The sequence below is a fragment of the Mycobacterium sp. RTGN5 genome (genome assembly GCF_033804465.1).
Lineage (GTDB): Bacteria > Actinomycetota > Actinomycetes > Mycobacteriales > Mycobacteriaceae > Mycobacterium.
The window spans coordinates 1925830-2037043 of the sequence record NZ_JAPZLA010000001.1; the positions used below are offsets into that span (position 1 = coordinate 1925830).

The 111214-nt window shown below is 65.8% G+C and carries 109 protein-coding genes and 5 pseudogenes (2 of these 114 running past the window's edge); 64 read left to right on the top strand and 50 right to left on the bottom strand.

The genetic code is table 11. The features are described from left to right. The 3 genes from SLQ31_RS09400 to SLQ31_RS09410 all read left to right on the top strand — a co-directional run. Positions 1-278, top strand: the 3' portion of a protein-coding gene (locus SLQ31_RS09400) for a WhiB family transcriptional regulator (RefSeq protein ID WP_319431708.1). It extends 43 nt beyond the left edge of the window; only the last 278 of its 321 coding nucleotides appear in the window; its start codon lies beyond the left edge, outside the window; the stop codon is at positions 276-278. A 77-nt stretch (positions 279-355) separates the two neighbouring features. Beyond that, positions 356-961: a cysteine hydrolase gene (locus SLQ31_RS09405; RefSeq protein ID WP_319431710.1), complete on the top strand. Its 606-nt coding sequence runs from the start codon at positions 356-358 to the stop codon at positions 959-961. Positions 962-1011: 50 nt separating this feature from the next. After that, positions 1012-1896, top strand: coding sequence for a D-2-hydroxyacid dehydrogenase family protein (locus SLQ31_RS09410; RefSeq protein WP_413641936.1), 885 nt, complete (start codon positions 1012-1014; stop codon positions 1894-1896). Here the strand turns inward: SLQ31_RS09410 and SLQ31_RS09415 are convergent, their stop codons facing one another. The 4 genes from SLQ31_RS09415 to SLQ31_RS09430 are packed head-to-tail and all read right to left on the bottom strand — an operon-like array spanning position 1897 to position 6345. Next, positions 1897-3165, bottom strand: a complete 1269-nt coding sequence (locus SLQ31_RS09415; protein WP_319431714.1) for an amidohydrolase family protein — start codon at positions 3163-3165, stop codon at positions 1897-1899. A 10-nt stretch (positions 3166-3175) separates the two neighbouring features. Continuing rightward, positions 3176-3949 carry a class II aldolase/adducin family protein gene (locus tag SLQ31_RS09420; protein WP_319431716.1) on the bottom strand — a complete coding sequence of 258 codons (774 nt, stop codon included), beginning with the start codon at positions 3947-3949 and terminating at the stop codon, positions 3176-3178. Next, a complete protein-coding gene (locus SLQ31_RS09425) occupies positions 3946-5550 on the bottom strand; it encodes a class I adenylate-forming enzyme family protein (protein WP_319431718.1) in 1605 nt (534 codons plus the stop codon). Before SLQ31_RS09425 ends, SLQ31_RS09420 begins: the two co-directional genes overlap by 4 nt. 30 nt (positions 5551-5580) lie before the next feature. Beyond that, positions 5581-6345, bottom strand: coding sequence for a FadR/GntR family transcriptional regulator (locus tag SLQ31_RS09430; protein WP_319431720.1), 765 nt, complete (start codon positions 6343-6345; stop codon positions 5581-5583). A gap of 228 nt (positions 6346-6573) precedes the next feature. Here SLQ31_RS09430 and SLQ31_RS09435 point away from each other — a divergent pair, with 228 nt between their 5' ends. Then, complete coding sequence (locus SLQ31_RS09435) at positions 6574-7128, top strand: sigma-70 family RNA polymerase sigma factor (RefSeq protein WP_319431722.1); 555 nt, start codon at positions 6574-6576, stop codon at positions 7126-7128. 12 nt (positions 7129-7140) lie between these two features. On the opposite strand, the gene SLQ31_RS09440 is transcribed toward SLQ31_RS09435, so the two are convergent. Further along, complete coding sequence (locus SLQ31_RS09440) at positions 7141-7542, bottom strand: tautomerase family protein (protein WP_319431724.1); 402 nt, start codon at positions 7540-7542, stop codon at positions 7141-7143. Positions 7543-7626: 84 nt separating this feature from the next. Further along, positions 7627-9243, bottom strand: a complete 1617-nt coding sequence (gene mdlC, locus SLQ31_RS09445) for a benzoylformate decarboxylase (protein WP_319431726.1) — start codon at positions 9241-9243, stop codon at positions 7627-7629. Positions 9244-9464: 221 nt separating this feature from the next. Between mdlC and SLQ31_RS09450 the strand changes: the two genes are divergently transcribed. Then, positions 9465-10457 carry a zinc-binding alcohol dehydrogenase family protein gene (locus tag SLQ31_RS09450; RefSeq protein WP_319431728.1) on the top strand — a complete coding sequence of 331 codons (993 nt, stop codon included), beginning with the start codon at positions 9465-9467 and terminating at the stop codon, positions 10455-10457. 292 nt (positions 10458-10749) lie between these two features. Here SLQ31_RS09450 and SLQ31_RS09455 read toward each other — a convergent pair whose 3' ends face one another. Further along, positions 10750-12252 carry a flavin-containing monooxygenase gene (locus SLQ31_RS09455; protein ID WP_319431729.1) on the bottom strand — a complete coding sequence of 501 codons (1503 nt, stop codon included), beginning with the start codon at positions 12250-12252 and terminating at the stop codon, positions 10750-10752. 50 nt (positions 12253-12302) lie between these two features. On the opposite strand from SLQ31_RS09455, the gene SLQ31_RS09460 reads away from it, so the two are divergent. Beyond that, positions 12303-12950 (top strand): S1 family peptidase, encoded by a 648-nt coding sequence (locus SLQ31_RS09460; RefSeq protein WP_413641628.1) that lies wholly within the window; start codon positions 12303-12305, stop codon positions 12948-12950. Between the two features lie 7 nt (positions 12951-12957). On the opposite strand, the gene SLQ31_RS09465 is transcribed toward SLQ31_RS09460, so the two are convergent. Together SLQ31_RS09465 and SLQ31_RS09470 are read right to left on the bottom strand one after the other, a co-directional pair. Further along, positions 12958-13443, bottom strand: a complete 486-nt coding sequence (locus tag SLQ31_RS09465; RefSeq protein ID WP_319431731.1) for a CAP domain-containing protein — start codon at positions 13441-13443, stop codon at positions 12958-12960. 12 nt (positions 13444-13455) lie between these two features. Continuing rightward, positions 13456-13818, bottom strand: coding sequence for a DUF732 domain-containing protein (locus SLQ31_RS09470; protein ID WP_319431733.1), 363 nt, complete (start codon positions 13816-13818; stop codon positions 13456-13458). 99 nt (positions 13819-13917) lie between these two features. Here SLQ31_RS09470 and SLQ31_RS09475 point away from each other — a divergent pair, with 99 nt between their 5' ends. The 4 genes from SLQ31_RS09475 (at position 13918) to SLQ31_RS09490 (ending at position 15857) form a co-directional block, all read left to right on the top strand. Next, positions 13918-14304 (top strand): hypothetical protein, encoded by a 387-nt coding sequence (locus SLQ31_RS09475; RefSeq protein ID WP_319431735.1) that lies wholly within the window; start codon positions 13918-13920, stop codon positions 14302-14304. Positions 14305-14311: 7 nt separating this feature from the next. After that, on the top strand, positions 14312-14704 hold the full coding sequence (locus SLQ31_RS09480; protein ID WP_319431737.1) for a DUF4267 domain-containing protein: 393 nt from the start codon (positions 14312-14314) through the stop codon (positions 14702-14704). Between the two features lie 134 nt (positions 14705-14838). Further along, positions 14839-15375 (top strand): M15 family metallopeptidase, encoded by a 537-nt coding sequence (locus SLQ31_RS09485; RefSeq protein WP_413641631.1) that lies wholly within the window; start codon positions 14839-14841, stop codon positions 15373-15375. Positions 15376-15386: 11 nt separating this feature from the next. Further along, positions 15387-15857 carry a nuclear transport factor 2 family protein gene (locus SLQ31_RS09490; protein WP_319431741.1) on the top strand — a complete coding sequence of 157 codons (471 nt, stop codon included), beginning with the start codon at positions 15387-15389 and terminating at the stop codon, positions 15855-15857. A gap of 46 nt (positions 15858-15903) precedes the next feature. Here the strand turns inward: SLQ31_RS09490 and SLQ31_RS09495 are convergent, their stop codons facing one another. Then, positions 15904-16527 carry a TetR/AcrR family transcriptional regulator gene (locus tag SLQ31_RS09495; RefSeq protein ID WP_319431743.1) on the bottom strand — a complete coding sequence of 208 codons (624 nt, stop codon included), beginning with the start codon at positions 16525-16527 and terminating at the stop codon, positions 15904-15906. 90 nt (positions 16528-16617) lie between these two features. On the opposite strand from SLQ31_RS09495, the gene SLQ31_RS09500 reads away from it, so the two are divergent. After that, a complete protein-coding gene (locus SLQ31_RS09500) occupies positions 16618-18144 on the top strand; it encodes an NAD(P)/FAD-dependent oxidoreductase (protein ID WP_319431745.1) in 1527 nt (508 codons plus the stop codon). After that, positions 18141-19004, top strand: a complete 864-nt coding sequence (locus SLQ31_RS09505; RefSeq protein ID WP_319431747.1) for an alpha/beta fold hydrolase — start codon at positions 18141-18143, stop codon at positions 19002-19004. The genes SLQ31_RS09500 and SLQ31_RS09505 overlap by 4 nt, the downstream gene beginning before the upstream one ends. Here SLQ31_RS09505 and SLQ31_RS09510 read toward each other — a convergent pair. Continuing rightward, positions 19001-19957, bottom strand: a complete 957-nt coding sequence (locus tag SLQ31_RS09510; RefSeq protein WP_319431749.1) for a phosphotransferase family protein — start codon at positions 19955-19957, stop codon at positions 19001-19003. The genes SLQ31_RS09505 and SLQ31_RS09510 overlap by 4 nt on opposite strands. Before the next feature lie 155 nt (positions 19958-20112). On the opposite strand from SLQ31_RS09510, the gene SLQ31_RS09515 reads away from it, so the two are divergent. After that, entirely contained in the window at positions 20113-21501 is a 1389-nt protein-coding gene (locus tag SLQ31_RS09515) for an MFS transporter (protein ID WP_319431751.1), read from the top strand. On the opposite strand, the gene SLQ31_RS09520 is transcribed toward SLQ31_RS09515, so the two are convergent. Next, positions 21491-22213, bottom strand: coding sequence for a M15 family metallopeptidase (locus SLQ31_RS09520; RefSeq protein ID WP_413641635.1), 723 nt, complete (start codon positions 22211-22213; stop codon positions 21491-21493). The two genes, SLQ31_RS09515 and SLQ31_RS09520, sit on opposite strands and share 11 nt — an antisense overlap. Then, the gene (locus SLQ31_RS09525; protein ID WP_319431753.1) at positions 22194-22865 is read right to left on the bottom strand and encodes a PAS and ANTAR domain-containing protein; all 672 of its coding nucleotides are present in this window, start codon (positions 22863-22865) and stop codon (positions 22194-22196) included. The genes SLQ31_RS09520 and SLQ31_RS09525 overlap by 20 nt, the downstream gene beginning before the upstream one ends. A 341-nt stretch (positions 22866-23206) precedes the next feature. Between SLQ31_RS09525 and SLQ31_RS09530 the strand changes: the two genes are divergently transcribed. Further along, positions 23207-23662: a dopamine receptor D4 gene (locus tag SLQ31_RS09530; protein WP_319432984.1), complete on the top strand. Its 456-nt coding sequence runs from the start codon at positions 23207-23209 to the stop codon at positions 23660-23662. Here SLQ31_RS09530 and SLQ31_RS09535 read toward each other — a convergent pair. Genes SLQ31_RS09535 through SLQ31_RS09545 form a run of 3 tightly spaced genes read right to left on the bottom strand, consistent with a single transcriptional unit; the run spans position 23659 to position 26902 of the window. Then, positions 23659-25335, bottom strand: a complete 1677-nt coding sequence (locus SLQ31_RS09535) for a SulP family inorganic anion transporter (protein WP_319431755.1) — start codon at positions 25333-25335, stop codon at positions 23659-23661. The two genes, SLQ31_RS09530 and SLQ31_RS09535, sit on opposite strands and share 4 nt — an antisense overlap. A 37-nt stretch (positions 25336-25372) precedes the next feature. Beyond that, on the bottom strand, positions 25373-26257 hold the full coding sequence (locus SLQ31_RS09540) for a cyclopropane mycolic acid synthase family methyltransferase (RefSeq protein ID WP_319431757.1): 885 nt from the start codon (positions 26255-26257) through the stop codon (positions 25373-25375). A 12-nt stretch (positions 26258-26269) separates the two neighbouring features. Then, positions 26270-26902 (bottom strand): heme-binding protein, encoded by a 633-nt coding sequence (locus SLQ31_RS09545; protein ID WP_319431759.1) that lies wholly within the window; start codon positions 26900-26902, stop codon positions 26270-26272. A gap of 137 nt (positions 26903-27039) precedes the next feature. Between SLQ31_RS09545 and SLQ31_RS09550 the strand changes: the two genes are divergently transcribed. Further along, positions 27040-27879 (top strand): SDR family oxidoreductase, encoded by an 840-nt coding sequence (locus SLQ31_RS09550; RefSeq protein ID WP_319431761.1) that lies wholly within the window; start codon positions 27040-27042, stop codon positions 27877-27879. On the opposite strand, the gene SLQ31_RS09555 is transcribed toward SLQ31_RS09550, so the two are convergent. The 3 genes from SLQ31_RS09555 to SLQ31_RS09565 all read right to left on the bottom strand — a co-directional run bounded on the left by SLQ31_RS09555 (position 27876) and on the right by SLQ31_RS09565 (position 31437). Further along, positions 27876-29012 carry an acyl-CoA dehydrogenase family protein gene (locus tag SLQ31_RS09555; protein ID WP_319431763.1) on the bottom strand — a complete coding sequence of 379 codons (1137 nt, stop codon included), beginning with the start codon at positions 29010-29012 and terminating at the stop codon, positions 27876-27878. The genes SLQ31_RS09550 and SLQ31_RS09555 overlap by 4 nt on opposite strands. Then, on the bottom strand, positions 29012-30244 hold the full coding sequence (locus tag SLQ31_RS09560) for an acyl-CoA dehydrogenase family protein (protein WP_319431765.1): 1233 nt from the start codon (positions 30242-30244) through the stop codon (positions 29012-29014). Before SLQ31_RS09560 ends, SLQ31_RS09555 begins: the two co-directional genes overlap by 1 nt. Positions 30245-30465: 221 nt before the next feature. Beyond that, a complete protein-coding gene (locus tag SLQ31_RS09565) occupies positions 30466-31437 on the bottom strand; it encodes an alpha/beta hydrolase family protein (RefSeq protein ID WP_319431767.1) in 972 nt (323 codons plus the stop codon). Between the two features lie 96 nt (positions 31438-31533). Between SLQ31_RS09565 and SLQ31_RS09570 the strand changes: the two genes are divergently transcribed. Then, positions 31534-32136: a nucleoside/nucleotide kinase family protein gene (locus SLQ31_RS09570; RefSeq protein WP_319431769.1), complete on the top strand. Its 603-nt coding sequence runs from the start codon at positions 31534-31536 to the stop codon at positions 32134-32136. A 19-nt stretch (positions 32137-32155) separates the two neighbouring features. On the opposite strand, the gene SLQ31_RS09575 is transcribed toward SLQ31_RS09570, so the two are convergent. Further along, entirely contained in the window at positions 32156-32293 is a 138-nt protein-coding gene (locus SLQ31_RS09575) for a YbdD/YjiX family protein (protein WP_413641641.1), read from the bottom strand. Next, a complete protein-coding gene (locus SLQ31_RS09580) occupies positions 32293-34587 on the bottom strand; it encodes a carbon starvation CstA family protein (RefSeq protein ID WP_319431773.1) in 2295 nt (764 codons plus the stop codon). Before SLQ31_RS09580 ends, SLQ31_RS09575 begins: the two co-directional genes overlap by 1 nt. Positions 34588-34782: 195 nt before the next feature. Here SLQ31_RS09580 and SLQ31_RS09585 point away from each other — a divergent pair, with 195 nt between their 5' ends. Continuing rightward, entirely contained in the window at positions 34783-36411 is a 1629-nt protein-coding gene (locus SLQ31_RS09585; RefSeq protein ID WP_319431775.1) for an FAD-dependent oxidoreductase, read from the top strand. Then, the gene (locus SLQ31_RS09590) at positions 36399-37073 is read left to right on the top strand and encodes a maleylpyruvate isomerase family mycothiol-dependent enzyme (protein ID WP_319431778.1); all 675 of its coding nucleotides are present in this window, start codon (positions 36399-36401) and stop codon (positions 37071-37073) included. The genes SLQ31_RS09585 and SLQ31_RS09590 overlap by 13 nt, the downstream gene beginning before the upstream one ends. Here the strand turns inward: SLQ31_RS09590 and SLQ31_RS09595 are convergent. Continuing rightward, positions 37070-38605, bottom strand: a complete 1536-nt coding sequence (locus SLQ31_RS09595; RefSeq protein ID WP_319431780.1) for an ATP-dependent DNA ligase — start codon at positions 38603-38605, stop codon at positions 37070-37072. The two genes, SLQ31_RS09590 and SLQ31_RS09595, sit on opposite strands and share 4 nt — an antisense overlap. Before the next feature lie 39 nt (positions 38606-38644). Continuing rightward, positions 38645-40195: a molybdopterin-dependent oxidoreductase gene (locus SLQ31_RS09600; protein WP_319431781.1), complete on the bottom strand. Its 1551-nt coding sequence runs from the start codon at positions 40193-40195 to the stop codon at positions 38645-38647. 160 nt (positions 40196-40355) lie between these two features. Between SLQ31_RS09600 and SLQ31_RS09605 the strand changes: the two genes are divergently transcribed. The 3 genes from SLQ31_RS09605 (at position 40356) to SLQ31_RS09615 (ending at position 44762) form a co-directional block, all read left to right on the top strand. Then, the gene (locus tag SLQ31_RS09605) at positions 40356-41114 is read left to right on the top strand and encodes an SDR family NAD(P)-dependent oxidoreductase (RefSeq protein ID WP_319431783.1); all 759 of its coding nucleotides are present in this window, start codon (positions 40356-40358) and stop codon (positions 41112-41114) included. A 56-nt stretch (positions 41115-41170) separates the two neighbouring features. After that, positions 41171-43336 (top strand): acyl-CoA dehydrogenase, encoded by a 2166-nt coding sequence (locus tag SLQ31_RS09610; protein WP_319431784.1) that lies wholly within the window; start codon positions 41171-41173, stop codon positions 43334-43336. Between the two features lie 82 nt (positions 43337-43418). After that, the gene (locus SLQ31_RS09615; protein ID WP_319431785.1) at positions 43419-44762 is read left to right on the top strand and encodes a neutral zinc metallopeptidase; all 1344 of its coding nucleotides are present in this window, start codon (positions 43419-43421) and stop codon (positions 44760-44762) included. A gap of 18 nt (positions 44763-44780) precedes the next feature. Here SLQ31_RS09615 and SLQ31_RS09620 read toward each other — a convergent pair whose 3' ends face one another. Next, on the bottom strand, positions 44781-45158 hold the full coding sequence (locus tag SLQ31_RS09620; protein WP_319431787.1) for a hypothetical protein: 378 nt from the start codon (positions 45156-45158) through the stop codon (positions 44781-44783). Positions 45159-45282: 124 nt separating this feature from the next. Here SLQ31_RS09620 and SLQ31_RS09625 point away from each other — a divergent pair, with 124 nt between their 5' ends. The 3 genes from SLQ31_RS09625 to SLQ31_RS09635 all read left to right on the top strand — a co-directional run bounded on the left by SLQ31_RS09625 (position 45283) and on the right by SLQ31_RS09635 (position 49613). Further along, positions 45283-46302, top strand: a complete 1020-nt coding sequence (locus SLQ31_RS09625; RefSeq protein WP_319431789.1) for an NAD-dependent epimerase/dehydratase family protein — start codon at positions 45283-45285, stop codon at positions 46300-46302. A gap of 84 nt (positions 46303-46386) precedes the next feature. Beyond that, a complete protein-coding gene (locus tag SLQ31_RS09630; protein WP_319431791.1) occupies positions 46387-48543 on the top strand; it encodes a SpoIIE family protein phosphatase in 2157 nt (718 codons plus the stop codon). Between the two features lie 17 nt (positions 48544-48560). After that, a complete protein-coding gene (locus tag SLQ31_RS09635; protein ID WP_319431793.1) occupies positions 48561-49613 on the top strand; it encodes a phosphotransferase family protein in 1053 nt (350 codons plus the stop codon). Between the two features lie 5 nt (positions 49614-49618). Here the strand turns inward: SLQ31_RS09635 and SLQ31_RS09640 are convergent, their stop codons facing one another. Continuing rightward, on the bottom strand, positions 49619-49756 hold the full coding sequence (locus tag SLQ31_RS09640) for a hypothetical protein (RefSeq protein WP_319431794.1): 138 nt from the start codon (positions 49754-49756) through the stop codon (positions 49619-49621). Between the two features lie 223 nt (positions 49757-49979). On the opposite strand from SLQ31_RS09640, the gene SLQ31_RS09645 reads away from it, so the two are divergent. Next, the gene (locus SLQ31_RS09645; protein ID WP_319431796.1) at positions 49980-50447 is read left to right on the top strand and encodes a homocitrate synthase; all 468 of its coding nucleotides are present in this window, start codon (positions 49980-49982) and stop codon (positions 50445-50447) included. Between the two features lie 88 nt (positions 50448-50535). Here the strand turns inward: SLQ31_RS09645 and SLQ31_RS09650 are convergent, their stop codons facing one another. Beyond that, a complete protein-coding gene (locus SLQ31_RS09650) occupies positions 50536-52020 on the bottom strand; it encodes a cytochrome P450 (RefSeq protein WP_319431799.1) in 1485 nt (494 codons plus the stop codon). A 131-nt stretch (positions 52021-52151) separates the two neighbouring features. On the opposite strand from SLQ31_RS09650, the gene SLQ31_RS09655 reads away from it, so the two are divergent. After that, positions 52152-52790: a TetR/AcrR family transcriptional regulator gene (locus SLQ31_RS09655; RefSeq protein WP_319431801.1), complete on the top strand. Its 639-nt coding sequence runs from the start codon at positions 52152-52154 to the stop codon at positions 52788-52790. 3 nt (positions 52791-52793) lie between these two features. Further along, positions 52794-53663 carry an SDR family oxidoreductase gene (locus SLQ31_RS09660; protein WP_319431803.1) on the top strand — a complete coding sequence of 290 codons (870 nt, stop codon included), beginning with the start codon at positions 52794-52796 and terminating at the stop codon, positions 53661-53663. Positions 53664-53724: 61 nt separating this feature from the next. On the opposite strand, the gene SLQ31_RS09665 is transcribed toward SLQ31_RS09660, so the two are convergent. Continuing rightward, entirely contained in the window at positions 53725-54768 is a 1044-nt protein-coding gene (locus tag SLQ31_RS09665) for a DNA polymerase IV (protein WP_319431805.1), read from the bottom strand. Beyond that, a complete protein-coding gene (locus SLQ31_RS09670) occupies positions 54765-55364 on the bottom strand; it encodes a helix-turn-helix domain-containing protein (protein WP_319431807.1) in 600 nt (199 codons plus the stop codon). Before SLQ31_RS09670 ends, SLQ31_RS09665 begins: the two co-directional genes overlap by 4 nt. Positions 55365-55452: 88 nt before the next feature. On the opposite strand from SLQ31_RS09670, the gene SLQ31_RS09675 reads away from it, so the two are divergent. The 4 genes from SLQ31_RS09675 to nrdE all read left to right on the top strand — a co-directional run bounded on the left by SLQ31_RS09675 (position 55453) and on the right by nrdE (position 59345). Further along, positions 55453-55995: an NADPH-dependent FMN reductase gene (locus tag SLQ31_RS09675; protein ID WP_319431809.1), complete on the top strand. Its 543-nt coding sequence runs from the start codon at positions 55453-55455 to the stop codon at positions 55993-55995. Between the two features lie 464 nt (positions 55996-56459). Continuing rightward, positions 56460-56699 (top strand): redoxin NrdH, encoded by a 240-nt coding sequence (locus SLQ31_RS09680; RefSeq protein WP_319431811.1) that lies wholly within the window; start codon positions 56460-56462, stop codon positions 56697-56699. A gap of 28 nt (positions 56700-56727) precedes the next feature. Then, entirely contained in the window at positions 56728-57210 is a 483-nt protein-coding gene (gene nrdI, locus SLQ31_RS09685) for a class Ib ribonucleoside-diphosphate reductase assembly flavoprotein NrdI (RefSeq protein ID WP_413641650.1), read from the top strand. 17 nt (positions 57211-57227) lie between these two features. After that, positions 57228-59345, top strand: coding sequence for a class 1b ribonucleoside-diphosphate reductase subunit alpha (gene nrdE, locus SLQ31_RS09690; protein ID WP_319431814.1), 2118 nt, complete (start codon positions 57228-57230; stop codon positions 59343-59345). A gap of 73 nt (positions 59346-59418) precedes the next feature. On the opposite strand, the gene SLQ31_RS09695 is transcribed toward nrdE, so the two are convergent. Further along, the gene (locus tag SLQ31_RS09695) at positions 59419-59799 is read right to left on the bottom strand and encodes a DUF5997 family protein (protein WP_319431816.1); all 381 of its coding nucleotides are present in this window, start codon (positions 59797-59799) and stop codon (positions 59419-59421) included. A 28-nt stretch (positions 59800-59827) separates the two neighbouring features. On the opposite strand from SLQ31_RS09695, the gene SLQ31_RS09700 reads away from it, so the two are divergent. Beyond that, positions 59828-60541 carry a LysR family transcriptional regulator substrate-binding protein gene (locus SLQ31_RS09700; RefSeq protein ID WP_319431818.1) on the top strand — a complete coding sequence of 238 codons (714 nt, stop codon included), beginning with the start codon at positions 59828-59830 and terminating at the stop codon, positions 60539-60541. Further along, positions 60538-61329, top strand: a complete 792-nt coding sequence (gene ygiD / locus SLQ31_RS09705) for a 4,5-DOPA dioxygenase extradiol (protein ID WP_319431820.1) — start codon at positions 60538-60540, stop codon at positions 61327-61329. The genes SLQ31_RS09700 and ygiD overlap by 4 nt, the downstream gene beginning before the upstream one ends. On the opposite strand, the gene SLQ31_RS09710 is transcribed toward ygiD, so the two are convergent. Both SLQ31_RS09710 and SLQ31_RS09715 read right to left on the bottom strand, forming a co-directional pair. Next, a complete protein-coding gene (locus SLQ31_RS09710) occupies positions 61326-61847 on the bottom strand; it encodes a hypothetical protein (protein ID WP_319431822.1) in 522 nt (173 codons plus the stop codon). The two genes, ygiD and SLQ31_RS09710, sit on opposite strands and share 4 nt — an antisense overlap. A 9-nt stretch (positions 61848-61856) precedes the next feature. Then, entirely contained in the window at positions 61857-62276 is a 420-nt protein-coding gene (locus SLQ31_RS09715; protein ID WP_319431824.1) for a hypothetical protein, read from the bottom strand. Between the two features lie 286 nt (positions 62277-62562). Between SLQ31_RS09715 and SLQ31_RS09720 the strand changes: the two genes are divergently transcribed. Together SLQ31_RS09720 and SLQ31_RS09725 are read left to right on the top strand one after the other, a co-directional pair. Continuing rightward, entirely contained in the window at positions 62563-66765 is a 4203-nt protein-coding gene (locus SLQ31_RS09720; protein ID WP_319431826.1) for a TIR domain-containing protein, read from the top strand. A gap of 15 nt (positions 66766-66780) precedes the next feature. Beyond that, entirely contained in the window at positions 66781-67941 is a 1161-nt protein-coding gene (locus SLQ31_RS09725; protein ID WP_319431828.1) for a patatin-like phospholipase family protein, read from the top strand. Here SLQ31_RS09725 and SLQ31_RS09730 read toward each other — a convergent pair. Both SLQ31_RS09730 and SLQ31_RS09735 read right to left on the bottom strand, forming a co-directional pair. Further along, the gene (locus SLQ31_RS09730) at positions 67938-69761 is read right to left on the bottom strand and encodes a RyR domain-containing protein (RefSeq protein ID WP_319431830.1); all 1824 of its coding nucleotides are present in this window, start codon (positions 69759-69761) and stop codon (positions 67938-67940) included. The genes SLQ31_RS09725 and SLQ31_RS09730 overlap by 4 nt on opposite strands. A gap of 167 nt (positions 69762-69928) precedes the next feature. Further along, entirely contained in the window at positions 69929-71107 is a 1179-nt protein-coding gene (locus SLQ31_RS09735) for a geranylgeranyl reductase family protein (protein ID WP_319431831.1), read from the bottom strand. A 129-nt stretch (positions 71108-71236) separates the two neighbouring features. Between SLQ31_RS09735 and SLQ31_RS09740 the strand changes: the two genes are divergently transcribed. The 4 genes from SLQ31_RS09740 (at position 71237) to SLQ31_RS09755 (ending at position 76089) form a co-directional block, all read left to right on the top strand. Next, on the top strand, positions 71237-71977 hold the full coding sequence (locus tag SLQ31_RS09740) for a TetR/AcrR family transcriptional regulator (RefSeq protein WP_319431833.1): 741 nt from the start codon (positions 71237-71239) through the stop codon (positions 71975-71977). A gap of 47 nt (positions 71978-72024) precedes the next feature. Beyond that, positions 72025-73572 (top strand): NAD(P)/FAD-dependent oxidoreductase, encoded by a 1548-nt coding sequence (locus SLQ31_RS09745; protein ID WP_319431835.1) that lies wholly within the window; start codon positions 72025-72027, stop codon positions 73570-73572. A gap of 161 nt (positions 73573-73733) precedes the next feature. Then, positions 73734-74708, top strand: coding sequence for a class 1b ribonucleoside-diphosphate reductase subunit beta (gene nrdF / locus SLQ31_RS09750; RefSeq protein WP_319431837.1), 975 nt, complete (start codon positions 73734-73736; stop codon positions 74706-74708). Between the two features lie 547 nt (positions 74709-75255). Continuing rightward, positions 75256-76089, top strand: a complete 834-nt coding sequence (locus tag SLQ31_RS09755; protein WP_319431839.1) for a hypothetical protein — start codon at positions 75256-75258, stop codon at positions 76087-76089. A 34-nt stretch (positions 76090-76123) separates the two neighbouring features. On the opposite strand, the gene SLQ31_RS09760 is transcribed toward SLQ31_RS09755, so the two are convergent. Continuing rightward, a complete protein-coding gene (locus tag SLQ31_RS09760) occupies positions 76124-76813 on the bottom strand; it encodes a hypothetical protein (protein WP_319431840.1) in 690 nt (229 codons plus the stop codon). A 59-nt stretch (positions 76814-76872) separates the two neighbouring features. Between SLQ31_RS09760 and SLQ31_RS09765 the strand changes: the two are divergent. Both SLQ31_RS09765 and SLQ31_RS09770 read left to right on the top strand, forming a co-directional pair. Next, positions 76873-77559 (top strand): annotated as a pseudogene (locus tag SLQ31_RS09765) (serine/threonine-protein kinase); the annotation flags it as partial. A gap of 408 nt (positions 77560-77967) precedes the next feature. After that, positions 77968-78852 carry an ABC transporter substrate-binding protein gene (locus SLQ31_RS09770; protein WP_319432988.1) on the top strand — a complete coding sequence of 295 codons (885 nt, stop codon included), beginning with the start codon at positions 77968-77970 and terminating at the stop codon, positions 78850-78852. 68 nt (positions 78853-78920) lie between these two features. Here SLQ31_RS09770 and SLQ31_RS09775 read toward each other — a convergent pair whose 3' ends face one another. The 3 genes from SLQ31_RS09775 to SLQ31_RS09785 form a co-directional block, all read right to left on the bottom strand. After that, positions 78921-79706: a hypothetical protein gene (locus tag SLQ31_RS09775; RefSeq protein ID WP_319431842.1), complete on the bottom strand. Its 786-nt coding sequence runs from the start codon at positions 79704-79706 to the stop codon at positions 78921-78923. Between the two features lie 206 nt (positions 79707-79912). Continuing rightward, positions 79913-80683, bottom strand: coding sequence for a hypothetical protein (locus SLQ31_RS09780; RefSeq protein ID WP_319431844.1), 771 nt, complete (start codon positions 80681-80683; stop codon positions 79913-79915). Positions 80684-80773: 90 nt separating this feature from the next. After that, a complete protein-coding gene (locus SLQ31_RS09785) occupies positions 80774-81007 on the bottom strand; it encodes a PASTA domain-containing protein (RefSeq protein WP_319431846.1) in 234 nt (77 codons plus the stop codon). Here SLQ31_RS09785 and SLQ31_RS09790 point away from each other — a divergent pair. The 3 genes and pseudogenes from SLQ31_RS09790 to SLQ31_RS09795 all read left to right on the top strand — a co-directional run bounded on the left by SLQ31_RS09790 (position 81000) and on the right by SLQ31_RS09795 (position 82953). Next, entirely contained in the window at positions 81000-81386 is a 387-nt protein-coding gene (locus tag SLQ31_RS09790; RefSeq protein WP_319431848.1) for a hypothetical protein, read from the top strand. The two genes, SLQ31_RS09785 and SLQ31_RS09790, sit on opposite strands and share 8 nt — an antisense overlap. A 145-nt stretch (positions 81387-81531) precedes the next feature. Next, positions 81532-81627, top strand: a pseudogene (locus SLQ31_RS29480) (DUF2510 domain-containing protein); the annotation flags it as partial. Positions 81628-81651: 24 nt separating this feature from the next. Continuing rightward, a complete protein-coding gene (locus SLQ31_RS09795) occupies positions 81652-82953 on the top strand; it encodes an exonuclease domain-containing protein (protein WP_319431850.1) in 1302 nt (433 codons plus the stop codon). Positions 82954-83008: 55 nt separating this feature from the next. Here SLQ31_RS09795 and SLQ31_RS09800 read toward each other — a convergent pair whose 3' ends face one another. Further along, positions 83009-83536 (bottom strand): hypothetical protein, encoded by a 528-nt coding sequence (locus SLQ31_RS09800; RefSeq protein WP_319431852.1) that lies wholly within the window; start codon positions 83534-83536, stop codon positions 83009-83011. Positions 83537-83862: 326 nt separating this feature from the next. Between SLQ31_RS09800 and SLQ31_RS09805 the strand changes: the two are divergent. Then, positions 83863-83961 (top strand): annotated as a pseudogene (locus SLQ31_RS09805) (hypothetical protein); the annotation flags it as partial. Between the two features lie 27 nt (positions 83962-83988). Here the strand turns inward: SLQ31_RS09805 and SLQ31_RS09810 are convergent. Then, a complete protein-coding gene (locus SLQ31_RS09810; protein ID WP_319432990.1) occupies positions 83989-84216 on the bottom strand; it encodes a hypothetical protein in 228 nt (75 codons plus the stop codon). A gap of 92 nt (positions 84217-84308) precedes the next feature. Here SLQ31_RS09810 and SLQ31_RS09815 point away from each other — a divergent pair, with 92 nt between their 5' ends. Beyond that, positions 84309-85157, top strand: a complete 849-nt coding sequence (locus tag SLQ31_RS09815) for a sigma-70 family RNA polymerase sigma factor (RefSeq protein WP_319431854.1) — start codon at positions 84309-84311, stop codon at positions 85155-85157. Between the two features lie 6 nt (positions 85158-85163). On the opposite strand, the gene SLQ31_RS09820 is transcribed toward SLQ31_RS09815, so the two are convergent. Next, positions 85164-85940 carry an oxidoreductase gene (locus SLQ31_RS09820; RefSeq protein WP_319431856.1) on the bottom strand — a complete coding sequence of 259 codons (777 nt, stop codon included), beginning with the start codon at positions 85938-85940 and terminating at the stop codon, positions 85164-85166. A 57-nt stretch (positions 85941-85997) separates the two neighbouring features. On the opposite strand from SLQ31_RS09820, the gene SLQ31_RS09825 reads away from it, so the two are divergent. The 3 genes and pseudogenes from SLQ31_RS09825 to SLQ31_RS09830 all read left to right on the top strand — a co-directional run bounded on the left by SLQ31_RS09825 (position 85998) and on the right by SLQ31_RS09830 (position 87349). After that, positions 85998-86588, top strand: a complete 591-nt coding sequence (locus SLQ31_RS09825; protein WP_319431858.1) for a TetR/AcrR family transcriptional regulator — start codon at positions 85998-86000, stop codon at positions 86586-86588. 126 nt (positions 86589-86714) lie between these two features. Continuing rightward, a pseudogene (locus SLQ31_RS29485) lies at positions 86715-86792 on the top strand (hypothetical protein); the annotation flags it as partial. Positions 86793-86902: 110 nt separating this feature from the next. Next, positions 86903-87349 carry an SRPBCC family protein gene (locus tag SLQ31_RS09830; RefSeq protein WP_319432993.1) on the top strand — a complete coding sequence of 149 codons (447 nt, stop codon included), beginning with the start codon at positions 86903-86905 and terminating at the stop codon, positions 87347-87349. Between the two features lie 26 nt (positions 87350-87375). Here SLQ31_RS09830 and SLQ31_RS09835 read toward each other — a convergent pair whose 3' ends face one another. Beyond that, positions 87376-87657, bottom strand: coding sequence for a hypothetical protein (locus SLQ31_RS09835; RefSeq protein WP_319431860.1), 282 nt, complete (start codon positions 87655-87657; stop codon positions 87376-87378). Between the two features lie 92 nt (positions 87658-87749). On the opposite strand from SLQ31_RS09835, the pseudogene SLQ31_RS09840 reads away from it, so the two are divergent. Beyond that, positions 87750-87833, top strand: a pseudogene (locus tag SLQ31_RS09840) (helix-turn-helix domain-containing protein); the annotation flags it as partial. Between the two features lie 21 nt (positions 87834-87854). Here SLQ31_RS09840 and SLQ31_RS09845 read toward each other — a convergent pair. After that, entirely contained in the window at positions 87855-88319 is a 465-nt protein-coding gene (locus SLQ31_RS09845; RefSeq protein WP_319431861.1) for a hypothetical protein, read from the bottom strand. Positions 88320-88527: 208 nt separating this feature from the next. Here SLQ31_RS09845 and SLQ31_RS09850 point away from each other — a divergent pair, with 208 nt between their 5' ends. Further along, positions 88528-89319, top strand: a complete 792-nt coding sequence (locus SLQ31_RS09850; RefSeq protein ID WP_319431863.1) for a DUF4239 domain-containing protein — start codon at positions 88528-88530, stop codon at positions 89317-89319. 84 nt (positions 89320-89403) lie between these two features. Here SLQ31_RS09850 and SLQ31_RS09855 read toward each other — a convergent pair whose 3' ends face one another. Further along, entirely contained in the window at positions 89404-89823 is a 420-nt protein-coding gene (locus SLQ31_RS09855; protein WP_319431865.1) for a TIGR03667 family PPOX class F420-dependent oxidoreductase, read from the bottom strand. A 163-nt stretch (positions 89824-89986) separates the two neighbouring features. On the opposite strand from SLQ31_RS09855, the gene SLQ31_RS09860 reads away from it, so the two are divergent. Continuing rightward, positions 89987-90457, top strand: coding sequence for a glucose-6-phosphate dehydrogenase (locus tag SLQ31_RS09860; protein ID WP_319431867.1), 471 nt, complete (start codon positions 89987-89989; stop codon positions 90455-90457). Positions 90458-90480: 23 nt separating this feature from the next. Here SLQ31_RS09860 and SLQ31_RS09865 read toward each other — a convergent pair whose 3' ends face one another. Next, positions 90481-91095 carry a hypothetical protein gene (locus SLQ31_RS09865; protein WP_319431869.1) on the bottom strand — a complete coding sequence of 205 codons (615 nt, stop codon included), beginning with the start codon at positions 91093-91095 and terminating at the stop codon, positions 90481-90483. Between the two features lie 255 nt (positions 91096-91350). Here SLQ31_RS09865 and SLQ31_RS09870 point away from each other — a divergent pair, with 255 nt between their 5' ends. After that, positions 91351-94392 carry an ATP-binding protein gene (locus tag SLQ31_RS09870; RefSeq protein WP_413641660.1) on the top strand — a complete coding sequence of 1014 codons (3042 nt, stop codon included), beginning with the start codon at positions 91351-91353 and terminating at the stop codon, positions 94390-94392. Here SLQ31_RS09870 and SLQ31_RS09875 read toward each other — a convergent pair. Both SLQ31_RS09875 and SLQ31_RS09880 read right to left on the bottom strand, forming a co-directional pair. Then, positions 94286-95566, bottom strand: a complete 1281-nt coding sequence (locus tag SLQ31_RS09875) for a PE-PPE domain-containing protein (protein ID WP_319431871.1) — start codon at positions 95564-95566, stop codon at positions 94286-94288. The two genes, SLQ31_RS09870 and SLQ31_RS09875, sit on opposite strands and share 107 nt — an antisense overlap. An 84-nt stretch (positions 95567-95650) precedes the next feature. Beyond that, on the bottom strand, positions 95651-98281 hold the full coding sequence (locus SLQ31_RS09880) for an FAD/NAD(P)-binding protein (RefSeq protein ID WP_319432996.1): 2631 nt from the start codon (positions 98279-98281) through the stop codon (positions 95651-95653). A 109-nt stretch (positions 98282-98390) separates the two neighbouring features. On the opposite strand from SLQ31_RS09880, the gene SLQ31_RS09885 reads away from it, so the two are divergent. Both SLQ31_RS09885 and SLQ31_RS09890 read left to right on the top strand, forming a co-directional pair. Next, positions 98391-99260: an alpha/beta hydrolase gene (locus tag SLQ31_RS09885; RefSeq protein WP_319432998.1), complete on the top strand. Its 870-nt coding sequence runs from the start codon at positions 98391-98393 to the stop codon at positions 99258-99260. Between the two features lie 73 nt (positions 99261-99333). Next, on the top strand, positions 99334-99663 hold the full coding sequence (locus tag SLQ31_RS09890; RefSeq protein ID WP_319431873.1) for a DUF3349 domain-containing protein: 330 nt from the start codon (positions 99334-99336) through the stop codon (positions 99661-99663). Position 99664: 1 nt separating this feature from the next. Here SLQ31_RS09890 and SLQ31_RS09895 read toward each other — a convergent pair whose 3' ends face one another. The 3 genes from SLQ31_RS09895 to SLQ31_RS09905 form a co-directional block, all read right to left on the bottom strand. Then, positions 99665-100717 (bottom strand): NAD(P)-dependent alcohol dehydrogenase, encoded by a 1053-nt coding sequence (locus tag SLQ31_RS09895; RefSeq protein WP_319431875.1) that lies wholly within the window; start codon positions 100715-100717, stop codon positions 99665-99667. Between the two features lie 130 nt (positions 100718-100847). Continuing rightward, positions 100848-101123, bottom strand: coding sequence for a YciI family protein (locus SLQ31_RS09900; protein WP_319431877.1), 276 nt, complete (start codon positions 101121-101123; stop codon positions 100848-100850). A 22-nt stretch (positions 101124-101145) separates the two neighbouring features. After that, complete coding sequence (locus SLQ31_RS09905) at positions 101146-102243, bottom strand: iron-siderophore ABC transporter substrate-binding protein (protein WP_319431879.1); 1098 nt, start codon at positions 102241-102243, stop codon at positions 101146-101148. Positions 102244-102406: 163 nt separating this feature from the next. On the opposite strand from SLQ31_RS09905, the gene ctaD reads away from it, so the two are divergent. Together ctaD and serB are read left to right on the top strand one after the other, a co-directional pair. Next, positions 102407-104152, top strand: a complete 1746-nt coding sequence (gene ctaD, locus SLQ31_RS09910) for a cytochrome c oxidase subunit I (protein ID WP_319431880.1) — start codon at positions 102407-102409, stop codon at positions 104150-104152. A gap of 31 nt (positions 104153-104183) precedes the next feature. Then, entirely contained in the window at positions 104184-105410 is a 1227-nt protein-coding gene (gene serB, locus SLQ31_RS09915) for a phosphoserine phosphatase SerB (protein ID WP_319433000.1), read from the top strand. A 57-nt stretch (positions 105411-105467) separates the two neighbouring features. Here serB and SLQ31_RS09920 read toward each other — a convergent pair whose 3' ends face one another. Beyond that, complete coding sequence (locus SLQ31_RS09920) at positions 105468-106913, bottom strand: PLP-dependent aminotransferase family protein (RefSeq protein ID WP_319431881.1); 1446 nt, start codon at positions 106911-106913, stop codon at positions 105468-105470. Between the two features lie 65 nt (positions 106914-106978). Here SLQ31_RS09920 and SLQ31_RS09925 point away from each other — a divergent pair, with 65 nt between their 5' ends. The 7 genes in view from SLQ31_RS09925 to SLQ31_RS09955 are tightly spaced (at most 47 nt apart) and all read left to right on the top strand, a layout consistent with a single transcriptional unit that may run on beyond the window. Beyond that, positions 106979-107146 (top strand): hypothetical protein, encoded by a 168-nt coding sequence (locus SLQ31_RS09925; RefSeq protein ID WP_319431883.1) that lies wholly within the window; start codon positions 106979-106981, stop codon positions 107144-107146. Next, the gene (locus SLQ31_RS09930) at positions 107143-107856 is read left to right on the top strand and encodes a hypothetical protein (RefSeq protein ID WP_319431885.1); all 714 of its coding nucleotides are present in this window, start codon (positions 107143-107145) and stop codon (positions 107854-107856) included. Before SLQ31_RS09925 ends, SLQ31_RS09930 begins: the two co-directional genes overlap by 4 nt. Further along, positions 107799-108656 (top strand): ABC transporter ATP-binding protein, encoded by an 858-nt coding sequence (locus SLQ31_RS09935; RefSeq protein WP_319431887.1) that lies wholly within the window; start codon positions 107799-107801, stop codon positions 108654-108656. Before SLQ31_RS09930 ends, SLQ31_RS09935 begins: the two co-directional genes overlap by 58 nt. 47 nt (positions 108657-108703) lie before the next feature. Next, positions 108704-109477, top strand: coding sequence for an NUDIX hydrolase (locus SLQ31_RS09940; protein WP_413641941.1), 774 nt, complete (start codon positions 108704-108706; stop codon positions 109475-109477). A 1-nt stretch (position 109478) separates the two neighbouring features. Next, positions 109479-110192 (top strand): enoyl-CoA hydratase, encoded by a 714-nt coding sequence (locus SLQ31_RS09945; RefSeq protein WP_319431891.1) that lies wholly within the window; start codon positions 109479-109481, stop codon positions 110190-110192. 10 nt (positions 110193-110202) lie between these two features. Further along, on the top strand, positions 110203-111171 hold the full coding sequence (locus SLQ31_RS09950; RefSeq protein ID WP_413641665.1) for a class I SAM-dependent methyltransferase: 969 nt from the start codon (positions 110203-110205) through the stop codon (positions 111169-111171). Beyond that, a protein-coding gene (locus SLQ31_RS09955) for a THUMP-like domain-containing protein (protein ID WP_413641943.1) crosses the window boundary here: on the top strand, positions 111129-111214 show its beginning. Its footprint extends 1135 nt past the window's final position; only the first 86 of its 1221 coding nucleotides appear in the window; the start codon lies at positions 111129-111131; the stop codon falls past the right edge of the window. Before SLQ31_RS09950 ends, SLQ31_RS09955 begins: the two co-directional genes overlap by 43 nt.

The window sequence follows — 111214 nt, forward strand, 5'->3', positions numbered from 1 at the left end:
GGGAATGGCAAGCATTGGGCAACTGTGTTGGGCACCCAGGGGAGGTGTTCTTCCCCGAGGACAATCCCCGAGGTGACCGCAGGCGCCTGGAGCAGCAAGCCAAGGTGATCTGCGCGGACTGCCCCGTTCGGGCGCGTTGCCTCGAGCACGCGTTGAATACGCCCGAGCCGTACGGGGTGTGGGGTGCGATGACGGCTACTGAGCGAGGGCAACGCGATTTGCGGCGTCGAGCTCACACGCCGGGGATTTCGGCGCGCTCCCGTGCGCTGGGCGCCTGAAAGCGCGCCGAGTTCGGGACCAATCGGCTGTGTCGGTCGAGCGTTGACTCTAGCGCTGATCGGATTAGCCTGCGGACATGATCTTTGAGCCCAAGAACACCGCCGTGGTGTTGATCGAGTACCAGAATGACTTCACCACCGAGGGCGGGGTACTGCACGGGGCGGTGTCGGAGGTGATGGCGAAGACGGGCATGCTCGCGCATACCCGCGATGTGGTGGCCGCGGCGCGCAGTGCCGGTGCGGCGGTCATGCACGCCCCGATCAGCTTCGCCGAAGGCTACGGCGAGATCACCAACCACCCGTACGGGATTCTGAAGGGCGTGGTCGACGGCAACGCCTTCGTCAAAGGGTCATGGGGTGCGGCGATCGTCGACGATCTGGCCCCGGCCGGCGGTGACATCGTCATCGAGGGCAAGCGTGGCCTGGACACCTTCGCCAGCACGAACCTGGATTTCATCCTGCGCAGCAAGGGCATCACGACCATCGCCCTTGGTGGGTTCCTGACCAACTGTTGCGTCGAGTCGACCATGCGCAGCGGATATGAGAACGGTTATCAGGTCATCACATTGAGCGACTGCGTCGCGGCGACGTCGGTGGAGGAACACGAGAACGCGCTGAAGTACGACTACCCGATGTTTTCCCGGCCGATGACCGCCGACGAGTTCATCGGGCAGCTCTCGTGACGCGGGTGCAGGTGGCGGTCCTCGACGACTACCAGAACGTCGCGCATGAGATGGCCGACTGGTCGGCGGTGGCCGAACGCGCCGACATCACCGTCTTCAACGACCACATCTTCGACGCCGACGAACTCGTCGCACGGCTGGCCCCGTTCGACGTGATCTTCGTGATGCGTGAACGAACCCCACTGCCGCGCAGCATCATCGAACGACTGCCGCGACTGAAGATGATCGCCTCGACCGGCCCGTTCAACGCCGCCATCGACATGCAGGCCGCCGAGGACCACGGAATTCACGTCGGGACCACCGGCGGCACCGTGGCATCGACGGTGGAGCTGACCTGGGCACTGATCCTGGCCGGCGCCCGCGACCTGGTCGCGGAAAGCGTCTCGGTCCGCGACGGTGGCTGGCAGGTATCAGTCGGGCGCGAGCTGTCCGGGCGGGTGCTTGGCGTCCTGGGCCTTGGCCGCATCGGTGCTCGCGTCGCGCGCATCGGTGAGGCCTTCGGTATGCAGGTGATCGCGTGGAGCCAGAACCTGACCCCGGAGGCCGCCGCCGAGGCGGGGGTGACCTACGTCGACAAGGAGGAGTTGTTCGCCCGTTCGGATGTGCTGACCGTCCACATGAAACTCAGTGAGCGGTCCACCGGCTTAATCGGCGCGGCCGAACTGGCACTGATGCAACCAACCGCGCTGCTGGTCAACACCTCTCGCGGGCCCCTCATCGACGAGGCCGCTTTGGTCGAGGCCCTGGAAGCCAAACGGATTCGGGCGGCGGCGCTCGACGTTTTCGACACCGAGCCGCTGCCGGCCGGGCACCCACTGCGCACGCTCGACAACGTCATTGCCACACCGCATATCGGCTACGTCGCCGACCGGCCCTACCGCATTTTCTTCCGCGATGCCGTCGCCGCCATTACGGAGTGGCTTGACCGACAGTGATCAGTAGGCGTCCGGATTCTGCTGGACGGCCTCCGGAACCGGATGCTGGTAGAGCCGTGAGGCGTTCTCCCACGTCACTTTTCGGATGATCTCGTCAGGAAGACCGTTGATCTGCTCGCGGATGGTGCGCTGCGTGTGCGGCCATGTCGAGTCGCAGTGCGGGTAGTCGGACTCGAGCATGATGTTGTCGGCCCCGATCCGCTCGTACTGGATGAACGACGACTGGTCCTCGACCGCGCAGAACCAGAAGTTGCGGGTGAACACCTCCGCCGGGGTCAGGGTCTCGCCGAGCGCCCGCCACGTCCCGTACATCTCGTGATAGCTCAGCATGTGGTCCAGGCGGTCCAGAAGCCCTGCCACCCAGCCGATTCCGCCCTCGGACAGGCAGATCTTCAGGTCTGGATAGCGGCTGCACACGCCTGAGTACAGCCAGTCGACCGCCGCGCTGATGGCGTAGGCGAAGAACAGCACTCCCGCCACGTCGGGCGGGGCGTCGTCTGTGGTCGACGGGGAGGTGCCCGACGAGCCGATGTGCAGGTTGACCACCGTCCCGGTATCCGCGCAGGCCGCCATCATCGGCTCCCAATAGCCGGAGTGGATGGTCGGCAGGCCCAGCATGGCGGGGTTCTCGCTGAAGGTCACCGCGCGGAAGCCACGTTCGGCGTTCTCGTAGATCATCTTTGCGCCGACCTCGGGGTCCAGCAGCCACGGCAGCTGGCACGGAATGATCCGCCCGGGGTACGTCCCAGCCCACGAGTCCATATGCCAGTCGTTCCAGGCCCTGACCGATGCCATCGCCAGGTCGCGGTCGGTGGTCACCTGCTGCAGCCGCTGACCGGCAAATCCGGGCAGGAACGACGGGAAGTTCAACGAGGCATACACGCCGTTGAGATCCATGTCCTTGACTCGGGCATGGATATCCCAAGCGCCGCAGCGCATTTCGTCAAATCGGGCCGGCTCGAAGCCGTACTCCGACACCGGCCGGCCGACGACGGCATTGAATCCGACATTCGGCAGTGACTGACCGTCGTAGATCCAGGTCTGTCCGCCGTCCTCGGTGTCGACCACCCGCGGCGCCCGGTCGGCGAATTTGGCCTGCACCCGCCCCTCGAAGGTGTCGGGCGGCTCGACGATGTGGTCGTCGACGGAGATCACCGTGTAATAGCGTTCGGCGCGTTCAGGTTCGGGCAGGAAGGTCACGGTGCGCTCTGCGCCGGTCTTGGCGGTGGTGAAATTCAGGTTCGACTGAAGCTCGTCGATGGAAGCCATGTCGAATCTCCTAGCTCAGCACGCCGCGGTCGGCTTTGATGGTCATGCGGGCCGCCCCGGCCCAGTACACGTCGGCGGCGCGTTCGATCAGCGAGGCCTGCATGCCGATCATGTCGCCGCGGTTCATCGGCGACGGCGTCCGGCCGGTGACCATCACGTCGTAGGCCAGCCGGCACACCCGCTCGATGGACACCGCGCGATACACCGCCGCGGCCACATTGTGTCCGGTGGCGATGACACCGTGGTTGGCCAGGATCACCAGATTGGCCGAACCGATCTGTCCGGCGAGTTCGGCTGCGCGCCAGGGGGCGTCGATCTCACCGTCGTATTTCTCGACCAGATACATGTCGTCGAGGAACAGCGCCCCGGTCTGGTGGACGAGGTCGGGCAGCACGCCCAGCGCGGCGATCAGGCTGACGTAGTAGGGATGGTTGTGGATCACCACCCTGGCATCGGGGCGCTGTCGGTGAATTTCGGTATGCAGGTGGATCGCGGGTGTGACGTCCCAGCGGCCGCGGACCACGTGTGCGTCCTCGTCGACCACGCAGATGTCGGATGCGGTCAGCTCCTGCCACCACAGTCCCCATGGGTTGACGAACATCTCGGTTCGTCCCTCGGGTTGCCAGGTGATGTGCCCGGCCATGTTCTCGGCCAAGCCGATGTCGGCGAGGTGGCGGAATGCCACCGCCATCTTCTGCTCGTCGGTGAGCTCGACGCCGATCGGCGGCGTCTTCGATGGCGCCCACACGCCCAGGCCGCCCTGCCGCACTTCTGGTGTGGTCATGATCGCTCCAGTATTGATCGGATATTTTCGCGGAGTTGGCCTTTGGCGATCTTGCCGCCCGAGGAGCGAGGCAGCTCCTCGAGCACCTCGAGGCGTTCGGGCAGCAGCTCTTTGGAGACGCCCTGGCCCAGGAGGTGATCGACGAGCGCGGGCAGATCGAGTGTGTCGCCGGGATTGATGAGTTCGGCGAACACGCACACGCGTTCTCCGAAGAGCGGATCGGGCATGGCCACCGCGGCGGCCACCGCGACGGCGGGGTGGGTGTCCACGACCTCCTCGACCGCGACGGCACTGATGTTCTTGCCGCCGCGCAGGATGAAGTCGGAGGTTCGCCCGGCTAGAACCAGGTATCCGTCGCTGTCCAGCTCGCAGATGTCGCCCATCCGCATCCAGCCGTCCGTGGTGAACAGTTTGTCGTGGTCGGTGCCGCCCAAGTAGCCAAGGCTTGTCGCGGGTCCACGGCAAACCGGCTGTCCGCGACCGGATTCCGTGACATCCTCGTCGCCGTCGAACAGGCGCACCTGCATCTCGGGAACGATCTGCCCCGCGGTGCGCAGCCGATGGTGCAGCGAATCCTTGACGGTGGTCGCGCTGAGCATGCCGGTCTCGTTGGAGCCGTAGAACTGAAGGATGGTGACCCCGGTCAGCTCTTCGAATTGTGCGGCCTGCGCGTAGGGCAACGGCTCACCGCCGGTGAACACGACTCGCAGGCTGGAGAGGTCGTGTTCCCGGGACGCGGGATTGGCCAGGAGCATCATCAATTGAGTACTCACACAACACAACACCGTGACCTGATGACGTTCGATGGCTGCGCAGGTCGCGGCAGGGTCGAACCGCTCGATGCGCACGGTGGTCGCGCCGAGATAGATAGGGGTGGTGTGTGAGGTCCAGATTCCGAAGCCGAACGGTGTCGGGATGACCGGAAGGACGATGTCGTCGGTGCTGAGTTCGCCGTTGGCGACGGCCTTCTGGTGAAAGTAGTGCCAGCGGTTCTGGGTGTGCACGACGCATTTGGGCAAGCCGGTGGTACCCGAGGTCGAATTGATGAGGAATTCGTCATCGGGTCCGACCGGCGACAGCCCGGCCGCGACGTCTGGTTCCGCTGCGGCGGTGTCGATGGTAAGTCCGCCGGGTCCGAGCACCACGGCGCGCAACGACACGTCGGCGGCAGCCTCGGCGGCATGTGCGGCGTGGGCAGTGTCGCTGACCAACAGCGACGGCTGCGCGGTCCGCATGATCTGGACGGCCTCCCGCACCCCGGCTCGTGCCCCGAGCCCCACGCTCACCGCGCCGCAGCGCTCGATCGCCACCAGCAGGACGTGGATGGCGATGCTGTCGCCGTGCCAGATCGCGACCCGGTCACCGGGCGCCACGCTCAGCCGGTGCAGCTGCACCGCGAGGTTGGTGGCGGCATTGTCGAACTCCGACCAGGTCAGCGCCTCGTTCGGGGTGTCCAGGGTGAAGTCGACGTACGCCGCCTTGTCCGGCGTGGACAGGGCATTGCGGCGAACGCACTCGGACAGCGTGATGTCCGACCACCAGCCGGCGGCCCGGTAGTGCGCCGCTTCGGCGCCGGTCGTGACGGCAACGTCGACAGCCATCACCAAATCATATGAAAATAAGGAGCGCCGTCAATGATCCCAGTGCCGGACCATGGCGGCGTCGACTGTTCCCGCTGATCCCGGGTAGTGCTGCGCCTTGATCAGGTGGGCCGCGGCGAGGTCATGGGCCAGGCGGGAATCGCCTGCCTCGATGGCGTCGATCACCCGCCGGTGTTCCTCCAGGACCGCCAGCCGTTCGTCGACGGGCACGATGCTGTGGTCGCTCACCTGGGTTGACCAGCTCTGTTCGTGCGCCGACCAGAGTGTCTCGAGTGCGCCGGCCAACATGATCATGGTCTGGTTGCCGCAGTAGGCGACCAGGGCTTCGTGGTAGCGCCGGCTGGCGGAGATCGCGCTCTGAAATTCGTCGGCGGCGTCGACGGCCTCGGCATGCAGCCGGCGCAGCGCCGGGACCACCGTGCTGTCACGGTCGGCGCGCTCCGCGCACAGCGCCGCACACGCCGGTTCCATCTGCCGAAGCGCGCCGCCGACATCGGACAGACTCACCTCCTGCGAGCCGAGCACCAAACCGATCGTGTAGGCCACGTTGGCGGCATTGGGCCGACGGACCACCGCGCCGCCGAGCTTGCCGCGCCGGACCCGCAGCAGCCCCTCGGCTTCCAGGATCCGCATGGCCTCCCGCAGCGACGGCTTGCTCACCGGGAATTCGCGCAGCAGTTCGTCCTCTTTGGGCAGGATGCTGCCGTCGGCGAGCTCGCCCCGCAGGATCCGCCGCCGCAGTTGGTCGGCCACCTGCTCGGCGAGACGGCGGAATTGAACGGTCGGCTCTGACACGGAACGGATCTCTATCGCTGGAAGTGATCTGCATCGTACAAGCGTGGTCCCGCCGGCAGCGGTGACTCCGGCCATGTTTCTCCACCGGATCTCCACACAATCGCCAAGCAACGATCCTCGCCGCTGCGAAGCATGGGGGAGGTGCGGTCATCAATTCCCGGTCGCGGAAGCAGTTTCACAACGCCCAACGTCGTGCGCCGTGATATCGACGAGAACAGGGTCACTTTCATGGACAACGGCGAACCCAACGATTCACGTAACGACTCTGCGGCAGAACAGGTCTCATGCCCGAGTTTCGAGCGGGACGTTCTGCCGCTGGCGCCGGAGTTGTATCGGCGGGCAGTGGGCTACACCAAGAATGCCGCTGACGCAGAGGATCTGGTGCAGGAGACGCTGTTGAAGGCGTACAACGCGTTCGACAGGCTGCGGGCGGACACGTATCTGCGGGCATGGTTGTTGCGCATCATGCGCAACGCCTGGATCTCCGACTATCGCGCCCGTTTGCGCCGGCCGGCCGAGAGCTTGGTCGGTGAGGTCGACGACGGGACCGACCATGCGGTGTCCGCTGAGAATCAGGTATTTCGGCACCTCTTGGATCCCGATGTCAGCGCGGCGTTGTTCGCGTTGTCGACAGAAATGCGCGAGACGCTCTACTGGGTGGCCGTCGAAGGGATGAGTTACCGCGAAACCGCCGAGATCATGGGCGTGCCCGAGGGCACCGTGATGTCGCGGATGCATCGCAGCCGTGCCAGCATGCGTCGATCACTGGGTGACGCCGCATGAGCTGGTTGTTCCTCACTGGTTCACGGCGGCCAGCCAGGCCGACTCTTCGCCGGGCTCTGGCAGGACGCGGCCACCTTCGACCGCGTAATGGGCAGGGCTGCTTTCGAATACGACCAGCACCCGCTCGGCGGGAATGGCGGTGATGCGGGTGGCCGCCGCGGCGATGGCTGTTGCCAGCCGGGTCGTCTCATCCTCGGGGTGGCCGTCTCGCACCCAACCGGTGATCAGCAACGGGTTCGCGGGACGGCCGTCGGTGTACACGCAGTCGGGTGGCAACTCGTGGAAGACGACGTTCACATACGTACTGGGAACGTGGTTGATTTCCGAGTGGATCCGGGCAATTTCGCCGGCCAGCACGGTCTTCCTGTCGGCGTTGATGGTCGATTGCGTCGTGGTGCAGGTGTAGATGGGCATGGTCTTCTCCCTGATGCGGATTGATGTGATGCGGATTGATTCGGCGGGGACCGCGATACGCGATCCCCGCCGAATTCGATGGGCTCAGCCGAGATGCGGGAGTTCGGACTGGGTCGGCACCACAATGACGGTGGGTCCGTCGGCGTCAAGTGCTGTCGTGAAGGCGTCGGCGAGCTCGTCGGTGCTGGTGACTTCGGCTGTGTGGCAGCCGAATCCCTTGGCCAAGGAGGCGATATCGAGGCCGGGCAGATCCAGCGCCGGCACACCCGGTGTGTTCTCCAGTTCGGCGAAGGACTTCAAGATCGCGTACGCGCCGTTGCGCAGCACCACGAACACGATCGGCAGCTTGTGTTGCGCGGCGGTCCAGATGGCCTGGATCGAGTATTGGAAGGAACCGTCCCCGATGGTGGCCACGATGGTGCGCTTGACACCCCGCTCGCGGTCGCCGAGGGCAACGCCCACCGCGCCCGGCACACCCCAGCCGATCCCGCCGCTACCGGTCGCGAAGAAGCTTCCCGACTTGGTAGTCGGCAGCCACTGCTCCAGTTCGGCCATCGTCGAGGTGGACTCCATGACCACCACCGCGTCATCGGGCTTGACGGTGCTCAAAGTCGCATAGACCTCGTCGGCGGTCAGCGGATCCGACGGTGCCGAGACGCGCACGGCGCGGTCGCGATCCAACGGTGTCGGAGCGGCCCGGCCGACGGGAACGTCGATCAGGTCGACCAGTGCCTCCAGTGCGATGCCCACATCACCGATCAGGCTGTCGCCCACCGGTGCGACCGCTGACACGCCCGGATCGGACGTGATCTGCAGCAGGTCGGTGCCCTCCGGCAGGTATTCACCGGCCACATAGGGGTAGTAGCGGAACACCGAGGCACCGATCACGACCACCAGGTCGTGACCGTGCACCACCTGGTTGACTTCGGCGATCGTCATCGGCAGCGGGCCGGCGAACAGCGGATGGGTTTCGGGGAAGGAGATCCGGTCAGGCAGGGCGCTACCGCGAACCGGAGCACCGAGTTTCTCGGCGAAGGCGATGCCCGCGTCCCAGGCGCCGGCACGGTCGACCTCGGGCCCCAGCACCAGCAGAGGATTGCCCGCCCGGTTGATCCGGTCGGCGAAGGCCGCCAACCGGGTGGCGTCGGGGGCCACTCGGTCGCTGACGGTCCGGATCACGGCCGGGCCCGTCGCAGGCTTCTGCCAGTCGTCGAGCGGGATGGACAAGAACACCGGGCCCCTCGGCGGTTGCATCGCCACTGCGTAGGCGTGCATGAAAGCCCCGGGCACATCCTCGGCGCGGGCCGGCTCGTAAGCCCACTTGACCCACGGTTGGGGCATCATCGTCGCGTGCGGATTGTTCAAATACGGGTCGATCAAGGACATTTCGCGGGTCTGCTGACCGGCCGTCACGATGAGCGGGGTATTCGCTCGGGCGGCGGCCACGAGGCTGCCCATCGCGTTACCGGTGCCTGCGGCGGTGTGCAGGTTGACCAGTGCGGGCTTGCCGGTCGACTGGGCGAAGCCGTCGGCCATGGCCAGCACGGAAGCTTCCTGCAATCCCAGGACGTAGGTGAAGTCGTCGGGGAAGTCCTGCAGGAACGTTTCCTCGGTCGAACCCGGATTGCCGAATATCGTTGTGAGTCCCAGGTTTCGGAGCAGATCGTAGGTGACAGCGTGGACGGTCTTGTCATCGGTCATTTCAGTCGCCAGCCTTCGTCGTGGGAATATTTTCGGCCGTCGAGCTGTCGCTCGCGACGCAGTACTCACCTTGACGGAGCGACAGCCCCGTCGACATCGACGCTGACCGCCATATCCGACTGATGCTGGCTGGATGGTCCTGTTACCGCCAGCGGTAATCCCTGAAGGAACGCTGGGGGCGGAAGGTGATTCAGAAGCAACCGACGATGAGGAGAGTCGCGATGGCGACGATGTCAGCGATCGCTTCGTTTGCGAGCCTGCCGATCGACGATCCGCAGGCACTGCAGGACGTTCGGGTCGACCTACCCGAATTGCGGCCCCGGGACGTGCTTGTCGAGGTCGCCGCGGTGTCGGTCAACCCGGTTGACGTGAAAAGACGCCAGACGCTGCCACCGTCGAGCACTCCGGTGATCCTGGGATTCGACGCCGCTGGTGTCGTCACGGCACTCGGTTCGGAGGTCAGCACGCTCTCGGTCGGTGACGAGGTCTGGTACGCCGGCGACATCTCCCGTCCGGGAACGAACGCGCAGTTCCATGCCGTCGACGAACGGCTCGTGTCACGCAAACCGAGGTCGTTGTCCTTCGCCGACGCAGCGGCGCTGCCGCTGACGACGATCACCGCATGGGAGTCGTTGTTCGACCGGTTCACACTGACGCAGGAATCGCAGGGTGACTTGATCATCATGGGGGGCGCCGGCGGCGTGGGGTCGGTGATGATCCAACTTGCCAAGGCGCTGACCGGGGTGCGTGTGATCGCCACCGCCAGCCGATCGGACTCGCGTGAGTGGGCGTTGAGCATGGGCGCTGACGTGGTGATCAATCACCACAACCTGCGCGCCGAGGCCATCGCCGCCGCACCCGACGGAGCTGACTGGTTGTTCTCCCCACACTCGACTGGAAACGTCGAAAACTACGTCGAGATCCTCAAGCCGTTCGGACACATCGCCGCGATCGACGATCCGGAAAACTTGGATTTGATGCCGTTGAAAGACAAGAGCATCGCCTGGCACTGGGAGTTCATGTTCACCAAGCCGCTGTTCGGGCTTGCGGGGCAACAGGATCTGCTCGCCAGGACCGCCCAGCTGGTCGACGACGGAGTCATCCGCAGCACCGTCACCCAAACGATCGGGGACTTCAGTGCACGTGGTTTACGGGAGGCCCACCAAGCTGTCGAATCGGGCCACATGGTGGGCAAGATAGTCGTCCACCGATGACGTTCGGCCCGCCGATCCTGCGCAGGGCAGGTCAGTCTTGGCCGCGGTAGCGGGCTTACTTGTGGGCGGGGCGCTTCAGCAGGAACTGAAGCCAGCGAACGTCGATCAACATGTGATTGACGGTATGGCTCAAAAATAAGGTGGCGAGGTCGTAGCGGTAATGTCTCGCTAAGAAAATTTGCCAGAGCGCCATTATTTTCGGGGTGCGAGGCACCCCGCGCAAGCGGTCCGCACCTGGCCGTTCGTCGCGATCAGGCTGCTCGGCCGTTACTTCCCCGGAACCACTTTGTGGTCATTCGTTCATCCGTATATCGACGCTCGACCAGTAGCTGAGCTCCCGAGCGGTCAGCTCGTTGTCCGTGATCGCGCCAAAAGCGGCTGCCTCGCGGGCGAACCGCGCCGGTGCGTCCGCGAGCGAATCGGGACCCTCGAGACGGAAGCAACTCGGTGCCAGCGGCCCGAACAGCAGAGCGCGCCGCAGATCCGGCCAACTCGCCAGCCGCGGTTCCACACCGGCGGCGCGGGCGAACATCACCGCGGCCAGGTTCATCCGGGTCTTCCGCGGGCCGAGGGCACGACAGGCGGCAATCGCCGCACGCTGGTCGGCGTCGCTCACCTCCTCGACGGCGCCGCCCCACGTGTACGCGATCCACCGGGCCTGCAGTTCCAGCGGCACGAAGTAGCCGCCCGACTGGTCCCACATGCCCATGAACGCCAGCCCGGGCAGGTCGGGGTGGAACGTGTACCGGTCGGTGTCGAAGCCACCCTCGTCGAGGTTGAGGATGGCGCGCACCTCGGCGTCGAGGAACGGCAGGCTCAGTCCGAAACCGGTTCCGAACACGATGCCGTCGAACTCTTCGGCGTGCCCGTCGCTGAACGTCACCGTCGTCCCGGCCACCGACTGCAACCAGGGCCGGACGGTGATCGCCCCGTCGGCGACGGCAGGCAGGTAGTCCTGGCTCAGCGTCACCCCGGCGGCGAACAGCGACTCGGCCGGGCGAGGGGCGCCGTATTGCTCCGGGCTGCCTGCGGACTCGACCACGATCTCCTTGAGCTGGCGGTCGACTTCGGCGGGAGCCAGGGTCTCGTTGGCGAGGACGCCGTACCGGGTGAACATCCGGTGATCCGACGGCACGCCTGCGACGAACTTGGGCAGCACGTAGCGCTGGCGGCGCTGCGTGACCACGACGCGGTCGGCTCCCCGGGTGGCGAGCTCGGCAGCAATCTCCAGGGCACTCACCGCGCACCCCGCAATCAGAACTCGCATACCGCGATACGCCGAAGGCCCGCGGTACTCGTAGGAGCTGATCGCGCCGGCGGCGCCGCTGAAGCTCTCCAGGCCGGGAACGTGGGGGACCGCCGGGGTGTGAAACCGGCCGGCGGCCACCACGACCCGGTCGAACGTTTCCCGCTGCCCGTCATGGCACACCAGCCACCCGTCATCGCATCGGGTGATGGCCTCGACGCGGGTGTTGCAGCGCACGCGGGATTCCAGGTCGAACACCGCGGCATAGCGGTGCAGGTAGTCCAGGACGTCGGAGCCCGACGGGAAGACGGGATCTCCGTCCCGCGGCAGGTCGCTGAAGGCCGTCAGGATGCGACTGGTGTTGGTGTGCATGCCCGGCCACACACCGCTTCGGCCGGAGCGCGCGGTCCATTGACCGCCCAGCGTCGGGTCCTGCTCGAAAATCGACGGCTCGAATCCCTGCGACAGCAGCCATCGCGATACCGCCAGCCCCGCGGGGCCGGCCCCGATCACCGCGACCGTCGCCTTCATCTGGAGAAACTCTCCCATGCGCACGCCTTCTCGGTAGCATCTGGTCGATTCAAGGGGAGGAGGCCGAGATGGCCACTGGCGAATGGATTCCGGCGGTTGCGGGTGCGGCGCTGATTGCGGCGGTCGGGCTGGCGAGCCCTGCCATGGCGGCGCCCCCGCCGAGCCCGGGCATCGAGGTCGACGACGAAAGCGGCAGGTGCACAGCTGGTTTCGCAGCCCAGGGCAATGACGGTAGTTACTACCTGCTGACCAGTGGCCACTGCGATGCGCACGACGGCTCGGATTGGACATACGGCAGCGACGACACGCTGCTGGGGACGATCAGCGCCAGTGAGGTGAACGGCGACAAGAGGGACGCTGCCATCATTCGCCTCGATCCCGGCGCCGGGGCGCCGAACGGTGACGTGGCCGGCAGGTATCAGGTACGAGATGTGTTGGGTGCCAGCCAACTTAGTGTCGGCATGCCGTTCTGCAAGGTTGGCGCCGTCACCGGCGAGACCTGCGGCGAGATCAAGGGCATCGAAGGTGATGTCGTCGAGGCCAACGTCTACAGCCTGGAAGGTGACAGCGGCAGCCCGGGCTTCGTCAAGAATCCCGACGGCACCGTGAGCGCGGTCGGAATCCTGATGTCCTCACCCGACGGCGACGACTACACGACCTACTTCACCTTGGTGCAGCCGTTGTTGGGGCAGTGGGGATTGCGGATTCTGCCCTGACGCGCTGTCAGGCCGGCTGGCCGTAGACCGCCACCAGAACCGACCGGTCCAGGCTGTTCACCGACCACACGCCGATCGCGCTGTTGGCGCAGTCCGACATGATCGCGAAAGCGGCAGGGTCGTAATACCACTGGTTGATGACGTCCAGGTTGTTGATGGCCAGGGCTGGGTTGATGGCCACTGTTTGGGTGACCTTCCCCGTGAAACCAGCTGCGGCAGCGCGGCTCTGCGGCGTGGAGCCGTCGGAACCGAGATCGCCGTCCAGGGCCCGGTCATTGAGGACGTCGTTGGCGTGCCACTCGGCGGCTTGGGTCAGCGCGGGGTTCTTCTTGATGTTCGTCGAGCACCCTGCCTGATGCTGAACGGTATAGACGTTGGCGACCACGCCGTTGTTGAGACGAGTGTTGTCGGCGTGGGCGGCGGGTGCACCGGCAACAGCGAGCAGAGTCGCCGCGCCAGCGACTGTCGCTGCGTGAATGGCTTTGTTTACCAACGTCTTTCCTTACTATGCGGACGGGACGTAGCCGGCCGCGGACTGGCGCAGTTGCCAGATCGCGGCCGGGCACAGCTCCTGGGCGGACTGGCTGATCAGATAGGACGCCTGGAACTCGTCGGTGGTGGAGAAGTCGGCCTTGATGGTGTTGACCAGCTGGCCATAGCTGACCCCGGAATTGATCTGATCGCAGACGCCGTTTCCGTATGCCAGCGCGGCGTCGGCATTGGGAAAGTTGTAGCCCGGCCGGACGGTGACGTTGACGAGGTAACCGATGTTGTCGGCGTGTGCGGGCAGTGCGGCGCTCAGCACGCCCACGGCGCCCAGTGCGGAGAAGATGCCGACGATCAGCAGGCGGCTTGCAGCTGTACGCATTGCCATATTGTGTCCCATGGGTGATCGGTGCAGGTGGGGGAAGTACCGGGATCCGCGCAATATACATCGACGCATTCGGTCGTGATCTAGTATTCGGCCATGATTCGGCCGATCCACGCGGTGTCGATGGCGTTCCTATTGGCTCTCGGCGGTGTGACCGGAGGCGCTGTCGCGCATGCCGGCCCGCTGCCACCCTGCACATACACACTCTCGCCGCCCGCGGTGGGGCCGGGCGGGGTCAGCGCCACCGCAGAGCTGGCCGGATGCGGACCGGCCGGGGGCCCGTACAAGGCGGTCGCCTGTCTGCTCGGTGCGGACGGGGTCACGCACTGCACTCAGGGACGCGGTGCGGATCCCGCGACGATCACGGTGCCGTACCAGCCCGGCACGACCTATATTGCGACCGGCCGCGGCTGCCCGGTCTGGCTCGGCCAGAACGTTGCGCCCGACTGCCAGCTCCTTGGCCCATTCACCGCAACTCTCTAGGAACACCATGTCGATCGACAAAGCCGCGGTGATCGCGGGCAGTATCCGGCTGGCCTCAGGAGTCCACTTCCTGGTCGACCCGATGGGGGCCAACAAGCTGTGGGGCGAGCCGAACGACCCCGGCCCGTCGGCGCGGCTGCTGCTGCGGTCGATGGGCTACCGCGACGCGCTGATCGGCGGACTGCTGCTGTCGGCGGGGCTGCGCGGGCGCAACACCCGCGGCTGGTTCCTGGCCTCCGGCGGAGCCGACGCCGCCGATCTGCTCGGCGGATCGAGCGTGCACAGCGAGCTGACTCGCGGACAGCAGATCATCGGACTCGGCGGTGCGGTCGTGGGCATCGGCGTCGGCCTGTGGGGTGCCACCCGGCGGGGTAAGCCTGTTGCCGAGGTAGCGCCTTAAACCGGCGAGCGGCGGTGGTGGTCTTGGCTGCCGCCGTTGCCCTTGTTCAGTGTGCGTCGCCACCCGGACCGCCGGTTAGTTGGGCGCCGGCCACTCCGTCCACCACTGCCGCGCCGGGACCCGTCGTGCAATCGGTGACCACCGCCGAGCTCGGCGCGACCTGGCGCCCCGGCTGCCCGGTCGCCCCGGAGCAGCTGCGCCGCGTCGAACTGGACTACGTCGGATTCGACGGCCAGCCCCACCGCGGAGTCCTTGTGGTGCACGAACAATTGGTGGCCGACGTGATCGCGATCTTCGGTGAGCTGCAGCGGCAGGGCTATCCGATCGCGAAGATGCAAACCGCCGAGCACTATCCCAATGCCGCCGACGAACTGTCGATGGAGGACAACAACACCTCGGCGTTCAACTGCCGGCCGCTGCCCGGCAGCACCGACTGGTCGCTGCATGCCTACGGTCGCGCCATCGACCTCAATCCACTCGTGAATCCGTATATCGATCGGACCGGCCATCTCGAGCCGACGACCGCGGGGGCATACCTGAACCGCGCCCGCACCGATCCGGGGATCCTGCACGCCGGCGACCCGGCAGTGCGGGCGTTCACCGACCGCGGGTGGACGTGGGGCGGCGATTGGCACAACCCGATCGACTATCAACATTTCGAGAAGCGCTGAATGGGAGAGTCATGCAGATGTGGGAATTGGTCGCCCGGGAACGGATCCGGGACACCCTTGCGCTCTACAACTGGTCCGGGGACTCCGGCCGCATCGAGGATCTGACCCAATCCTTTTGTCCGGATGGCGAACTCGAGGTTCGCGGTACCGCCACGGCGACGGGTCGGGCCGCGATCGCACAGTTCCTCGGCGGTGTCACGGCACCGCCAGTCGACACGGCGGCCAGCGCTGTGATCACTTCTGGGGTCAAGCGGATCGTCCGGCACACACTGACCAACATCCGGTTCACTGAGCTGACTCCTGAACGCGCGCAGGTCTCGTCGTACTTCACGGTGTTCACCGAGATCGGCCTGGATCACTACGGCCGCTACCGCGACGTCTTCACCCCGGTCGGTGACGACTGGCTCATTGCCCATCGGTTCGTCTCGACCGACTGGCGTGCACCGAATTCGACGATGGCACCGCCGTCGTCGGTGTCATAGCGCCACAAACTGCGAGCCGGCGTTCAGGTCATCGAGTCGATGAGGCTCAGGCCGGCACGCCAGCAGCCATGGCCTCGCCGAACGCGATCAACCCCACCTTGCCGATGGCCAGGATCGCCTCGTCGAAGTCGGTGTTGTCCCGGTAAGCCAGCTCGAGCATGCGGTCGGCCATCTCGACTGCCACCAGCATGGCCCGTGGGTCGGTGTCGACGGGAATCAGCCCGGCAGCGACCAGGATGTCGTGCAACCGGCCGGCCAGGGCTTGCATCCGGGCGTGGACATGTTTGGTGACGGTGAGTGAGGTGCGCCCGCCCATCCACAGCCCGGCCGCGCCCGGATGCTTGCGGTAGTAGTCGACGTGCAGGTCGAGTTCGTTGTTGAGCAGCTCGGCGATCGAGGTGATGACCCAGGTCTGCTCGGCGGCCACGCAGCGAGCGTCGATCTCGGCGCAGTGCTGCTCCATCAGCTCGTCGAGGATGGCGTCGCGGTCGGCGAAGAACCGGTACAGCGAGGGATAGGACACTCCCGCGCGGCCGGCGATCGAGCGGGTGGTGACCGCGTCGACGCCCTCTTCGTCGGCGATGGCCGCGGCGGCGTCGAGAATGCGGGCCACGGTCTGCCGGCTGCGGGCCTGAACGGGGGCCCGCCGCGGAACCGACGCCGTGGTCATCGCATACCTCCTGGGAACCCTTGACAGTTGTTCGCAAAACTATAACACTATTCGCGTTACAGTTTTCCAGCTCGAACCGGAGAGTGCTCGATGACCGTGAACTCGCTCAACCAGGCCCGCCCGACACAGCCGCTAGGCGGCCATGTCGACGTACTGATCGTCGGTGCCGGGATCTCCGGCCTCGGCATGGGCCACTACCTGGCGGCCAGCCAGCCGGGCAAGACCTTCGCGATCGTCGACAGCCGGGAGGCCATTGGTGGTACCTGGGACCTGTTCCGGTACCCCGGCATTCGGTCGGACTCCGACCTGCACACCTTCGGTTACGAATTCAAGCCGTGGACCAGTGATAACGCGATCGCCGACGCCCATGAGATTCTCGACTACCTGCACGAGGTCGTCGATGAGGACGACTTGGCCCGGCGGATCTACCTGCAGCACAAGGTGATACGGGCCGATTTCGACTCGGATACCGCGCAGTGGACGGTCGTACTAGAACGTGCCGGCGAGCAGTTCGAGGTGACTTGCGACTGGTTGTTCGGGGCGACCGGATACTACGACTACGCCGGCGGCCATCGTCCGGACTTCGAGGGTGAAGAGGACTTCGAAGGGGTCATCGTGCACCCCCAATCCTGGCCGGAGGATCTCGACTACAAGGGCAAGAAGGTCGTCGTCATCGGCAGCGGCGCGACCGCGGTCACGTTGATTCCCGCCATGGCTGACGATGTCGAACACATCACCATGCTTCAGCGCTCGCCGTCCTATGTGATGCCGCAGCCGCGTAAGGACCCGATCGCGAACGCGTTGCGAAAGGTGCTGCCGGCCAAGGCCGCCTACGCCGCGACGCGCCGGTTCAACATCGGCAAGGGCCGGTTCATCTACAACCTGTGCCAGCGCAATCCCAAGCTGGCCCGGCGCATCATCCACGCGATCAATGTCAAGGCGCTGCCCGAGGGCTTCGACGTCGACACCCACTTCAACCCCACCTACAACCCGTGGGATCAACGTCTGTGCGCGGTGCCCGATGCGGATCTGTTCCGCTCCGTTGGTCGTGGCAAGGCAGAGGTGGTCACCGACCGCATCGCCCGCTTCGCCAAGAACGGGATCCTGTTGGAATCCGGCAGGACGCTCGAAGCCGACATCATCGTCACCGCAACCGGTTTGAAGCTGCTTCCGTTCGGGGGCATCCAGGTCGCTGTCGACGGCGAAGTCAAGGATCCGCACCAGTCGCTGGTCTACAAGAGCTTCATGCTCTCAGATATCCCGAACCTGGCATTCGCCTTCGGCTACACCAACTCGTCGTGGACCCTCAAGGTCGGCTTGGTGTGTGAACACCTCTGCCGCCTCTTGGGCTATATGGATCGGCACGGCTACAGCACGGTCGTCCCTGTCGTCGACGATCCCCTGATCGAGAAGCGCCCGATGCTGGACTTCTCGGCCGGTTATATCCAGCGTTCCGTGGACCTGTTCCCGCAGCAGGGCACGACCGGGCCGTGGACGGTCGAGATGGACTACTGGTCGGACCATGCCCGGTTGCGCAAGGGCGCGGTCGACGATCCCGCGCTGCGGTTCAGCACGGCCGTTCCGGCCAAGGTGGTTTCGGGGCTGGCCTCGGCATGACCAGGCCGACTTTTATCGACGTCGACGGCCGCCGTACCCGGGTTCGGGTCGACGGCGACCCGGACCGCCCGCCGGTACTGCTGGTGCACGGGATCGGCCGCAGTATGGAGGATTGGGCGCCCCAGTACGAGCGGCTGGCCCAGTCGTACCGGACCATCGCGCTCGACGTGCCCGGCTTCGGCTTTTCCGAACGCACCAGGGAGGCAATCACATTGGGGGTGCTGGCACGCGGTGTCGCCGACACCCTCGACACACTCGGGGAGACCAGGCCCGTCCATGTGGTGGGCAACTCCCTCGGCGGGGCGATCGCCCAGCAGCTGCTGGCCGACCAACCCGAGCGGGTCGCCAGCCTTTCGCTGATCAACAGCGCCGGGTTCGGCAGCGAGGTCACCATGCTGCTGCGGATGCTCACCATGCCGGTGCTCGGGGCCATGAGCACGCGGCGGCCCACCCGCATGAGTGCCCTACTTTTCGAGCGCGCGATCCACGCCGACAAGGCGGTCGCCACCAAGGAGCGCGTCGACCACGCGTTCGCCGTCGGGTCGCAGCCCGGAAACGGTGCGGCCCTGCGGGAAACCGCCCTCGAACTCGGCACGCCGCGCGGGGTGAAGCCGCAGTGGCGGCGTGACCTCGCCGCCGCCGTGACCCGAACGCCCCGGCCGACGTTGATCATGTGGGGCAGCCAGGACCGCATCCTGCCCGCGCACCACATCGACGAGGCCATGCGCGTGTACCCGCACGCCGAGGTGCATCTGCTGAACGGGGTCGGCCACATGCCGCAGATCGAATGCCCGGAGCGTTTCGCCGACCTGCTGCTGCCATTCCTGATGCGCGCCAACGCGGTTGCCGGCGACGGCTAAGTCAGCCCCGAATGCGCCAGTGACCACGCCGTACTGGCCAGACTGCGGTACCGGTCGCGGAATTCCGAAGACGCCGCTCTCGCATCGGCCGCGTTGCCGTCGAGGCCGCGTCGCCACACACCCGCGGTGATCGCGGCCAACCGGAACATCGAGAACACCACGAACGGGTTCAGCCCTTGCGGCACCTCGCGACCCACATATCGCGCATAGTTCGACACGAAAGTCGCTTGGTCGGGAATGCCGGTGTGGCTGAAGTCCTCGCCGAGCAGACCCGACAGTCCGGAGCCACCCGCCTCGAAGTGATAAGTGATACAGGCATATCCAAGATCGGCGAGTGGATGGCCGATCGTGGAGAGCTCCCAGTCCAGCACCGCGACGATACGGGGCTCGTTCGGATGGATCAGGACGTTGCCCAGCCGATAGTCGCCGTGGGCGATACAGGAATCCTCCTCTTCGGCGGGGAGGTGCCGCGCTAGCCACTCGGCCAATCGATCCATGTCCTGGTTGTCTTCGGCGCGCACCGCAGCCCACTGTTTCGTCCAGAGCGCAAGCTGGCGCTGCATATAGCCGCCGGGCTTTCCGAAGCCATCGAGACCGCACTCACGCCAATCGACGCGGTGAAGCAGACCCAGCACCCGTGCGAGTTCTTCGTAGATGGCGCGGCGCTCGTCCGGTGTGCCCTCACGCATCACCCGATCGGGGTATATCCGTCCCGGCACGTAGTCCATGACGAAGAACGGTGTGCCCACGACCGACTCGTCGGTGCAGAGCAGTCGGGTTTCGGGTACCGGCACCTCACTTGCGGCCAGTGCGGAGATGATTCGGTGTTCGCGTTCGACGTCGTGCGCACGTGGCAGGAGCTTGCCGGGCGGCTTCTTGCGCAAGACATACTCGCCCGCGGCGGTGCGCAGGTGAAAGGTCGGATTACTCTGGCCGCCTTGGAATTGGGACACGTCGAAAGGTTCATCGAATCCCGGCAGCCGCGGACTCAGATAACGCGCCAGCGATTCTTGATCAAAACGATGAACCGCCAATGGTGTTATCAGTTCGGGTTCGCCCACACCAAGCGACGTTACAACTACGTGAGCGTTGGCCGTATCGTGATGCCGTGACCAGCGACCGATGGCGCTCCCGGTGGATTCTGGCCGCGGTCTCGATCGCCCTGTTCTGCGTTCAGATCGACTATTTCGCGGTGAACCTGGCGCTGCCGCGGATGGCCGCCGACCTGCATACCACCACGACGGACCTGCAGTGGGTGATCAGCGTCTACATGCTCACCCTGGGGGCCTTCATGGTTCCCGCGGGCCGCATCGGTGACATCTTCGGCAGGCGCCGTGCGCTGCTGGTCGGCATCGCACTGTTCGGGGTCGCGTCCGTCTGTTGCGCGGTTGCGCCCGACGCCGGGGTGCTCATCGCCGCCCGCGCCGCGCAGGGTATCGGGGCGGCGTTGATCTTCCCGGTCTCGGTCAGTGTGCTGACGAACGCCTATTCCGCTGAACAATCCAGTCGGGCAATCGGCTTGGCTTACGGCATCGCGGGTCTGGGGAACGCGGCCGGCCCGGTGGTGGGCGGCATACTGACCGACACGCTGGGGTGGCGTGCGGTGTTCTGGCTGCTGGTCCCGTTCGCGGTGGTCTCACTGATCCTCGGCGCACTGGCAGTCCCAGAAACATTCGACGACACCGTTCCGCGCCGGCTGGATCTGGCCGGCCTCGCGTTGATCACCACGGGCATAGGCCTTTTCACGCTGACTGTCGATCGTGCGCCGTCCTGGGGGTGGACGTCGGTGGCCACCATCGGTGCGTTCGCTGCGTCGGTGGCCCTGCTCGCCTTGTTCGTCATCGTCGAACGGCGCACGCGTTGGCCGCTTCTGGATCTCTCGCTGTTGAGCAACGGCCGGTTCGTCATCCTGGTTGCCGCGGGCACGGTGGCCAACGTCGCGTACGCGGTGACGGTGTTCCTGTCGACGCTGAATCTTCAACAGGTACGCGGACTCACGCCGCTGGTGGCGGGTCTGGTGTTCCTCGGCCCGTCGGCGGGCGCGGCACTGGGTGGGGTGATCTCGGGTCGGCTCGCCACCTCCGATGTCGCCGGCACAGCGGCTCCGGCCCGCCATTCTCCGATCACGGTGATGGGTGTCGGCTGCACGGCGGCCGCGCTGTCGCTGGGACTGCTTGCTGCGGTGGGCAATCCGGTGGTCTATGTCGTTGCGCTGACCGCGTGCGGGTTCACGATGGGGTTGGTGTACGCGTTCACGACTGTCGCGACGCAAGCCGTCGTCGCGCCGGAGCGTGCCGGTGGCGCCGCAGGCGTCACCCTGACATTTCTCGTCACGCTCGCTGGTGTCGGGGTTGCGGTCGCCGGCACCGCGCTGGAAGCGTTGCAGGGCAATGGTTTAAGCGCAGGACGTGGGATCAGCACGATTCTGGCGATCATCGCCGCGCCGTTACTGGTGGCGGGGCTGGTCGTCCTGCAGCGCTCCCGAGTCAATCGATAGGAACGTCGAGGATCGGGCGCTGAACCCCGGCGCCGGGTCCGTCGAAATGCCACCACTCACCGGAATAGACCGCCAAGCCGCCGCTTCCATTTCCCGGGTCGCTTCGCTCCTGCCCTCCGGCGCCCATCGCGGCACGCAGCCGGGCGCGGTTGGCCTGGGCGGCGGCGCTGACCCCGTCGGTGGCATAGGCCGTCGCACGGGCAGAGAAGTCGTCGAAATCGGTGCCCATGTCGACCAGCTGGCCGCGCTCGGCGATGGTCACGTCGACTGAACGTCCCGCCTCGTGGCTACGCGCATATGGTCCGGGTTTGGCCACCCAGGCCGGATTGGGTACCGCGTCGAACATTCGGACCTGGACGTCGTGCGGGCGGTAGCAGTCCCAGAACACCAGCACATCACCCTGGGCCCGCAGTTCATCGGCGGCCTTCGCCAGGCCCGGTGCCATCGATTCGTGCACCAGGCAGCGGGCATCGGCGGGATAGAGCGGGACACCGACGAAATTGTGCGGCGTCGCGTAGCGCAGGTCGATGACCGCGTCCGGAACCACGGTGCGCACGTCGACGAAACCGGCCGCGGCGGCTTGCGGGCTGACCGGCGGCACGCCGCCGGGGACCGCGCCGGCCGGCGCCGCCACGGCTACCGCAGCGACGATCATCGCCGTCGCACCCAGCACGCCGCGACGAACACCGCTGTCAGTGTGAGTGGGTCCCATGCGGGCCAACGATGCGCTGATCGGCGGTCAGCAGCAAGTTGTCATAGGCCGACCGCGGTGGGGACGACTCGGACTGGGACAGGCCGACGAAGTCGGCGACCACCCGATCGGCCAGCAGCCGAAGCTTGATGTTGGCCTCCTGGGAACGCCACCGCAGCAGGTCGAACGCCGCTCCGGAGTCGATGCCGTAAACGACCATCAGCATGCCTTTGGCCTGTTCGATGATCGCCCGATTCTCGGCGATCTCGGCGATCGCCGCGCTGAGCTGTCTCTGCTGGCTGTGTTCGTCGGGGGTGACGTCGACGTAGAAACCGTGGGTGCCGATCACCACACCGGACTCGTCCTGCAGCTTGTCGGCCACCACGATCACGTGGTGGATCCGCCCGGCGTTGTCGATGATGCGGTGCCGGGTGCTGAAGGCCTGGTGGTGACGGCGGACCTCATCGAGCGTGGTCGCGACCTGTTGATAGTCGTCGGGATGTTTGTGCGACAGCACCAAGTCGGTGGTGGGGGAGACCGTGCCGGGCTCGTAGCCATGCATGGCCTGCACCTCGGCCGACCACTCCCAGCGTTCGTCGTCGAAGAAGAAACGGAACCAGCCGACCTGCTCCGGGCGCACGCTCGCCTCGTCGCCGCTTTCGACTGTCTCCATCGGATTCTCGTCCGCAACCATCGCCACCCCTCCCAACAACTGTCCGCCCTTGAGATTTGCCGCTTGTGCCGGGGATGCCTCAGGGCGCCAGGAAGGCAGAAACCATCGCCATCCCAGGGTCCGCGGGCAGAGATGTTCTACACCTTCGACCGCCGGGTTTTCAAGCCCCAACCGCTGAAGTCGTTGAACACGGCGGATGTCCTGAGACTGCGGTGACGCGAGTGACAGATGTAACGAATTCAGTTCGCCGTCGAAAACACCTTTACAGGGTGTCCGCGGGCCGGTCAGGGCCGCGGGGACGCCGTCCTGCAGGACCCGCGGAGGACACGACGGTGAAGATCATGATGGTGCTGGGCGCACTAGGCGTCGCGACGGCAGTTCTGGCGGCACCGGCGGCGTGGGCCGACCCGGCAGACCCCGCCGATCCGGCTACGCCGATCCCGGTGGCCACCGATACCAATCCGCAGGTGACAGCGGCTGGCCCGTCGATCGCCCCGGCTCCGGTGCAGCACCTGTCCAGCCCGGACAACCTGCCGCCGGGCACCTCGACGGACGCTCCGGCGCCGCAGGGCCGGCTCAACTACTGGCGCGAGCTGTTGCACGCCATGCACACCCAGGACGTGTCGGGAAGCGATGCGCTGCTGCTGCTCACGCAGCGTCCGCTCGACGCCAATGCCGCCCCGCCGGCCGGGATGCCGGCAGGCCCCTCCGGCCCGGTCGGCACCTCCGCGGTCCCGCCCGCGGCCGACGCGAGCGCGCCTGCGCCGGGCCCTAGTGCGCCTGCGCCGGCGGGCTAGGCCGGATCGGTCGCATCGAAGGCAGCGTCGAGGTCGGGTTGGTAGCGGCCGTCCGCCTCGAACTCCTGCCACCATTCGGTGCGCCGCACCGTCCGCAGAGTCCGATCGGGTAGCCCGCTGATCATCAGCCGGATCCCGGCGCCGGACAGTTCGAGGTCGAGGTCGACCAAGAGGTAAAGAACCGTCGACTCCAGGACGGTCTGCCGTACCAAGTCCAGTACCAGCGTCGTCGGCGGCGTATCAGCCTCGAGCGTCGCCTTCCGGATGGCGCTGATGTTCGGACGCACGTTGGCGGCATAGAGCGGGACCAGGCAACGCAGCACCAGCGGGTCGGCGGGCATGAGCGCCACATTCTCGGGCTGCTCGATCCACGCGCAGTCGTCGTGACGCACGACTTGAACGACGTGCGGAGAGTTCACCACGTGCAGGACCATCAGCAGGGTGGCCGCCACCGCGACGGCCACCGCGGGGATGAGCCCGAACGCCAAGCCCACCAGTGCCACACCGAGGGCGCCTAAGCATTCGCGGGGATTGAGGCGGTAGAGCCGGCGCAGCCCGTCGATGTCGACAAGCCGGGTGACCGCGATGACCACCACGGCGCCGAGCACCGCCTGGGGCAGCAGACTGAGGATCGGGGCGACGAACAATGCGACGAGCACGGCGAGCACCACCATCACCAGACCGCTGATCTGGCTGCGCGCACCAGCACGCAGGTTCACCGACGTCTGCGCGAAGCCGCCGGCCGGCGGCAGCGAGTGGAAGAACGCCCCGGCGACCGAGGCCAGCCCCAGCGCCATCAGCTCACGGTCCGGCTCGATTGGGCTGTCCTCGGCCCGTCGGGAGGTACGCGCCACCGCGATCGTCTCTAGAAAGGCCATCACCGCAATTGCCAAGGCCCCAGGGACCAGCGGCACGATGTGGCGATCGAGACGGGGAACCCCAGGCACTGGAAACCCCGACGGCACCGTCGGGATCAGTGCGACACCATGGGTCGGCAACGAGACCACGGCGCTCACCGCGAGCGCGACGGCGATCACCACCAGTGGCCCCGGAACGCGAGGCGCGAACGTGGTCAGCAACAACAGCACGACAAGACAGACCAGCGACAGCGCCACGGTGACCAGGCTGGCCGCAGGAATATCGGCGAGTGCCGCCCACGCCACCCTGAAGAAGCCGGTCGACCGCGGGTGCGGAGCCACCCCGAGGAGCTTGGGTAGTTGCGCTGCCATGACGGTCAGGCCGACGGCAACCTTGAGGCCGATCAGGGTCATGTCGCTGATGTTGTCGACCACCATGCCGAGGCGAAATACCCTGGCGGCCAACAAGAACAAGCCAACCAGCACGGTCAGGGTCACCAGGTCGCCGCGCTGGTCCTCGGAGCCGATGAGGACGCCGCCGGCCAGCATTGTCGAGGCGGTCAGCGTCGAGACCGTCGACGAGGTGGTGACGCTGGCGATTCGGGAACCGCCGATGAAGGCGTACACCATCACCGGGACGATGCAGGTGTACAAGCCCATCTGGACGGGCATGTTGGCGACGGTCGCATACGCCATCGCCAGCGGGATGACGACCGCGCCGGTGCTCAGGCCGGCCAGGACATCGGCCCGCAGCCACCTCGCGTGATACGGCCGGATTGCCGGGGCCAGCCAGGTGGACGGCGCGGTGGAGGGCACGACCGGAATTGTGACACCCCCGCGTTTGTCGCGTGCGTTAAGAACCCTTGCCGAGGGTGAATTGGTTGACGTCGATGTGGCCGCTGCGGAACAGCTTGGCGCACCCCGTCAGGTACTTCATGTAGCGGTCGTAGACCTCTTCGGACTGGATCGCGATCGCTTGGTCGCGCGCGCCCTCCAGCGCCGCCGCCCACAAGTCGAGGGTCCGTGCGTAATGAGGTTGCAGGGACTGGACGCGGGAGATGGTGAAACCTGCTGCGGTGGCATGCTCTTCGACCATCGGGATCGAGGGCAGCCGGCCGCCCGGAAAGATCTCGGTCACCATGAACTTGACGAACCGCGCGAACTCGAAGGACAGCGGGACGCCGCGGTCGGCCATTTCGTTGGGGTGCAGCCCGGTGATGGTGTGCAGCAGCATGACACCGTCGTCGGGCAGTATCTCGAAGGCCCTGGCGAAGAATTGGTCGTAGCGGTCGTGCCCGAAGTGCTCGAAGGCGCCGATGGACACGATGCGGTCGACGGGTTCGTCGAACTGCTCCCAGCCTTCCAGCAGGACGCGCTTGCTGCGGGTGCTGCCCGAGGCGTCGAACAATTCTTGGACATGTGCGGCTTGGTTCTTGCTGAGCGTCAGTCCGACGACGTTGACGTCGTAGGACTCCAGCGCCCGGATCATCGTCGCGCCCCAGCCACACCCGACATCGAGCAGCGTCATGCCCGGCTGAAGCCCCAATTTGCCAAGGGCCAGGTCGATCTTGGCGATCTGTGCCTGTTCCAGCGTCAAGTCGTCGCGTTCGAAGTAAGCACAGCTGTAGGTCTGAGTGGGATCGAGGAACAGCCGGAAGAAGTCATCGGACAGGTCGTAGTGGGCCTGCACGTCGTCGAAGTGTGGGGTCAGGTCCCCGTCCGGCGGTTGTTTACCCATCGAGTCAGCTAATCACGTATCAGTGGCGATGCCCACTGCAACTTCATTGCGCCGTCGGCACGGCAGCGTCCACGGCGGATCATAGAACCAGGCCACCGGGTCGCCGATAGATTCGATATTGTTGCGGTACAAGACTTTCAAGAGTTGTTCGGTGCGTAGCGAGACAGCGTCCGGGTCGATATTCCCGGTGAATCGCAACACCGCCACGGTTTCGGAAGGGACCGTCACCAGGCTGACGCGGTCGTCGTTCGGGGCGGGCAGCGATTCCAGGGTGTGCTTCGACGGCATGAAGAAGCGGATCACCCATTCACCTGACGGCGTGCGTTGGGTCGCGACCGGCGCGGTCATCGCGATCTTCTCGCTGGGCTGTTGGGCGACGGGAGCTGTCATCGCGATCGTGTCGCTGCTGGAGTTCGCGCCGAAGATGTAGCGAGCCAATCGGCGGAAACCCTCGTTACGGGCGGCTTCCTCGTCGGTCGAGACCGCGGTCTCGGCCGCGATACGCGGTCCGTATCGCCGGATCTCGACGCCGTCAAGCTCACGATCCACGCTGAAGCGGGGTTCCTCGGTACCGAGTCGAATTCCGACGATCATGCCGCCGGCTTGGGCGATCTTTCCCACCGCATCAGCAATCGTGTTGAGCATGTACCGGCCTCCTCAGATCTTGCCTTCTCAGATCACGGTGGGGATACCCAGATCCGAGGTGAAAGTCGCTGACGTGTTTGTGACGCACTTTCCGGGCTGCCAACCGCCCGCGATGTGTTGCCGTATATCGTCCGGGCATGAGCCGGGTTTCGATAATCACAGGTGGCGCTGGCGGCATGGGTCAGGCCACGGCGAAGATCGTCGGGCAGGACCGCACGCTGGTGCTCTGCGACGTCAGACAGGATCGCCTGGACGCGGCGGCCGCCGTATTGAGCGATCTCGGGATCACGGCCACCACGGTCAACTGCGATGTCACCGACCGCGACGCCGTGGGGCGGCTGTTCGAGACGGCGGCCGGCATCGGACCGATCGCCTCGGTGATTCACACCGCCGGAGTCAGCCCCAGCATGGGGGCTGCCGATTACGTGATGACAACCAATGCGATCGGCACGCTCAACGTCAACGAGGTGTTCTTCGCCTCGGCCGGTGACGGCGCCGTGATCGTCAACGTGGCGTCGATGGCCTCGCACATGCTGCCCGAGGAGCTGGTCCCGACACAGCATTTCGACCTCGCCTTCACCGACGAGAAGCAGTTCTTCGCCGAGCTGCTGGCGGCGTGCGATATCGCGGGGGAGGAGATGCGCTCCGGGCTGGCCTACAGCATCAGCAAGACCTTCGTGCGGTGGTACAGCTCGTCACAAGCCGAACGGTTCAACGGCCGGGGCCTGCGCATCGTTTCGGTCTCCCCGGGGTCCGTCGACACCGAGATGGGTCTGTTGGAAGCGGATGCCGGTGCCGGGGCGATGGTCGCCAACGCCGCCGTCCCCAGGTGGGGAACCGCTAAGGAGATGGCGGAGCTGTTCGCCTTCTGTGCCAGTGACCGGGCGAGCTACCTCACCGGAACCGACATCCTCAACGACGGTGGCGTGATCGCCTCGATGCGGGAACGGGCCCGGCTGGCGGCCGAAAAGGCCTAAGGACGAGTCAGTTTCGCGTACCGCGTGCGGTGCTGGTCGGCGGACCCGAACTCGTATTGCAGCGCGGTGAGCCGCTTGAAGTAGTGGCCGATCGCCAGTTCCTCGGTCATGCCCATTCCGCCGTGCAACTGGACGGCGTTCTGGCCAACGAAGCGAGCCGCCCGCCCGATCGTCGCCTTGGCCGCCGAGACCGCGCGGGCCCGGACGTGCGGCTCGGCTTCCAGGTTCAGCACCGCGAGATAGACCGCGGCAACGGACTGTTCGAGCTCCATGTACATGTCGACCATCCGATGCTGCAGAACCTGGAAGCCGCCGATCGGCTGACCGAACTGTTGTCGCTGTTTGCAGTATTCGACGGTGTCGGACAGCACCTTTCGCATCGCCCCGACCGCTTCCGCGCATACCGCGGCCGCGCCTTCGTCACGGGCCTGCGCCAGTGACGACGTCGCGTCCTCGGCGAGCAGCGCATCGGCGGGCAGGCGGAGTTGGTTGATCGTCAGGTCGGCGGCACGCCGGTCGTCGATGGTGCGGTAGCTGTGCACCTCGAGCCCCGGCGGCGGTGCGGCCGGATCGAATTCGGTGAGGAACAGCGAAACCCCTTGGCGATCATCGGTTTCGCCCGATGTTCGTGCGGTGATCAGCAGATGGGTGGCCAGTGGCGCCGCGGTGACGACGATCTTCTCGCCGGTGAGCACCCACTCGGAGCCGTCGCGGACTGCCTGCGTCGACACCTCGTGCTCGCCCGCGTCGGGCTCGGTGCTCGCCACGGCGACGATCGCGCTGCCGTCAGCGATACGCTCCAGCAGCCCCACCGCGGCCTGGTGGTCGGCGCGCTGCAGCAGGCCGCCCGCGACCACGACCGTGTCGACGAATGGCTCGATCGCCAGCGCCCGGCCCAATTCTTCGGCGATCACCATGATTTCGACTGGGCCCCCGCCGATTCCGCCGACCGACTCAGGGAACGCCGCGCCGAGGATGCCGAGCTCGTCGGCCAGGCCGCGCCAGATATCGGGCTGCCAGCCGGCTCCGAGCTTGGCCGCGGTGCGGCTCTTCTCGAGGTCGTAACGGGTGGCCAAAAACTTGCCAAGGCCGTCGCGCAGGAGCTCTTGTTCTTTGTTCAGGTTGAAGTCCATTACAGCCCCAATGTCGCCTTGGCCAGGATGTTGCGCTGAATCTCGTTGCTGCCCGCGTAGATCGAGCCGGCCCGGTCGTTGAAGTAGCGCAGCGCCGCCACCGCCTGCCATGGCTGTCCGCTGATGTAGCCGTCCGCCGGTGGTTCGAAGTCCGACACCGGACCGCCGGGCCGGGTCGCGTGCGGTTGATAAGCCCGGCCGCGCGGACCGGCGGCTTCCATGGCGAGTTCGGTGATGGCCTGCGAGAGTTCGGTGGACAGGACCTTCAACATCGACGATGCGGCGCCGGGGTTGCGGCCTTCGGCAACCGTTGTCAGGACGCGGTATTCGAGGATCTCGAGCACTTCGGCGCGGATGCGGATATCGGCGAGTTTGGCGGCGAACGCCGGATCGTCGATGAGTGCACCGCCGGCCGGGCCGGGTTGTTCGGCCGCCTCGGTGGCGATCGAACCGGCCAATGCTTGGAGCGCGGGTGCTGTTGCGCCGCCGCCGCGTTCGAACTCCAGCAGATACTTGGCCACGGTCCAGCCGTCGTCGATCTCGCCGATCACATTCGACTTCGGTACCCGGACAGCGTCGAAGAAGATCTGATTCTGCACCTCCTCGCCGGAGGTCATCACCAGCGGGCGGATCTCGATACCCGGGGTGGTCATGTCGATCAGCACGAACGTGATGCCCTGCTGCTTCTTGGCCGAGCGCGACGTACGGACCAGCGCGAAGATCCAATTGGCCTCGGTGGCGTGAGTGGTCCAGATCTTGCTGCCGGTGCAGATCAGGTCATCGCCGTCATCGGTGGCCGCCATCGTCAGCGCGGCCAGGTCCGAGCCTGCCTCCGGCTCGGAGTAGCCCTGGCAGAAGAACACCTCACCGGTGAGGATGCGCGGCAGGAAAAAGTCCTTCTGCTCGGCGGTGCCGTAGGCGACGATCGCGTGGGCGACCATCCGGATGCCCATCGGCGACAACGACGGAGCACCGGCAAGGGTGGATTCGCGGCTGAAGATGTAGTGCTGAGTCAGTGTCCAATCGCAGCCGCCATGCTCGACCGGCCAGGCGGGGGCGGCCCAGCCGCGCTCGTGCAGGATTGCCTGCCACGTCATGCTGGCCTCGTGGTCCGCGTAGACGCTGGTCATCAACCGACCCGCCTGCCGCAGATCCGGTGTGAGCTTCTCCTCCAGAAACGCCTGCACCTCGTCGCGAAACTCGAGATCCTTCGCCGACCACGAGAGGTCCATCTGCTGTCCCCTTATCTGCGCACGGCCGTTTTCAGAAGTAACCGTAGCCCGTCGGCCTTGACGGTCCCGCCGAGGGTGCCGTCTGCCCAATTCTGCGCGGCCGGGTTTGAGGATCCAAGGGCTGGGGAACAGTGGTTGAGGCTGCCGCAGGGCGGCCCCCAAAACGTGACACTGAGAGGCCCGGTCCCTGGACAAGGGACCGGGCCTTTCGTCTGCGCGGGTCAGGCGGCCGGCGCCGCGCCCAACACCCGCTGGATGTCGGGCTTCATCGCCTGTAGCTGGCCACCCCAGTAACCCCAGCTGTGCGTGCCGTTGGGCGGGAAGTTGAAGACACCATTGCGTCCACCCGCCGCTTCGTAGCGCGCCTGGAACGCGTGGTTGGTCCGAATCGTCAGGCCCTCAAGGAACTGTGCGGGCACCTGTGCGTTGCCAAGGCCGGCGTCGAGGTCGGTCGGGTTCCCGTTGCCGCTGTAGACCCAGACGCGAGTGTTGTTGGAGACCAGCTGGCCGACGTGCAGCATCGGGTCGTTGCGCTGCCAGGCCGCACCGCCGAAGCCTCCCCACATGTCGAGGGCGTTGAATCCGCCGGCGTCGGCCATGGCGATCGAGACCAGCAGTGGCCACGTCTGCGCCGACAGGTTCAGGAAGCCCGATAGCGAACCGGCGTAGACGAACTGTCCGGGATGGTAGGCCGCCATGATCAGCGCGGCACTCCCCGACATCGACAGCCCGACCACGGCGTTGCCGCTGGGGCTGATGCCCTTATTGGCCGATAGCCACGCCGGCAGCTCGGAGGTCAGGAAGGTCTCCCACTTGTAGGTCTGCGTGGTGCCATTTCCGGCGGCGGGTCGATACCAGTCGGTGTAGAAGCTCGACATGCCGCCGACCGGCATCACCACGGACACCCCGGAGTCGTTGAACCAGGAGAATGCGCCGGTGTTGATGTCCCAGCCGCTGCGGTCGTCCTGGGCGCGCAGGCCGTCGAGCAGATACACCGCCTTGGGGCCGCCGGCCTGGAACTGGACAGTGATGTTGCGTCCCATCGACGGTGACGGCACGCTGAGGAACTCGACGTCGGCGGCATTCGCCGTCGGCGGTTGGGCGGCGACGGCGCCGACCACCAGTAGTGACGCGATGGCGGCCGAGGCCGCCCGAATGATCCCCCGACTGCGTATCTTCCGAAATGGATTCATGAGAGGTCCTGTTCTGCAGTCATCAACCCCCGGACCTACCCGACGTATCGGAGGCCGTTAGCCATCAGTTACGCCCGCGACAGTTTTCTCGATCCTTTGGTCGGCGACGTCACCGCACTGCTCGACGGGACAGCCGGCCGTGTGGTCGTCGGCATCACCGGACCGCCGGGGGCGGGCAAGTCGACGTGCGCGCTGGAACTGGTGGCGTCCATCGGCGGCGCGGCGTATCTGCCGATGGATGGCTTCCATCTGTCCAACGTGGCCTTGGACCGGCTGGGTCGCCGCGACCGGAAGGGTGCGATCGACACCTTCGATGCCGCGGGGTACGTCGCCGCGCTACGGCGCGTGCGTGCCGAGTATCAGGAACGCGACGTCTACGTGCCCGCGTTCGACCGCAGCCTCGACGAACCGACAGCGGCCGGGCACGTCATACCCGCCGAGTGCCGGCTGGTCGTCACCGAGGGCAACTACTTGGGTGTGGCAGGCGGCGAGTGGGCCGCGGTGCGCGGGCTGCTCGACCGGCTGTACTACGTGGACTGTCCCCCGGATGTTCGGCGGGAACGGTTGGTAGCGCGGCATATTGACGGGGGACGGGCAACGGAGGCGGCCGAGGTGTGGGTCGACCAGGTCGACGAGCCCAATGCGCGGATGATCGCGACAACGCGAGCGTTCTGCGATCGCGTCGTCGACGGCTGTTGATGCGCCGAACGTAACTGGGTTAGCAGCAGCGGGCGGTCGGGTTGGTGTCCGCATGGTGGTGGCGCATGCGCCAGTACTGCCCCTCGCTGAGCACCGGCTCACCGGGGTGTGTGCGCGCCCGGTGCTCGGTATAGCGGCGGTAGTGGCTGTCGCCCATCAATGCACCGACGTACCAACGGATTTGGCGTGCTGCGCGGGTAGCGCGTCCCATTGTTTCTGCACCTCCTTCTCCGCGGAGGTGGAGATCAGGCTGGACGGCCCGAAGATCTTCGACGGCACGGGGGTGTCCTCGCTCAGCTCGCGGCCGCCGCCACGGATGGCCCGCAGCGCCATGACCACACCGGCGAGTACCACGATGATCACCAGGACGGCGAACACGACCGACAACGTGCCCTGGATGAAGGTGTTGCGGATGACGGCGTTCAGCTGATCGGCGTTCTTGGCCGAACCGAACGTGGTCTTGCCCGCCTCGGCGGCGGCGCGGTACTGGAAGTGTTGCGTCCAGTAGCCGAGCTTGGGATCGCCGGAGAAGATCTTCTGCCACGACGCGGTGAGGGTGACCACCAGATCCCACAGCAGCGGGATCCCGGGTATCCACGCCCACTTCAGCAGACCCTTCTTGATCACCACGACGGTGACCACGGTCAGCGCGATCGCGGCCAGCAGCTGGTTGGCGATGCCGAACAGTGGGAAGAGCGTGTTGATGCCGCCGAGCGGATCGGTGACGCCCATCAACAGGATCGAACCCCAGCCGGCGACCACCAGCACGCTGCAGGTCCATGCTCCGATCCGCCAGCTCGGGTTGCGCAGCCGCTTGAACGGGCCGCCGAGGTTGGCCAGACCGTCGGAGAGCATGAACCGGGCCACCCGGGTTCCGGCGTCGACGGTGGTCAGGATGAACAGCGCCTCGAACATGATCGCGAAGTGGTACCAGAACGCCCGCAGTGAGGCACCGCCGAACACCTGATGCAGCACCTCGGACATGCCGAACGCCAACGTCGGCGCGCCGCCTGTGCGGGAGACGATGGACTTCTCGCCCACGCTCTTGGCAGCCTCGGTGATCTCGCCCCCGGTGATCGGGGCGCCGGACAGGCCAAGGCCGTTGACGTACTTGGCTGCGGTCTCGGCGGTGGTGCCGGTCTGGGCGGACGGTGCATTGATCGCGAAGTACAGATGCTGGTTGAGGATCGCTGCGGTGATCAGGGCCATGATCGCCACGAACGACTCGGTGAGCATGCCGCCGTAGCCGATGAGCCGCATCTGGCTTTCCTTCTCCAGCAGCTTGGGTGTGGTGCCCGAGGAGATCAGGGAGTGAAAGCCCGACAGCGCCCCGCAGGCGATGGTGATGAACAGGAACGGAAACAGCGAGCCGGCGAACACCGGGCCCGAACTGTTCCCGGCGAACTGCGAGATCGCCGGAGCGTTCATCACCGGCCGGGCCACCAGGATGCCCACCGCCAGCAGTGCGATGGTGCCGACCTTCATGAACGTCGACAGATAGTCACGCGGCGCCAGCAGCAACCACACCGGCAAAACCGAGGCGGCCAACCCGTAGACGATGATGCACCACGACAGAGTGACCTTCGACAGCGTGAACCAGTCTGTGCCCCAATCGGTTCCGGCCACCCAGCCGCCGCCGGCCACGGCCAGAAGCAGCAGGACGACACCGATCAGGGAGACCTCGGACACCCGGCCGGGCCGTAGGAACCTCAGATACAGGCCCATGAAGATGGCGATCGGGATCGTCATCGCGATGGAGAACACGCCCCACGGGCTTTCGGCCAGGGCACCCACCACCACCAGGGCCAGCACCGCCAGCAGGATGACCATGATGACCAGCACAGCGACGATGGCCGCGACACCGCCGATCGCGCCGAGTTCGTCCCGGGCCATCTGCCCCAGCGAGCGACCGCGCCGGCGGGTGGAGATCGCCAGCACCAGGTAGTCCTGGACGCAGCCGGCGAACACCGCACCGACGATGATCCAGATCGTGCCGGGCAGATAGCCCATCTGCATGGCCAGTACGGGACCGACCAGCGGGCCGGCTCCGGCGATGGCGGCGAAGTGGTGACCGAACAGCACCCGCCGATCGGTGGGCATGTAGTCGGTGGCGTTCTCGAAAATCTCAGCGGGCGTGGCGTACTCGTCACGCGGCTGGACGATCTTCATCTCGATCAGCCGGGCGTAGAACCGGTAGCCGATGACGTAGGTGCAGATCGCGGCGATCACGAACCACACGGCGTTGACGGTCTCGCCGCGGAAGAAGGCGATGATCGCCCACGCGAGGGCCCCGAGGACGGCGATCGCGCCGAAGATCAGTTTGTGCCGGGTGGTGATCGACGAGCGGTCGACGATGGCGACCGGCGGCAGATCCTTCTCGGTGCGGATGTAGGTGACGTCGCCCCTGGTCTCCTCGGTGTATTCCGAGGGCGCGGCGGTCGGTGAAGCCACAGTGTTCTCCCTTGAGACGTGCAGTGTTCATACCGTGCGGTGATCTTTTCATTCACAGGTTCACCAGTTCGGAGAACGCGGAAACGCCGTTCTTAGTGTTACCACAAGTTTCTCTTAATTTTCTTAGAGTTGGGGTACGGTCACTTCTCGTAGGCACCCAATGGGCGTGCGTGCGCGTGATATGGAGGCGACGGGATGGCCGAACTGGGGTCGCAGGCGGTGGTTTTGGGTGCCGGTATCGCGGGGCTGCTCGCCGCCGGGGCGCTCACGGAGTTCTATGAGTCAGTCACCGTGGTGGACCGCGACGGACTGCCCGATCACGCTGAGCAGCGCACCGGAGTGCCACAGGGACGACATCTGCACAGTCTGCTCGGCCGTGGCACGCAGGCGATGGGCGAACTGTTTCCGGGATTTCTCGGTGAGCTCGCAGCGGCCGGGGCTGTCGTCGACGACAGCGATGACCTGTCACGGCTCTATGTGCGAGTCGGACGGTATGAGCTGAATCCCTTGGGGCGCCTGGCTGATCCGAAGCCGTTGGCGGCCTATCAAGCCAGCCGCCCGTTCGTGGAGTTCCATCTCCGCCGGCGGGTGGCCGCGCTGGCGAACGTCACGATTCTCGACCGGAGGAACGTCGTGGCACCGGTGATCGCCGGGGACGCCGTCACAGGTGTGCGAATCATCAACCGCGACAGCGGTAGCGCCGCGACTCTGCCGGCCGAACTGGTAGTCGACACAACGGGCCGGGCGGGGCGCACCGCGCACTTCCTGGCGAATCAGGACTTCGGTGTGGTCCCGGAAGAGAGGATCCCGCCGACCGGGGGATACTCCAGTCAGCTGCTGAGCATCCCGCCGGGACGCATCTCGCAGCGGATGCTCTTCGTCAACCAGGGCAGCCGAGCGCCAGGCGCATTGATGGTCGCCTACGAACACGACACCTGGATGCTGGCGATCGCATGCCCAGCTGAGTGGGGCAGTCCACCAAAGAATTTCGCAGAGCTGATGCAATCGGCGCAGCGGTTGCTACCAGCGACCATCATGGCCGGCCTGCGCGACGCGACATGTGTGGGGGAGATCTCGATCTCGCGCAACACCGGTGCGGTGTGGCGACGCTACGATCGAATGTCGCGTCTGCCGTCCGGTCTGGTGATCCTCGGCGACGCGCTGTGCAGCCTCAATCCGCTGCACGGCCAAGGCATGACGATGGCCGCCGTGGAAGCGCTCGCGCTGCGTGACTGCCTGCGAGCGGGCGACGCCGATCTGCCGCAGCGCTTCTTTTCCGCCGCCGCCGAACACATCGGACCGGTCTGGGCGACGAACCGGGCGAACGACCGGCCGCCGTCGCCCGGCACTGCACGTAGCTCGTCGCGACGGCTGGGCGCCTGGATTCAACATGCGGTACTGCAGGCGGCGAGCACGGACATCGCTGTGGCTGAACGGATTATGCGGGTACGCGGTCTCATCGACCCGCCTGCGCGGCTGAGGGAACCGTCTCTGCTGGCGCGGGTCGTCCTCGCGAATCTCCGATATCCGCGGCGCACCCAGCAGGCCACCGCGACACCTTCGCACTCGTCGGTGAGCGATACCGACGAACAAGCGATTCGCGCGCTGGTCGATCGTCAAGCCCACCGCCGCAGAGGACCCACCGAGATCATCCGGCTGCGGTATCTGACACCCGACGTGGCGCTGATCCAAGCGCGTGCTGCGATAACCCGCCGGTTGCGCCGAGGGCATTGGCGCAACACCAGCGTCGCGGTACGCACTGAAGACGGTTGGCTGCTTGCCTTTTCGCAGAACACGCAGGATCGGTTGACATGCTTGAGTTGACGTATCGCGCGGCCCGCGGTCGGGTGAAAGAACTCGCTGGCACACTTAGCGACGACCAGCTTCGCGTGCAGGTGCCTGCAACACCCCGATGGACCGTGCACGAGCTGTTGGCGCATCTTGTCGGTTGTGCGTCCGACGCCGTCAGCGGACGGTTGGACGGGGTGACGAGCGATCAGTGGACGGCACGTCACGTCCGGGAACGCCGGCGAAACTCGGTCGGCGAACTGATGGCCGAATGGGATCGCATCGGCGCGGCCGCCGATGCCAGCCTGACTGACGAACATCTCTACGGGCCCAACCTCGCCATTGACACCATCTGCCACGAGGCGGATCTGCGTGAGGCACTGGGACTTCCCCGGGTGGACCGCGAACACTGGCAACTGTTCCTGAACGTGACGATGCTCTACCTGGGCAGGCAACTGCGGCGCAGCACGACCCTGCTCATCGTGGATGACGAGGACCAGCAGTGGAGTTGCGGTTCAGGGGAACCAATGACGCTGCTGCGGGCTGACGGCTATGAACTGTTGCGCGCCAACCTGAGCCGCCGGTCCCTGCACCAGATCGCCGCATGGGAATGGACACCTGCGCCCGCCGAGGAGATGCTGCACGGATTCGGAGTCTTCGGGACGCGGGTCGATGATCAGCCGATCCCGGTTCGCTAGTGACTCTCGTAGAACGCCCGCACGGTGTCGATGGTGTCGGCCTCGGCGGGGCCCTTGTCGTCGCGATAGCGCAGCACCCGGGCGAACCGCAGCGCCATGCCTGCGGGATAGCGGCTTGAGCCCTGCACCCCGTCGAACGCGATCTCGACGACCTGCTCGGGCCGCAACGGCACCACGTACTCATCGAGTGGTCCCACCGCCAGTTCCGTGAATCGCGCCGTCTGCCAGTCCAGCATCGCGTCGGTCATGCCCTTGAAGGTCTTGCCCAGCATCACGAAGCCGCCCGTCTGCGGATCCAGCGCGCCCAGATGGATATTGGACAGCTTGCCCGTGCGCCGTCCCGAGCCCCACTCCACGGCCAGCACCACCAGGTCCAGGGTGTGCACCGGCTTGACTTTCAGCCAGCCCGCGCCGCGGCGGCCCGCCTCGTAGGGGGAGGTGGGTGATTTGGCCATCACGCCCTCGTGGCCGGCGGCCAGTGTATCGTCCAGAAAGTCCTGTGCCGCAGCAGTATCGGTGGTGGTCAGCCGGTCGACGCGGTGCTCGGGCGGCACGATCGCGTCCAGCGCCGCGAGCCGGGCGTGGGTGGGCTCGTCGAGCAGGTCGACACCGTCGAGATGCAGGATGTCGAAGAAGAACACCGAAAGTGGTTGTGCCGCTCGGGCTGCGGCCACATCGGCGCTCTTGCCGAATCGGGAGGCGGTGACCTGGAACCGGTGCGGGCGGTTGTCGGCGCGCAGTGCGATGGCCTCACCGTCGGCGATCAGGTCGGTGACCGGCAGCGCCAGCGCCGCGTCCACCACCTCGGGTAGCCGGGCGGTCACGTCGTCGAGGCTGCGGGTGTAGACGGTGACCTCGTCGCCCCTGCGGTGGATTTGCACGCGGGCGCCGTCGAGCTTCGCCTCGAAAATGGCATCCCCGCCGAGGCGTTCGAGGGCATCGGCCACGCCGGTGGCGGTCTGGGCGAGCATCGGGCCGACCGGCCGGCCGACCGTCAGGGTGAACTCGCTCAGCGCGTCGGTTCCGCCGGTCAGCGCCGAGGCCGCCACGGTAGGCAGGGCACCGCCGAGCATGGCGGCCCGGCGCACCAAGGCGGCGGGCACGCCCGCCGCCTTGGCGACGGCGTCGGCCATCACCCCGGCCAGTGCGCCCTGGCGCAATTCGCCGCCGAGCAGTCGTCGCAGGAACAGCTGCTCGGTGTCGGTGGCCGCGGCGAACACGCCGGCGAGCAGCTCGGCACGCCGGGACTGCGAGCCCTTGCCCGAAACGGCGCCGATCTCGGTGAACGTTGCATCGACGGCTGACACCGTCAGCGTCGGCTCCGCTGCCGGATCGGGCAGTGCGCGCAACGCCGCCCAGCCGACCCCGATCTGGCGCTGCGGCAGCTCCCCGGACAGCCACGACACCACGACGGCCACCAGCCGCGGTTCAGCTACTCCGGTGAGCAGTTCGGCGATCCGCGCCACCTTGGCCAGCCGCGACGACGTCGCCGTCACATCGGCTGAGGCCGCCGCGACATCACCAAGCAACATGCCTCCAGGTTGGCACGGCCCTGTGACAACCAGCGGGAGTCAGGCGACTTCGAACGACACCGCGGGCCAGCCCGTTGCGCCGTCGGGGGCAGGCTGCGCCTGGTCTTCGGTCTGCACCGCGCCGGTGTTGTCGGTCGCGCGCGCGGTCACTGTGTGGACACCGCCCTGGCTGGCCGTCCACGGAAAGCTCCACAACCGCCAGGTGTCGCCTGAGTAGGCCGCCCCGAGCTGGGCGGGCTGCCACGGGCCGTCATCGATGCGTACCTCGACACCCTTCACGCCGCGGTTCTGCGCCCACGCCACGCCGCCGAACGTCACCGGCCCCTTGGCCACCTTCTGGCCGTCGCGCGGCACGTCGATCCGCGACTCGGTCTTGATCGGGCCGCGCTCCGACCAGCCGAGCTTGGTCCAATACGCCTGCGCCCGATCGAAGCGGGTCAGTTCCAGGTCCACCACCCACTTGGTGGCCGACACGTAGCCGTAGAGCCCGGGCACCACCAGCCGGGCGGGATAGCCGTGTTCGACCGGCAGCGGCGCGCCGTTCATCCCGATCGCCAGCATCGACTCGCGCCCGTCGGTGAGCGCCTCCACCGGGGTGCCTGCGGTGAAACCGTCGATCGATGTCGAGAGCACCATGTCGGCGTCCGGGTGAATTCCGCTGTCGCGCAACAGGTCTGCAACCCGATACCCGGTCCAGGTGGCGTTCGAGATCAGGTTGCCGCCGACCGGGTTGGACACGCAGGTCAGCGTCACGACTTTGTTGATCGGTTCGAACTTCGCCAAGTCGGCGAAGGTGTAGGTGACTTCACGGTCGACCATGCCGTGGATGCGCAGCCGGAAGTCGGCGCGGGCGAGCTGCGGCACGCTCAGCGCGGTGTCGATGCGGTAGAAGTCGCCGTTGGGGGTGATGAAGCTGGGGAGCTGCACGCCCGGTGGCGTGACATCGGCGGGAATCGGCGACGGTGGCGGGGCCGACGGCAGGGCGAAGCTCTCCCGGTCGCCGGACACCGAGTGCAGCCGGCGGCTGATCGCCACCCCGGCGACACCACTCAGTAGCCCGAGCGCCCCGACACCGAACGTCACCAGGGACAGCCGGCGTCCGGGATCTACGTCGGTGTCGGTGGCTTGGGTGGCTTCGGCGGTTTCGGTGCTTTCGGCCTTGGCGATCCGACCCGTGAGCAGACGTAACACCGCGATGCCGCATGCCGCGCCGAGCAGGGTCGGGATGATGTCGATCGGCCGGGCGCCGGGGCGGGCCAGCACCGCGACGCTGCCGGCCACCGCGGCGGCCAGCATCGCGACCGTGCCGACCGGGATGCGGGCGCGTTCCCAGATCGCGGCGACGGCGGCAAGCACCCCGATCACCGCGATCACGGACACCGACAGGAACAGCTTGTCGGCGGTGCCGAAGGTCTGGATCGCCCATTCCTTGACCGGCCCCGGTGTCATGTTGATGACCGCGGTGCCCACCGCGGTGCGGGCGTCGGCGGCCGGTGAGAAGAAGGCGGCCGTCAGCTCGACAACGCCGAGGGCGACGGCGGCGGCCGCCACTCCGGCCCCCATTCGCTGACCGGTGGTGGATGGCGCCATGCCGCCCAACCTACCGCTGGGTAGACACCCTTGTTCATGACCGCTTTATGACGAGCGGTAACGTGCGTACCGGCTCGGACGCCACCGGGTGTCCGCGAATGGAATAGCGAACTGTAAGCCGCACGGTGAGCGTGCCGGTGTCAACCGACAGGAGTATCGGATGGAGATCTCGGGCAAGAAGGTAGTCGTCGTGGGCGGCGCATCGGGCTTCGGGCGGGCGAGCGCTGAACTGCTGGCCTCCCGCGGGGCCCAGGTGGCGATTCTCGACCGCGAGGGCACCGACGGCCCGGAGGTCGCGGCCGGAGTCGGCGGGCCGTTCATCCCGGTCGACGTCACCGACTTCGCGGGCACCGAGAAGGTGCTGGCCGAGGCGGTCGACAAGTTGGGCGGACTGCACGTCGTGCTGACCACCGCCGGCGGCGGCGTCGCGGAGAAGACGTTCGGCAAGAACGGCCCGCACGCCCTGGAGACCTTCCAGAGCACGATCAACCTCAACCTGATCGCCAGCTTCAACATCAGCCGGCTCGCCGCCGCGCACATGGCCAACAACGAGCCCGAGGACGAGGAGCGCGGCGTCATCATCAACACCGCCTCGATCGCCGCCTTCGAAGGCCAGATCGGCCAGGTCGCCTACACCGCCGCCAAGGCCGGTATCGCCGGGATGTGCCTGACCATGGCTCGCGATCTGGGCCCGGTGGGCATCCGCGCGCTGGCCATCGCGCCCAGCCTGTTCGCCACCGGCCTGACCAAGGGCATCCCCGACGAGTTCGCCAAGGCGCTGACCAAGGATGCCGCCTTCCCGAAGCGCCTGGGCAAGCCCGAGGAGTTCGCCAAGCTGGTCGCCGCGATCGTCGACAACCCCATGCTCAACGGCCAGTGCATCCGACTGGATGCCGGACAGCGCTTCGCCCCCAAGTAATTCGCGCTGTGGTAAGGCATTAGGGGAACAGGCACTGCCGCCTCGAGGAGGACCCGATGGGTATCGCACTGACCGACGACCACCGTGAACTCAGCGAGGTGGCGCGCTCGTTCCTTGTCGCGCAGAAAGCCAGGGCCGCGACGCGGGCACTCCTCGCCGACGATGCCGAGGAGACCCGCCCGCCGTTCTGGTCGGAGCTGGCCGAGCTGGGCTGGCTCGGCCTGCACGTCGACGAACAGTACGGCGGTTCGGGTTTCGGTCTGCCGGAGCTGGTGGTTGTCATCGACGAACTCGGCCGCGCGATCGCGCCGGGCCTGTTCGTGCCGACCGTCCTCGCCTCCGCCCTGGTGTCGGCGGCCGGCAGCGATGAGCAGAAGGCTCGCCTGCTGCCCGGCCTGGTCGACGGATCAATCACCGCGGCAATCGGATTCGGCGGCGACATCGCCGTTGGCGGTGAGACGGCCAGTGGCGACGCCGGTGTGGTGCTCGGCGCCGGCCTGGCCGACCTGCTCGTGCTGACCTCCGGTGCGGACGTGTTGCTGGTGGAGCGCGGCGCCGACGGAGTCTCGGTCGAGGTGCCGGGAAGCCTCGATCGGTCCCGGCGCTCGGGCCGGGTGTCGCTGCGCGATGTCTCGGTGGCCGGCAACGTGCTGGCGGGGGCGCGTTCGACAGCAGTTGCCTTGGCCCGCACGCTGTTTAGCGCCGAGGCTGCCGGTGGAGCGTCCGACTGTGTGGACACCGCAGTCGAATATGCCAAGGTGCGTGAGCAATTCGGCCGCACCATCGCGACCTTCCAGGCGGTCAAGCACCACTGCGCCGACATGATCGTGGCGTCGGAGTCGACGGTCGCCGTCGTGTGGGACGCCGCTCGCGCCTTCGGGGACGACCAGAAGCAGTTCGAGCTGGTGGCGGCCGCCGCGGCCGCATTGGCATTTCCGGCCTATGTTGGCAACGCGGAGTTGAACATTCAGGTGCACGGCGGCATCGGGTTCACCTGGGAGCACGACGCGCATCTGCATCTGCGGCGGGCACTGACGGTGCAGGCGCTCCTCGGCGGGGACGGCCCGGTCACCGACGTGTTCACCCTGACCGAGTCGGGTGTCAGCAGGCCCAACAGCCTGGACCTGCCTCCCGAGGCCGACGAGCTGCGCACCCAGATCCGTGCCGACGCCGTCGAACTCGCCAAGCTCGACGAGAAGGCGCAACTCGATGAGCTGATCGCGACCGGCTACATCATGCCGCACTGGCCCAAGCCGTGGGGCCGTGCGGCGGGTGCCGTCGAGCAGCTGCTGATCGAGGAGGAGTTCGCCGCCGCCGGCGTCAAGCGGCCCGACTACGGCATCACCGGCTGGGTGATCCTGACCCTGATCCAGCACGGAACCCCTTCCCAGATCGAGAGATTCGTCGAGAAGGCGTTGCGCAAGGACGAGATCTGGAGCCAGCTCTTCTCCGAGCCGTCGGCGGGCTCGGATGCCGCGGCGGTCAAGACCCGGGCGACCCGCGTGGACGGCGGCTGGAAGATCACCGGACAGAAGGTGTGGACCAGCGGGGCGCACTACTCCAAGCGCGGTCTGGCCACCGTCCGCACCGACTTCGACGTGCCCAAGCACGCCGGCATCACGACGGTGATCCTGGACATGCACGCCCCCGGCGTCGAGGTGCGGCCGCTGCGCCAGATCACCGGCGGCGCCGATTTCAACGAAGTGTTCTTCAACGATGTGTTCGTTCCCGACGAGGACGTCGTGGGGGAGCCGAACGCGGGCTGGACTGTCGCGCGGGCCACGCTGGGCAACGAGCGGGTCAGCATCGGCGGTGGTGCGGGCACCATCGCGCCTGCGGCGGCGTGGCTGGTCTCGATGGCCAAGAAGCACGGCGACCGGCGTGCCGGCGCGGTCCAGTGGGTCGGCAAGTTCCTGGCCCGAGATCAGGCATTGCGGCTGCTGAACCTGCGCCGCGTGGTGCGTGCCCTTGAGGGCGCCGGTCCCGGCCCGGAAGGCAACATCACCAAACTCATTCTCGCCGAGCAGTTTCAGGAGCAAGGCACGATCGCCGCGGCCCTGGTCGGCCCCGACGTCGCGCTCGATGGCGGCGAGGGTGAAATGGCGGGCCGGACGGCGCTGGGATCCCGCGCGCTGTCCATCGCCGGCGGCACGTCGGAGATCACCCGCAACCAGATCGCCGAGCGCATCCTCGGCATGCCGCGCGACCCGCTGATCAAGTAGTTCACACACAGGTTTGCGCTGTTGGCAAACCGTTTCTGAGGTATATACCGCAGGCGCAGCCAGTATTGGCTAATGTTCGCCCATGCGAACCAAAGGTCTAGTGCTGGCCGCGCTCGCCGTCGTCCTCGCGGCGTGTGGTGGGCCCAAGCCCGTCATCCCCACTCCGGCGTCGCAGGTCGCCAAGACCGACGACATCAAGATCACCGGCGATGCGTCCGCCCCGGTCAACAAGCTGGCGATCACGGCGATCGCCGACCTGCAGAAGTACTGGGCCGAGGAATACCCGAAGCTCTACGGCAGCGACTACAAGCCGGTGTCGGGCGGCTTCTTCGCCGTGGTTCCGTCGTCGGCGAAACTTCCGCCCTGCGTGTCAGACGCCGCCGAAATCACCGGTAACGCCTTCTATTGCCCCTCCAAAGATGTGGTGGCCTGGGACTCCGAGGGCCTGCTGCCCGACTTGCAGTCCAAGTTCGGTGATTTCGTTATCCCCATCGTGCTGGCCCACGAGTGGGGCCACGCCATTCAGGCCCGGTCCAACTTCACCGCGCGCACGGTGACCCAGGAACTGCAGGCTGACTGCTTCGCGGGCGGCTTTGCCAAACACGCCAAGGACTCCGGGGAGTACAAGGTCAATGCCGCCGAGATGGACAACGCGTTGGCGGGCATCCTCGAACTGCGCGATACGCCGGGCAAAGAAAAAACCGACCAGACGGCCCACGGCAGCGGCTTCGACCGGGTCAGCGCGTTCCAAGACGGCTACGACAACGGACCGACCGCGTGCAAGGCGTACCGCGACGACAACCCGGTGGTCGTCGAGCTTCCGTTCCAGAACGCCGAGGACGAGGCCGCCGGTGGCGACATGCCGTATGACGCGATGGTCAACGACGTGCCCTACGACATCGAGGACTACTGGGCCCACGTATTTCCGGAGTTGACCAACGGCGAGGCCTGGGTGCCGGTCAAGGGCCTGGAGCCGTTCAACCCGTCGAACCCGCCGATGTGCGGCGGGACGTCGGCCAAGGACTATGCGCTGTTCTATTGTGTCCCAGAAGATTACATCGGGTGGGACAACGTCGACGCGATGCCGACGGTGTACCGCAAGGGCGGCGATTTTGCGGTCGCCACCTTGCTGGCCACCCAGTTCGGGCTGGCCGCGATGACCCGGGCCAACGACAAGTCCGACGACAAGACCCAGTCACTGCGCGGCGACTGCTTCGCCGGGGCCTACACGGCCAGCGTCCTGCTGCAGAACCGCAAGGAAACCAGCAGCTTTGGCATCTCGCCCGGCGACCTCGACGAGGCCATCACCGCACTGTTGGTTTTCCGCGGCGACGGTGACGTCGAGCGTCAAGGCGCCGGTTTCGAACGGATCCGGCACTACCGCAAGGGTGTGCTCGAGGGCGCCGAGGCCTGCCTGAAGGACTGAGCCAGGCCGACGCGGTCGTCAGTGCCCGGGGATCAGATGCGGGAACATGTCGTGAAGTCGTTGCCGCACACTGGGTTCGCGCTTGGGTTCGGCGGATGCGGGTGCGGCGGCAGGTGGGGGCACGAGGGTGGAGGCGACGGCCGTCGCGCTCCATGAGGTGGGCGGCTGCGCCGACGGCGAGGGGACCGGTGCGGTGTTGCTCACCGGCGCGATCGGCACGGCCGACGTCGTGGTGGTTGCCGCGGGGTGCGGTTGCCCGACGGGCCGCGACTCCTCGTGGGACATGCTGACGACGGCGACGACCAGGACGCCAAGCGCCAGGATGCCGAGCCCGCCCAGGAATGCCGAAACCCAGCGCCGGTCCGCGACGGCATCGGGCCTTCGTGTCGCGTTCATAGGAATGCCTTGACCTCCGGATTTTCCAGTTCGCCGGCTGATCGTAATGTCGCTGCCCGAAAATCAGCTGTGAACACTTCGGCGATCTTGTCTTCTCCGCTCGTGATCGGGCATGCTGCGGGGCGTGGCAGGCACCGACAAACTAGTTCTGGGCGCGAGCGGCTTCCTCGGCTCACACGTGACGCGACAGCTGGTCGAGCGCGGCGACACGGTGCGCGTCATGCTGCGTCCCAGCAGCTCGACTCGTGGGATCGACGACCTGCCGGTTCAGCGCTTCTACGGCGATATCTTCGATGACGCCGCACTGAAAGAAGCGATGGACGGCTGCGACGTCGTCTTCTACTGCGTCGTCGACACCCGCGCCAACCTGCGCGACGCGGCACCGCTCTACCGCACCAACGTCGACGGCCTGCGCCACGTCCTCGACGCCGCGGTGAACGCCGATCTGCGCCGGTTCGTGTTCACCAGCACGATCGGAACCATCGGACTGGGCACCGGCGGCGTCGTTGACGAGGACACCCCGGTCAACTGGGGGAGCAAGGCCGGTGGCTACATCGGCTCGCGGATCGCGGCCGAGAAGCTCGTGCTGGATTACAGCCGCGAGAAGGCACTGCCCGCGGTGGCGCTGTGCGTGTCCAACACCTACGGCGCGGGCGACTGGCAGCCGACCCCGCACGGTTCCCTGGTCGCCGCGGCAGCGGCCGGCAAGCTGCCGTTCTACATGGACGGGATGGCCACCGAAGTGGTGGGCATCGAGGACGCCGCGCAGGCGCTGGTGCTGGCCGCCGATCAGGGCCGGGTGGGGCAGCGCTACATCATCTCCGAGCGCTACCTGACCTACCGCGAGCTCTACGAGACCGCGGCCCGCGCCGCCGGCCGGCCCGCGCCGCGCTGGGGCATCCCCAAACCGGTGATGAAAGGTCTCGGTGTCCTCGGCGGCATCGCAGCCGCGGTCACCCGCCGTGACCTGCCACTGAACCCGACCACGGTGCGGCTCATGGGCATCATGGCGCCCATGGACCACGGCAAGGCGGTCCGCGAACTGGGCTGGCAGCCGCGAGACGTCCACGAGTCGATCCGGGAGGCGGTCGACTTCTTCGGCCGGCGCCGACGTGACCGCGACGGGTTTGCTCGCGATCACTGAGAAGGCCGCCGGTTGACCGGGGGATGACTACGCTCGTCACGTGCACGCGGTCCGGTTCATCCACCGATCACGTGGACGGCCCGCATGAACGCGGCGAGTACGCGCGATCGAATCGGGTACGCGGCGGGCCTGTTCGGGTGGGTGGCCTTGCCCTATCTGGCCGGTTCGGTGTTGTCGTGGCAGACGTTCGGCGCGGGCATCGGCCCGGCGTTCTTCCCGGCCGCCGGGGTCACGGTGGCGGCCATGCTGCTCAACCGGCGGGCGCTGTGGCCGGTGATCGTCGCCGCGATCGTGGTGGCCGAACTGGCCGTCGACCTGCGCTACGGTGCCGCCCTGGGGACCTCTGCCGGATTCGCCTTGGCCAACTCGGTGGAACCGCTGGTCGGCGCATCGCTGGTGTTGGCCTGGTGCAAGGGACCGCCGGACCTACGTGAACGAGGCGACCTCGCCCGATTCGTGGCCGGCGCGATGGTTCTGGGCCCGCTGGCGGGCGGCGTCATCGGTGGGGTGACCACCGCGATGACCAATCATGACTGGTCGCCCATTGCGATACTGCACTGGTGGGCCGGTGACGGGGTCGGTGTCCTCATGATAGGCGCGCCGATTCTGTTGTGGCGCTATCAATCCCAGCTCCTTCGGTCCCGAATGCTGGAGACCTTCTTGGTCCTGGGCTCCATGGCGGGACTGACGGTGGTGTCGTTCCGGCTCGAGCTCCCACCCGCATTGTTCCTGCTGCCCGTGATGGCATGGGCGGCCCTGCGACTCGACATGATCGGTGCCGCACTGTGCGGCGGCGTGCTGGCCTTCACCGCCAACTCCATGGCCAACGTGGGCTACACGACGTTCGAGAGTCTGGATCTGCGTTCGCCGGGTCAGCTGGCGATCGCCCAGGCGTTCATCGGCGTCGTGGTGCTGGTCGCGATGCTGACCGCACAGGAAGCCGGCGGGCGGGTCACCGCCGTTCAGCAGCGCCAGGCCGAGCGGCGGGAACGGGCCCGCTTGGAGACGTTGGCCAACCTCGGCCAACTGCTGTCGGGTGCACTCACCGAAAATCAGATCGGTGACGCCGTCATCGGGCAGGTGATCAACGACGCGGGTGCGCAAGCACTTGCGGTGGCACTCGTCAACGACGACGGCACCGCACTCGATTGGCTGGCGATGGGCGGTTACCCGGATTTCGCGGCGTATCAGTTCCACGAGAGTGTGGCGCTGGACGAGGCCACCGCGGCCACCGACGCGGTCCGCACGAGTCAGCCCGTGGTGATCCGCACGGTCGCCGAGTACCGTCGCCGGTATCCCGACAACGCCAAGTGGATGGTCGCCAGCGGCGGTGCCGCCGTTGTGAGTTGGCCGTTGACGGTGGGCGGCAAGGCAATCGGGGCGCTGGTGTTGGCGTGGGCTGACACCCAGTCACTGGACACTGCACAGCTCGCCTACACCTCGGCCGTCGCCACCATGATCGGTCAGGCATTGGTGCGCGCGCGGGTGTACGCCGACGAACACGCCCGTGCAGCGGTGCTGCAGGCGGCGGTGCTGCCGACCAGCCCTGCCGTGATCGCCGGTGTGGACGTCGGGGTGTGCTACGAACCCGCCGACGTGGTGCAAGGCCTCGGTGGTGACTGGTACGACGCACTCGAATTGCCCTATGGGCGGACATATCTGGCGGTCGGCGACGTCGTGGGCCACGGGCTTCCGGCGGTGGAGGACATGGCGCAACTGCGCAGTGCCGGGCGGGCTCTGGCATTTCATGGTTTGCCACCGGCACAGCTGCTCGGCGCCCTCAACTCGTTCACCCGCTACGCCAGCAACGGAAAGTTCGCGACGATGGGTGTGGCGGTGCTGGATCCGGCGACGGCCACCCTGTCCTACGCATCGGCCGGTCACCCGCCGCCCTTGCTGCGGCGCGCGGGGACCGGGACCGTCATCCGCCTCGGCGGTGCGCATGGCCCGGTGCTGGGCCCGGTCGAGCTTGCGTCCTACAGCGAGGGTCACGTCGAGATCTGCGACGGCGACATTCTCGTCATGTACACCGACGGGCTCATCGAGCGGCGCGGCCAGGACATCGAATCCGGGATGATGCGCGTGCAGGAGCTCGTCGCCCAATGGAGCGGTGACGAGTCCCTTCCACCGGCGTGCCGGCAACTGACCCAGGCCCTGGCCCCGCCGCCGCGCGATGACGATGTCTGCGTGGTCGCGGTCCGCTTCGGGGCGATCGATACCGGCGGATCGGCCGACCGTTGACCAACGTCGACGATCGGATGGCGGAGGCCCCAGGGACTCTCGACGATGCCGCGGTGGCGGCGCTGAGCGCATGGGTGCGGGAACGCGGAATCGGTTCGGGCGTAAGCGATGTCGAGCCGTTATCGGGTGGCACGCAGAACGTGGTCGTGCGGCTGCGTGTCGACGACCGCAGGGTGGTGTTGCGCCGGCCGCCGCCGCATCCTCGTCCCAACAGCAACCGCACCATGCAGCGCGAGATCGCGGTGCTGCAGACGCTGACAGGCAGCGCGGTGCCTCATCCCGAATTCGTCGCCGGCTGTGAGGATCTCGACGTGCTCGGCGTCGTCTTCTATCTCATGGAGGATGTCGACGGCTTCAACCCTGCGACCGAGGTGTCGCGGGCGTATGTGGCCGATCCACGGATGCGGCATCAGGTCGGCCAGAACTATGCGGCCGACTTGGCCCGACTGAGCGCAGCGCAGTGGCAGGGCCGCCCGCTACAGCAGCTGCACCGCCCGGGATCCTTTCTGGCGCGCCAGGTTCCGAACTTCCTGGGCTTGCTCGAGAGTTACCGGCACGAGGGCTATCGGCCGGAGATTCTCGACGTCGGCCGGCTCGCGGACTGGCTCGACGGGAATCGGCCACCCGATGGTGAGCCCGGCATCATGCACGGCGACGCGCATCTCAACAATGTTCTGCTGCGCCGCGACGTCCCCGAGGTCGCGGCGTTCGTCGACTGGGAGATGTGCACCATCGGGGATCCGCTGCTGGACCTGGGCTGGATCCTGGTGTGCTGGCCCGACGATCCCGACCCGATCAACGCCGGCCGGGAGCTGGCCGCACTCGGTGGTCTGCCGAGCCGCACTGAACTGATCGCCGCCTACGCCGCTGCCGGTGGCAGGCCAACCGAACGCCTGGATTGGTATGTCGCGATGGCGTGCTTCAAGCTGGCGATCGTCATCGAGGGCACGTACTCGAGGTTCCTGGCCGGGCAGGCACATCGCGAAGCCGGTGAACGCCTGCATGATTCGGCGAGCCGGCTGATCGGCCTCGGCGTGCGGGTGACGACGGGGGACAACCCCTTCGTGTGACCGCGTCAGCGTTGCGGCTGGTCGGCCCGTTCGCAGCTGCACTGCTGGGCCGGTGGCACCTCGCGCATCACCTGGTCGACGTGCTCGCCACACCCTTCCCAGGTGGTCTTGTGACAGCGCGGGCACTCAACGGGATAGCACATATGAACTCCTTTGCGTCGAAAGCTTATGCGGACGATAGGGCATGAACGGCCCGGCTCGCATAACTCGTTTGCATGCGCCGTGCGGCGAGGTCTAGCATCGCGAACGTGCATCGTGCGCTTGTCGTAGTAGCTACCCGCAGCGGGGTCTGATCCAGACCGACCCCCCGCTGTGGGTCGAAACTACGACGTCGGTCAGCCTCCGTTCGACGAGAAGACCGATTCAATGACTCCGCACAGCACCACAATCCCTGAACCGTCACCCCACTTCTGCACACCGCTGCCCGTCGGGCTGCGTGAGCATGCCGAAGCCATGCCGTGGAGCGCGTTCACCGCCACCTACAGCCCGAGCGGCGGCCCCGTTCGCCTGGGCGCCTGGGAATGCGATGACGTGTCCAGGCGTGGTCCGCAGCCCCGCAGATTCCGCGCGACGCTGGCCGTCGGGGACCATATCGAGACCGCGACCGCCGACGCCGGTGGCCCGGTCGCCGCGCTGACCGCGATGCTCTACGAGCGGGGGATCGGCGTGGAGATGACGCACTTCCACCAGCTGGCCTCCGGCGCGCACACCGCGACGTTCGTGCAGGGCAGCGACGGGCGAAGCAAGGAATGGGCGATGGGCTGGTCGAAAGACCCCACTCAGTCGGCGCTGCGCGCCGTCATCGCCTGCGCCAACCGCCTGCTCGCCGCCTGACCTTCTAGATTGACTGCGCCCAAACCGACATTTCGCCGGGAAAGTGCGAGTAGATCGCGCCAAAACGTCGATCTCGGCGCGAGAGACCTCAGTGCAGGGGCCGGAGCACGATCGGCATGCCGTCCATCGGAACCGGCATGCCGCCGTAGTCCTGCCGCAGCTGGTGTCCCGGGCGGGGTAGCTCGAGCCGGTACCGGCGCAGCAGCCGGTGCATGATCGTCTTGATCTCCAGCTGGCCGAAGAGCATGCCGATGCACTTGTGCGCGCCGCCGCCGAACGGGGTGAACCCGTAGCGGTGTTTCTTGTGCTCGTTGCGCGGCTCGGCGAACCGGGCCGGGTCGAACTTGTACGGGTCGGGGTAGATCTCTTCGAGCCGGTGCGTCATGCCGGGGTAGTAGATGACGTTCGTGCCCTCGGGCAGGTAGTAACCGAGCAGCTCGGTGTCGCGCACGGCCCGGCGCATCGCCCATTGCACGGGCGATACCAGCCGGAGCGACTCATTCATCACCAGGTCGAGCGATTCCAGCTTGTCCAGCGACTCGATGTCGAGCGGGCCGTCGCCGAGCCGGTCTGATTCGTCGCGGCAGCGTTCCTGCCATTCGGGGTTCGCGGCCAGGTAGTGGCACATCGTCGTCGCTGTCGACGTCGACGTGTCGTGGGCCGCCATCATCAGGAAGATCATGTGGTTGACGATGTCCTCGTCGGAGAACTTGTTGCCGTCCTCGTCCTCGCTCTGGCACAGCACCGACAACAGGTCCGAGCCGTCCTTGCCGCGCCGCTCCTTCACCCGCTCCTCGAAGTAGCCCTCCAGGTATTCGCGCGCCTTCAGCCCGCGCCACCAGGTGAACGGCGGCACGCCGGTCCGGATGATCGCGTTGCCGGCGCGGGTGGTGACCGTGAACGCCTTGTTCACCTTGGTGACCAGTTCGCGGTCGGTGCCCGGCTCATGGCCCATGAACACCATCGATGCGATGTCGAGCGTGAGTTCCTTCATCGCCGGATAGAGCAGGAAGCGCGGATCGTTGGCCACCCAGTCGTTGGCCACGACTTGCGAGACGACCTTGTCGACCTGCTCGGTGTATCCGACAAGCCGGGTCCGGACGAACGCCTCCTGCATGATCCGGCGGTGGAACATGTGCTCTTCGAAGTCCAGCAGCATCAGGCCGCGGTTGAAGAACTCGCCGATCATCGGAGTCCAGCCCTGCTGCGAAAAGTCCTTGTTGCGGTTGGAATAGATCGCCTGTCCCGCGTCGGGACCGAGTGCGGCCACCGTCGGGATGATCGGCGAATCGAGCAGCATGACGGGACCGTGCTTGCGGTAGTTGCGCAGCCAGAAGTCCGGTCCGCCGCGGAACATCTCCACCATGTGGCCGATGATCGGCAGGCCGCCGTCGCCCATCACGGGCTTCAGGTCACTGCCTGCCGGGGGCTGGGCCATCGGGTGCTGGGGCCACTCGCGGGCATTCAGCCGCTTCTCCAGCTTTCCCATGCCCGGCAGGGTCAGCATCGGCGACGTGGTGACGCGGCGCTTGGCCTGGTCCAGCAAATATTGCGGGGTGGTGATCGTGGGCATCGACGCTCCTCGGGAAAGGGGGCGGGCAACCGGCTGGGTGTGGCCGGGGCCACACATGTGCTCCATCCTCGCCAACTTTCTTGACGCATGTCAAGTTTCATTTCAGCGGTGGCGTGGTGCAAGGTAAACGGGTGACCGCCCAGCAGGAACCCGTCGAGGCGCCCCGTCGGCGCGGCGACAAGCAGCGGCACGCCATCGTCCAGGCCGTGCGCGAGTTGCTCGAAGAGAAACCGTTCGCCGAGTTGTCGGTCAGCACGATCAGCGACCGGGCCGGTGTGGCCCGATCCGGCTTCTACTTCTACTTCGACTCCAAGTACGCCGTGCTGGCCCATATCGTCGGCGAGGCCGAGCACGAACTGGAGGAGCTCACCCAGTCCTTCGCCCCGCGTGGCGCTGAGGAGACGCCGACGGCGTTTGCCGAACGGATGGTGCGCAGCGCCGCGGCGGTCTACGCGCACAATGACCCGGTGATGTCGGCGTGCAACGCCGCACGCCACACCGACGCCGAGATCCGGGAAATTCTCGACGCCTACAACGAATCGGTCGTCAACCAGATCGTGCCGATCGTCGAGGCCGAGCTGCACAACGGCACCGCGTCGCCGATCAGCGACGACCTCCGCGGTTTGGTTCGAACTCTCGCGGCGACAACGGCTTTCACATTGGCCGGTGACTCGGCGTTCGTCGGGCCCAATCGGGATATGGACAACGCGGTGCGCATCCTCGAGAAGCTCTGGCTGCACGCGCTCTGGGGCGGGCAGGTCGGCGAGTAGTCCATGGCTGACGGCTTCGCGGGCAAGAGGGTGTTCATCACCGGCGCGGCCAGCGGCATCGGCCGGGCCATCGCGCTTCGGCTGGCCCGCGACTGCGCCGAGCTGTATCTGACCGACGTCAACGCCGACGGGCTGGAAGAGACCGTGGCCGATGCCCGCGCGCTGGGTGCTCTGGTGCCCGCGCATCGTGCGCTCGACATCGCTGACTACGACGCGGTCGCCGGATTCGCCGCCGACATCCACACCCACCATCCGGCGATGGACATCGTGATGAACATCGCCGGGATCTCGGCATGGGGCACCGTCGAACAACTCACGCACCGGCACTGGCGGTCGATGATCGACGTCAACCTGATGGGCCCGATCCACGTCATCGAGACCTTCCTGCCGCCGATGGTCGCCGCGGGTCGGGGTGGTCAACTGGTCAACGTCTCCTCGGCCGCCGGCCTGGTCGCCCTGCCCTGGCACGCCGCCTACAGCGCGAGTAAGTATGGGCTGCGCGGACTTTCGGAAGTCTTACGCTTCGATCTCCACCGTCATGACATCGGCGTCTCCCTGGTGGTGCCCGGCGCGGTCGACACGCCCCTGGTGCACACCGTGCAGATCGTCGGCGTCGATCGGGACCACCCGAAGGTGCAGCGGTGGATCAGGCTGTTCAGCGGCCACGCGGTGACGCCGGAGAAGGTCGCCGAGAACATCCTGACCGGGATCACCAAGAACCGCTTTCTGATCTACACGTCACCAGATATCCGCGCCCTCTACGCATTCAAGCGATTGGCGTGGTGGCCCTACAGCGTGGCGATGCGGCGGGTCAACGTGTTCTTCACCCGTGCGCTGCGACCGCGCAGCGCGACCTTCACCCCGCCCAGCTGAAACCCCGAGCGATTTCGGCGCGCTTTCGTTCGCCTAGCGGCGGTTTCCGCGCCGAAATCGCTTAGAGCGGCGCGAGTTCGAGGCGCACCCCAAGCAGGCGCACCGGGCGGTCGAGCTCGAAGAGGTCGAGCACCCGCAGTGCCGCGGCGGTGATCACCTCGGCGTCCACGCTCAACTCGTCGAGTTTGCGGATCTTGGTTCGCGTGTAGAAAGTGTTGGTGCGCAACGTAACTGCCACGCGTGTGACGATGCGCGACTGGGCCACCACGTCGGCGAGGGCCTGGCGGGCGAGATCGACGATGGCGGCGTCCATTTCGGCGCGTTCGGTCAGATCGCGCGGGAAGGTCACCACGTGGCTGCGGGAGCGGGGGACCCACGGTTCGGCGCTGACCGTTGCGTCCCCGCCGCCCTTGGCCAGCAGTAACAGCCACAACCCGGTGCGCGGCCCGAAAGTCGCGGTCAACAGCTCGGCATCGGTGTGGGCGAGCTGCCGCACCGATGTAATGCCCAGGCTGTCAAGCTTTTTGGTGGTCTTGGGCCCCACGCCCCAGAGTGCGTCGACCGGGCGGGCGCCCATCACCTCCATCCAGTTGGCGTCGGTGAGGGTGTAGACCCCGTCGGGCTTGCCAAAGCCGGTCGCAACTTTGGCGCGCTGTTTGTTGTCGCTGATGCCCACCGAACACGCCAGCCCGGTCTCGGCCGCGACCGTCGTGCGGATCCGCTCGGCCAGTTCCACCGGATCGTCGACCCGGGCCCCGATGTAGGCCTCGTCCCAGCCCCACACCTCGACGGGATGGCCGAGATCGCGCAGCAGGCCCATCACCTGATCGGATGCGTCGTCGTAAGCGGCCGGGTCGGACGGCAAGAACGTCGCGTCCGGGCAGCGGCGAGCGGCACTGCGCAACGGCATCCCGGCGTGCACCCCGAACCCGCGAGCTTCGTAGGACGCGCACGTCACGACCTTGCGAGGTTCGGTGGGATCGCCACTGCCGCCGACGATTACCGGCAGGCCGACCAGTTCGGGATGGCGGCGCAATTCGACGGAGGCCAGGAACTGATCGAGGTCCACGTGCAGGACCCAGTCGCTGGGAGCCGGCGCGGTCATCTCCCGCACAACTTGCGCGCGACGCTGTCCCAGGCGTCACCCAGGGCGTCCACGGTGCGGCCGCGATCGAGTTGATGGGACACGTAGTCGGCATCCAGGAGCGCCAGCAGCGCGTCGGCCTGCGCGTCGAGATCACCGGTGGTGCCCGCGGCGTCGAGCAGTACCCGGATATGGGTGTGCATCACCGCGAGCGGGGCGCTGTGGCGGGTATCGGGATCCCGGTTGGCTTCCGACAGCAGCTCGCGATGGGTCTGGGCGAAACGCAGCCGTTCGCGGCCGAAGGCCAGCAGTCGCTGCAGGGGAGGGGCGTCGGGGCCCAACGGTGGCGGCCCGAAGAGGAAGGCCTGCTGGATGGCGCGCTCGTCCTCGTCGAGCAGGACCATCATCAGCCCGGCGCGGCTGCCGAAGCGACGGAACACCGTGCCCTTGCCGACGCCCGCCGCTGCGGCGATATCGTCCATCGAGACGTTGTCGGCGCCCCGTTCGGCGATCAGGGTGCGGGCGGCGTCGAGCAGGAGAAGCCGGTTGCGGGCGGCGTCGCCGCGTTCTTGTGGCGTGGAAACCGGCAGCTCGTTGGCTCGCTCGATCGCGCTCACCCCCACACTTTAGCTCAGCGGGAAATAAACCGGACCGTGGTCCGGTTGTGGCGTGCGAGGATCTCGGAGGACTGAGAGGATTGCGGACATGGCGGATATCAAGGTTCTGACGCTGGTAGGCAGCTTGCGAGCGGCATCGGTCAATCGCCAGCTCGCCGAGCTGGCCGCGGAGGCGGCGCCCGACGGCGTCACGCTGAGCATCTACGAGGGGCTCGGCGACCTGCCGTTCTACAACGAAGACATCGACACCGAGGACGCACCCGCCGCGGTGGTGGCACTGCGGGCGGCCGCCGCGCAGGCTGACGCCACCCTCGTCGTGACGCCGGAATACAACGCCACCATCCCGGGTGTGCTGAAGAACGCCATCGACTGGCTGTCGCGGCCGTTCGGCAACGGCGCACTGAAGGGCAAGCCACTGGCGGTGATCGGAGCGTCGTTCGGCCAGTACGGCGGGGTGTGGGCCCAAGATGAGACCCGCAAGTCGTTCGGGGTCGCGGGGCCTCGGGTGGTGGAGTCGGTCAAGTTGTCGGTGCCGGCCAAGTCCCTCGACGGCAAGCACCCGCGCGAGAACGCCGAGGTCGCCGCTGCGGTGCGCGACGTGGTCGGCAAGCTCGCCGCCGAGGTGAGCTGACCGCGTCCCCAAAGCTCGTAAAGCCGCCGGTGCCGTCGCGCCGGCGGTTTTGCTATCTGCGGTTGTTCATGGGGTGTTTGGCGGCGCGATCGGCCGTCGATGTCGGTGCCCGCTGGTACACCTAGGCACAGCCGGTGTCGTCCGGCGTGTTGTGACATGCGACACGCCGAGCGAGGCCGCACGGAGGGGCTCACGACCAGGGAATTTCACAATTGTTATTCAGAACATGTGGTATCTCTTCTCGCTGTCGGACACCAGGTGTAGTGTTCGACAAGCCGACAGACCCGAGAGTTACGGGGCCGCCGGAACGCCGGAACCGAAGCTGAGATGTCGGTCCGAGCGGCTCCGCCAGCCAGGAATTTCGAGGTCCGACAGCGCGCTGAAAGATTATGAGTGCCTGCGCACAGACCATCCCGTAACCGTCTTGAGTCCATCTCCATGTTTCGCTGAGGAGCCATTCGCAGATGACCATCACCGTGTACACCAAGCCCGCCTGCGTGCAGTGCAACATGACCTACAAAGCCCTCGACAAGCAGGGGCTGGCCTACGACGTCGTCGACATCAGCGAGGACGACGAAGCCCGCGACTACGTGATGGCGATGGGCTACCTGCAGGCGCCGGTCGTGGTTGCCGGCGGTGACCACTGGTCAGGCTTCCGGCCCGACCGGATCAACGCCCTCGTCGGTGCCGCAGTAAGCGCCTAGCAGTCCGGGCGCCACGAGGAGCGAAGTGATGAATCCGGATGGCGGCCCGAGCTTGGCAGGCTCGGAGCGGTTGGTGTACTTCTCCAGCGTTTCGGAGAACACCCACCGTTTCGTGCAGAAGCTGGGCGTCCCGGCCATCCGGATTCCCCTGCACGAGCGCATCGAGGTGGACGGGCCCTATGTCCTTCTCCTACCGACCTACGGCAGGGGCAGGGGAGACAGCCCGCATCTGGACGCCAAGGGGTATGTGCCCAAGCAGGTCATCGCATTTTTGAATAATCCGCACAATCGGTCCCTCATCCGCGCGGTGATCGGGGCAGGCAATACCCAATTCGGTGCCGAGTACTGCTTCGCAGCCAGGCTGGTTTCGCACAAGTGCGAGGTGCCGTTTCTTTACCGCTTCGAATTAATGGGAACCGCAGAGGACGTGGAAGCCGTCCGTGCGGAATTGGCAAATTTCTGGGAGGACGAGGACACGTGGCACCTTCAGTCACAGCTGCAGAGCCTGTAACGACTTCCGGGCACGCGTTGCCCGGCGAGACCGATTACCACGCGCTCAACGCGATGCTGAACCTGTATGACAAGGACGGCAAGATCCAGTTCGACATGGACGTCTTGGCGGCTCGCCAGTACTTCCTCGAACACGTGAATCAGAACACCGTGTTCTTCCACAATCAGGACGAGAAGCTCGACTACCTGCTTCGCGAGAACTATTACGAGCGTGAGGTTCTCGACCAGTACTCGCGCAACTACGTCAAGTCGCTGCTGGATCGCGCCTTCGCCAAGAAGTTCCGGTTCCCGACCTTCCTCGGCGCGTTCAAGTACTACACCTCGTACACGTTGAAGACCTTCGACGGGAAGCGCTACCTGGAGCGTTTCGAGGACCGCGTGGTGATGGTGGCGCTGACGCTGGCCGCCGGTGACACCACCCTGGCCGAGAGCCTGGTCGACGAGATCATGGACGGCCGCTTCCAGCCGGCCACCCCGACATTCCTCAACTCGGGCAAGGCGCAGCGCGGCGAACCGGTGAGCTGCTTCCTGCTGCGCATCGAGGACAACATGGAGTCGATCGGACGCTCGATCAACTCCGCGCTGCAGCTGTCCAAGCGCGGTGGTGGAGTTGCGTTGCTGCTGACCAACATTCGTGAGCACGGCGCGCCGATCAAGAACATCGAGAACCAGAGCTCGGGCGTCATCCCGATCATGAAGCTGCTGGAGGACTCGTTCTCCTACGCCAACCAGCTCGGTGCGCGTCAGGGTGCGGGCGCGGTCTACCTGCACGCCCACCACCCCGACATCTACCGCTTCCTGGACACCAAGCGGGAAAATGCCGACGAGAAGATCCGCATCAAGACGCTGTCGCTGGGTGTGGTGATTCCCGACATCACCTTCGAGCTGGCCAAGAAGAACGAGGACATGTACTTGTTCTCGCCCTACGACGTCGAAAAGGTCTACGGCGTTGCGTTCGCGGACATCTCGGTCACCGAGAAGTACCACGAGATGGTCAACGACGGCCGGATCCGTAAGACCAAGATCAAGGCTCGCGAGTTCTTCCAGACGCTGGCCGAGCTGCAGTTCGAGTCGGGCTACCCGTACATCATGTACGAGGACACCGTGAACCGGGCCAACCCGATCGACGGCAAGATCACCCACAGCAACCTGTGCTCGGAGATCCTGCAGGTGTCGACGCCCTCGCAGTTCAACGAGGACCTGTCGTATTCCAAGGTGGGCAAGGACATTTCCTGCAATCTGGGTTCGATGAACATCGCCAAGGCGATGGACTCGCCGGACTTCGCGCAGACCATCGAGGTGGCTATCCGCGGGCTGACCGCGGTGAGCGACCAGACGCACATCTGGTCGGTGCCGTCGATCGAGCAGGGCAACAACGACTCGCACGCCATCGGGCTCGGGCAGATGAACCTGCACGGATACCTTGCGCGCGAACGGATCTACTACGGATCCGAAGAGGGCGTCGACTTCACCAACATGTACTTCTACACGGTGCTCTACCACGCGCTGCGGGCGTCGAACAAGATCGCCATCGAGCGCGGGACGACGTTCAAGGGCTTCGAGAAGTCGAAGTACGCCAGCGGTGAGTTCTTCGACAAGTACACCGAGCAGGTGTGGGAGCCGGCGACCGAGCGGGTGCGCGAGCTGTTCACCGATGCGGGCATTCGCATTCCCACGCAAGAGGATTGGTTGCGGCTCAAGGAGTCGGTGCAGACCAACGGCATCTACAACCAGAACTTGCAGGCGGTGCCGCCGACCGGCTCGATCTCCTACATCAACCACTCCACCAGCTCGATTCACCCGGTGGCTTCCAAGATCGAGATCCGCAAGGAAGGCAAGATCGGCCGGGCCTACTACCCGGCGCCGTATCTGACCAACGACAACCTGGAGTTCTACCAGGATGCGTACGAGATCGGTTACGAGAAGATCATCGACACCTACGCCGCGGCCACGCAGCACGTGGACCAGGGCTTGAGTCTGACGCTGTTCTTCAAGGACACCGCCGATACCCGCGAGGTCAACAAGGCGCAGATCTACGCCTGGCGCAAGGGAATCAAGACGCTGTACTACATCCGGCTTCGCCAGATGGCGCTGGAGGGCACTGAGGTGGAGGGTTGCGTCAGCTGCATGTTGTAGTGCTACAAAGCCTGCGGCATTGAGGCAGAACTGAGAGCGATGTTTTGGCGGATTCTTCGCCCTCAGTTCTGACTCAATGAGCCTTCTTGGCCTGCAGCGCCTTGACCCGGCGCTCCTCGGCCAACACCGCCTGGTAGCTCTCACGCTCGGCGATCAGCCAGTCCGGCTTCTCCGCGAGCAGCGCATCGATCTGCTCGGTGGTGAGCGCATCGGTGACACCGCCGCGGGCGAGGCCGGCGATCGACACGCTCAACTTGGCTGCCACCAGGTTCTTCGGGTGCGGCCCGTTCTTGCGGAGGTCTTTGAGCCACTGCGGCGGGTCCGCCAGCAGCGCGGCCAGCTCGTCGCGGGTGGTCGGGTTCTCCTGGAACTCCGCGGGCGTCGCGGGCAGGTAGACGTCCAACTTCTTTGCCGCGGTGGCGGGTTTCATGGACTGCGCGTTAGGCCTGCTCATGCGCTGAGCCTATCGGTAGCCTGATGCGGTGACCCAGCCCTCGCTCACCGTCGGGTACGTCCCCGGTGGGACGCCCGCGAAATGGGTGCGGACCTGGGCCGAGCGCCACCCCGACATCCCGCTGACGTTGCGCGCCGTCGCCGCGGCCGACGCCGCCGCCAAAGTGCGGGCCGGGATCGTCGACGTCGCGTTGCTCCGACTGCCGACCGACACCTCCGCGCTGGCCGTGATCCCGCTCTACGAGGAGACCACGGTGGCGGTGGTGCCCACCGATCACCTTCTCAGCGCAGCCGACGAGATCACCTCCGCGGACCTCGACGGTGAGCCGATAGTGCTGCCGCTCGATGACGTCGTCGCCTGGACGGATGCCCCGGGCACCCCGGCGGGCCACCGGCCCGAAACCACCGAAGACGCAATAGAACTCGTCGCCGCGGGAATGGGTGCGCTCATCGTGCCGCAGTCGCTGGCCCGGCTGCATCACCGCAAGGACCTCACGTATCGACCGATCGCCGACGCGCCGACATGCGTCGTCGCGCTTGCCTTCCCGGAAGGGCCACCGTCGGCACTGGTCGAGGAGTTCACCGGGATCGTGCGGGGCCGCAAACCCGGTTCGTCGCGGGGGCCGGCCCAGCCGGCGCCGAAGCGCACCGCACGGGAGAAGACCCTCGCCAAGCAGGCCGCCCGCGCCGCCGCGGGCAAGGTCGCCCGCAAGCCGGGCAAGGTCGAGCGCGGCCGACGATGACCGCACTCATGCCGGCAGCGTTCATCGGGCACGGCAGCCCGATGAACGCCGTGGAACACAATCGCTATACCGCCGCGTGGCGGACATTCGGGCAGGCGGTGCCGCGGCCGCGGGCGATCCTCGTCGTCAGCGCGCATTGGTACATCAACGCCACCGCGGTCACCGCGATGGCCGTGCCGCGGACCATCCACGACTTCTACGGTTTTCCCGCCGAGCTCTTCGAGGTGCAGTACCCGGCACCGGGATTGCCCGAGCTGGCCGACGAGATCGCCGACGTGGTCGAGCCGACCTGGGTGGGTGCCGACGTCGACAGCTGGGGCATCGACCACGGCACCTGGTCGGTGCTCGTGCACGCGTTCCCGGACGCGTCGGTGCCGGTGGTGCAGCTGGCCATCAACGCCGAGAAGCCGCTGGAGTACCACCTCGAGCTGGGCGCGAAACTGACGGCGCTGCGCGAGCGCGGAGTGCTGATCCTGGGTAGCGGGAACATCGTCCACAATCTCGGGGCCATGGATCCGGCGTTGGGGGACAAGGCTTTTGACTGGGCTCAGCGCTTCGACGACGAAGCTCGCACGCAGCTGCTGAATGACCCTGCCAACGCCGTCCGGCTGCGCGAGCATGCCGACTACGCCGCCGCGGTGCCCACCCCGGATCACTTCCTGCCAATGCTGTACTTCGCGGGCCTGGCTGCCGCGGACGGCAGCGGGGTAGACGTGCTGACCGACGGAAGTGCCTACGGGTCACTGTCGATGACGTCCTACACCCTCGGAGTGTGGACCAGCATCTAGCCGATCAGGTGGGACCAGAACGGCACCGTCGACGTCGGCGCATCCGATGCTCCGGGCGTAACCTGCCCGAATTCGCCCTCGATATAGGCGGAAAGGTCGGTGCCGCAGAGTGTTACGTCGGTCTGATACACCGATAGAACCGGATGGCCGAAGGTACCCCGACCGGCGGGAAGATAGTGATTCGAATGCACCGGCACCAGCTGTGGCACCCGCGCCAGGTGGTACTTGGCGCTGCGCAACGCGTCCTTCATCCGGGCCGGGCGCGCACCCCACTCCGCACCCCAGAATTCCCGCCACTCGACCGCGAACAGGACTCCTTCGACGGGCAGCCGCAATCGCTGTTGCAGGCTCCGGCGCGGTGCGTCCCGCCAATCGGGCCATGAATCCCCAGTCGGCAGACCAGAAGACAGAAATGATCGGTGGTCGTCGGCGAACTCGAAACCGAACTCGCTCTCGATGCGCGCCAGCTCATCGTCGGTGAGACCGGGCGCCATCGTCACGGTGCCGTCGTCGGGCATGCGATAAGCCTAATCCGGAAATGGCCCGTCGTATCGCCGCGCGAACTCGTCGCCGGGGACTGGCCATCGATCGCCATGCTCGCCAAGCACCAACCATTCGCCGGCGGAGGTGGTTACGCGGCCTTCGAGGGTGTCGACAACTTCACCGTCACGCGCAGGCCGCGCTCTGACCGTGCCGCGCCGCCGCCAGATTCGGCCGCCGACGTTTTCGTAGCGTGAGCGGAAGATGTCGTCGCGCACCGACCACGTGTGTCCGGTGGTGGTGTCTTGGACAGCCCAATCGCCGGCGTTGGCCGTCATGGTTTGCCCGGAGCGAAGTGCCCACGTCCAGTCTTCGGTTCGCCGTTCGGCGACGACGATGCCGATTCGTCGAAAAAACTGCCATTCATCGTTGTTGGAGTCATCGGGAGAGTGCGGAGCGGTGTTCACTCGACATCGCCTGATTGCGTGCCGTTCTGACGCGCTTGTGTCAACGATGCAGACCCCACGGGGTGACTGTAATCGCGTCGGCGAGGCGCTTTGGGTGAACGAAACTTGTTCCCGTTCCACAGGGTTGTCGGGTCACCCGACGAACGTGGTTGGGGCCGCATAACGGCCGAACCTGCTTCTTTCGTCCGAAACTACCTACACGCTGGCATTTCGTGACATACCGTGACACGGTCGTTAATTCGCCAATGTCGTTCAGGTTGGGTCGAAGTTCGCTGGGGGTGACGTCATGTCCCGCATCTTCCTCAGTCACTCGAGCGTGGACTCCCGCGAAGCGATCGCATTGAAGCAGTGGCTGATCGAGCAGGAAGCTGCGCTACCTGACGAAATCTTCCTCGACGTCGACCACCACACCGGATTGAAGGCCGGGACACGGTGGAAGGACGCATTGCGCCAAGCAAACGCACGCTGTGAAGCCGTTGTCTGCCTGTTGTCGCGAAACTGGGAGGCCTCGCACGAGTGCAAGGTGGAGTACCGCACCGCGGAGAACCTGAACAAGCAGATTTTTGTTGCTCGATTGGAGCCGTCCGCTGGTGACGATCTGACGTTGGAGTGGCAACGTTGTGATCTGTTTGGTGAAGGCCCGACCACGCTGATCGACATTGGTTCCGGACCGCCCGTAACATTCGCGAACGACGGACTCGATCGCCTACGCGAAGGGCTCCGTGGAGCCGGCATCGGTGCCGAGTCCTTCGGCTGGCCACCGCGGAATGACCGGGGGCGGGCGCCCTATCGCGGGTGGGAGCCGTTGGAAGCCGCCGACGCGGCAGTGTTCTTCGGGCGGGACGCGCAAATTGTGCGCGCGCTGGACGCCCTGCGCGGAATGCGGATGTCCGGAGTGAACGCCTGGTTCGTGGTGCTCGGTCCATCGGGGACGGGCAAGTCGTCGTTCCTGCGCGCCGGCCTCCTGCCCCGCCTGCGGCGAGAGGACCGCCGTTTCGCGGTGCTCGACATTGTTCGTCCTGAGCGCAGTGCGTTGACCGGACAGTCCGGCCTTGCGGCGGCGATATACGCGGGACGAAGATCGTTCGGACTCAGCAAGCCGAGCCTGGGTGAGATCAAGGCGGCCTGCTCAAGCGGCGATGTCGACCGAGTAGCGGCATGGCTCAACGAGATTCGCGATGAAGCCGCCGCGCGACTGCTGGGACGCGGGGATGACCAAGACGCGCCGGTGGCGCCGACACTGTTGCTGCCTTTGGATCAAGCCGAAGAACTGTTCTCAGCCGATGCGGGCGAGCAGGCCGACGTGTTCTTGCGACTGCTGGAAGGTGTTGGGCGCCAGCTGAACACCGCCCAAACTCGGCTGGTTGTGACGGCCACCATCCGCACCGACCGATACGAGCTGATGCAGACCCATCCAGCGATGGCCGCGGTCGGCACTGTGCTGTTCGACGAACTGAAACCCATGCCTCCCACCGAGTTCAAGGAGGTGATCACCGGGCCAGCGCAGCGCGCGACTGATGCGGGGCAGCCCTTGAAGGTGGCCCCGGATCTCGTGGAGCGCCTGTTGCTTGACGCCGCGGACGGCGCGGACACACTGCCCATCCTGGCGTTGACACTGTCCCGGCTCTACACCGATTACGGCGACACGGGGGAGCTGAGCCTCGAGCACTATCAAGCGCTCGGCGGCATGCACCGGGTCGTGCAAACCGAGATCGACGAGGTGCTGGCCGTCCATCCGCAGGAACAGGAAGAAGAACTCGAAGCGCTGCGGGCCGCGTTCATCCCGTGGCTGGCGACCATCAACCCCAACAATGATCAGCCGATGCGGCGGGTGGCGCGCTGGTCGGATCTGCCCGAAGCAAGCCGTCCACTGGTCGATGCGCTGGTGGCAAAGCGGCTGATGTTGAAAGACACCCGTGACGGGCAGACCGTTGTCGAGGTGGCGCTGGAAAGCTTGCTCCGGCAATGGGATGAACTTGCCGACTGGTTGCGTGAAGAGCGGCAAGACCTCAAGGATGCTGACGACCTTGAACACTATGCCCACGCTTGGGATGCCAATGACCGCGATCCGGCCTGGTTGCTCGAAGGGAGTCGGCTGGGCGAAGCGGTTGTGCTCCTGGACAAACCGGGATTTCACGAGCGGCTGGCTCGCGCCGGCGAATATCTTGTTGCCTCAAGCGAACGCGAGGAGCAGCGCCGCGCAGCCGAGGAGCACCAACGTGAAGCGGACCTACGCGCGGCGCAGGAGCGGGCCGAGCATGCTCAGGAGAAGCAAGCCACCGCAGAGGCGCATTCTGCAGTGCTGCGCAAGAGATCTCGGGTGTTGCGTGTAGTGGTCGCGGGCACGGCAACCGTCGCGGTCCTGGCGATAGCAGCGTCGGTGTGGGCCACGTCGGCACACAGTCAGGCGCAGGCCCGGTTCCGGCAGGCGACGGCGGCCAGATTGGAATCGGAAGCCCAGGGCATGCTCGAGCAGGTGCGACCTGGGGGTGACCAACGGGCACTGCAACAGGTGCTGGCCGCCAGACTGATCGACAATGATCCGAACGACGACGCGATCTACAGCGCTGCCGTCACCCGGCACGACCTCGTCAAGATCATTCCCGCCGGCTCTCCGGTGTACAGCGTGGCCTTCAGCCCCGACGGGAGCCACGTCGCCGGCGCCAGTGACGACCACCTGGTGCGGGTGTGGGACAGAGTGACCGGCAATCTCATCGGTCAACCCTTGACCGGGTTGACGGACTCGGCGTTCAGCGTCACGTACAGCCCCGATGGTCAGCGATTGGCCGCAGCAAGCGAGCAGTCCGTTCTGCTGTGGCGGACAGATGCCGCTTCGGGCGGCGGTACGCCCATGCGGGTCGACGCAGCCAACGTCAAGCAGGTGAAGTTCAGTCCCGATGGACGCCGGCTCGCCACCGGGACCTCGGACGGAACGATTCAGTTGTGGGATGCGAACACCGGTAAGCAGCTGGCGCAAGTTCTTGTCGGCCCCGAGGATGCCGTCAATTCGATCGCCTTCAGCCCCGACGGACATCGAATCGCCTCGGGGACCAACGACAAGACGGTGCGGCTGTGGGATGCCGACGCCCTCACTCCTATTGGGGAACCCATGACTGGGCACAAAGACGCGGTGACAGCCGTGGCCTTCAGTCCCGACGGACACCGGCTGGCTTCGGGGTCAAAGGACAAGAACCTGTATCTCTGGGATGCGGATGCCCGCCGGCCGATAGTCGGTCCGATGGTTGGCCACGACGACGTCATACACGAAATCGCCTTCAGTCCCGACGGGCGGATGCTCGCGTCGGCCGGTGGCGACAACGTCGTGTGGATGTGGGATGCCGGGACGGGCACGGCTGTCGGTAAACCCTTGACCGGCCATGAGTTTGACGTTTACAGCCTCGCCTTCAGCCCCGACAGCCGCTACATCGTCACCGGCAGCTACGACCAGTCCATTCGGCTGTGGGATGTCGGCGACATGATTCTCGCCGGACAGGGCGAGCTGTGGGCCGTGGCGCTCAGCCCGGACGGCAGACTGATCGCCAGCGGTGGTGACGACGGGTCGGTGCGCCTTTGGGACACCCAGTCCGGTCTGATGGTCGGGGCGCCGCTTCTCGCCACCAATAAGCAAGCGATTGAGGCGGTCGCGTTCAGCCCGGACGGTCGACGGGTGGCAGAGGGTAGCGATGACAGGACTATCCGTGTCTGGGACACGAAAACCGGAAAGCTGGTGGGCCGCCCCATGATCGGCCACACCGACCTCGTGTGGACCATCGGGTTCAGCCCGGACGGCTCCAAGCTGGTCTCGGGCAGTGCGGATCGAACCATCCGGATATGGGATGTCAATACCGGTGCACCAATTGGTAATCCGATCACTGGACACACCAACGATGTCTACGGGGTGGCCTTCAGCCCGGACGGTTCGCGCATCGTATCGGGCAGTGTCGACCGCACGATTCGGTTGTGGGATGCCAACACTGGGGCGCCGATCGGGAAGCCGATCACCGGCCACACGAATACGGTCGACAGCGTCGCCTACAGTCCAGACGGAAAGCGAATCGTCTCCGGCGCCAGCGATGGTCTCGTGCGGCTGTGGGACGCCGAGACCGGTGCGCCAATCGGGAAGCCCCTCATCGGCCATACCGACGCGGTCGGCTCCGTTGTGTTCAGCCAGGATGGACGGTTGATCGTCTCCGGAGGCTACGAGGGCGATGTGCGCCTGTGGGATGCCGCCTCTGGAAGACCCATCGGCGCACCGCTCCAAGGGCACGCCGCCCTCGTTGTGGGCGTCGCGACAAACTCCGAACACCACCTGGTGGTGTCAGCCGGTGACGACGGAGCTTTGCGATTGTGGTCCACCGAGGCCAGCGGGGCAGACCTGTGTTCGAAACTGACCACGAACATGAGCCACGCCCAGTGGAACGACTGGGTGTCGTCCGATATCGACTACATGACCACCTGCCCTGGCCTTCCCATGGCCACGGACCAATAGTGGCCGGACACCGTCATGGCCTATAAGACTCTCGATGACCACCTGTTCGGCGACGGCCCAAAACGCATGCTGTCGTTGGACGGTGGCGGTGTCCGGGGTGCGCTGAGCCTCGGCTACTTGGCCAGGATCGAAGATATCCTCCGCAAACGGGTCGACAACGACCCTGATTTCCGCTTGTGCGACTACTTCGACCTGATCGGAGGCACCTCGACCGGCTCCATCATCGCCGCCTGTCTGGCCATGGGTATGTCCGTCGAGGAACTGATCGACGTCTACCACACGCTCGGGGTCGAAGTGTTCGAGGAGAGTTTTCTACGGTTCGGTGTCCTCGGTGCGAAGTTTCCCAAAGAGCCACTGATGCGCGCGTTGACCACGTTCTTCAAGGACGAGACGATGGGCAGCGAGAAGTTGCGGACTGGCTTGATGGTGATGACCAAGCGTCTCGACACTGGGAGTCCGTGGCTGCTGCACAATAATCCGCGCGGCAAATTCTATGACGGGCCTCATGCGACGGATGGATCGGGAAATCGAAACTTCCTGATACGCAACGTCATCCGTGCTAGTACGGCCGCACCTCACTACTTCGAACCGGAACTGTTGAACGTGTCCCCGCATGTCATGGGTGCCTTTGTCGACGGCGGGATCAGCCCGTACAACAATCCGTCGATGCAACTGCTGATGATGGGTACCTGCAGCGGTTACGGGCTGGAGTGGCCATTCGGTGAGGACCAATTACTACTGGTTTCGGTGGGGACAGGATTTCGCCCCGTGTCTGTAGCGGCCGCGGATGTGGTGAAGATGCCGGCGATCAAGCTGGCCGCGGAGTCAGTCGTGTCCATCATGCAGGATGCCAACTGGCTGGGTCAGGCTGTGCTGCAATGGATGTCGCGCAGCCCGACCGCGTGGGAGATAGATGCTGAAGTCGGGGATCTGAGCTCTGACGTACTCGGAGGTCGGCAAGCCATGATGTCGTACTTGCGCTACGAGCTCGCCTTGGAACCGCACTGGCTGGCGAAAAACCTTGGCGTCGAAGTCAGTGAACGCCACTGCGACGCCCTCTACGCGATGGACAACGCCAAGAATCTCCCGGAGTTGACGCGGTTGGGCCGAGCCGCGTCGACGGTTCAGATCGCAGACACGCATTTTCCCGCGAGCTTTGACATCACAGCGTCCTAGGCGGCTGACCCGTCGGGCGCCAGCCGCGACATATAGCCCAGTTCGCGGAGCTTCGATAACGTGTCCGCCAGACTGGCCAACGCGGTGGACAGCAGGTTCGGATCAGCCGTGACGGTGTCCCACTCCACGAGCTTGTTGTGAATCTTGTTGGCGTCATCGCGGACCGGACCGTATTTCCATCCCGCCCTGCGGTAATAGCGGCACCAGTCCTCGTGCTCGCTGCGGGCCATGGCGATGGCGGTGTCCTCCTCGAATCCCATCACCTGCAGCCGCTCCAGGGGTGCGAGATCACGAAGTTTCGCCGTCGGCAGCACCGAATCTGGTGCGTGGCCAAAGGTATTCCACGTGTGACCGCCGATCGTCTCCACCATCCACAGGGCATTCTGCACTTGACGTCTGTTCGAGCCACGATAGAACTCACTGAGCTGATCCCAGGGTAGCGTTGCGGCGGAAGAGATCTGGATGTCGGCGACATAGCGATCGTGAATCAATCGGGCCGCTCGCTCCCACGTATCGTGCGCCTTGCCTTCCGGCATGTGCATGCTCAACTGATAGATGTATAGCTGCCCCACCAATGGCGTGCGATCATCGGTTGGCTGCGCATCCGGGTGCCAGGCGTAGATGGGGGTCGTCGGGTATCTGGCGGCCAGGCGGGTGCCGGTGCTGGCCTCAACATGGGGATCGTCGACCAGGATCACTGCGGTGCTGGTCGGCGCGGCGTCGATCAGCGATATCAGCAAAGGCACCGAGGGCGACTTGGCCATTGCGGCAAGCTCTCGATGGTCCGCTGAGGGGCCCAGATGACGGTGGGCGTAGAGATGATCCTCCTTGAACTCCTCGGCGCTTTCTGCGACCAGCGTCAGCGGAGGCAACGGCCTGCGGTCCGGTGCCGAGTAGTAGTCCCATTCCAGTTGCCGCTGGACCATCTCCGCGCACAACGCCAGAGTCAGTTGCGATGCGCCGCATACCAGGATGCGTTCGATCGCGACAGGCCCGAGAATGTCGTCCAACAGCCGCCGCGCGGTGACCTCATACTTGCCGACAGTGTCGGCCGCCCAACGAGTCTCGGCACCACCGAAATGCTGTGCCCGCCACGCTGCCGCTTGCCACGGGTCGTCAATACGCACGATCAGCGGTATGCGTTGTTTCCCGCGGACCGCCGCCAACCGCTCCGTGATGAGCGCAAGCCGTCGGACATTTGCAGACGGGTCTGGCGAAAGCAGGTAGAGCTTGTCCAACTTGCGCCATAACGGCAATGCCGTCAACGCTTCGGGTTTGGCGAAATCCACTGTCGCTATGCGTGCACCCATACCGCGCGCGTCGCGCACGCATTCCCGGGCGGGCGAGGCGGTGATCACGACCAATGTGCTCCGGCGGTCCAATGTGGCGCGAACGGCGCCCACGACCGACGCCGCATCGTCGTCGATGTCGACCACCGCGGTCACCGAGCGGGCCAGCGAGATCCTCAACCGGTCCATACGGGATTGGAACAGTGCCGTAGCGATGCCGATCACGCTGAGGAATATCGCGGCGGTGGCTGTCAGCCGGGCGAGGTCCAAGGCGATGGGAGCGGGCAACGGGCATACTGCGCCCTCGGCGAGCTCGTGGTCGCCGGTGCCTCCTTTGACCAGCCCGGCCGTCCAGATCAACGGAGTGAAGAGCTTCGGGTTGTCGTCGTCGAAGCACCGCCAGTACGACGCGAAGCCCAACACGGTTGTGATCAACAGGAGAGCCGCGACGACCGCCACGGGTGCGCCTGTCCGGCCGCCGCCGGGCGAGTGGAAACCGAACCAGCCGAGCGCCACCAGCGCCACCACCACGATCAGCAGCGTCTGCCAGGAGCCTGGTGCCCCGAACCACTGCCATTGCGCGGGCAATCGTTCGCCGAGTTGTGGCGCGATCGCCAGGGCCGCGAGATAACCCACGAGCAGCACCGCGATCAACGAGAGTGGTAGCCGAGTGAGCACCTTGCGCACTGGTCACCTCGTTAAGTGTGTTGGGGGCTCTGCTGCTTCTTGTAGAGAGACTTCAGCAAAAAGTCGCGGAAGGTGTGGTTGTCGAGCAATCTGAGCCCGGTCTCGGAGACCTTCGGGTAGCCGGCGAGCTTGTTGAAGAAGCGCCCGCGCCGGTACTCCCGGCCCCAGGCCGCCTCCATGCGCAGCTGGTAATTGGTGAAGTCGTCAGGCCCGCCGTTTTCCAGCGCCGCGATCGCGCATTCGCCGGCGGCCAATCCGGATTCCAGCGCCTTGGAAATACCCGCGCCGGATACCGGCTTGCCCGCACCCAGCGAGTCGCCCGCGAACAGCACCCCGGGACGCCACGGCGGCCAGGCGGTGAAGCCCATCGGCAGTCGCCAGGCCCGCACGGTCTTGTTCTTCTTCAGTTCCTCGACCGTCGGGAGCTCCCATTCGGCGGGCAGGGTGCGCAGGAAGTCGCCGAAGAAGTGCGTGGCGTTGATGGACTGCCAGTTCTTGTAGCTGTTGACGTAGCCAAGGCCGATGTTGAACCGGCCGCCGCCCATCGGGAAGATCCAGCCGTAGCCGGGCAGCTGATCGCCCTGGAACAACAGCTTGAGGTAGATCTCGAAGCGGTCGGAGTCCGGCCGGTTGGCGGGCATCTCCGAGCGGATCGCGATGGCGGAGTAGCCGTTGTAGTCCGAGTCGATCTTGAGTCCGCGCTTGAGGGGGGAGTAGGCGCCGTCGGCGGCGATGACGGCGTCGCCGAGGACCTTCTCCCCGCTCTTGAGGACGACGCCGACGACTCGGCCGCGCTCGTCGAACTCGGGGCCGGCAACCTCGGCGCCCTGGCGCACGACGGCACCGGCGGACTCCGCGTGCTTGAGCAGCATCGTGTCGAGTTCGGTGCGGCTGGCGGTGCGGCCGTAATCGGGCATGCCGGGACGCTTGGGGAACGACAGTTCCCACTCCGACGGGCTGAAGACGGTCACCCCGCTGATCTTGTGGAAGTGCGACACCTCATGGGCCAGACCCATCTTCTGCAGGTAGCTCACCGCTCGCGCGGTCAGGCCGTCGCCGCACGGTTTGTCCCGTGGAAACTCCGCTTTGTCGAGGACCACCACTTTCGCGCCAGTTTGCACGGCCTGCCAGGCCGCGGCGGCCCCCGACGGGCCTCCGCCTGCTATCACCAGGTCGAATCGCTCGGTCACTGCGTCTCGTCTCATTCGCTAATCGGGTTGCCTCGATGTTATCCGAGAACGCCGGTTTGCTCCGATCGGCGGAGGCCGGTGTGATCGTCATCGCCGAAGGTCGTTGCGGGCCCGGGTACAGTGCTTGACGTGCGGAGAGTGTCCAGATCGCGATCCGGCGCCGAGCCGGGAAAGGTCGACGCCCGCAGTGAGCGCTGGCGTGAGCACCGCAAGAAGGTGCGCGCCGAGATCGTCGACGCCGCGTTCCGTTCGATCGACAAGCACGGTCCCGACGTCAGCCTGCGGGAGATCGCCGAAGAGGCCGGCACCGCAAAGCCGAAGATCTACCGGCATTTCACCGATAAATCCGACCTGTTCCAGGCGATCGGCAAGCGGCTGCGCGACATGCTGTGGGCGGCCATCTTCTCGAACATCGACGCCGCTAGCGATCCCATGCGCGAGGTCGTTCGCCGGGGTGTGGCCGAGTACGTGAACCTGGTCGAGCAGCACCCGAACGTGCTGCGCTTCATCCTGCAGGGCCGCTTCCCCGAGCAGTCGGAATCCACCCAGCGCGCGCTCAACGAGGGTCGCGAGATCACCATGGCGATGGCCGAGATGTTCAACAACGAGATGCGCGGCATGCAGCTCGATCCGGCGGCCATGCAACTGGCCGCCGCGGCCACGTTCGGGTCGGCGTCGGCGGCGACCGACTGGTGGCTGGGTCCCGACCCGGACAGCCCGCGGCGGATGCCGACCGACGAGTTCATCAACCACCTGACGACGATCATGCTCGGCACCGTCAACGGCACCGCCGACCTCTTGGGCGTCAACCTCGATCCCGACCGGCCGATCCACGACGCGACCCCGCGACGGGCCGCAGCGGCCGGCTGACCCGAGAACCCTTAGGCGATACCGCCGGTATTGGGTACTTTGGTGGGATGACCGTTGCCGAACCGTCCATCGCCGAGACCGCGACCGAACCCGTCCATACCCGGGCGCTGGTCATCGGCACCGGATTCTCCGGGCTGGGCATGGGGATCGCACTGCAACGCCGCGGCGTCGACTTCCTGATCCTGGAGAAGGCCGACGACGTCGGCGGAACGTGGCGCGACAACAGCTACCCCGGCTGTGCCTGCGATATCCCCGCGCACCTCTATTCCTTCTCGTTCGAGCCCAAACCCGACTGGACCTACATGTGGTCGCTGCAGCCGGAGATTCTCGACTACCTCAAGGGCGTGACCGACAAGCACGGGCTGCGTCGCTATATCCGCTTCGGCGCTCACGTCGATCGCGCCCACTGGGATGACTCCGAGTTCCGCTGGCACGTCTTCACCAAAGACGGCCGCGAGTACGTCGCGCAATTCCTGATCTCCGGCGCCGGCGCGCTGCACATTCCGGCCGTGCCCGACATCGAGGGGCTGGCCGACTTCGAGGGTGCGGCGTTCCACTCCGCGCAGTGGGACCACGGCGTCGACATCACCGGCAAGCGCGTCGCGGTGATCGGCACCGGCGCCAGCGCCATCCAGCTCGTCCCGGAGATCGTCGACCAGGTCGGTGAACTGCAGCTCTACCAACGCACCCCGGCCTGGGTGCTGCCGCGCTCCAACAACCCGATCCCGGCCTGGATGCGCGACGCGTTCGGCACCGTGCCCGGCGCCCGCGCGCTGCTACGCACCGGCATCTACTGGTTCCAGGAGGCCCTCGGCTTCGCGATGACCCAGCGGCCCGAGCTGCTCACCCTCGGGGAGAAGGCCGGCAAGTGGAACATTCGCCGCCAGGTCCGCGACCGTGATCTGCGGCGCAGGCTTACCCCGAAGTATCGGCTGGGCTGCAAGCGAGTCCTGTTCTCCGACAGTTATTTTCGTGCCATCGACAAGCCGCACTCGGAGCTGGTCACCGACCCGATCGCCCGGATCACCCGGCACGGGATCGTCACCGCGGACGGCAAGGAACGCGAAGTCGACGTCATCGTGTTCGCGACGGGCTTCCACGTGACCGACTCCTATACCTACGTCGGCATCAAGGGGCCGGGCGGCGAGGATCTGGTGGACCGCTGGAATCGCGAGGGTGTGCAGGCCCACCGCGGCATCGCCGTCGCGGGAATGCCGAACCTGTTCTTCCTGCTCGGACCGAACACCGGATTGGGCCACAACTCGGTGGTGTTCATGATCGAGTCGCAGATCGGCTACGTCGGTCAGGCGATCGACGCCGTCGACAAGGCCGGGGCGCAAGCGCTGGCACCCAGCCGCTGGGCCCAGGACACGTTCAATGCCGAACTGCAGCAGCAGCTTCAGGGCGCAGTGTGGAGCACCGGTGGTTGCAGCAGTTGGTATCTCGACGAGCACGGCAAGAACCGCACGCTGTGGAGCGGCATGACGTGGCAGTACTGGTTGGCGACGCGGTCGCTGAAACGCTCGGAGTACCGCTTTTCAGGCGGGGCTTCCGGGGCGCCGGCCAAGTCGTCGACGCACGCTGCGGCGGGCTGATCGCCCGACACGCCGGGGTCGTTCGCCGCGCCCGTCGGACCTGTGGATTCGACATTGAGGAAACACAAGTAGTTGTGTTGCGGCGTGTCGTCGGACCCCAGGGGTAGTGTTTTGGTGGTCAGCCGGAAACGGGGCAAACAGCGTGGTGAAGTGGGGTTTCGGTGAGCGATGGAGCGAGGCTGATCGACCGGGCAACGGCGATCAACTGGAACCGGGTCATTGACGAGAAGGACGCGGAAGTCTGGGATCGCTTGACCGGCAACTTCTGGCTGCCGGAGAAGGTTCCGGTATCCAACGACATCCCGTCGTGGGGCACGCTGAACGAGCACGAGAAGCAGCTGACCATGCGGGTGTTCACCGGGCTGACGCTGCTGGACACCATCCAGAGCACGGTCGGCTCGGTCAGCATGATCCCCGACGCGCTGACCCCGCACGAAGAAGCGGTGCTGACCAACATCACGTTCATGGAATCGGTGCACGCCAAGAGCTACAGCTCGATCTTCTCCACGCTGTGCTCGACGACCGAGATCGACGAGGCCTTCCGCTGGTCGGAGGAGAACGTCAACCTGCAGCGCAAGGCGCAGATCATCCTCGACTACTACCGCGGTGACGACCCGCTCAAGCGCAAGATCGCCTCGGTCTTCCTCGAAGCGTTCCTCTTCTACTCCGGCTTCTATCTGCCGATGTACTGGTCGAGCCGGGCCAAGCTGACCAACACCGCCGACCTGATCCGGTTGATCATTCGCGACGAGGCCGTGCACGCCTACTACATCGGCTACAAGTTCCAGAAGGGTTATGCGCTCGAGAGCGACGAGCGCAAGCAGGACCTCAAGGACTACGCGTACGAGCTGCTGTATGCGTTGTACGAGAACGAGATTGAGTACACCCAGGATCTCTACGACTCGGTCGGGCTGACCGAAGATGTCAAGAAGTACCTGCGCTACAACGCCAACAAGGCGTTGATGAACATGGGCTTCGAGGCGCTGTTCCCGAAGGACGAGACCGACGTCAATCCCGCGATCCTGTCCGCGCTTTCACCGAACGCCGACGAGAACCACGACTTCTTCTCCGGGTCGGGCTCGTCCTACGTGATCGGCAAGGCCGTCGTCACCGAAGACGACGACTGGAACTTCTGAGCTTCCCTGTTCGGGGCGATTTTTCTACCTAAAGGCGGACTGGAAACGGTCCGCCTTTAGTGTTCGCCGAGATGGTGGCAGAGCGGCTCGTGCCCACTTTTGCCCACACTTCTCTGCGCTAATGCGGGTTACGCAATTGAATGAGCTACGGCTCGTAAACTTCGCTTGGTAACCGCCTCGGGTCGACAGAGTTCAAGCGCTAGGTGCCAACGGGATGCTCATCTTGCTCATCGTTCTGGGAGTAGCGGGCTTCGGTGCGCTTGGGGTCTTTATCTACCTAGAGATCAAGGGTGAGGACCCGAAGGCAATACCTCGCAAATGGGCGCCCAAACCGCCAGCTTCCGCGCGCCCGCCGCAACGCCCACGTTCTCCGCAGAAGTCATCGACGCCCGCTAAACCGCTCGCCGTCACGAGCAGTCCTCCGGCGCCGCAGAATCCATCATCAGCGACAGCGGCTTCACCTGAACGTCCATTGGTCGCCGGTTTCCGACGACGGTGGGAACCGTTATCAACGCCGGGTCGGGTCGCCGCGTTAGCGATTCCCGCAGTGGTGATTGCGGTCGCCGTTGTCGGAATCGCTTATAGCCGAACCGCATCCCGCGACCAGGACTCAGACGAGTACGGGCGTTCCACCGGCGGTGTTGACAACTGGGTGGCAGCAGTCTGCAAGTCTGATGGTTACCAACGCACGACCTCCAACCCGGTGATCATGTGCAACGGCGACGTCGCGGAGAGCGGCGGATTCAGAAGCCAGATCATGGTTTTCGAGTACGCCTCGAAGTCGGATATGCAGGCCAAGCGGAAGATGTGGGACGGCGAGTTTGGCAATGCCACCTGCATCGACACGGCGAGCGACGTCATTGTTGTGTTCAAACCGGAAGTCTCCGGCATCGGCTCTCGTTCAGCCGCCGCCCATATTGCCGAACGAAGCCTGCAGCCGCTTGCTGAGTTCAAATGCTCGATTGAGTCGTCGGGCTCGTCATCTCAGTTGGTGCCAGAAACCCCGAGCCCGCGTGCTCAGGCCCCCGCACCATCTACTCCGTCAGTGAGGTCAGGCGGAGTAGAGCTGCCCGCCAACTCCTTTGGCTATGTGGCGGTCCAGACGAAGTCGGGTCGGGTTCGTTGCATGGTCCAACAACAGCGGGTTGTGTGCGAGACGGCAGAAAGCAATTGGCCCGCCCATGGTGTCGAGATTGAAGCTAACGGCTCCACCCGGTTCGCAAACGGCAACATCGGAGACGTCCAGCCAGCGACCTTGGATTACCAGACTTACCGGGCGGTGGGCTGGACCATCACGGCCTCCAGTACCGGGACGCGATTCAGCAATGACAGCACCGGCCACGGTGCCGTGGTCAACGTCGATCGGGTAGACGCCTTTTGAGTTCGGTAGGTCAGGTTTGCCGTTGACAGTGCAGCTAGTGCTGTGGGCGTTTCCGTCGTTGCCACTGCCAGATTCCGTGGTCAAGATCGGTCGGCGAGACGCCCATCTCACGTGCGGCACCTGTGACAGCTTCGCGGGCGAACTCAGGGCTGACCTGTCTAGCCGGTACGTCTAGTGCTTGCGCAACAAAGCGAATGATCATGCGGTCGGGCTTGACGCCGGGAACACCGGCGAGCATCCGCACGTAGTGCCACGTGATGCCCGAGCGTTGGCCGGGCACCTTCAGCCATTCTCCCTGTATCCGCTCTTGTGCCTCCGTCTTGGAGACTGCATCGCGCAGGTCCTGAGCCGCTGACACACCCTCCAGAACGAGGGCTTGGGCAGCCAGGTGGATAGCCGCCGACTTTAGCGGTGCGCCTCGGTGGGTCGAGGTCTTGTTGTCGTTACCGATTTCATGTGCCCAGCCTTCAGCGCCGTTTAACTCACCAAAAGTGGCTACCAGTTCCTCCGCACCGTCAGATTCAGGGTCTCCACCCTGTGCGCGGCGATACGCCCGGTACCGGTTCACGACGGAAACGACACTGGCGTACGTGACTCCAGTGGACTGCACCGAGTCGATCACGCAGAGAGCCAAGCTGTCGCGGTATCCCGACGGAGCTTGCGAGTCGCGAAACGGTTCGCAGAGAGCAACAAGCGTGCTGATCTGGTCGGCGGAAAGTGCCATTCTCGTACTTTGTCAGGCTTTCCAGCTTTCCGGTGCGGATGCCAGCTAGCATGCCGCCCATGCCCTTGAGGATCGGTGAGACGTTCGCCGGATACCGGGTCCTGCGGCTGCTCGGCTCCGGGGGGATGGGCGAGGTCTACCTGGTGCAGCACCCCCGCTTGCCTCGCCGGGAAGCCCTCAAAGTCCTTCGACCTGACATATCTGCCGACCCATCCTTCCGGGACCGGTTCATCCGCGAAGCAGACCTGGCCGCAGGCCTACGCCACCCCCACATCGTTGGCATCCACGACCGGGGCGAACACGACAGCCAGCTATGGATCTCGATGGACTTCATCGAGGGCACCGACCTCGGTCATCTAGTGGAGCAGCGGTCCCCAGCAGGCATGCCCATCGGTTACGTCTTGCCCATCATTAGCGCGGTGGCGAGTGCCCTGGACTACGCCCATAAGAAGGGCTTGCTGCACCGCGATGTCAAGCCTGCCAACATCATGGTCGCTGACCTTGGCTCCGACGACCCGAGCATCTTCCTGGCCGACTTCGGCATCGCCCGACCGCTCGACGACACTAGCGGCCTGACTACGACCAACATGACGGTGGGCACCGTCGCCTACGCCGCACCAGAGCAACTCATGGGCGATGCAATCGATGGACGAGCCGATCAATACGCCCTAGCTGCAACCACTTTCCAACTATTGACCGGCGCGCAGCTGTTCCCGCACACCAACCCGGCAGTCGTCATCAGCCGCCACCTCAACGCCAAGCCACCCAAGCTCGGCGAAAGTCGCCCAGACTTAGCAGGTCTCGATGCTCTGTTTCAGACAGCACTGTCCAAGAATCCCCATGATCGATACCCGTCGTGTAACTCGTTCGCGCACGCCATAAGTCAAGCAGTGGAGCCAATGCGTTTGGCGGCCTCTACAGGGACCGCCGTTGCGCCGGTAGGCGATCCACCCACCGGAAAAGTGGCGAATTCGACATCGATTGGTGCCCAGGACGGACCGGTCCGGGTATCGCCGACCGCGCCTACCCGCCACGCGCCAACATCCCGTGCCTCAAAGCCGCTCGACCACAGCCCACACACCGACGAGCAGTCGCCAGGCGACCGGTCTACCCACCGCGCGAAACTCGCCCTGATAGTTGGCACCGTGATCCTCATTGTCGCGGCGGTGTCGGCAGTCGCGTTCCTATCTAAACCGTCGTCGGAATCCGGGTCGCCGACCTCATCCAAGTCTGCGCCTGGCGGACCGACGACCGCAGTGAGCCCAAAAAGCGTCAACGCGATCGCCGACCTGTTGCCCGCCGCAATCAAACAGTCCGGCACATTGGTGATCGGCGTCAATGTGCCCTATGCGCCCTCCGAATTCCTGGATACACAGGGAAGGATCGCCGGATTCGACGTCGACTTGATGAACGCGATCGCGTCCACCCTCGGTCTGACCGCCGAGTACCGGGAGGTGGACTTCGCCAAGATCATCCCGGCGATCCAGAGCGGCACGTTCGACGTCGGTATGTCGTCGTTCACCGACACCAAGGAACGCGACCAGTACGTCGATTTCGTTGACTACTACTCTGCGGGCACCCTGTGGGCACAGCGTCCGCGCCAGCCCGTCGACCCGAACAACGCTTGCGGGAAGACGATCGCCGTGCAGGCCACCACGACCCAGGAGACCGACGAGCTTCCCACCAAGAGCAAGGCATGCACCGACGCGGGCAAGCCCCCGATCGACATCGTCAAGTTCGAAGGACAGGACGCCGCAACCAACGCGGTGATACTCGGCCATGCCGACGCAATGTCGGCTGACTCGCCCGTGACGCTGTACACGATCAAGATGAGCAACGGCAGGCTCGAGCCTGCCGGTGAGATCATTGACGCCGCGCCCTACGGATGGCCGGTACGGAAGGGCTCGCCACTTGCCCAGTCGCTCAAGCAGGCCCTCGAGCACTTGATCGAGAACGGCACCTACAGGACGATCGCCACCAACTGGGGCCTTGAGGCGGGCATGATCGACGAGCCAGCCATCAACGGTGCCATTTACTAAAGCGCCGAGTCTTGCATTGTCATGCGTCGTCATCGGACGGACACACGTGACAAGAATGTCGCAGATAACTATCCGAGCTTGTCTGACGGCCAGCGCCAGATCGTCGCTTTTAATCGTGAAAGATCGGTGTACTCGTTTGCCCGGATGAGGAGGTCGTTGTCCTCGATCTTCCGAACGCGGTACGCGAAACCTCCGTGAGGGCTCAGGCCCGGCTTTGGTGGGATGCTCGGGTCGAACTCCAGCACGACGTTCTCTTTGCGGAGCATCTCCCACCAAGCAGTGAGGCGTTGGAGCTTGCCCTCGTTCATGCCGACTCCACCGGTCGTCATGAACTCTCCGTGATCGCGAAGCCGCTGGAAAGCGGTGGATGCACCGTGGAGACGGGTGGTTTTCCACGGCCATGCCTTGTTCACCATCTGCCTTGGGGTCAAGTGACCTCCGTAGGTCACTTTTTGCCACGACACCGCTTGCCGACTGACTCCGTGCATGTCGGCGATCTCTGTCTGGTTGTAGCCCCTGCGTCTCAGATCTTCGATAACGCCAAACACCAGTGGTTGGCGGGCGGCCTTTGCGGGGCGAGTCTCCATGGATTGGCGGGCCTTCTTGCTCTCCACCAGCTCAACAATTGCCGCATACCCACGACCGGGGTCAGGTTCCACAGAGTGAACGATCCACCCGTGCGCCTTGAGCAGCTCGGTGGCTCGGTCAACGAGGTCGCCCGAGCTGCTGACCGGGATGCCAGTGTCACCTTGGACCACCTCAATCCGGTGCTCAATTGGGTCCCAGACCGTCACCTCGGCGCTCCCGGCAACATTGTTGTCAGGCTCGGTGTTGATCCACGCGATTTGCAGCATCGTGCTCCCTAGTTGCCATACCGGCTGATCGCAATGCGCGGCCTCGGAATCGTGCTCGGATGTTAATTACCACCTCCGACGGTCTGGGCTCCGGGGTAACTTCCCCCGCGTCGGCACACAGACACTAGGAGACAAAGTTCCCTTCCCTCGTAAGGGTTATTTGTTGTCGCCCTGGGGCTTCAATTGTGTTCGAGGAGTACTCGAAATCAGATGTCACGTGCTCGCGAAATCTGATCTTTGATCTCTCGATAGGCCATGACCCGTGCCATCACCGCATCGGCTGCCGAGTCCGTTGGCGCGGTGTCCCGTGTTGCATCGACCCCATAAAGCATGGCGCTCAGTTTTCCGTGTAGCTCCGCGCGTTGCTCAGCAGTCCGAGCATCCTCACGTTCAGTGTGTAGTGATTCGTCGATGAGCCGGGCTTCCGTCGCGCACTTCACGATCAGTTCCACGCGCTCGATAGCGGCACGTTCCAAATTGGCAGTGGTGGTCTTTGCCTCGGCGAGGATCTTGCGATCATCGAGGCTAGGTTTATTGAGGGCCGACAACTCGCTAGAAACTTTGCGGAGGGCGTGTGCTTTCTCGAACTTGTCCGTGATTTCTCGGATGTCGGCGGTGAAGTCGACGTCACCGAGCCACCCTGCGCGAGCAGCTTCAGATCCACCGACCTGCTTAACGGCAGCCAACGCAGATTCGACTAGCGCGGCGTTCGCTTTGCCGAGGGTGTTGATGCGCTGTTGCTTTGCCTTTTGTACTTGCGCTTCCCGATCGCGTTTGGCGGCAACCGCTTTCGCTGCGCGCCGCTTATCGTATTCCTTGTCTGCCCACACGACGACCGCGATGAGAATCGCAGCCCCTGCTATAACGCCGAGGGCGATCCAGACCTCTTTCGGGACCATCGCGATGATCACTATTACGCCAACTACGAGTCCGGAGATGATTTTGGCCACTCCGTCGTCTGAGTCCTTCTTACCCATCGCGGCTCTTAGCCATTTGTGGTGCGCCTTTCCAAACTGTGCCGCCCGGGCTTAGCGCCGCACTTCATCGTCAGCGGAGCTGAATTGGAGTCACGGACACGTTTCGCTATCTGTGCGCACCACGCCGAAGTCGATCCGCGTATCGGCAGTGAAAGTCGATCCTGGTTGCGGCGTCGAGGTACATACCTGCCAGTTGCGGTCGAGTACCTGCATTCGGCCTTTACCGGTGAGATCGGTTGAACCGCTGAAGAACACCTTGTTCTCCGTCAACGCCTGTATCGCGTTCTGTGCATCTTGAAGGTTGCGCCCGATCAAGTTGGGCATCATCCACGACTCCGATGCGGTCGTCGTGGACGGCGCCGGCGTAAACGATCCCGACGGTGCCGGTGCCGATGTCGAGGCGACTGGGACCGTGGTCGTCTCCCGCACTGTCACCGTGCTGGGCCTTGAAGTCGGCGTCGGCGTCGGGCTGGAGCATGCACTGGCCAATGCCGACCCGCTGCCGACGAGGAGAACGACCCCTGCGATGAAAAGCCTCGTTCTGGAGTGTGCCGTCATTTATCGTCGCCCCCCGGCTGGCTTGACATTGATCAAAGGTGATCTAAGCAAATTCATAGCGACTGCACAGGCAAAACGCCCCTGCTCGGGTGGGGGCTCGCTGCCGGGCAGGAAATTGTGCCGGTTAGGTCCATTCCGACAATGAACTTCCCTTCGGGAAGAGCGTCTCGCAGATCTGTTGAAATCCGATCTTCGCATCATTGTCGAATACGGACAGCACGTCGTTAGGAGGTGATACGACTGGCGACGAGCGTCTGCTCGAAGAGTGCAGCTCGGTTTGGGGAATCGCAATGACGGTGTCAGCAGGTTGGTATGCAGACCCTTGGCAGCAGGCTGAGATGCGGTGGTGGGACGGTCAACAATGGACACCGTCCACCGCTGGGAGTGCCCCCACAGCTCGGTCGAGACCGATGGGCCTGGCCAATCTTCTCGGTCGGGAAGGTCGTGTCGCCGTCATCGACGTGGAGACCACCGGCCTGTATCGGACGGATCGCGTCGTTGAAGTCGCAGTCGTGACCGTGAACGCCGACGGGGCCATCGAAGAAGAGTTCGACACCCTCGTTAACCCGATGCGCGACATGGGCGCAACGTGGATTCACGGCATCGACACAGCGATGGTGCGCGATGCACCGACGTTCGCCGATGTCGCACATCACGTGGCTGCGCGGATCAACGGTGCCGTTGTCACGGGCCACAACGTGCGGTTCGACATGCGCATGCTCGGCGACGAGTTCGACCGCGCAGGCATCGACATCGACTGGGGCACAGGACTCGACACCTTGTCAGTCACCGGCTGCAAGCTCTCTCAAGCCTGTATCGACCACGAGATCGTGCTCGATGGCGCACACTGCGCCCTCGACGACGCCCGTGCCACTGCGAAACTGATGCTCAGGCTGTGCGGCTCGTTCGACGAAAGCCCGCTGCCCGCCAGTGCGAGACCATTGATGGTCACAGCGATGCAGGTCTGCCGTCGCGACGGCAAGGCCCACGTTCAGCCGCCCCAAACGTATCTGGCCAGCTTGGCCAAGGGCATCCACACAACTCCCGATGTTGCTCCTTACGTCGCCTTGCTCGACGTAGCCATTGCTGACCTGCGGCTCACAGCCAACGAGCGTGCCGAGCTTCATGTGCTGGCTGCCGATCTCGGACTCGACGACCTCGCGATTGCCCGCGCCCACCGCGACTTTCTCACCGGGCTGATCGACGCTGCCGTGGAGGACGGCATCGTTACCGACGATGAACTAAATCAGCTCTGTCGGGCTGCCGCGCTGCTCGAAGTCGACGTCGAGCATGTCGCCGGTCGCACGGACCAATTCCGCGCTATCAAAACGGAACTCGAACTTTCCGCCGGCCTGACGGTGTGCTTCACGGGAGAGGGGTGCGATCAACACGGCACCCCGATTGAGCGTACCGACCAAATACGCTTCGCTGAGGACCACGGCCTGGTGGTGGTCAAGTCCGTCACCAAGTCGGGGCCAAACCTGCTTGTGGCAGCCGACGCAGGCTCACGGTCGGAGAAGGCCCGCAAGGCCCGGCGCAACGGGACGCCCGTCACTTCGTATGCGGCGTTCGCCACTGCGCTGGCGACAGGCCGCGCCCTTGCGGTTTCCCAGATGGTGTCGAGCGGTGTGGCGCTCGTCTGCACGGAATGCGGCGACTCCTGGATCGCATCTAGACGCCTTTCCACCCCTGTGTGCGCCGACTGCTCTTGAACTTGGCCTAACTCCATACAGGAGCCAGCGAGTTCGGCGATCGCGGTCTGCTGCCCTAGATACGCGCAGTCGGCTCAGTCGTCCGCCGGGCGACGAGATCGCGCAGTGATTTAGGGGCGACCGGTAAACCCATGCTCAGCGCCTCGCCGAGTCTGATGCCACCGATTGTGTCCCACACCGACAATCGGGCCAGGTGCAGCGTGAGGATGTCGGAAGCGGCGATGTCCTTGATGGCGTCGTAGAGGGCGCGCTGCTTCCATCGGGGTGAACCGGCGTCCTGCAGCGCACCTGCTTGTCCCGGAGGTCCGAACATTGCTTCGCACGAGGAGCTTGTCCACCGTTTTCCCCACTTGCCAGCCTGAAGGCAGTGGCCTTCGTACAGTCGGCAGAAATCGAGGTAATCGTCTCGCCAAGGCAGGTTTGCCGACTCGACTGGGTGAAGGGTGCTGAACCGGTAACGATTGAAGTGCAGTTCCTCGTCCAGCTCCACCACCAGGCCGTCACCGAATGACAAGTCCCATGCTCCAGGGCGAAGAGCGCGTATGGGCTGCAATCCGCCTAGTTCGTCATACAGCGTGGTCACCGCCGTCCGCGCTTTGGTGGATAGTTCACTCAACCGAGGCGCTGCGGGGACCACGGCAGGTTGTAGCCCGGCGCAAATCAAGAGTCGCTGAAGTGCAGCAGCGCGGCCACCGGTACGGACCATCTGTTCAGTCTGCCGGTCGCGTCCGACACTGCCACCTATGCCCGCAATGCCTGCCTTCGCTCGGCGCACGGCGTCGCCTCGGCTCAATGGCGGACCGAGAAAACGTGCCCACATTTTGCCCACAACCTGCCGATTTTGCAGGTGCCTAGAGACATCAACAGATGTGAATGTTCGCAGCTAGTAGTAGTTTTCGTTCGTCTGACCCGAACGCCGACGAGAACCACGACTTCTTCTCCGGGTCGGGATCCAGCTACGTGATTGGCAAGGCCGTCGTTACCGAAGACGACGACTGGAACTTCTAGCCACGCAACGATTTCGGCGCACGAGGCTCACCCCTCCGGCAGCTCGGCGAACTGCCTCTTGACGTCGTTGTACCAATTCATCGATTTCTTCGGGTGGCGCCAGCGGCTCTTCATGTCTGCTCGAGCGGGCAGGTGGGCGTCATCGCCGGCCCGCTCGCGTTCCTTGAGGTGCTGATCCTGCGCGTTGATGATCTCGTTGGCGTCCTCACCGCGATGTGCGAGGTCGCACGGTCCACCGAGGTCCTTACAGGTCATGGTCTTCACGACGGGTTCTCCTCCTCTGGTCACACCGGGCGGTCCGGGTGCGTCAATGTGATGACGCACCCGACTACGAAAGTGTGACCGCCATGGCGACCGACGATCAGCTGCATGACGGCTTCCAAGCCGAGCGGCCACGCCTACAGCGCATCGCGGCGCGGATCCTCGGCGATGCTCACGCAGCCGAAGATGTCGTGCAGCAGGCGTGGCTGCGACTGCAGGCCACCAACGAACCGATCGACAACCTGCCGGGCTGGCTCACCACGGTGACGTCGCGGCTGTGTCTCGACCGGTTGCGGGCACGGACGCCGGTGCCCACCGAGTCGATAGAAGTCGAGGCGACGGCACCCGACCCGGCCGACGACGTGGTGCTGGCAGACACCGTCGGCATCGCGCTGCAGGTGGTGCTCGACCGTCTGACACCCGCCGAGCGAGTGGCATTCGTGCTGCACGACAGCTTCGGTGTTGACTTCGAGTTGATCGCCTCGATGCTCGACACGACGCCGGTCGCGGCACGCAAACTGGCCTCGCGTGCTCGTGCCAAGGTGCGCCCAGCCGCTCGCGAGGATGCCCTCGCAGACTGGGAGATTGTGGACGCCTTCATGGCCGCGGCCCGAGAGGGTGACTTCACAAGGCTGCTTGAGCTGTTGGCTCCCGACGTGGTGGTCTCCGGTGACACCGCTGCTATCGCGCTCGGTACGCCCACGCGCCTCGAAGGCGCCGACGAGGTGGCAAACTTCTTCAACGGCGCGGCCGCGGCTGCCTTCCCTGTCTTCGTCGAGAATCGCCCGGGCGCCGCCTGGATCCACCGTGGCGAGATCAAGGTCGCCTTCGATTTCACCGTCAAGGACGGCCGTGTCGAAAGCCTACGGTTCCGTGCCGACGACGATGTGCTGGCCGGCGTGCAACGTCGTGAGGGTGGGATCACGCGGCAGTGACGAGAGCTAGACGATGGGAATTTCACCGCCATCGACGATCAGACTGGTGCCGGTGATCCACTGCGCCCTATCGGAGGTGACGTAGGCGACGGCCTCGGCGATGTCGCGCGGATCTCCGGGGCGACCCAGCGGGATGGCAGCGGTGGTGTCGGTGAGCGAGACGCCCAATGCATCGGCGAAGTCCTGGCGGATTGCGTCGGCGCCCGGGGTGAGCACGTTTCCGGGCACGATCGTGATGACGCGGATTCCGGCGGGCGCGAGCTCGGTCGCGAGTGCTTTGCCGTAGGCATTGAGCGCGGCCTTGGCGGCACCGTAGTGGGCCAGCGGCGGCGCGGGCGTGAGCGCTGCTCCCGATGAGATGTTGACGATCACGCCGCCCGGCCCTGCCTCGCGCAGCGCCGGCAGCAGCGCGTTGTTGACCCTCACGGCGGAGAGATAGTTCAGGGCCAGTGCGTCGAGCCACTCCTCATCGGGGATCGTTGAGATGCCGCCGAGGTGGGCGCGTGCGGCCGCCGCGTTGTTGACCACGATGTCGACGCCGCCGAGTTTCTCGAGCGCTGCGGCGGCGAACGCCTGCGCACCCTCAAGCGTGCTGATGTCGCCGTGGATGAAGGTGGCGGCTTTCGGCGTCTCGTCGGTGGCGGTGCGCGCGGTGGTGACAACGGTCGCGCCACCGTCGAGCAGTCGTTGCACGATCGCCGCGCCGATACCGCGCGAACCTCCCGTGACGATCGCGCGCTTGCCGGAGAACTCAGAAGGGTCGGACGCTGGGGTTTTGAACATGCAATGCACTATATACAGGTTTTGGACCGGACGTTCAAAACAGCGTAATGTCGGGGCATGGCACGACCACGGAAATTCGACGAGCAAGGGGTGGTCGTCGCTGCACGCCTGCTGTTCAACGAGACCGGTTACCACGGCACCTCGGTGGAAGATCTCTCCCGCGTCACCGGGCTCAGCAAGGGCAGCCTCTACGGCGCGTTCGGCGACAAGGAGGCCCTTTTCCAGCGGGTCTTCGATGAGTACTGCGCAAGCTCCGACGAGAGTGCCGCCGCGTTGCTCGAAGGCCCGGAGGACCAGGCGCTGGACCGCATGCGCAGCTGGCTGACGGCGCCCGAGGGCTGCACCGACCGGCGTGGCTGCCTGCTGGCGAAGGCCACAGCCGAACTTGCATGGGAGAACGAGGCCATCGCAGCACGGTCGCTCGCGGCGTACGAGACGCTACTGGACAGCTGCCGCCAACTCGTCGAGCAGGCGCAGCGTGCCGGGCACCTAGATTCGGCCGCCGACGCCGCGGTGCTCGGCGGCCTGATCCTGACGACGCATCGCGGGCTCGAGGCGCTCGCCAAGGCGGGAGTCGACACGGAGGCGCGCAACCGCATCGCCAACGCCATGATTGACAACATCGCGCTCACTCCAAGGCGCGCGTAAGCGCGCCCGAGGCGGACTCCGCCCCGCTGACTCACCAACCAGGGTCCACGCTCAAACCTCTTATCGGTCGACGCTCCGGGCCAAACCGGCGCTCGGACAGGTGGTTTCGTTGTTGAAGCGGAAAGAGACTCCTTCTCCGGGTCGGGCTCGTCATACGTGATCGGCAAGGCCGTCGTCACCGAAGACGAGGACTGGAACTTCTAAGCCGGTCGTATACAGCTTGCCAATACATTCCACGGGGGCGTGTTGGTGGGGCATCGTGATCACTTGTGACTCGTTGGCACTCGCTTGAACCGGTCGATGCCCGGTTCTTTGTGTCGGCTCCGCACATCTTCCGGTACGAACGTTGCTTCGCAGCGACACCGGCGCGGGTCTGGGAATCGATAGCATCGGACGCCTCCGCCGCGGCGTGGGGCCGCATGATCAACGAAGTCACCTGGACGTCGCCGCGACCGCACGGGGTCGGCGCCACGCGCGAGTCGGTGGCCCTTGGTGTGCGTGCGCGCTCACGGTACTTCCGGTGGGATGAGAGCAGCGGTTACTCGATGTTTGTCTACGAGTCGACCGCATCAGTTTTCACTCGCTACGCAGAAGACTTCATCCTCCGACCCGGCGAGGGCGGCACGCTGTTCACCTTCACGGTGGCGATCGAGCCGAAACCGGTGTTGGCGTTGCCATTCAAGGTGCTTGCCCCCGTGTTAGGTGCATACCTTGGCCGCATTGCCGATGACGGCCAACGTTATTTCGCCAAAGCAGTCTGATCCCTTCGGCTAGCGGTACTGCACTGTTAGGTGCAGGGAACGCCGTGTGGACCGCCCTTCCAGTGACCGGGCGGATCGCCGGGGCACAATGCATTCTTGACCTGTCCGGGCGGGCCCCAATTGACTCCCGGATTCCAGTCGACCCATTCGGGCCCTTCGACGCATGCGGATACGTACCCCCACGGACCGCTGACGCAGATGCCGGGATCTGCTGCCGCCTGCCCCGCTGCCACTACGGCGAACATCATTGGCGTCGCCACCGAGGCCAATCCCGCCGCCGTCTTTTCGAGGATTCCTGACCAGGTCATAACGCACCTCAATCATCCCCGACCCAACTACGAGAATAGCCCTGTGCGGACCGACTGGAACCCTCTGTATGTCCTCAGGCCCAGGGATTTGGCGGATGCACGGGAGTGGTGAATCGGCGACAACTATCGCGGCAACCCTCGGCGTCAGCCGCGCAACCGTCTACCGGGTAACGGCAAGGGGTGTGCCGCCTCAACGGTCATTCCGCTGTTTCGTGCCGCCGGTGCAGCATCAGCCAGTGGCCCTGTATGACAGCAAAAAGGAATGCCGTGCTGATGCCGAACAGCAGCGCGCCATTCACCGCTTCTAGCGCGCTCAACATGTGGAACCGGGCCGGCAACGTCAATCCCGGTATCTCGAACGTGGTCATGGTCGCCAGGGAATAGACCGACGCCTGCGTGAACGAGTCGAGCGCGCCAAGCTGCCAATATGCCGACGCCCACAACACACCCTCCAAGCCATGCAAGGCGGCCAATACCAGTGCGACGGCTCCGATGTAGCCGATCACGGTCGGAACCGCCCGCAGCCGATCATGTTTGTGCTTGTCGAGCCGGGCCCGAATTCTCGTCTCCAGTGTGAACGCCATCAGCACCACCGCGGTCGTATGGATCGCGATGGTCAGCACGATGAGCGAAAGCCCTACGCCCCAGCTCGCGAGATCCACCCCTTTTCCATACCACCGGCCACATCGGCAGTCGGTAACAACCGCCAAGTTGATGGGGAGATGGCTGGGGTGGGCTCACGGTCGATTCCGACCGCCTCGCGGTGACTGCCCGCGTGAATGGGTACCCCGGTGAGGTTGAGCGGAGGCCGCCCGACGGGGGTGGTCGACATGACCTACATGTCCGCGACTTGTATGCGAAGGCTAAACCATGGGCGACTTCGGCAAAGCGGGTCTCTGGTTGCTTCTGGCCCTGGCGCTCGTCGTGGCGGTGTTGGTGGGGGCGGCAAGCATCTGGCTGGCGCATCGGACGCTGCCCAAACCGGTTCCGGCAGGCCACAACGGGGCGCTTTCACCGTTCATGACCTGTGTCGGACTCGTGTACGGCGCCTTGCTCGGATTCACCATCGTCGTCGCGTGGGAACAGTTCTCCTCCGCTGAAGCTAACGTCTCCAACGAAGCCTCCACTCTCATCACGATGTACCGGCAGACCGTCGGCATGCCCGTGCCTGAGCAGACCCAGATGCGAATACTCCTGCGCAAATACACCAACGCGGTCGAGGGTCCTGAATGGGAGAAGGCAATACACGTCGGGGGCGGAGCCGAAAGCGCACGAGACGCCCTCAACGAGATGTATGGGGTGCTCGGCAGTCCGCAGTCCAGCGTCGCGTCGAACCCGATCAGTTCAAAGTTTCTCGACCAGCTGAGCACGTTGGCGTCACAGCGGAATCAGCGAATCCTGGACGCCAAGCCCCGAATACCCGGCCTGCTGTGGACCGGGCTGCTCTTTGGCGGTGTCGTCCTGCTGGGGCTCGGCGGATTTATGCACCTTCAGAGCGCCCGTGCACACCTGATCCTGTTGAGCGCGGTCGCGGTTCTGCTCGGCCTGCTGCTGTTCGTCGTCTACTGGCTCGACCACCCGTTCGGGAACCAACTGGGCGTCACTTCCGAACCGTTCGCGCAATCACTGATCGTTTTCGACTCAATCGACCGGGGGACGTGATCAGCCAAGGCCCAACGCAACAGACGCGACACCGGGGACGACTAGCACAGGGCCTCGACGCACACGGCGACTGGCTCGAGCTGATCAGCTACTCGCCGACGGCGTCGACCACACCTTGTCGACAGCGATCCTCAACCGGGTGCTGAACGCGGCGAGATACTCATCGCTCATCCCGATGCCGACGGCGTAATCGTGGTACTTCGCCTGATAGTGCTTGTCCGCGAGCGGATCGGCTCCCACTGCGTCGATCCTGGCTGTACCGGCGACCACGATGGTCCCCCTGCCGTTGCCATCGGAATCCAGATTCAGACTGACCCGCGGGCGGGCCGTGATGTGCGCGACCTTTGCGGCTTTCGGCATCGAATACACAGTCACCTCTTCGCCGTCGAAGAAGAACCACACGAGCCGCGGCACAGGCTGGCCGGATTTCGCCACTGTCGTCAACCACACATAGCGATCCGATTCGAGCCTGCGCGAAACCTCTTGCGTCAATTCGACTGTCATGATCGCGAATGTAGCCTCCAGGGATAGGTCCAGGGCCCTGTTCGCCGCGTACAGCGGATCGACCGTCGACATCTGCGAGGCCGGCCGGTCTGGCCGAACTGGTGTTCAGCCGACGGTAAGGGGCGCACACTCGAGGTGTCGGTCTCGAACCTGGGGAGCTGCGATGAGCGAGCAACTTTACGACTTTTTCGGCGACATCTTCCAGCGGTACTTCCGACCAGCCGTCGACGCATATCCGCGAACGGGTGGAGCACTCGTCAAACGGCTGTTCACGCTCAGTGACGACGTTCCCGACAGATTGCTGCAGACCCGATGCGCCGCAACAGCCTGGGCCAATACCGAGACCCCGAGCGTCAGGATCACCTCGGAACTCTTCGTGATCACCCAACACGGGCTTGTGTACGCCGCCGGGTTAAACGAGTCGCGCGGGGCGTTGTATTACCTGGCCACGCCGCCTGCGTTGTTCGATCCATTCGTCGATCAAGTCGACACTGCCGAACTGCACGAGGGTGCGGTAGTCGTGGTGGACAACCGATTGGGTCGCGACCTCGCGTCCGCGCATCCGATGGACGCCGCTCTTCGCCGGATACTCGACGAGCACCTGGCGCTGCGGGTAGATCTACGGACTCGCTAACGCGCCGAACGCTACTTCGAGCGCTAGCTGGGCAAGCCGCTCTTCACGGCGGCGTCCTGCTTACGGGCGACGTCGAGCACGAAGTCGGGTGCCGGGGGACTGGCGGGCGCGTTCATGAATACCAAGTTGACGGCTGCCCGACCCTCGGCGAAAACGACTTCGGTCACCGACTTCGAATTGTCGGGCGACATCCCGGTGGCGATCCGACCGCCGGTACCCACTTCGAACGGCTGCGGTGCGGGGTTATTCACCTTCGGGAACGGGTGACTCGCGACGGACTGGTCGGCCGCCGCCGGATCGGCCAAAACCAGGACGCTGGCGACGACGATGCGGCTGCCGTCGGCGGTGTTGAAACTTTGACCCACACCGGGCATTCCACCGGCATTCTGGGTCGGCTCGCCGTACCCGGTGAAATCGGGGCCGATGTCGCTGGCCTTGATCAGGGCTGCGGTGTAGTCGCCGGTCTGCCCAAGTGCAGGTGCGGACGGCGCCGCGCTCGACGTATCGGCCGCCGCGGCTGAGGTCGACGCAGCCGACGAGGCCGACGAGGATGGAGATGCGGTGTTGTCGCTACTACAGCCGGCGGTAGCCGCAACGGCCAAAACGGCGGCGGCAACGCAGATGCGCGCAGTACTCATGAACGTCCTCTCCAAGGGTTGACGCTTATGTCTACACCTGCGGTATTCCGGCGTCTCCGATATCGGGACATCGCTGAGCAGCGGTGACACGATGTGTGCGTGGGCGCGTCGGGGGACGGTCGTTTTGCACGGACTGCACCGGCGCTGTCGTGCGGGTCGTGCGGTATCGCGCTGCCGCTGAACTCGAGATTCTGTAACGAGTGCGGTGCGCCGCTCGGACAGGGCAGTCGGCCGTCCGAGTACAAGCAGGTAACGGTGTTGTTCGCCGACGTGGTGCGCTCGATGGACATCGCTGCTTCGGTGGATATGGAGCGCCTGCGCGTGATCATGACCGAGATCCTGGAACGCTCCGCGTCGGTGGTCCATCGCTACGGCGGCACCGTCGAGTACACCGGCGACGGGGTCATGGCCATCTTCGGCGCTCCAGTTGCCTTAGAAGATCACGCCTTTCGGGCCTGCCTTGCGGCCGTAGCCATCCAAGACGAGGCGATCCGGTTGGCGGCCGAGGTGCACCGCGCCGACAAGGTGGCGCTGCAGTTGAGAGTGGGGCTGAACTCGGGACGGGTGATCGCCGGTGAGATCGGTTCGGGGTCACTGGGGTACCGCGCGACCGGTGAGCACGTCGGGATGGCGCAACGGATGGAATCGGCAGCCCCGCCGGGTGGGGTGATGTTGTCGGAGTCGACCGCGGCGCTGGTCGAGCACCGCGTGTTGCTGGGGGCCCCGGAGTGGGTGCACATCAAGGGCTTTGAGCAACCGGTGCCCGCGCGCCGCCTGGAGGGGATCGGTCCGCGGGACAGTCCGGTCGGGCGGGCGGAGGCAAGCCTGGTCGGACGGCGTTCGGAGGTGGCGGCGCTCGACGCCATGGTGGAGCGCGCGATCGGTGGCCACGGAACGGTGGCGAACGTGGTGGGACCGCCGGGCATCGGTAAGAGCCGGGCAGCCCGGGAGGCCGCGGCGTGCGCGACCGCTCACGGATTCGCGGTGTTCTGGACGTTCTGCGAATCCCATGCCGGTGACATTCCGTTCGGGGTGGTGGCTCAGCTGCTACGCGTCCGCACGGGCGTGGCCGACCTCGACAGCCACGCTGCCCGCGCCCGGGTGCGCGAGCAATTTCCCGGGACGGACCCGCAGGATCTGCTGCTGCTCGACGATCTGCTCGGCATTGCCGAACCCGACGCGTCATCGGCCCAGATCGACCCGGACGCCAGACGGCGCCGGCTGACCGGGCTGATCAACAGCGCGTCCCTGGCACGTACCCAGCCGACACTGTTCATCATCGAGGACGTGCACTGGATCGATGCGGTCAGCGAGTCGATGCTGGCCGACTTCCTCAGCGTCATCCCGCAAACCCCGTCGATGGTGTTGATCACATCCCGCCCCGAATACCACGGCGAACTGGCGCGGATTCCCGGCGCTCAGTCCGTAGCTCTTGCCCCACTGGATGATTCGGACACCGCGATACTGCTCGGTGAACTGCTGGGGTCGCATCCCTCGGTCGGTCAGCTCACCGGGATCATCGCCGAGCGCGCCGCGGGGAATCCGTTCTTCGCCGAGGAGATGGTGCGCGAGTTGGCCCAGCGCGGCGTGCTCGCAGGCCGACGTGGCGACTACATCTGCCAGGCGGATATCGCCGAGGTGAGCGTCCCGGCCACCGTGCAGGCAGCCATCGCGGCACGCATCGACCGGCTGAGCGACCCGGCTCGGCGGACGATCAATGCCGCGTCGGTGATCGGGGCCCGCTTCGGAGCTGGGCTGCTGGCCGCGCTCGGCCTTGACCCCACGTTCGACGAGTTGCTGGGCGCCGAGCTGATCGATCAGATGCGGTCCACCCCCAACGTCGAGTATGCGTTCCACCACCCGCTGATCCAGGCCGTGGCCTACGAATCACAGCTGAAATCCGATCGCGCCCAATGGCATCGGCGTCTGGCGGCAGCCATCCAAGACCGTGCGCCGGGCTCGCTGGACGAGAACGCGGCGTTGATCGCCGAACAGCTCGAAGCCGCAGGCGAACTGCGCGCCGCCCACGGCTGGCACATGCGCGCCGGCGCGTGGTCAACCAACCGCGATCTCTCGGCGGCCCGCGTCAGCTGGGAGCGGGCACGCGGTATCGGCGACCGATTACCTGACGATGAAACCGACCAGTTGTCGATGCGTATCGCTCCTCGTGCCATGTTGTGTGCCACCGACTGGCAAGCTCGTGCGGTTCAGGACAGCAGGAGTCGCTTCGCGGAGCTGCGCGAGTTGTGCACTGCGGTAGGCGACAATGCCTCGCTGGCCATCGGGATGACCGCGCTGGCCGCTGACCTCTGCTACGCCGGACGTGCCAGGGAGGCGGCGCAGTTGGCATCCGAACAGATGGCGTTGCTGGAGGCGATCGACGATCCCACCCCGACCATGGGGTTGGCGTTCTTGGCGTTCGTCAACTGGATTGGCGTCGGTGAAGTCGGCGAGATCCTGCGATGGTCGCAGACGATCATCGACCTGGCCGCCGGCGATCCGGGCAAGGGCGCCGGTTTCGGAATGGGCTCACCGCTGGCTATCGCGTTGGCGTGGCGTGGCACCGCTCAGTGGTGGCTGGGCCGTCCCGGGTGGCGCCTCGACCTCCAGGACAGTGTCGAATTGGCCCGACGCAGCAACCCGGAGACTCTCTCGGGTGCCGTTGCCTGGACCTACGGTTTCGCGTTGCAGTACGGGGTGCTTCGAACCAGTGACTATGTGGTGCGCGTAAGCGCGGACGCGGTGCAGACCGCTGAAAGGGCAAGCAGTGATCGGGCATTGGGCTTGGCCGCATACACATTGGCCGTCGGGCTGCTGAATCGAGACGCGGCATCTGACCGCGCCCGCGGGCTTGAGCTGATGATGCGGGCCCGCGAGGTCTGGCTGCGCAAGCGAGCGCTGTTCCTCATCCCGGTCACCGACCTGTGGGCCGCCCGCGAAACGGCCAGACGCGGCGACGTCGACGCGGCGATCGAGTCGGCGCGTCGCGCTGTCACCGAGCTGCGCAATGCGGGAAACTTGTTCTACGGCCTTTGGGGCACGGGCATTTTGGTGGAGACGCTGCTTGAGCGTGGCACCGACACCGACGTGGCGGAAGCGCAAACGGCGATCGAGAGCCTGTCGGACCTGCCCGCGGATTCGCCGATCTGCCAGATCATGCTGCTGAGAATGCGCACCCTGCTGGCCAGAGCTAATGGCGACGAGCTGATATACCGCGACCGCCGTGATCGTTACCGCGCGATGGCGAAATCGCTTGGCTTCGAGGGGCATCTCGCGTTGGCCGAGATGCTGCCTTGACGGCCCGAGTGCTCGGCTTGCCCACCGCATGCGAATCACTAGTCGCAGGGCGCAGTTTCGCTGACGTCGGCGGCGGGCTGATGAGATGCCGGGCGTTGTCGACACCCTCGTCGAACGCTGCGGCCAGATCTGCGGCGAGCTTTCCCGGATTGATCGCCGGGATGAGCCGCGCCGGGGTGGGTTCCCACGGTTTGATGGTGCGGTCGTAGCCCACTTCCACGATCACCCGGAAGAACGGCTCGACCACATCGATCAACCGTTCGGGCACGCCGAGCGTGCGGAGTGGACCGAACAACGGCAGGTCCTGGTTCTCGAAGAAGTAGTAACTGGTGTCGCCGTGGGTGCCCTGATATGCCGGGGACGTCATCGGATTCTCAGGCAGGCTGACGTCGAGGCCGTACATGTGCACGTACACGATGCCCAGCACCGCGTTGAGGTCGGCGATGAGATTCAGTGGATACAACGGGAAATCGCTGAATCCGTCGTACTGCCGGTTGATTTCGACGGTCTTGAACTGGGTATCGGTCGCTGCGGAGCCGTTGAACGTCAGATTGACGAACGGAATGTAGAGGCCCGCGAACCGAGACATCAAGCCGCCGTTGGGGAGATTGGGGTCACCGCCCAGAACGAAGTCGATATCGGGGGGTGTGGTTCCGTCCGGGTACTGCGTGGCGAGGTGCTTCTTGACCACGTTCGCAATGCCCGCGCCCTGCGAGTTGCCGTAGATCACCAGATGGTCATTGTCCTGTGCGGCGATCGCCGCTTCCAGATCGGCCACCCCGACCCGAAGTGATTCGTTGGCGGTCATGTCAAAGAGTCCCGAGAGTTTCCACCACGGCTCGTCCGGCCAGCCCGGGCCGCCGGGACCCCAGATTTCCGGTGGCCCGACCGCGAGGCCGAGGAGGCGGAAGATCCCGGTGATGGGCCAAAACACCATGGGGGCCGTCACCCCGACGGCATCGATGTTCTGGCCCGGATGAGTCGGCGCGATGTACTTGTTCTTGATGGCCTCGATCCAGAACGCGTTAGGTGTCGGGCAGGTGGTCCCGCACAAGATCAGGGCGGTTCTATCGGGCGGTGGCGGGTCCTCGGCGGCCGCCGCCGGGGTCACCGTGACCGTCGCCGCCACGACGGCGATGCCGATCGAAATACCAATGTGCCGTGCGATACCCATCATGTTGCCCCCCGTGTTCTGCTGTGGGCAATCGTCACTCGGCGTGAAGCAGACGAACTCAGTAGTGCACTACCGCACTTGCGGTCAGTTCACGGCGCCGCGGGTCACCTGCGCTGCGGGGGCGGCGCGATGCCGAGACAACAGGCGGCCCGCTTGACCCGGCGCACCGAGTTGGAGCATGGCGGCCAGCGCCGTTTCGAGAATCACTTCCTGCTGAACTCGGCTGCCGCCGATCGAGGGAAGCCCGGGAAGCGATTCGAGGAGATAGTCGAGTGCGGCGCGTGGCTCGCCTTCGGTCAACGCGATCAGGCCTTCGCCGATGAATCGCAGTGTGGTCGCCTGCTCCTCAGTTGCGCCGGGAACGTCGACGGCTCGAATGGCCGCCGGATCGTTCGCGGCTGCCAGGACGAGCAGCGCGTGGAACGCGATGAACGGCGTTTGCGGCGCATACGCAAGTGAACCGGCCTCGGTGAGCAGCGCCATCGGATCAGGTGGGGTGACCCAGTCCGGATGCAGACGCGCTCGCCATGCGAGTGAACCGGCATCAACGAGACAGCGCACGTCCCTCGAGTGCGGCGGCGCGAGGGACGCGGCGTACCGGCGCGCCGCGGCGGCGGCATCGCCCATTGCGAGCTCGTGCAGTGCGGCGTGCCATTGAAAGTGGGGGAGGTAACGCTGTGTGCAGCCGGCGGTGGGGATCCAGTCGGTCAGCCACTTCAAACCGGCTCTGTGCGCATCGGTTTCGTAGTGCACATGCGTAAGGGCATGCGCCGCATTGCCATTGCCCGGATCCAGCTCCAGGGCGGCGTCAGCCAGGTCGGCGGCGTCGTACCAGAGGCCCTGCTCGGTCCGGCCATAGGCCCGTAGACCGAGATACCACGGTGCCTCGCCGTGCACGCTGGTGAATCGCTCGACGTACTGCCAGGCGTCCGGTAATGCGTCGCCGGCGCCTGCGAACGCGATCGACGGTGCGAGCACAAGCAACGCGACGGCGTCGTCCGGTACGCGGTCGAGGTGATCGATGAGCGCCTCGGTGCCCGCTGCATTTCCCTTCTCGCACCACGTCGCGATGGCCTCGACGTGATTGCGGTCGTCGTCGCTGCCGTGGGCGAGCGCCGCCCGTGCCCGGGCGAGATGGCCGGCGACCGCGTCGGGGCCGCCCGCGCGGTCGGGCCGCTCCATGGCGATCATCGCCAGCGCGACATGGGCACGCGCATGGCCGGGATCCTCGGCGACCGCGGCGGCGAACGCGATGGACGCGCCGTCCTGGACGGCGAGCAGACGGCGCACACCCTCGGCGTACGACGCATCCGCACCCGTCGAATCCTGCACCGCGGGTGCCGGATTCGGTCTACGCACCGGATGATCGCGGGTGTCGTCGGCGACCAGCTTGGCGACAGCCGCGGCCTGCGTCCGGATTTCGGGAATCGCGGTGGTCTCCCACTCTTCGCCCTGGCGGATCGAGCCGAGACACACGATGCCGGGGACCGTCGCGCCGGCTTCGTCGACGAGGCGGCCGTCGTCGTCGAGACGCACACCGATGCCGCACGGATGAACCGAAGCGACTCCGGAGGCCAGCAGGTTCGCCCACAACGGGGAGCGCTGCAGGGATCGCCGATCCCATGCGGTTCCGGTGGCGACGACCACCGCGTCGCCGCGCCTGCGCACTGATTGATCGCTGGTCGTGACAACGAGTTCGACGCCGCTGCCGCGCAGCGAGACATCGGCGACTTCGCCTGCCGCGACGGTCAATTGACCGCACTCGATGGCCGCGTCAATCGCATCGGCAATCGTCGGTGGCATGCGGTGGCGCACGATCTCCCACTGCCGCAAGTCTTCCCGCAGGAATCGGCGTTGGTCTTCCCACCCCAACGATCGCCACAGTCGCGATGTGTGCGGCCGTACCGCGTCGATGACTTGTCGCCAATCCAAACCGGTCTCGCGAGCGTGTTCGAGATCCGCACGGAGCGCGGCCCGCAATTCCTCCAGGGTGACCTCGGTGCCGAGCGCATCGAGGTGGGGTAGCGCTGCCGGCGCGCCGGCGTTGCGGAATCGTTGGGGGAGTGCGCCATTGCGCGACAGCAGCGTGACCGTGGCGCCACGCGCGACGAGATGCAGCGCGACGTCGACACCGGTGAGTCCTGAGCCGATCACCAAGACGGTCGCGGGCCTGCGTGCGCCGAGAGCGGCGAGGGCCCCGGGCGCCCATGGATCGACCACCACCTTGCCGTCGGTATCGGCGGCCAGCACCGGAGCGAACGCCCGCTCCAACGAGTCGGGCATACCACCATCGGGGCGTCCCGACGCCAGCACGACGACGTCGGCCGCCAACGTCCTGCCGTCGTTCAGCTTCAGCTGCGTGGATGCGCCCGGTACCACTCCGACAACCTCGGCGGTCTCGATCCGCACGTTGGCTTCGGCGAGTTGCTCGCGCAAATAGCGACCGTAGGCAAGACGCGGCGCGAAGCCGTCGACGGCCGTGACGGCTCGTTCATCGAGCCACCGGCAGAAGTGATCGGGGTCGTCGGGCCACACGGACATCCGCTGGGCGGGAACGTTGAGCAGGTGCGACGGGTCGCTGGTGCCGTAGGCCGCACCGGTGCCCGGACGGCCGGAGGCATCGAGAAGCGTGATCTGTGCGTCCGGTTTGTTTCGTCGCAGATGGATTGCGGCGAGCACACCGGCCGCTCCACCACCCACGATCGTGACTCGCATCACGGTGGGGATGCTATCCCTTGCAGGGGCAACAACGGCTGTGAACTTCGGATGTGGATCGGGACTGCGTACTTGAGTTCGACGCGACATCGCGGATGCTGATTGCGTGATCACACCCGAACCGTTCAGCGCGCTCGGTGTCGACGGCATCCGCATTGCCGCCGATCGGCTCGGCGATCCAGACGCCCCCGCCGCCGTGTTTCTGCATGGCGGCGGGCAGACGCGGCGCTCCTGGGGCCGGGCCGCCGCGGCGGTGGCTGCCCGAGGCTGGCAGGCGATCACCGTCGACCTGCGCGGGCACGGCGAGTCCGACTGGTCAGAAGATGGCGACTACCGGGTGGTCAGCTTCGCCGCTGACGTGCTGGAACTGCTGCGTGAGCTGCCACCGCGGCCAGTCATCGTCGGTGCCTCGCTAGGCGGATTTACCGCCATGCTGCTCGCCGGTGAGCTCGCCCCGGATGCGCTGCGGGCGCTGGTACTGGTCGACATCGTCCCCGATATGGATCCGTCCGGGGCCTCGCGGATTCACCGCTTCATGTACGACCGGATGGAGTCGGGCTTCGAGTCGCTCGACGAGGTGGCCGACATGATTCAGGAGTACAACCCGAACCGGAGCCGGCCCGCGGACCTCGACGGACTTCGCACGAATCTGCGTCAGCGCGACGGCCGGTGGTACTGGCATTGGGATCCCAAGTTCATCGACGGCACCGCGGCCAGCCCGCCCATCGAGGTCACCGAAGTCGAGCGGATCAACGCGGCGGTCGACGCGATCCTGGCCGCCGGCGTCCCGATGCTGCTGGTGCGCGGCCAGATGAGCGACCTCGTCACTCAGGACCGCGCCGACGCGTTCCTGGCACGCTTCCCGCAGATCGAATTCGTCGATGTCGTCGGGGCAGGGCACATGGTCGCCGGGGATCGCAACGACGTCTTCGCCGAGGCTGTGGTGGAGTTCCTGGCCAGGTGCACCGAAGACGGATGAACGCGGCGTGAATCGGCGGCGAACTGTGCGGCCGGTGCTGGCGCAGCCTCGACGCAACCGAGAGACTCTCCTGGTGACCGCTACGTCGCTTCTGAACTCGATTCTCACCTGGCTGCGCGCCGGCTACCCCAACGGTGTTCCCGGTCCCGACCGGGTGCCGCTACTGGCGCTGCTGCGCTCCACGCCACTGACCGAAGACCAGATCAAAGAGGTTGTCGCCAACCTCACGGCGAACGGCTCACCGGCATTGGACGGCGGCATCGACGAGAACGAGATCGCCGAATTCATCAAGGACGTCAGCCACCACGATGCGGGGCCGGAGAACGTCAAGCGCGTCGCAGCCGTGCTGGCCGCGGCCGGGTGGCCGCTGACCGGGGTGTCCGAGGACACCGTCAGCGACTGAGCTACGCGCCGCGCAGCGATGCGGTGTCGATCACGAAGCGGTACCGCACATCGCTGGCCAACACGCGCTCGTAGGCCTCGTTGATGTAGTCGGGCGCGATGACCTCGATCTCGGGTGCCACGCCATGCTCGGCGCAGAAGTCCAGCATCTCCTGGGTTTCCGCGATGCCGCCGATCAGCGAACCTGAAATGCTGCGACGACCGCCGATCAGACCGGCCGCGGGCACGCTCATCGGATGCTCGGGCATGCCGAGCTCGACCAGTGTGCCGTCGAGAGCCAGTGTGCCGAGATAGGCATTGAGATCGAGATTGGCCGACACGGTGTTGAGGATCAGGTCGAATGTGCCTGCCAGCTTCTTGAAGGTGTCCGGGTCACTGGTCGCGTAGTACTCGTCGGCGCCAAGGCGCAGACCGTCTTCCATCTTCTTCAGGGACTGGCTCAGCACGGTGACGTGCGCGCCCATCGCCTTGGCGAGTTTTACGCCGACGTGACCAAGGCCGCCGAGGCCGATGACCGCAATCTTCTTGTCCGGACCGGCATTCCAGTGCCGAAGGGGCGAATACAGGGTGATGCCGGCGCACAGCAGGGGCGCCGCGGCATCCAGGGCGACGCTGTCGGGGATCCGCAGCACATAGTTCTCGTCGACGACGATCGCACCGCTGTAGCCGCCCTGCGTCGGCTCACCGTCGCGGCCGACGCCGTTGTAGGTGCCAACCATGCCCGGGTTGGTGCAGTACTGCTCGAGACCGGCTTTGCAGTTCGAACATTCGCGGCAGGAGTCGACGAAGCACCCAACACCTACTCGGTCGCCCACCTTGTATTTCGTGACCTCGGGCCCGACTTCGGTTACCACACCGGCGATTTCGTGCCCGGGCACCATCGGATACTCGACCGGACCCCACTCGCCGCGCACGGTGTGGATATCGGAGTGACAGATGCCCGCGAAGTGGATGTCGAGCTGGACGTCATGCGGGCCGACGTCGCGGCGGGTGATGGTGGTCTTGGTCAGCGGATCCGTCGCGGAGGTGGCGGCATAGGCGGTAACTGTGCTCATTGGCAGTCCTTGAGTTCGCGTTTTAGGCAGCACTGATTCAGTCAGCGTTTTGGTCATATGTGTGGTGTCGCAACGCTGCGACCAAAAGAAACAACCCAGTGCGGCGGGTGCCTAATCCCGCATGTGAAATTTATAACCCGGCTGCGCGAATTCCGCCGTTGAAGGACGAGCGCTGATAGCTGACCACGCCGGCCAGGGTGTACGGATCGCGCTCGATCATGCCCTCGGCGTCCTCGACGCTGATGTCCGCGGTGATCAGGACGCCGCCGGCACCGGAATCCAGCCGGCCGGCCAGCAGCAGGCGCCCGGCGGCGACCTCGTCGTTCAGCCAGGCCAGATGCGCGGGCCGGGTCTGGTCGACGACGTCGAGCGGCTTTTCGTAGGTGATCGTCAGCACATGGAACACGTGGCGAAGGTTACCTGCCGGGTCAGTTGATCGGGGCGTTGAGCCAGCGCAGGTCGTCGAGAATGCCGCGCGCGGCGACCACACCTTGGCCGGTCTGCCAGACCTCGTTGTTGACGACGAACACCCGGTTGTCGCGGTTGACCGACAGCTTGCGCCACGCCGGACTCTCCAGGACAGCCGGTGCGCGATCCTTGGCCGACTGCGACGCGAACGACAGATACAGGATGTCGCCGTCGGCGGGGGAGAGGTCCGGCGAGCGGTCCAGATCGGCATCGGAGATCCCGATCTCGATGTACGGCTTGTCGGTAAACCGTTGTGCAGCAGGGCGATCCACGCCGACGGCGGCGAACACCGAGGCCGGGAAGTTCTCCGCGCCGTACACCCGGATCGTGGTGTCGGTGAGCTGGACGATGGAGGCCTGGAAGTGCGGGGCGTCGTTCGCGATGCCCTTCTGCTTGGCCTGCTCGATGAAATCACCGACCAGCTCACCAGCGGCGTCGGCCCGGCCGGTCGCCGCACCCATCGTCCGCAGGTTGTCCTGCCACTTGGCGCCGGGTGCGTCGGTGAACACGGTCGGGGCGATGGCCGCCAGCGCCGGGTAGGACTGCGGCGTCAGCGCCTGCGAGCCGAGGATGAGGTCGGGTTTGGCGGCGGCGATCGCGGCCAGGTCGGGTGCGCTGCGGGTCCCGGCGCCGGGCACGTTGTGGATGACGGTGCCCAGATACGACGGCTGGCCGGCCGATCCGTCGGGCAGTGCGGCGGCCACGATCCGCGACTGCAGACCCAGCGCGCACAGTGCATCGAGCTCGTCGCCGGCCAGCACCACGATCCGCTGCGGATCGGCCACCACCGTGGTCTCCCCGGCGGCGTGCCGGATCGGTGCCGGGGGCGCCGGGTCGAGCGGGGCCGGCTCGGGTGCACACGATTCGTCGGGACGGCGCTGATTGCCCAGCACACCGGCACCCGCGATCTTGGTGGTGCTCGTAACGAGGCTGCCCGCCGCCGACGGGGCCGGATTCTTGGCCGAACCTGAGCATCCGCTGGCGACCGTCATGGCGACCGCTGTGAGCACCGCTCCGGCCGCCATCACGACACCCGAACGCTTACCGCGGATCAGCACGACGCCGACGGTAACATCCGACCGCCAGAGGGCCGCTGAGCTGCGGGGCAGGGTGTTGCGAGATCGAATACGACAGAATGTAGGACCCACAGCCCATTGGCGGCGATGGACGGCTAGGATCAACTACACGTTCTCGGGTGCGCTAACTGATTTTGGAGGACCGTTGACTGCCGTTGTGCCTTCGCGGGGAGAACTCGAGGCCACTCGGCCCATGCCTGCACGGATGGGCCCCAAGGGCAATCTGATCTACAAGCTGGTGACCACGACCGATCACAAGTTGATCGGCATCATGTACTGCGTCGCCTGCTTCATCTTCTTCTTCCTCGGTGGCTTGATGGCGCTGTTCATCCGCGCCGAGCTGGCCGTGCCGGGTCTGCAGTTCCTGTCTAACGAGCAGTACAACCAGCTGTTCACCATGCACGGCACGGCGATGCTGCTGTTCTACGCGACGCCGATCGTGTTCGGGTTCGCCAACCTGGTGCTGCCGCTGCAGATCGGTGCTCCCGACGTTGCCTTCCCGCGGCTGAACGCGCTGTCGTTCTGGCTGTTCGTCTTCGGCGCCATGATCGCGCTGGCCGGCTTCATCACCCCCGGCGGTGCCGCCGACTTCGGCTGGACGGCCTACACCCCGCTGTCCGACGCCATGCACAGCCCCGGCGCCGGTGGTGACCTGTGGATCCTCGGCCTGGCCGTCGGTGGTCTTGGCACCATCCTCGGTGGCGTCAACATGATCACCACCGTGGTCTGCATGCGCGCCCCCGGCATGACCATGTTCCGGATGCCGATCTTCACCTGGAACATCTTCGTCACGTCGATCCTGGTGCTGGTCGCCTTCCCGCTGCTGACCGCCGCGCTGTTCGGCCTGGCCGCTGACCGCCACCTCGGTGCGCACATCTACGACCCCGCCAACGGCGGAACCATGCTCTTCCAGCACTTGTTCTGGTTCTTCGGGCACCCCGAGGTGTACATCATCGCGCTGCCGTTCTTCGGCATCGTCTCGGAGATCTTCCCGGTCTTCTCCCGTAAGCCGATCTTCGGCTACACCACCTTGATCTACGCCACGATCAGCATCGCGGCGCTGTCGGTGGCGGTGTGGGCGCACCACATGTACGTCACGGGCGCGGTGCTGCTGCCGTTCTTCAGCTTCATGACGTTCCTGATCGCCGTGCCTACCGGCATCAAGTTCTTCAACTGGATCGGCACGATGTGGAAGGGCCGGCTGACATTCGAGACGCCGATGGCGTTCTCCATCGGCTTCCTGGTGACGTTCCTGCTGGGTGGTCTGTCCGGCGTGCTGCTGGCCAGCCCGCCCATCGACTTCCACGTCAGCGACAGCTACTTCGTGATCGCGCACTTCCACTACGTGCTGTTCGGCACCATCGTGTTTGCGACCTACGCCGGGATCTACTTCTGGTTCCCGAAGATGACCGGCCGCCTGCTCGACGAGCGGCTGGGCAAGCTGCACTTCTGGCTGACCTTCATCGGCTTCCACACCACGTTCCTGGTCCAGCACTGGCTGGGTGACGAGGGCATGCCGCGCCGCTACGCCGACTACCTGCCGTCGGACGGCTTCGAGACGCTGAACATCGTGTCGACGATCGGCGCGTTCATCCTCGGTGTCTCGGTGCTGCCGTTCGTCTGGAACGTCTTCAAGAGCTGGCGCTACGGCGAGGTCGTCACCGTCGACGATCCGTGGGGCTACGGCAACTCGCTGGAGTGGGCGACCTCGTGCCCGCCGCCGCGGCACAACTTCACCGAACTGCCCCGGATCCGTTCGGAGCGGCCCGCTTTCGAGCTGCACTACCCGCATATGATCGAGCGGATGCGTGCGGAGGCTCACGTCGGTCGTGCGCACGGTCCCAATGACGGTGACGTGACACGGTTGGACGACGAGAGCGTCCGTACCTAGCCCTGGAATACGCGGCTATCCCGGTATGAGCATGTCCAAGGTGTCGGTGCTGATCACCGTCACCGGTGTCGATCAGCCTGGGGTCACCTCAGCGCTCTTTGCAGTGCTGGCCCGCCACGATGTCGATCTGCTCAACGTCGAGCAGGTGGTGATCCGGGGGCGCCTGACCCTGGGGGTGCTGGTCTCCGGCCGCGATGAGGTGGCTGACGGCAGCCAACTGCGTGAGGACGTCACCGACGCCATCAACCGGGTGGGGCTCGATGTCACGATCGCGCGCAGCGACGACATGCCGATCATCCGCGAACCGTCCACCCACACCATCGTGGTGCTCGGCCGGCCGATCACGGCGGCGGCGTTCGGGGTGGTCGCCCGTGGGTTCGCCGCACTCGGAGTCAACATCGACTTCATTCGCGGTGTCTCCGACTACCCGGTGACGGGGCTGGAGCTGCGCGTGTCGGTGCCCGCCGGTGTCGGCGGTGAGCTGCAGACGGTATTGGCCCGCGTGGCCGCCGAGCAGGGTCTGGACATCGCCGTCGAGAACTACAGCCTGGAACGTCGGGCCAAGCGGCTCATCGTATTCGACGTCGACTCGACCCTGATCCAAGGCGAGGTCATCGAGATGCTGGCCGCTCATGCCGGTGCCGGCGAGGCTGTCGCCGCGATCACCGAGGCGGCCATGCGCGGTGAGCTGGACTTCGCCGAGTCGCTGCATCGCCGGGTCGCCACGCTGGCCGGCCTGCCGGCGGAGGTGCTCGACGAGGTGGCCGATCAGATCGAGCTCACCCCCGGCGCGCGCACCACGATTCGCACGTTGCGCCGCTTGGGTTTTCACTGCGGCGTCGTGTCCGGTGGTTTCCGGCAGGTCATCGATCCACTGGCGCATGAATTGATGCTGGATTTCGTGGCCGCCAACGAACTGGAGATCGTCGACGGCAAGCTGACCGGCCGGGTTGTCGGCGAGGTCGTCGACCGGGCCGGTAAAGCCAAGGCGCTGCGTGACTTTGCGCGCCAAGCCGGGGTGCCGATGGAGCAGACCGTCGCGGTCGGAGACGGCGCCAACGACATCGACATGCTGGCCGCCGCCGGCCTCGGCGTGGCGTTCAACGCCAAGCCCGCCCTGCGCGAGGTCGCCGATGCCTCGCTGAGCTACCCCTACCTGGACACCGTGTTGTTCATCCTGGGCATCACCCGCGCCGAGATCGAGGCGGCCGATTCCGTCGACGGCATGCTGCGCCGGGTGGAGATCCCGCCGGAGTAGGTTCAGCGATTTCGGCGCGGAAACCGCCGCTGAGCGAACGTTTGCGCGCCGAAATCGCTAGATCACGACGGCTCTGGCCTCGGGCGCGGTCGATCCGGTGATGCTGCGCCACGCGTGGCCGAGCAGCTCGATCGCGTGAGTCAGCTCATCTTCGGGCAGCGCGAACGGAATTCGGACGAATCGCTCCAGGGTGCCGTCGACCCCGAACCGCGGGCCGGGCGGCAACTCGACACCCAGGCGGGACGCTGATGCGCACATCGCCGAACTCACCGGTGCCGGCAGTTGCACCCACATCGACATCCCGCCCGTGCCGGGCAGCGGGCGCCAGTCGGGCAGATGCTCGTCGATCAGGTCGAGCAGCAACGCACGGCGGCCGCGCAGGATCTCCCGGCGTTCGGGCAACACGTCGTCGGCCCGTTCGGTGAGAAGCCATGCCGCAGCGAGCTGTTCGATCACCGACGTGCCCAGGTCGATGGACGGCCGGACGGCCCGGATGGTCGCCAGCACGTTCGGCTCTGCCCGGATCCAGCCGATCCGCATTCCGCCCCAGAACGATTTCGACATCGAGCCGATCGTGATCACGAGGTCGGTGCGCGAGCTCATCGACGCCGCCACCGGAGGGGGCACCGGCTCGTCGAGCCAGATGTCGGTCAAGGTCTCGTCGATCACTGTGCGAGTGCGGGTCTCGGTGATGATGTCGGATAATCGCTTGCGGTCGGCAGCCGGCATCGAGAAACCTGTTGGATTGTGGTTATCAGGCACCAGGTAGGCCAGGGTCGGGGCGAGTTGGCGCACTGCGGCGTGCAGAGCGTCGAGTTCCCAGCCGTCGGCGGTCATCGCGACAGGCACCGGCCGGGCCCCGGCGGTCGCGATCGCAGTGAGCACGCCGTGATAGGTGGGTTGCTCGACAAGCACTCGATCGCCGGGCTGCACATAGGTCGTCAGGATCAACGCGATCGCGTGCTGCGCGCCGCTGGTCACCATGATTTGGTCGGCGGTGGTGGGAAGCCCTCTGGCGCAATAGCGTTCGGCGATCGCGTTACGAAAGGCCAGCACCCCGTGCATGTCATGACCGGTGTGCTGCAGATAGGAAGCGGACTGCCGGGCCGCCTCGGTGAACGCCTCCTGGACCGCGCTGGCCGGTGCGGCCAGCGCCGCGGCGGCCAGATTGATGACGGCCGGCGCGTCGTCGGGTGCGACCACGGGTGTGCGGGGGAGCGCGATCGTGCTGCGCGCGCCGCGGCGGGCATGCAGGTAGCCGCTGTCGCCCAATTCGGCATAGGCGGCGGTGATCGTGGTGCGCGAGACCCGCAGCGTGTCGGCCAGCGCGCGCTCGCTGGGCAGGCGCGACCCGACCGGAAGCCGGCCGTCGACGATCAGCATCCGCAGACCGTCGGCCAGCGCCTGGTAAGTGGGTCCACTGCGGCTGGAGGTACGCCAGTTGCCCAATTCGCGAGCCAAAAGGTCCGGATCGAGCGTTCTAGCCGCCATAGTTGTCGCCATTTGCATGCCAGTATGTGCCAACTGGCTATTGATCTGCAAGCCAGTCGCTCGGGAACATGGTTGTCATGAGTACCTGGTTCTCTCGAGTGGCCGACCGGTTGGCGGCCTTGCTCGACGCCCATCACGGCCCGTGGAATCCGACGACGTCCGGGTGGGATGACGTCGACGCCGACGCGCGCCGGCTGCGCGGTGACCTGGACGCCCTGCGCGTCCGGTTCTCCGACCACCGGTGAGGCCGGCGCTGCGCGGGTTCGCGCTGCTGGTCGGACTCGCCTGCTACGGCTTCTCGATGGCGATGATGGTGCGCGCCGGCCTCGGCCTTGACCCGTGGGACGTGTTCCACCAGGGTCTGACCCGGCACACACCGATGAGCCTCGGAGTGGCCTCGGCCGTCGTCGGGGTCGTCGTGCTGCTGGCCTGGATCCCGTTGCGGAACAAGCCCGGCATCGGCACGGTCGCCAACGTCATCGTCATCGCGATCACCGTCGACGCCGGACTGGCCGTGCTGGCCGCCCCCGAATCGATGCCGGCCCGCATCGCCATGATGCTCGCGGCGGTCGCCCTCAACGCCGTGGCCACCGTGTTGTACGTGGGGGCTGGCCTGGGCCCCGGTCCCCGCGACGGGCTGATGACGGGACTGGTTGCGCGGACCGGTCTTTCGGTACGGCTGGTGCGCACCGCGATCGAGGCTACCGTGCTGACCGCCGGTTGGTTGCTCGGCGGGAGCCTCGGCGTCGGCACCGTTATCTACGCGTTCGGGATCGGACCCATGGTGCAGCTGGTGCTGCGGTTGACCCCCAAGCCGATCCTGGCCGTCAGCGGCTGGGCACACATCCTCGGACACGCCCGAAACGGCAGCGACCCCAGAAGTACGGACCGCGACGAATGCGGCACGATGGTGCAGTGCCCGACGCCGCAGACGAGGTCGACCCCGACCTGCTGATCGACTTCCGGAAAGTCTCGCTGCGCCGTGGGGGACAGGTCCTGGTCGGACCCATCACCTGGCAGGTCGAACTCGACGAACGCTGGGTGCTGATCGGTCCCAACGGTGCAGGCAAGACCTCGCTGCTGCGCATCGCGGCCGCCATGGAGCACCCGTCATCCGGCACCGCCCACGTGCTCGGCGAGCGGCTGGGCCGTACCGACATGGCCGAATTGCGGGCGCGGGTCGGGCTGAGCAGCTCGGCTCTCTCGCAGCGGGTGCCCGACGGCGAGGTGGTCCGCGATCTCGTGGTCTCGGCCGGCTACGCCGTGCTGGGCCGCTGGCGGGAGACCTACGAGGACGTCGACTACGCCCGCGCCCTCGACACCCTGGAAAGCGTCGGCGCTGAACACCTGGCCGAACGCACGTACGGCACCCTCTCGGAAGGCGAACGCAAGCGGGTGCTCATCGCCCGCTCACTGATGACCGATCCCGAACTGCTGCTGCTCGACGAACCCGCGGCCGGCCTCGACCTCGGCGGCCGTGAGGAGCTCGTGGCCCGCCTGGGCGATCTGGCCGCTGACGCCGATGCGCCGGCGATGGTGCTGGTCACCCACCACGTCGAGGAGATCCCGCCCGGCTTCAGTCACGCTCTGATCCTGTCCGAAGGCCAGGTGGTGGCCGCCGGGCTGCTGCATGACACCCTGACAGCGGAGAACCTGTCCACGGCGTTCGGGCAATCGATCGCGCTGGACACTATCGACGGCCGCTACTTCGCCAGGCGCGTGCGCAGTCGCGCGGCCCACAGGAGGCGCTTGTGAGCGACGACAAACCCGAACCGCTGCCGATCCGTCCGGCGGCCACGGTCATGTTGATCCGGGACACCCCCGCTGGGATCTCGGTGTTTTTGATGCGCCGCCACCGCGCGATGGAGTTCGCCGGCGGCGTGATGGTGTTTCCCGGCGGCGGGGTCGACGACCGTGACCGCAACTCCGATATCGCCTGGTATGGCCCCGGACCGGACTGGTGGGCCGAGCGGTTCGGCATCGAGGAGGACCTCGCCGAAGCGCTGGTGTGCGCGGCCGCCCGCGAGACGTTCGAGGAGTCCGGCGTGCTGTTCGCCGGACCGGCCGACGACCCCGACGGGATCGTCGCCGACGCGTCGGTCTACGGCGACGTGCGCGCGTCCCTGGTCGACCGCAGCCTGTCGTTCTCCGAATTCCTGCAGCGGGAAAACCTGGTGCTGCGGGCCGATCTGTTGCGGCCGTGGGCCAACTGGGTGACCCCCGAAGAGGAGCGCACCCGCCGCTACGACACCTACTTCTTCGTCGGTGCACTCCCGGACGGCCAGCGCGCCGACGGCCACAACAGCGAATCCGAGCAGGCCGCGTGGACCAGCCCCGAAGAGGCGCTCGAAGACTTCGCCGAGGCGCGGAGTTTCCTGTTGCCGCCGACCTGGACGCAGCTGGACTCGCTGGCCGGGCGGACGGTCGGCGAGGTGCTGGACCTGGACCGTCAGATCGTGGCCGTGCAGCCCAATCTTGCTGTCCGAGAAGGCAATTGGGAGATCGAGTTCTTCAACAGCGACCGCTACAACGAGGCCCGTAATCGCCGGGCGCCGCAGGGTTACGGCGGGGACTGACATGCGGGAGTTCGTCAGCATCCACGTCGGCGAGCAGTACCCCGGCGTCGGGGTGCTGCTGGTGTCACGGCCGCCGACCAACGCCCTGACCCGGCAGACCTACCGGGAGCTGATCTCAGCGGCGGCCGAGCTGGCCGAGCGCGCCGACATCACCACGGTCGTCCTGTTCGGCGGCCACGAGATCTTCTCCGTCGGCGACGACGTCCCCGAACTGCGCACCCTGAACCGCGCCGAAGCCGAGGCCGCCGACCTGCTGCGCCGCGAGGCGATCGACGCGGTCGCGTCGATTCCCAAGCCGACGGTCGCCGCCATCACCGGCTACGCCCTCGGCACAGGGCTGAGCCTGGCGCTGGCCGCCGACTGGCGGGTCAGCGGCGACAACGTGAAGCTGGGCGCCACCGAGATCCTGGCGGGCCTGGTTCCCGGCGGTGGCGGGGCGCAGCGACTGGCCCGCGCGGTCGGGTCGGCGCGCGCCAAGGACCTGGCGTTCAGCGGCCGGTTCGTCGACGCCAAGGAGGCGTTGGTGCACGGCCTGATCGACGAGATGGTGGCCCCCGACCACGTCTTCGACGCGGCCGCGGCGTGGGCGGGCCGTCTGGTGGACGCGGCACCGAGTGCGCTGGCCGGTGCCAAGGCGCTGATCGACGGCGGGCTCGATGCCGGTGAGCAGGCGCAACGCTACGGCGAGGTCTTCGCCGCGGGCGATAGCAGTTAGGCTGCCCTGCATGAATTCGATCGATCCGGCGCCACAACCACACGCCACCGCGGAGCAGGTGGAAGCGGCGTTGAAGGACAGCAAGCTGGCCCAGATTCTGTATCACGACTGGGAAGCCGAGAGCTACGACGACAAGTGGTCGATCTCGTACGACAAACGCTGCGTCGACTACGCCCGCAACCTGTTCGACGCCACCGTGCCGCCCGAGGAACTGCGTGAGCTGCCCTACGACCGGGCGCTGGAGCTGGGCTGCGGTAGCGGCTTCTTCCTGCTCAACCTCATCCAGGCCGGGGTGGCCCGGCGCGGCTCGGTGACCGACCTGTCGCCCGGCATGGTCAAGGTCGCCACCCGCAACGGTGAGAACCTGGGTCTGGACATCGACGGCCGGGTCGCCGACGCCGAAGGCGTCCCCTACGAGGACGACACCTTCGACCTGGTTGTCGGTCACGCCGTCCTGCACCACATTCCGGATGTCGAGAAGTCGCTGCGCGAGGTGGTCCGGGTGCTCAAGCCCGGTGGCCGGTTCGTGTTCGCCGGCGAACCCACCAGCGTGGGCAACACCTACGCACGGTCGCTGTCGACGCTGACCTGGCGGGTCGCCACCAACGCCACCAAGCTGCCCGGCCTGGATGGCTGGCGACGACCCCAGGCCGAACTCGACGAATCGTCTCGTGCGGCGGCACTGGAAGCGGTCGTCGACCTGCACACCTTCGATCCCGACGACCTCGAGCGGATGGCCCGCAGCGCCGGAGCCGTCGACGTGTCGACAGCGACGACGGAGTTCACCGCCGCGATGCTGGGCTGGCCGCTGCGCACCTTCGAGGCCGCGGTTCCGCCGGGCAAGCTGGGCTGGGGCTGGGCGAAGTTCGCGTTCAACAGCTGGATCGGCCTGAGCTGGGTCGACGACAACGTCTGGCGCCGGGTGGTGCCCAAGGGCTGGTACTACAACGTGATGATCACCGGGGTCAAACCGTCCTGACCTTCGGGCGCGACGACGTCTCCTACCTCACCAGCGATGCCGG

What these genes read in the sequence shown, in the direction of transcription:
- SLQ31_RS09405 (WP_319431710.1), top strand. Translation starts at nt 356, where the DNA reads ATGATCTTTGAGCCCAAGAACACCGCCGTGGTGTTGATCGAGTACCAG.
- SLQ31_RS09410 (WP_413641936.1), top strand. Translation starts at nt 1,012, where the DNA reads ATGGCCGACTGGTCGGCGGTGGCCGAACGCGCCGACATCACCGTCTTC.
- SLQ31_RS09415 (WP_319431714.1), bottom strand. Translation starts at nt 3,165, where the DNA reads ATGGCTTCCATCGACGAGCTTCAGTCGAACCTGAATTTCACCACCGCC.
- SLQ31_RS09420 (WP_319431716.1), bottom strand. Translation starts at nt 3,949, where the DNA reads ATGACCACACCAGAAGTGCGGCAGGGCGGCCTGGGCGTGTGGGCGCCA.
- SLQ31_RS09425 (WP_319431718.1), bottom strand. Translation starts at nt 5,550, where the DNA reads ATGGCTGTCGACGTTGCCGTCACGACCGGCGCCGAAGCGGCGCACTAC.
- SLQ31_RS09435 (WP_319431722.1), top strand. Translation starts at nt 6,574, where the DNA reads ATGGACAACGGCGAACCCAACGATTCACGTAACGACTCTGCGGCAGAA.
- SLQ31_RS09440 (WP_319431724.1), bottom strand. Translation starts at nt 7,542, where the DNA reads ATGCCCATCTACACCTGCACCACGACGCAATCGACCATCAACGCCGAC.
- mdlC (WP_319431726.1), bottom strand. Translation starts at nt 9,243, where the DNA reads ATGACCGATGACAAGACCGTCCACGCTGTCACCTACGATCTGCTCCGA.
- SLQ31_RS09450 (WP_319431728.1), top strand. Translation starts at nt 9,465, where the DNA reads ATGGCGACGATGTCAGCGATCGCTTCGTTTGCGAGCCTGCCGATCGAC.
- SLQ31_RS09455 (WP_319431729.1), bottom strand. Translation starts at nt 12,252, where the DNA reads ATGGGAGAGTTTCTCCAGATGAAGGCGACGGTCGCGGTGATCGGGGCC.
- SLQ31_RS09460 (WP_413641628.1), top strand. Translation starts at nt 12,303, where the DNA reads ATGGCCACTGGCGAATGGATTCCGGCGGTTGCGGGTGCGGCGCTGATT.
- SLQ31_RS09470 (WP_319431733.1), bottom strand. Translation starts at nt 13,818, where the DNA reads ATGCGTACAGCTGCAAGCCGCCTGCTGATCGTCGGCATCTTCTCCGCA.
- SLQ31_RS09475 (WP_319431735.1), top strand. Translation starts at nt 13,918, where the DNA reads ATGATTCGGCCGATCCACGCGGTGTCGATGGCGTTCCTATTGGCTCTC.
- SLQ31_RS09480 (WP_319431737.1), top strand. Translation starts at nt 14,312, where the DNA reads ATGTCGATCGACAAAGCCGCGGTGATCGCGGGCAGTATCCGGCTGGCC.
- SLQ31_RS09490 (WP_319431741.1), top strand. Translation starts at nt 15,387, where the DNA reads ATGCAGATGTGGGAATTGGTCGCCCGGGAACGGATCCGGGACACCCTT.
- SLQ31_RS09495 (WP_319431743.1), bottom strand. Translation starts at nt 16,527, where the DNA reads ATGACCACGGCGTCGGTTCCGCGGCGGGCCCCCGTTCAGGCCCGCAGC.
- SLQ31_RS09500 (WP_319431745.1), top strand. Translation starts at nt 16,618, where the DNA reads ATGACCGTGAACTCGCTCAACCAGGCCCGCCCGACACAGCCGCTAGGC.
- SLQ31_RS09505 (WP_319431747.1), top strand. Translation starts at nt 18,141, where the DNA reads ATGACCAGGCCGACTTTTATCGACGTCGACGGCCGCCGTACCCGGGTT.
- SLQ31_RS09520 (WP_413641635.1), bottom strand. Translation starts at nt 22,213, where the DNA reads ATGGGACCCACTCACACTGACAGCGGTGTTCGTCGCGGCGTGCTGGGT.
- SLQ31_RS09525 (WP_319431753.1), bottom strand. Translation starts at nt 22,865, where the DNA reads ATGGAGACAGTCGAAAGCGGCGACGAGGCGAGCGTGCGCCCGGAGCAG.
- SLQ31_RS09530 (WP_319432984.1), top strand. Translation starts at nt 23,207, where the DNA reads ATGATGGTGCTGGGCGCACTAGGCGTCGCGACGGCAGTTCTGGCGGCA.
- SLQ31_RS09540 (WP_319431757.1), bottom strand. Translation starts at nt 26,257, where the DNA reads ATGGGTAAACAACCGCCGGACGGGGACCTGACCCCACACTTCGACGAC.
- SLQ31_RS09545 (WP_319431759.1), bottom strand. Translation starts at nt 26,902, where the DNA reads ATGCTCAACACGATTGCTGATGCGGTGGGAAAGATCGCCCAAGCCGGC.
- SLQ31_RS09550 (WP_319431761.1), top strand. Translation starts at nt 27,040, where the DNA reads ATGAGCCGGGTTTCGATAATCACAGGTGGCGCTGGCGGCATGGGTCAG.
- SLQ31_RS09555 (WP_319431763.1), bottom strand. Translation starts at nt 29,012, where the DNA reads ATGGACTTCAACCTGAACAAAGAACAAGAGCTCCTGCGCGACGGCCTT.
- SLQ31_RS09560 (WP_319431765.1), bottom strand. Translation starts at nt 30,244, where the DNA reads ATGGACCTCTCGTGGTCGGCGAAGGATCTCGAGTTTCGCGACGAGGTG.
- SLQ31_RS09565 (WP_319431767.1), bottom strand. Translation starts at nt 31,437, where the DNA reads ATGAATCCATTTCGGAAGATACGCAGTCGGGGGATCATTCGGGCGGCC.
- SLQ31_RS09575 (WP_413641641.1), bottom strand. Translation starts at nt 32,293, where the DNA reads ATGGGCGACAGCCACTACCGCCGCTATACCGAGCACCGGGCGCGCACA.
- SLQ31_RS09585 (WP_319431775.1), top strand. Translation starts at nt 34,783, where the DNA reads ATGGCCGAACTGGGGTCGCAGGCGGTGGTTTTGGGTGCCGGTATCGCG.
- SLQ31_RS09590 (WP_319431778.1), top strand. Translation starts at nt 36,399, where the DNA reads ATGCTTGAGTTGACGTATCGCGCGGCCCGCGGTCGGGTGAAAGAACTC.
- SLQ31_RS09595 (WP_319431780.1), bottom strand. Translation starts at nt 38,605, where the DNA reads ATGTTGCTTGGTGATGTCGCGGCGGCCTCAGCCGATGTGACGGCGACG.
- SLQ31_RS09600 (WP_319431781.1), bottom strand. Translation starts at nt 40,195, where the DNA reads ATGGCGCCATCCACCACCGGTCAGCGAATGGGGGCCGGAGTGGCGGCC.
- SLQ31_RS09605 (WP_319431783.1), top strand. Translation starts at nt 40,356, where the DNA reads ATGGAGATCTCGGGCAAGAAGGTAGTCGTCGTGGGCGGCGCATCGGGC.
- SLQ31_RS09610 (WP_319431784.1), top strand. Translation starts at nt 41,171, where the DNA reads ATGGGTATCGCACTGACCGACGACCACCGTGAACTCAGCGAGGTGGCG.
- SLQ31_RS09615 (WP_319431785.1), top strand. Translation starts at nt 43,419, where the DNA reads ATGCGAACCAAAGGTCTAGTGCTGGCCGCGCTCGCCGTCGTCCTCGCG.
- SLQ31_RS09620 (WP_319431787.1), bottom strand. Translation starts at nt 45,158, where the DNA reads ATGAACGCGACACGAAGGCCCGATGCCGTCGCGGACCGGCGCTGGGTT.
- SLQ31_RS09630 (WP_319431791.1), top strand. Translation starts at nt 46,387, where the DNA reads ATGAACGCGGCGAGTACGCGCGATCGAATCGGGTACGCGGCGGGCCTG.
- SLQ31_RS09635 (WP_319431793.1), top strand. Translation starts at nt 48,561, where the DNA reads ATGGCGGAGGCCCCAGGGACTCTCGACGATGCCGCGGTGGCGGCGCTG.
- SLQ31_RS09640 (WP_319431794.1), bottom strand. Translation starts at nt 49,756, where the DNA reads ATGTGCTATCCCGTTGAGTGCCCGCGCTGTCACAAGACCACCTGGGAA.
- SLQ31_RS09645 (WP_319431796.1), top strand. Translation starts at nt 49,980, where the DNA reads ATGACTCCGCACAGCACCACAATCCCTGAACCGTCACCCCACTTCTGC.
- SLQ31_RS09650 (WP_319431799.1), bottom strand. Translation starts at nt 52,020, where the DNA reads ATGCCCACGATCACCACCCCGCAATATTTGCTGGACCAGGCCAAGCGC.
- SLQ31_RS09660 (WP_319431803.1), top strand. Translation starts at nt 52,794, where the DNA reads ATGGCTGACGGCTTCGCGGGCAAGAGGGTGTTCATCACCGGCGCGGCC.
- SLQ31_RS09665 (WP_319431805.1), bottom strand. Translation starts at nt 54,768, where the DNA reads ATGACCGCGCCGGCTCCCAGCGACTGGGTCCTGCACGTGGACCTCGAT.
- SLQ31_RS09675 (WP_319431809.1), top strand. Translation starts at nt 55,453, where the DNA reads ATGGCGGATATCAAGGTTCTGACGCTGGTAGGCAGCTTGCGAGCGGCA.
- SLQ31_RS09680 (WP_319431811.1), top strand. Translation starts at nt 56,460, where the DNA reads ATGACCATCACCGTGTACACCAAGCCCGCCTGCGTGCAGTGCAACATG.
- nrdI (WP_413641650.1), top strand. Translation starts at nt 56,728, where the DNA reads ATGAATCCGGATGGCGGCCCGAGCTTGGCAGGCTCGGAGCGGTTGGTG.
- SLQ31_RS09695 (WP_319431816.1), bottom strand. Translation starts at nt 59,799, where the DNA reads ATGAGCAGGCCTAACGCGCAGTCCATGAAACCCGCCACCGCGGCAAAG.
- ygiD (WP_319431820.1), top strand. Translation starts at nt 60,538, where the DNA reads ATGACCGCACTCATGCCGGCAGCGTTCATCGGGCACGGCAGCCCGATG.
- SLQ31_RS09710 (WP_319431822.1), bottom strand. Translation starts at nt 61,847, where the DNA reads ATGCCCGACGACGGCACCGTGACGATGGCGCCCGGTCTCACCGACGAT.
- SLQ31_RS09720 (WP_319431826.1), top strand. Translation starts at nt 62,563, where the DNA reads ATGTCCCGCATCTTCCTCAGTCACTCGAGCGTGGACTCCCGCGAAGCG.
- SLQ31_RS09725 (WP_319431828.1), top strand. Translation starts at nt 66,781, where the DNA reads ATGGCCTATAAGACTCTCGATGACCACCTGTTCGGCGACGGCCCAAAA.
- SLQ31_RS09745 (WP_319431835.1), top strand. Translation starts at nt 72,025, where the DNA reads ATGACCGTTGCCGAACCGTCCATCGCCGAGACCGCGACCGAACCCGTC.
- SLQ31_RS09760 (WP_319431840.1), bottom strand. Translation starts at nt 76,813, where the DNA reads ATGGCACTTTCCGCCGACCAGATCAGCACGCTTGTTGCTCTCTGCGAA.
- SLQ31_RS09775 (WP_319431842.1), bottom strand. Translation starts at nt 79,706, where the DNA reads ATGCTGCAAATCGCGTGGATCAACACCGAGCCTGACAACAATGTTGCC.
- SLQ31_RS09780 (WP_319431844.1), bottom strand. Translation starts at nt 80,683, where the DNA reads ATGGGTAAGAAGGACTCAGACGACGGAGTGGCCAAAATCATCTCCGGA.
- SLQ31_RS09785 (WP_319431846.1), bottom strand. Translation starts at nt 81,007, where the DNA reads ATGCCCAACTTGATCGGGCGCAACCTTCAAGATGCACAGAACGCGATA.
- SLQ31_RS09795 (WP_319431850.1), top strand. Translation starts at nt 81,652, where the DNA reads ATGGGCCTGGCCAATCTTCTCGGTCGGGAAGGTCGTGTCGCCGTCATC.
- SLQ31_RS09810 (WP_319432990.1), bottom strand. Translation starts at nt 84,216, where the DNA reads ATGACCTGTAAGGACCTCGGTGGACCGTGCGACCTCGCACATCGCGGT.
- SLQ31_RS09815 (WP_319431854.1), top strand. Translation starts at nt 84,309, where the DNA reads ATGGCGACCGACGATCAGCTGCATGACGGCTTCCAAGCCGAGCGGCCA.
- SLQ31_RS09820 (WP_319431856.1), bottom strand. Translation starts at nt 85,940, where the DNA reads ATGTTCAAAACCCCAGCGTCCGACCCTTCTGAGTTCTCCGGCAAGCGC.
- SLQ31_RS09825 (WP_319431858.1), top strand. Translation starts at nt 85,998, where the DNA reads ATGGCACGACCACGGAAATTCGACGAGCAAGGGGTGGTCGTCGCTGCA.
- SLQ31_RS09835 (WP_319431860.1), bottom strand. Translation starts at nt 87,657, where the DNA reads ATGACCTGGTCAGGAATCCTCGAAAAGACGGCGGCGGGATTGGCCTCG.
- SLQ31_RS09850 (WP_319431863.1), top strand. Translation starts at nt 88,528, where the DNA reads ATGGGCGACTTCGGCAAAGCGGGTCTCTGGTTGCTTCTGGCCCTGGCG.
- SLQ31_RS09855 (WP_319431865.1), bottom strand. Translation starts at nt 89,823, where the DNA reads ATGACAGTCGAATTGACGCAAGAGGTTTCGCGCAGGCTCGAATCGGAT.
- SLQ31_RS09860 (WP_319431867.1), top strand. Translation starts at nt 89,987, where the DNA reads ATGAGCGAGCAACTTTACGACTTTTTCGGCGACATCTTCCAGCGGTAC.
- SLQ31_RS09865 (WP_319431869.1), bottom strand. Translation starts at nt 91,095, where the DNA reads ATGAGTACTGCGCGCATCTGCGTTGCCGCCGCCGTTTTGGCCGTTGCG.
- SLQ31_RS09875 (WP_319431871.1), bottom strand. Translation starts at nt 95,566, where the DNA reads ATGGGTATCGCACGGCACATTGGTATTTCGATCGGCATCGCCGTCGTG.
- SLQ31_RS09880 (WP_319432996.1), bottom strand. Translation starts at nt 98,281, where the DNA reads ATGCGAGTCACGATCGTGGGTGGTGGAGCGGCCGGTGTGCTCGCCGCA.
- SLQ31_RS09895 (WP_319431875.1), bottom strand. Translation starts at nt 100,717, where the DNA reads ATGAGCACAGTTACCGCCTATGCCGCCACCTCCGCGACGGATCCGCTG.
- serB (WP_319433000.1), top strand. Translation starts at nt 104,184, where the DNA reads ATGTCCAAGGTGTCGGTGCTGATCACCGTCACCGGTGTCGATCAGCCT.
- SLQ31_RS09920 (WP_319431881.1), bottom strand. Translation starts at nt 106,913, where the DNA reads ATGGCGACAACTATGGCGGCTAGAACGCTCGATCCGGACCTTTTGGCT.
- SLQ31_RS09925 (WP_319431883.1), top strand. Translation starts at nt 106,979, where the DNA reads ATGAGTACCTGGTTCTCTCGAGTGGCCGACCGGTTGGCGGCCTTGCTC.
- SLQ31_RS09935 (WP_319431887.1), top strand. Translation starts at nt 107,799, where the DNA reads ATGCGGCACGATGGTGCAGTGCCCGACGCCGCAGACGAGGTCGACCCC.
- SLQ31_RS09940 (WP_413641941.1), top strand. Translation starts at nt 108,704, where the DNA reads ATGTTGATCCGGGACACCCCCGCTGGGATCTCGGTGTTTTTGATGCGC.
- SLQ31_RS09945 (WP_319431891.1), top strand. Translation starts at nt 109,479, where the DNA reads ATGCGGGAGTTCGTCAGCATCCACGTCGGCGAGCAGTACCCCGGCGTC.
- SLQ31_RS09950 (WP_413641665.1), top strand. Translation starts at nt 110,203, where the DNA reads ATGAATTCGATCGATCCGGCGCCACAACCACACGCCACCGCGGAGCAG.